The following is a 113,850-nucleotide window of genomic DNA, read 5'->3' as shown; positions in this document are numbered from 1 at the left end:
ACGGGGGTCGTAGCCGTGGGCTGCGTGTTCCTGTGCGCGGCGTTCGTGATCATTGCGACCAAACCGCGAACGCGCACCGGCGCGGCGGGCGAGTACAGCGCGGGTTGAGTGGCCCGCCATCATTGAAAACCATGAGGAACCCAAGATGCTTCTATACCTGTCGACATGGGCCGAGATCGGCCACTTTCTCGAGCGCAGCCGCACCATCGTCATCCCCATCGGCTCCAACGAACAGCACGGGCCGACCGGGCTGCTCGGCACCGACTGGATGTGCCCCGAGATCATTGCGTGCCAGGCGCAAAAAAACGCCGATATCCTGATCGCGCCGACCTTCAACATCGGCATGGCCCAGCACCATATCGGCTTCCCCGGTACGATCTCATTGCGGCCCTCGACGTTCATTGCCGCGATCAGCGATTGGGTGCATTCGCTGGCAGCCCATGGTTTTGAAAAGATCCTGTTTCTCAATGGCCATGGCGGCAACGTCGCCTCCATTGAAGCGGCGTTTTCCGAGCTGTATGCCGAAGCCAGCTTTGCCCGTCGCCCTGCGGGGTTCGCCCTGAAGTTATGCAACTGGTGGGACCTCGACGGGGTGGGCGAACTGGCCAAGGAGCAGTTCCCCACCGGCCACGGTATCCATGCCACGCCGTCCGAAATCGCCGTGACCCAATGGGCCTACCCGGACTCGATCAAAACCGCCGATTACTCACCCCAGATCGCGCCGTGGGGGCCGATTCGCGAAGCCTTCGACTTCCGCGCCCGCCACATCGATGGGCGCATGGGCTCGGACCCGGCGCAGGCCTCCCCGGAGAAAGGGCGAGACCTGGTGATGATGGCGGCACAGGGCCTGATACGCGAAGTCGAGGCGTTCAACGGCGAGCCGATCCCGGGCTAAGAGCCAGCCCTTTCAAGGCCTTTAGGTAGAACAGGCGGTAATACCCTGTGGCGAGCGGGCTTGTCCCGCGTTGGGCTGCGAAGCAGCTCTGAAACCCCCGGCCGAAGAGTGCCTGATTCACCGCATTCCTCCATCTAGGGTCGCTTCGCAACCCAACGCGGGACAAGCCCGCTCGCCACAGTTGCAGTGTCCGCCCTTATTGGGATGGTATCAGCCAGATTGGGTCGGTTTTTCAAAGACCTTGAAAGGGCTGGGGCTAAGAGCACTTTCACGCCAATCCGGGCGCTGAGCCGTCAACGCTCATGTTTAGCGCGTGGTGGTGCCAGGAAGCCCCAGTGCGCTCAGCTTTTCACGTACGTGAATCAGCTTTTCCTGGTTCGTACGGATGAACGCTGAGCGCTCATCAACGGCGGCTACGATCTTTTCAAACGTCTTGAGCTGTGGCGCAAAGAAGTCGAGCAGTTTTTCGTCATCGCCGATCAGGTCGTAGATGTCCTTGAAGGAACTCTTGATGACCGTGGTAATGGACTCTTTGGCGGTTTTGAGTTCCTGTTCGAGTTCGTGAGCCTTGTAGGCACTCAGGAGGTCTGAGGTCAGGGTGAAGGCTGCACCGGCAGGACCGGCCCATTTGGAAATGGCCCCGGCGATTTTGGTTGCCTGCCACGGCTTGAATTTGATGACGACGCCGGTTACCGAGCCCAGCACATCGCGCGCGGCAAACACTGCACCCTTGATGATGTCCGGGCTCAGGTTGGCGATGCCTTTCGCCGCGCCGCCCATGGACTTGAGTGCGCCTTCGCTCATGGCATTGAGGAAGCTCTCACTTGAGTCGAGCTGACGCCCGATGTCCTGGGAAATGCGGCTGGTGACCTTGGACGATTGATCGAACGACCGGTCGATGGCGCTCTTGATCCTCAGGTTGAGCTTATAGCCGACACCTTCTTCGGTGTAGCCGATTTCGTCCTCGAGAAAGTCACGGATGTTCTCCAGTGACAAAGGGCGGAGCTTGCCCAGCAATTCGTTTTCGATATTTCGCAGCTCCTCGAACAACTCCCCGGCAAGACGTTTGACGTCGCGGCGGCCCTTGGAAATGTCCTGTTTGATCCGTTCGGACTCCTCGGCGTTCTGTTGTGCGAACGCATCCAGTCTGCCCAATTGCTCTTCAGCCTGGGCCACATGCTGGCCGACGACATCGCGGACCACGTCCATGCCGGTCTTGGCCATCAGGACCGCGGGTACGTTGTCCTGCAGAATGCGAGTGGTCATGGCTTTCAGGTCGTTGATCCGCGAGCGGCTTTCATAATGCTCGGGTTTGCTGAACCAGAATTCCAGGCCGCGGCCACCGGGGTTAGAGGCCAGGCAGACGATATTCAAACGTGCCAGTTCTTCCGAGGTCAGGTTGGCGGCCCGCTGCAGCTTGGCTTTCAAGTTGTCTTTTTTGATGGCGGCTTGATCGTCGAACAGCGCCTGTTCGGTCAAGTCAGTCACTTCATCCATTTTATTGATGACGAAGACCGTCGAAGACAGTTTGTTCAAGTCGCGCAGTACCCACTTGGCGATAGCACTGTGGCTATCCTTGAGCGGATTGGTGGCGTCCACGACGTACAAGATCAGATGCGCTTCGGAGATGTAACGCTTGGTCAGGTCTTCATAAACCACCTGTTGGCCATCGACAGTCTTTTCCTTGTCGCCAAAGAGGCCTGGGGTATCGACGATCTCGCATTTGCCGGGCAGGCCTTCTGGCGTGTAAATCGCCAGGCGATCGGAGGACTCGTCCATGTCGATCTTCATGTCGGCCATGATTTTACCCAGCCATGCAGCGATCACGCTGGTCTTGCCGTCGGAGAAGGCGCCCAGCAGCGCAATACGTAGAACGTCGGACTCGATCGCGTTGACAGCGGAATCAATCTTTTCCATTTCGGCATTAACGTCGGCGCCTAGCTCGCCCAGCTCTTTCAGGATGAACCGAAGCTGATCCAGTCCTTTGATCGCTGCCTGTTTATCAACATTAAATTGCGTGAATTGTTCCATGGGGCATTTTCTCCAGTTGATCTTTAGTGCGCTGCATCAGGGCCATCTGCTGCTTGATGATGTGCAGCGGGCGAATCAGGGATGCATGGATGTCGCTGACTTGTCCGAGGACCTTCTCTTCGATTTGGCTGCGAATCGGTGCGAGCAACTCCTTGAGTTCATCACGCAGGGAGTCCACAGCCTTGGCGCGTGCCTCTGCGATCTTTTCCTGGACTTGAGCCTGGGCTTTGCGGATGCGTTTTTCCTCGCTGAGAAGGAAATTCATGAGGTTGATCAAAAAGCCCACTGCGGCGCCGACGGCCGCGCCAATCAGGTTGCCGACAACAGGAAACGCGGTGCCGATACCTGCTCCTGCAAGGGCATAAGAACCAACGTTGAACAGCATCCAGCCATAGTCTTTAAGATCCAGGCCAAGGCCCAGTTCGGGTGTCTTGTAGCTGGCATTGAGGTCTTCTGCTACATAAGCCACGGCCTGCTCGAATTCAACCCGCGAAACATCCTCGAGCAAGCGCTGCATGGCCTGCACAAGGTCACCCTGGAGCTCTGCCAGGTACTTTTCGAACTGGGTCTGCAAGTCGTTTTTCAGTTGCTCCTGACGCTCGCGGAAGGCGCGCTGGATTTTGGTGGAAATCAAATCGTTGTTGCCAAAATGTTCCTCAACGATGTTGTCGGCGCGGGCACTCAAATCGATGAAGAGTCCGTTCCACAGGTTTTTTCGGCCATCCTGCAAAAGGCGTTCGAACCTGACCAGCCCATCTTTGATAGCCGCGCGGCATTTTTTGAATTCCGGCTCTGTCCGGGCGATGAACATTTCGTGCTGCGTGTGGAGCGCTTGCAGGATGGCGAGGTTTTCCACCAGCAATTCATGCACTTTGGTCTTGTTGCTTTCGATCATGTCTTCTTTGAACGTGCCCAGTTTTCCGTGAAGCACGCGGGCGACTGATTTGATCTGGCTGAACTCATACATGGCTTTCGACGAGGCGAAATACTTGCGGTAATTGCGCTGGTGAATGACCAGGTCCCGATCCCGGGACGGGTGGATGCTCGTGCGTTCGGTCCCTGGTGCAATGGCCAGGGATGAAAAGGCGAGCAAGCCCTGCACGCAATGTCCGGGCTGCATGGCCTTGGCGCCCAGCGCGGACTCAAGTACACCGATGGTTTGCTGCAATGCCTTTGTCGAGTCGCCATCGCTTTCCAGAGACGCAGGAACGCCGTCGAATTCGAATTGGTCAGCGTTACCGCGCACGTTCACCAGGGGACACACTTGGGTGCCGAGGCGCAAATAGGCGCGAATCTTCTCTGCAGTGGCTTTCTCAGGCTTCTTGTTGGTGCCATTGACGTAGAACACCAGGTGCGCTTTGGCTACTGCTTCGCGGACCATATGAGCGTACTTTCCTTCGTCACCCTCAATGCCGGGCACATCGATCAACTGAAAGCGTTTGCCCTTGTAGTTGAGGGTGTAGAACGTATTGCCCTTGGTGAAGTCCTCTTCGCCTGTACCAATGATGCGACCGTCTGTGCGCGAGGCCAGCGCCTTTTTCCGGCTAAGGACCAAGGTCCCGGAATACACGCTGGCCAGCCGCTGGTTCAACACCTCATCCAGGGTGGCCGAGGCGGTCTTGATGTGAGTGAAGGGGCTTGCGATGGTCCCCTCATTCGACAGGGTGGTCGCTTCATCGAACAGTTCGTCGAGCTCGAAATTGTTCATTTCACGCTCCTGCCAGTTTCAAGAGCGCTGCCGATGCCGCAGCCCCCAGAACCAGTCCGCCGCAGGTAAAAACAATCAACTTCGTCCTGATTCTGGCGTTGGATTGTTCATGGGCCAGTTGCAGTCGTTGCGCCGCCTCTTCCTGCTGGGCCTTCAGCTGTTGGGCGGCTATTGCCTGTTCGGCTTCAAGCTGTTGCGCGGCGGCTGCTTGCTCATTCTTTAATCGGGCATTGGCCTCTTGCTGCGCGAGGGCGGTTCGGGCCAGGGCCTCGGACTCAGCGATGCGGTTTCTGGACAGGGCCTCTTCCTGCAAAATCTCGGAAAGATGACGCGTCCCCTGGCGGATTTCAGTGATTTGCGCTGCATACTCCGCGTAAACCGCATTCAGCCCTTCGCGCAATCCATCGATGTGTTCAGCCAGCGCCTGTTCATACTTCACCAAGTCGTGGGCGTTATGTTCCAGCAGCGCTTGCCGGGACTCTTCTTTGAACAGAATGCGCAATGATTCGATGATCGTGCTCTTGCCCGCATTGGTTTCGCCGAAAAACGCCAGGGTGAACACGTCCCACTCGGCATGGGTTTTCAACTGGTCGAGTTCACCATCGAAACGAACCTGGATGGCGCGAAGCTTCTCGGTCATGTTGCCAACTTCGCGCTTGCCCTCTTTGTGCTCGACATTCAGTTCCAGAATATCGGCCATGGCGCTGGCGATACTGTCTGAAACGTCGGAGTACAGGCGGTTAAGGTCTTGGGGCGCGTTCATTACAGTTCCTTGTGTGCTGGCGTCTAAGGGATGAAGGTGTAACGTCAGGAGGTGATGTGCCGAGTGTCACGCGAGCCCACGGTGGGAGGGGTGCTGCTCGTTGGTCTGGCACATGGGTGAATCGCAGGCAGCCGCCATGGCCGGTTCAGTCCAGCGGCAATGAAACGGTATTAGGCGTATAGGAGGAGTGCGTCGCGAGATCGGCTCAAAAACAGCCGTGGAATAAGTTGCCTGAGGCATTCACAACATCCTTGTTGGTGTGGGACTTCATGCTTGCAAAGCATGCTCCATAGCACTACATCGGCCCTGCGGATGAAAGCTTTAGTAGGACAGCCTAAATTGAAACCTTGCGCGGGACGCAAGGCGACCTTTAGTGTTTGCCATCAATCCCATTTTTGGACCAGGCAAGGAAGTCAGCATGACGCAATTGGCGGCTCAGACAGTCTCATCGGCGTGCGCAGCATTGGTTGAACTGGATACGCTTCAAATACGATCCTCCGCTGGCAACCTGAGCCCGGCTCAACACGCGTTTGCTGACTATCTGGCGAACCTCTGGTCAGGTGCTCCAGGTGCTTTCGAGCATCGTTATCCGATCACCAGGAGTCGGGTGTGGAAGCCATGGCGGCAACACCCTCAGCGCCAGAGCAACGACTGGTGGTGTTTGTCCCTGGCCGAGGCAGCCAGGCACTACTCCTGGCCGGAAAAAAAAGCACCTGATGACTTCGCCAGTATTGCAGCGCGACTTCGCAAGGCGCTCGTTGAGAACCAGTGCGTTGATGCGCGCGCGGCCTGCCTGGAAATATTCAAATGGGGAGGCGTTGGCAATAGGCCCGGTAATGCGTCCGTGCGGTGGGTGCAGACGCAGGCTGCCGAGAGGACTCTGTGCTGCTCTATCCTTCGTGCGATCGCACTGCTTGGCCCTACGAACAACCAGTCACTGGCGGTTTTCGACGGCACGAAACTGCTGATGAATTCCGCGATGACCAAGATCTACGCTGCTGCGGCTCCTGAGGGCATCATCATCTACGATGGCCGGGTGGGGGCCGCGCTGGGGTTGTTGGTGCGAAAATGGCTGGATGGGACAGAGGAATGTAAGGTTCCGCAGGATCTTGCTTTTCGCTGGGGCCCCAGGCAGAAAACGGCCAATAACACAGTCGAAACACGTGACCCTTCGCGAGGGAGCTTCACATTTGACGATCTTTACAAAAAAAGCCGCGCAGGGCAGCCACATCAATCCGAGGTGTGGGCCGAGCTTGTGCGAACCACAAGCCGCATCCTGTGTGAGGTGATTCGGATACTCAAGGTACAGGGGCAGGATACGACGCTCCTCAGTCTCGAGCGTGCATTGTTCATGGTGGGTTTTGATGTGCGTCAATCGTCAAGGCTACTCAAATAGCCGAACAGATTCGCTGCCTCCGGTGACAGCCGCGCCGGATCCGCCACGCCGACATACAAGGTCCGCGCCGCCCATTCCCCCTCCAGCGGTATCGCCCGCAGTTTCGCTTGCAGCAGTTCGGGATGCACCGACCCCAACGGCAGGATACCAATCCCCAATCCCGCCTCGATCATCCGGCAGATCCCATCAAAGCTGCTGACCTGGATACGCACCTTCAAGCGCTTGCCGGTGCCGGCGGCGGCATCGTTGATGCGCCGCAGCAGCGAGCTGCCCTGGTTCAAGGCGACGTAGTCAAAGTCGAGGGTATCGGCCAGGGACACGCTTGAGCACTGCGCCAGCGCATGCGTCTGCGGCACCAGCACCACCAGGCGGTCGCGTCGGTAGGGGCGCACGTGCAAGCCGGGTGCGGGCACGTTGTCGGCAAAAATGCCGATCTCGGCCTCGCCGTTTTCCACGGCGTGAATCGTACGGTCGCTCAGGGCTTCTTCCAGTTCGATACGCACGTGGGGGTTGGCCGCCAGAAAGGCCGCCAAGTCTGCCGGCAGGAACTGGATCACCGCCGAGGTGTTGGCAAACAGCCGCACATGCCCACGTACACCCTTGGCGTAATCGTCGGCGTCATGGGCCATCTGCTGGGCGACGTCGAGCATTGTGCGCGCATGCTCGGCCAGGCCTCGACCGGCCGGCGTGAGTTGCAAGCCGCGGGGGACGCGGTTGAACAGGGTGCAATGGGTCACCCGTTCGAGTTCGGCCAGGCGCTTGCTCGCGGCGGAAACGGTCATGTGCGCGCCGTTGGCCGCCTGGGTGAGGTTTTGCGTGTTGGCGGCCAGCACCAGCAGGCGCAGCGACACCAGGTCCAGTTGCAGCAGGTTGATCATATTTACGCCCTGGGTTTCCAATCTGGAAAGAGTAGTGGAAATCTTTGAAATTCTCACGACCTGTCTTTGCGCGGATTATCCGGTCATCGCCTCCAACAACAACGGACAACGTCATGAGCCTACCCCTGGAAGGCATCAAGGTGGTCGAAATGGGCCAACTGATTGCCGGACCCTTCGCCGCCAAGATCCTCGCCGAGTTCGGCGCCGAAGTGATCAAGATCGAACCGCCAATCACCGGTGACCCCCTGCGCAAATGGCGCCTGCTGCACGACGGCACGTCGGTGTGGTGGGCCGCCCAGTCGCGCAACAAGCAATCGGTCACCCTCGACCTGCGCCAGGGCGAAGCCCGTGAAGTGGTCATGCGGCTGGTCAAGGACGCCGACATCCTGATCGAGAACTTCCGCCCCGGCACCCTTGAAAAATGGGGCCTGGGCTGGGATGCACTGTCGGCGATCAACCCCGGCCTGGTCATGCTGCGGGTCTCCGGCTACGGCCAGACCGGGCCGTATCGCGACCTGCCGGGCTTTGGGGTGATCGGCGAGGCCATGGGCGGTTTGCGCCATCTTTCCGGCGAGCCGGGGCGTACGCCGGTGCGCGTCGGGGTGTCGATCGGCGACTCGCTGTCCGCCTTGCACGGGGTGATCGGTGTGCTGCTTGCCCTGCGCCATCGCGAGCAGCAGCACGGCGCCGGCCAGCAGGTGGATGTGGCCTTGTACGAGTCGGTGTTCAACCTGATGGAAAGCCTGATTCCTGAATATTCGGTGTTCGGCACGGTGCGCGAACCGGCCGGCAGCAGCTTGCCCGGCATCGCGCCGACCAACGCCTACCGTTGCAAGGATGGAAAGTATGCGTTGATCGCCGGCAATGGCGACAGCATCTACCGACGCTTGATGGAGAAGATCGAACGCCTGGACCTGGCCGACGACCCGGAACTGGCGCAGAACGATGGCCGCGTACGCCATGTGGCCCGCATCGACGCGGCGATTTCAACCTGGACGGCCGAGCGCAACCTCGATGCGGTACTCGCCGCGCTGAAGGACGCCAACATCCCCTCCGGCAAGATCTACGACGCCGCCGACATTGCCGCCGACCCCCATTACCAGGCGCGCGACATGCTGCTCGCCAGCCAGCTGGACGACGGCACCGCCGTCACCTTGCCCGGCATTGTCCCCAAGCTGACCGCCACACCTGGCCGCGTGCAGTCGCGCGCGCCGAGCCTGGGGCAGCACACCGATGCGGTGCTCGACGGCATCGGTATCGACGCACCGACCCGTGCCGCCTGGCGCGCTCGCGGCCTGATCTGAACCAAGGAGCCCTTCAATGAAACGCCTGTACCTGCAGGAAGTCGCCACCCGTGACGGCTTCCAGAACGAAAAGAGCTTTATCGACACCGAGCAGAAAATCGCCCTGATCGATGCGCTGAGCCAGTGCGGCTACGCCAAGATCGAAGTGACCTCGTTCACCTCGCCCAAGGCCATCCCCGCCTTGCGCGATGCCGAGGCGGTGATGGCCGGGATCCAGCGCCAAAGCGGCGTGGAATACACGGTGCTGGTGCCCAACGTGCGTGGTGCCGAACGGGCGCTGGGCTGTAGCATCGACGAGGCCAACCTGGTGATGTCGGTGAGCGAGCCGCACAACCGTTCCAACCTGCGCATGACCCGCGAACAGTCGTTCGCCCAGCTCAGGGAAGTGGTGGGGGTGATCGGGCGTGGGCCGGTGGCGGTCAATGTGTCGCTGTCCACGGTGTTTGGTTGCCCGATGCAGGGGGATGTGCCGGTCGACGAGGTGCTGGCCTGGGTCGGGCGGTTCGCCGAGCTGGGTGTGCGCGGCGTCACGCTGTGCGACACCACCGGGATGGCCTATCCGACGCAGGTGGAGACTTTGTCACGGCAGGTGCGCGAGCGCTTTCCCGAGCTGCAACTGACCCTGCATTTCCATAACACCCGGGGCATGGCGCTGGCCAATACCCTGGGCGCGTTGCAGGCTGGAATCGACCGCTTCGACGCTTCTCTTGGCGGCCTCGGCGGCTGCCCCTATGCCCCCGGCGCCAGTGGCAACGTGTGCATGGAAGACCTGGTGCACATGCTCGACCTGATGGGCTATGACACCGGCCTGCACCTGGACCGCGTACTGGCGGCGTCCGCCCGCTTGCCGGGGCTGATCGGCCATGCCACCCCCAGCCAGATCCTCAAGGCCGGCAAGCGCCTGGACCTGCATCCCATTCCTGCACACGTGCACAGCCTCAGCCAACAGGTAGCCCACCATGATTGATCATCTCGACCACCTGGTCCTCACCACGATTGACCTTGCCGCCTGCACAGACTTCTACACCCGCGTCATGGGCCTGCGCCTGGAGACCTTTGGCAATGGCCGCATCGCTTTCCGTTTCGGCAACCAGAAAATCAATGTGCACGAGCGCGGGCATGAGTTCGAGCCCAAGGCCCACCTGCCGGTGCCGGGTGCGCTGGACCTGTGCTTTATCGCCAGTGTCTCGCTGGACGCGGTGGTCAGCCATTTGAACACCCAGGCCTGGCCGATCATCGAGGGCCCGGTGCTGCGTACCGGTGCGACCGGGCCGATTCGCTCGGTGTATGTGCGTGACCCGGACCTGAACCTCATCGAAATCTCCGAGCAGGTGCCTGCATGAATATCGTGTTTCTCGACGGCGCGAGCCTGCCGTCAGCGTTGCCGCGCCCGGCTCAAGCCAGCGCCTGGACCGCGCGCGAAACCACCCGCCCCGAGCAAGTGCTTGAAGCCCTGGCCGACGCCGACGTGGCGATCACCAACAAGGTGCGCATCGACCGTGCGACCCTGGCGCAATTGCCGCGCTTGCAACTGATCTGCGTGGCGGCCACCGGCTACGACTGCGTGGACATCGCCGCCTGCCGCGATCAGGGCGTGACGGTGTGCAACGTGCCGGCGTACAGCGCGGTCAGTGTGGCCGAATCGGTTATTGGCGCCTTGTTTGCGCTGCGCCGCCACCTGCTGGCGTACCGCGCGGCGTCTGCCAGCCAGTGGCCGCAGTCGTCGCATTTTTGCGTGCACGGCGCGCCGATCCAGGACCTGCAAGGCTCGACCCTGGGCATCGTCGGGCGCGGTGATATCGGCAGCCGCGTGGCGCGCCTGGCCAAGGCCCTCGACATCACCGTGCTGTTCGCCGAACACCGTGGCGCGCCGCAGGTGAGGGCGGGCTACACCGCCTTCAACGAGGTGTTGGCCAGGTCCGATGCGCTGACCTTGCATTGCCCGCTCACGCCCCACACGCGCTACCTGATCGGCGCCGCCGAGATCGCCCGGATGAAGCCCGGCGCGTTGCTGATCAACACCGCACGCGGTGCGCTGGTGGATGAAAACGCCGTGCTCGATGGGCTCGCCAGTGGTCAATTGGGCGGCGCGGCGCTGGATGTGCTGCACGTGGAGCCGCCGCAGGCCGACCACTCGTTGCTGCATTGCGAGCATCCCAATCTGCTGGTCACGCCCCACGTCGCCTGGGCCAGCCAAAGCAGCGTCGCACGCCTCAAGGCCGTGCTGGCCGCCAACATCGAGGCATTCGCGGCACACCGACCGACCAACGTGGTGACCTGAACGCCCCAGCGACTTCCTTCCTGAAACCTATAGGCAGAGCCATGACAAAAATAATCAGCTCGTCCGTCGACTCCGTGAATCAGGCGCCGGCACGGCGCACACCGCTGTACCAGCACCTGTATGTGCAAGTGCTGGCGGCCATTGTGCTGGGGGTGATCCTCGGCCACTTCAGCCCGGGCCTGGGCGAACAGATGAAGCCCTTGGGCGACACCTTCATCAAGCTGATCAAGATGCTGATCGCGCCGATCATCTTCTGCACGGTGGTCAGCGGTATCGCCGGCATGCAGGACCTCAAGCGCATCGGCCGCATCGGCTTCAAGTCGCTGGTCTACTTTGAAGTACTGACCACCATCGCCCTGGTGGTCGGCCTGATCGGCGTCAACCTGTTCAAGCCGGGCGCCGGCATGCACATCGACCCGGCCAGCCTCGACGTTGCGGCCATCGCCGGCTACACCAAGGCGGCCCACGACCAGAGCGTGGTCGGCTTCCTCACCCACATCGTGCCCAGCACCGTGTTCGGTGCGTTTACCGACGGCGACATCCTCCATGTGTTGTTCATCTCGGTGCTGTTTGCCTTTGGCCTGCAACTGCTGGGCGACACTGGCAAGCCGTTGCTCAACACCATCGACCTAGTGGCCAAGGCGTTCTTCCGGATGCTCAAGATCGTCATGTACCTGGCGCCGCTGGGCGCGTTCGGCGGCATGGCGTTCACCGTGGGCAAATACGGCGTACAGTCCCTGGGCGCCTACGTGAACCTGCTGCTGTGCTACTACGCCACCGGGCTGGTATTCGTGTTCGTGGTGCTCAACCTGGTGGCGCGGCTGGCCGGTTTCAGCCTTTGGAAGTTCCTCAAGTACATCCGTGAAGAACTGGTGCTGGTGCTGGGTACGTCGTCCTCCGAATCGGCCTTGCCGCGCCTGATGGGCAAGCTGGAAAAGCTCGGCTGCGAGAAGTCCACTGTCGGCCTGGTGGTGCCGTCCGGTTACTGCTTCAACCTCGACGGCAGCTGCATCAACATGACGGTGCTGGCGATCTTCATTGCCCAGGCGCTGGACATTGACGTGTCGCTGTATCACCAGGTGACCCTGCTGTTGATTCTGCTGCTGACTTCCAAAGGCGCGGCGAGCGTGACGGGTGGTGCGTTTATTACCCTGGCCGCCACCCTTGGCTCGATCGATGTGATCCCGGCGGCGGGCCTGGTGCTGGTGTTGGGCGTGTACCGGTTTATCTCGGAGGGTGGCGCGCTGATCAACGTGATCGGCAACGGCGTTGCCACGCTGTTCATTGCGCGCTGGGATGGGGCGTTGGATCGCGAGCAGCTCAAGCGTGAATTGGGGTAGGGCGCAGGCTGGGAAATGTACGCCGCTGTACACTCGCTGTGCACCACGCAGCGTGGGGTGTAGAGTGGCCGGCAATTCCCAGGCAAAGGTGACCCCCGGATGGCGCAATCGGCAAAACCGCGAGGCAAGAACCAGGACACGGGCTGGCGAGGCTCGGTCGATGTGTGGCTGGACGCCGCCTACGCGGCGTTGAAAGAGTCGGGCATCGACGCCGTGCGCGTGATGCCGCTGGCCAAGCAGTTGGGCTTGTCGCGTACCAGTTTCTATTGGTTCTTCGAGGACCGCGAGCAACTGCTCGCCGCCTTGCTGGCCCGTTGGCGCGACAAGAACACCGGCAACCTGGTGCACCAGTGCGAGCGTTACGCCGAAAGCATTTGCGAGGCGATTCTCAACGTCTTTGAATGCTGGCTGAACCCTGAACTGTTCGACTCGCAGTTCGAATTTGCCGTGCGCAGTTGGGCCATGCAGTCGGCAGAAGTCAGTGCGGAAATCGCCCTGGCCGATGACACCCGTATCAACGCGCTGACCGGCATGTTCCGGCGCTTTGGCTACGATGACGAGGCCGCCGATGTGCGCGCGCGGACCATCTACCTCACGCAGATCGGCTACATCTCGATGAACACCAGCGAGGACGTGGTGGTGCGCTTCCGGCGTATTCCCCAGTACGTCAGCGTGTTCACCGGCAAGGCCTTGAAGCGGCGCGAACTGGACCGCTTCTTCGGGGCGTTTGGCTACGCCGAGACCGCACCGGGGGTGTTTGAGCCGCTTTAGAGGTCCTTGACCAACCGCAACGCGTCGTAGATCGCCACATGGGTGTTGCGTGCGGCCACCGCATCGCCGATGCGGAACAGTTGGAAGCGACCCTCGGGGTTGGTCACCAGGTGCTGCGCGTTGCCGGCGATCAAGTCATGCTGCTCGACCGCGCCGCCGTTGCTGGAATGCCCACGCAGGTCGAAGTACAGGTCATCCAGCGGCAGGGTGCCGTGGTTGACCACCACCTGGTCCACCACCCGCTGCTTGTGCACCGTGCCGTAGTCACTGCCGAAAGTGACCAGCAGCCGACCGTCGCGTTTTTCCACCGTCTCGACCCGATAGGTCACGGTAAAGGTCACGTCCAGGTCCTGCAGGCTGCGCATGTAGGGCACCAGGTTCATGGCCATGACTTCCGGCGCGAACGAGCGGTCCGGCGTGACTATTTCCACGCTGGCACCGCTCTGCGCAATCACCTCGGCCGCTTGCAGCGCCGCGTGGTCGCCGGCGTCGTCGAAGATCAGTACATGGCGCCCCGGCTTGACGTCGCCGGAAATGATGTCCCAGGTCGACACCACCAGTTCATTGCCCTGGGCCAGCACCTCGGTGTGGGGCAGGCCGCCAGTGGCCACGATTACCACGTCCGGCTCATTTGCCAGCACCGTCTCGGCTTCGGCCCAGGTGTTGAAGTGGAACTTGACCCCGAGGCGTTCGCACTGGCCCATGCGCCAGTCGATGATGCCGATCATCTCGCGGCGCCGCTCGCTCAGGGCGGTCAGGCGGATCTGCCCGCCGGGCCGGTCCGCCGCTTCCAGCACCGTGACGTCATGCCCGCGCTCGCCGGCGACCCGCGCTGCTTCCAGCCCGGCAGGTCCCGTGCCGATAATCAGCACTTTGCGCCGCACCGCTGCCTTGGGAATGGCATGGGGCATGCTGGTCTCGCGACCGGTGGCGGGGTTGTGGATGCAGTACGCGGCACCGCCCTGGTAGATGCGGTCCAGGCAGTAATTGGCGCCGACGCAGGGCCGAATGTCTTCTTCACGCCGCTCGATGATCTTGCGCACGATATGCGGGTCGGTCATATGGGCGCGGGTCATGCCGACCATGTCCACCTTGCCTGATGCGATGGCGTAGCGCGCCGTGGCGACATCAGGGATTTTCGCCGCATGGAAGGTGGGGAACCCGGTAGATGCGCGAATCTCGCCGGCAAAATCCAGGTGCGGCGAGTTGCGCATGCCCTGGATCGGGATCACATCGGTAAGGCCCGCGTCCGTGTCGATATGCCCGCGCACCACATTGAGGAAGTCCACCAGCCCGCTGTCCTTGAGCAGGTGCGACACCTGCAAACCTTCGCTGGCATTGAACCCGCCCGGCAGCGCCTCGTCGCCGGTGTAGCGCACGCCCAGCAGGAAGTCTTCACCGACCCGCTGGCGAATGCCGCGCAGGACATCGAAGGTAAAACGCATGCGGTTTTCCAGCGAACCGCCGTACGGGCCATCCAGATCGTTGGTGAGCGGCGACCAGAACTGGTCCATCAAATGCCCGTAGGCTTGCAGCTCCAGGCCATCCAACCCGGCGGCCTGCATGCGCTCGGCCGCGTCGACGTAGTCTTTGATGATCCGCTCGATGTCCCAGTCTTCCAGCTTCTTCGGGAAGGAGCGGTGTGAGGGCTCGCGCCGGTGTGAAGGCGACACCACCGGCAGCCAGTCGGCCTTGTCCCAGCGTGTGCGGCGGCCCAGGTGCGTCAGCTGGATCATCACCGCCGCGCCGTGTTCGTGGCACTCGTCCGTCAAGTCCTTCAGCCAGCCGACCACTTCATCCTTGTACGCCAGCACGTTGTTGAACACCGGCGGGCTGTCCCGCGACACCGCGGCGGAGCCTGCGGTCATGGTCAGGGCCACGCCGGCCTTGGCGCGTTCGACGTGGTAGGCGCGGTACAGCGCCTGCGGCATGCCGTCCACCGGGTAGGCCGGTTCGTGGGCCGTGGTCATGATCCGGTTGCGCAGTGTCAGGTGCTTGATCTTGTAGGGCTGCAGCAGGGGATCGCTGGACATCAGAGTGTGCTCCGTCGTGGGCATCATCAGGCTTGGCGATTTGAAATTAGGGTAAATGTACAGGTGTGTCAATAATGCTCGACATGCATGTACATTTTAAGTGCGACCTGCTGATGTTCTGCAAACGATGCAGGCACGTGAGAGCACGGTGGGCAAGGCGGTGGCGGCGTATTACGCGGCGAACAAGGCACGGTCCGAGGGGATGTTCAGGTTGTGGTTTACGGGCTTTTTGTGGTGAGCGGGGCAAGCCCGCTCACCACAAAAAGCCGGCAAGCCACAACAACCCGCAAACCACAGCGTCAGGCGTATGAACTGCCATGGGCTGCTCTCAACAAATCGCGCACGGCATCGGTGCGCAGCAGCAGGGTCATCTGCGCCTCGTCGATCACGATTTCCGCGATGATCAACGCGCAGATCAGCGGCGCGGTCACGAACCAATGGCACCAGCATTGGGTTGCCAGCGAAACGGCTACGCCGATGATCCACAGCGCCAATACCCACTTGGGCGCGCGCTGTTGCAGCGGCACCCACAACCGCTGCAGCCGTTTCAGCCGGGCAGTGTGCAGTTTCAACGACTCTTCAAGGAGTGATAAGGACGAATTCATTTCTCACGCTCGCTGAGCTATCCGGGCGTGGCTGGGAAAGGGATTGCCCAGCCACGACAAGTTGATGCATTCAACTTCGATCCAGTGCCCGTTTCCAGGCAGTGCTGCACAGCTTTTGAATGCAACGCACATACCCTCGGTGTCCAATAGGACAAAGCATCGATAGCACCGGGTTGTTCTGAACATCATGGAAAAGATGCGCATGGTGGGGCCTGGTTTACTTAAAGATTCCAACTGAGTTCAAACAGCGTTCCGCCGTTTTCCATTTTCCGGCACGTCACCGCACCGCCGTGGGCGAGGGCAATCGCGCGCACCACCGCCAGGCCCAGGCCGCTGCCACCCTGGGCGCGGGACCGCGAGTTTTCGCCGCGCTGGAAGGCATCGAACAGGTGCATGGCCAGGTCCTCATCGATCCCGGGGCCATCGTCGCGCACCCTCAGGTAGTGCATGCCATCGCGCGTGCTCAGGTGCACGTTGACGTTGCCGGGCGTGGCGTGCCGACGCACGTTGTCGAGCAGGGCCAGCAGCGCCTGGCGGATCCGTGCCGGGTCGCAGCGCAGGGTGCGGCGCTGCAGGTCCAGTTGCAGGGTAAAACCGGCGGCGACCAGGCTCGGTTCGAACAGCCGCACATCCTCTTCAATGCCGGCGGCCAGGTCGGCGTCTTGCACGTTGAGTTCAAGGTAGCCGCTGTCGCCCAGGCCCACCACCCGCAGGTCCTCGATCATCCGCGCCAGCCCTTCGACCTGGCCGAGCAGGCTGTAGAACTGCGCCGTGTTCGGTTCGAATACACCCTCGGCCAAACCTTGCAGGCGGCCGCGCAGGATGGTCAGCGGCGTGCGCAGTTCATGGGCAATCGCCGCATTCCAGAATGCCTGCTCCTGTGCCATGCGCTTCAAGCGCTGGGCCATGCTGTTGAAGTCATCCACCAGGATCGCCGCTTCACCGATGGACTGGTCACCGGCGACGGCTTGCACGTCGAGGTCGCCATCCGCCAGTTTGCGCAGGTTCTCGGCCACCGAGTTGAGCGGCATCAGGATCCGCCGCGACAGCCGCGTGGCCACGAAGGCACCCACCGCCAGGCTGACGCAGGTGGTCAAGGCCATCCACGCCCACTCGACATTGGCCGGCAGCCAGGCATCGGCCTGCTCGTCCGAGAGCGGCCAGTAGGTCCACAACAGCGCATAGAACACGTAGGAGCCGATCACGGCCAGGGCGATCACGCAGAGCACCACCGCCGACATGGCGGCAATGATCTGGCGGCTCAAGCCATTGAGCTTCTTCACACGCCACTCCCGAACCGGTAGCCCACGCCGCGAATGCTCGCCGGCACGCCCTGCAGCCCCAGGTCTTCGATCTTGCGGCGCAACTTGCTGATATGGCTGTCGACCGTGCGTTCCAGGCTGTCGCTTTCCGGGGAGCACAGCGCCAGCAATTCCGCGCGGCTGAACACGCGCTTGGGTGCCCGGGCCAATTGGGCGAGCAGTTTAAATTCGGTGACGGTCAGCAGCAGCGGCAGCACCTTACCCTCTATATTCAGCGTGACCTGATGGCTTTCGATATCGATTTCAAACCCATCGACCCGCAACACATTGGCGCCGGCGGCATATTTGTAGTCGATGGAACGTCGCAGCACAGCCTGGGTACGCGCCACCACCTCGGCCGGGTTGAACGGCTTGACGATATAGTCGTCGGCACCGATGCGCAGGCCCATCAGCTTGTCCATGTCCTGGTCCTGGGCGGTCAGCATGATCACCGGCGTATTGCCGCGATGGCGCACTTCGGCCAGGACCTTCCAGCCATCCACATGCGGCATCAGCACGTCCAGCAGCATCAGGTCCGGCTTGAGCGTCTGGTGCAGTTCGAGGGCGCGCCGGCCGTCGAGGGCGTGGGCGGTGCGAAAGCCACTGCGCTTGAGGTAGGCGATCAGGATGTCGGCGATCTCGGGCTCGTCTTCGGCGATCAGGATCAGCGCCTGGGTGTCTCGGACGCTGTTCGGACGGGGCGTCGATGTAACGGGGAAATCGTTCATAGTCTGCTCGGTGAATAAGCCTTGTCGTGTTTGCCGCTCCCTGGCCACGCGTTCAAGTGTTGATCATAGCTTCTGGGTGAGGGCGCCCAACATCTGGTTGGCGGTGGAAATCACTTTGGAGTTCATTTCATAGGCCCGTTGCGTGGTGATCATGTTGACCATCTCTTCAACGGTGCTCACGTTGGAGGTCTCCAGGGACCGTTGCAGGGTGGTGCCGAAGCCATTGAGCCCCGGCGTACCGACCTGTGGCGCGCCGCTGGAGGCGGTCTCCAGGAACAGGTTGTTGCCGATTGCCTGCAAGCCCGCAGGGTTGATGAAGTCGGCGGTCTGCAGGTTGCCGATCACTTGCGCAGCGGGGTTGCCGGCCACGGTGATCGACACCGTGCCATCCTGGCCCACGGTGAAGGTCTTGGCGTTGTCTGGCACCACGACGGCCGGTTCCAGCGCAAAGCCACTGGCCGTGACCACCTGGCCATTGGCATTCAGGTGAAAGGTGCCGTCGCGGGTATAGCCGGTGGTGCCGTCCGGCTGCAGCACCTGGAAAAAACCGCGCCCGTTCACCGCCAGGTCCAGCGGTTGCCCGGTGGTCTGCAGGCTGCCGGCGCTGAAGTTTTTCTGGGTGCCGACGATCTGCACCCCCGTGCCCAGTTGCAACCCCGACGGCAGTGCAGTGTTCTGTGTCGACTGCGCACCCGGCTGGCGCTTGATCTGGTAGAGCAAGTCCTGGAACTCGGCGCGATCACGTTTGAACCCAGTGGTCGAAACGTTCGCCAGGTTGTTGGAAATCGTCGTCAGCTGCGTGTCCTGGGCCGACAAGCCGGTTTTTGCGACGTACAGGGCTGGAATCATGCCGTTCTCCGTGTGAACCCGGTCGACCGGGCACTCTGATGAAACCTATTGTGCGCAACGAACGTGCGCATTCAGGGGAGGTTTTGTGGAGGAATGATGGAGATCGGCATTTTTTGTTGGCCCTGATCACTTCAATCCGGGTTCGATCAGGCCGGCGACGCCACGTCCGATGACTTCCGGGTAGCTGTGTTCGGCATCCAGGTTGGTCAGCACCACCACCGTCAACCGGTCGTCGAGGTAGCGCGCTATGGACGAGGTAAAGCCTTGCCAGGAGCCGCCGTGCTCGACCACGGGGTGGCCGTTGATCGTGCGGATTTCCCAGCCGAACCCGTAGCCTTGCGCCCGCTGTTTGCCGGCGTAGGGGTAGGGCGTCCACATCCGTTGCAGCGAGGCGTGTGTCAGCAGGGTTTCATCATAGAGGGCACGGTCCCAGCGCTCCAGGTCGCGGACGCTGAAATAGAGCGTGCCGTCCGCCGTGGCATTGAAGGTCGGCGACACCCATTCCTGATTCCTCAGCTCACCGTCGACCCGTTCGTAGCCCGCCGCCCGGTTGGGTACTATCTCAAGGTCCGAGATGACCCGTGATGAGCGCATGCCCAGCGGTGTGAAGATACGCTGCTGGAGAAACTCGCCATAAGGTATCCCACTGACACGCTGGATCAGGATGCCGAGCAGCACGAAATTGGTGTTTTCGTAGGCCCAGTGCTGCCCGGCCTTGAAGTCCAGCGGCAGCTTGGTGATCGCCTTGGCCAGCTGCGCTTCGCTGAAGTCGCGGCGTATATCCAATGGGCCGCCGGGCTTTTGCAGCGCTGGCGTGTCGTAGGCGGACAAGCCGGACGTGTGGGACAACAGATGGGCAATCTTGATCGGCGCCCAATTCGCCGGCGCCTCGGGGAAGTACTGGCGGATGCTGTCGTCCAGGCCGACCTTGCCTTGCTCCACCAGCATCATGACGGCCGTTGCGGTAAAGGATTTACCCACCGAGCCGGATTGCAACACGCTGTCGGCGCTCATGGGCACGTTGAGTTCCACATTCGCCAGGCCATAGCCCTTGGCGAGCACGGCCTGGCCGTTCCGGTAGATACCGAGGGCCAGGCCCGGCAACTGCTGCCGGGTTATTTCTGCATTGACATAGCGGTCGATGGCCGAGCGCTGTTCGTCCGTGAGCGGCGTGGCTATCGCCAGGGGCGCGGACATCAGCAGGATGCTCGCCGCAAGGGTTCGGAACATGGGCACCTCTGAAGCGTTTTTGCGGTTTCAGGAGGCGCCAGTGTGCGCGAGGGGGGTGGATGTTTGCGGGAGGTTTGATGGAGGGTGCATGTAGTTGATAGGGCCAGCCCTCACTGGGGGTGGGTGAATTTCACCTACCTGTTGGATGTTTATCGAGCGTGTGGGCAAATGATCATCTCGACAGAGTGGATTTAGCCTTTGATTTGGTCGGCTGGCGTGCCTAGTACTCGATGCAACTCTCCAGCGAGTGCGATCAGCTGCTGTTCCAGCGCTTCGACTTCGCAAAGGCTGATTCCCTCCTTGATGACTTGCAGGGTTTTGGCTTTTCTCGTCAGTGCGGATCCGAGGTTATGCGCGTCTTGGGAAACCAACACTTGGCGCAGTAGGTTGTTGATCACGGTTTGATAACCCGTACCTGCATTTTCCGCTCGCTCGCGGGCGGCTGCGATCACCGCATCATCCAGCATGATAGTGATGCGGGTTTTGCCTTTGTTGCTGGCGACTGCACCGCGCTTGCCGGAGCTGAAGTCGTAGTCGTCTTTCATGGTTCAAGCCTCCAAGTACTGGCGTCGTTCATTTTTGGATGCACGCCTGGCACTGATAATCCGTACGAAATTTGGATCGCGGTAGGTGTAGGCCACTACCAATACGCGTCCCTTTGCGTCCGTACCCATGATTATCCAACGCTCTTCGTCGTGATCATTGTCTTGTATGGTTAGAGCGGTCTCGTCGTAAAACACCGGTTCTGCATCGGCAAGGCTCACGCCCTTGTGCTTTTGCTGATTAGCGATGCTTTTTGCTTTGTCGTATTGAATCCTGAAAGTTCTCATTATGCATATTTTATATGTATATAAAAGCAATTGGACAAAGCGACAGTCAGGGCATTGGTTCAGCGTCTGCGGGTCCCGATTTGGGTACGCACATCCCTACCTATCAGTGAGGGATCGATTTTGAGGAGGGTGCCCGCGTATGTCCGTGCGTAACCGGTGATCCGTTAAGTAGTCAGATTCCGATTCCATAGCCAGATAAGGTCTTATGTCGATATCAGACCAACCCCCGCCGTTTCCAGGCTATTTTCGCGCCGGTCAGCCCGCGTAAGGTGACTCATCATTCAAAAATGATGATCGCCTGACCCTCCAGTCAGTCCTCACGCCGATCACCGAGAACAACAAAAACAATGAATAGCCTCCATTCCAGCGACTCGAACGGCCAGTTGGCGCAAGGCTTCAAGCCGCGCCATGTCACCATGCTTTCCATTGCGGGGATCATCGGCGCGGGGTTGTTTGTCGGGTCCGGGCATGCGATTGCGGCGGCGGGGCCGGCGGTGCTGCTGGCCTATCTGTTTTCCGGCCTGCTGGTGGTGCTGGTCATGCGCATGCTGGGGGAGATGGCGGTGGCCAACCCGGACACCGGTTCATTCTCGACCTACGCCGACCAGGCCATCGGCCGCTGGGCCGGCTTCACCATCGGCTGGCTGTACTGGTGGTTCTGGGTGCTGGTGATTCCCATCGAGGCCCTGGCCGCCGGGCATATCCTCAACCAGTGGTTCCCGCAGATCGACGCTTGGCTGTTTGCCTTGTTGTCGATCTTTTTGTTGGTGGTCACCAACCTGTTCAGTGTGTCCAAGTACGGCGAATTCGAGTTCTGGTTCGCCATGGCCAAGGTGATCGCGATCATCGCTTTTATCGGCGTGGGCTTCGCGGTGCTGATGGGCTGGGTGCCGGAGCGTGAGGCCAGTGGGCTTGGCCAGTTGATGCAGGACCATGGCGGGTTTGCGCCCAACGGGCTGTCGGCGGTGGTCGGCGCCTTTATCACCATCATGTTCAGTTTTATCGGCACCGAAGCGGTCACCATCGCGGCGGCCGAGTCCAGCAACCCGGCGCAGAACATCGCCCGGGCTACGCGCTCGGTGATGTGGCGCATCGGGGTGTTCTACCTGTTGTCGATCTTCGTGGTGATCTCCGTGGTGCCATGGGATGACCCGTTGCTGGCCTCGGTCGGCTCTTATCAGCGTGCGTTGGAGTTGATGAACATTCCCCACGCCAAGCTGCTGGTGGACGTGGTGGTGCTGATCGCCGTGGCCAGTTGCATGAACTCTTCCATTTACATCGCCTCGCGCATGCTGTTTTCCCTCGGCAAGCGGGGAGATGCACCCGCGCTGATGAACAAGACCTCGGCGGCAAGTGTGCCGAGGGCTGCGGTGATCGCCAGCACCATCCTCGGCGCGGGCGTGACCCTGCTCAGCTACTTCATGCCGGCCGGGCTGTTCCAGTTCCTGTTGGCCAGTTCGGGGGCCATCGCCTTGCTGGTGTACCTGGTGATCGCGGTTTCGCAGTTGCGCATGCGCAAGATCCTGCGCCAGCGCAAGGTCACGCTGAGCTTCCAGATGTGGTTGTTTCCGTGGCTGACCTGGCTGGTCATCGCGTTTATCTGCGCGGCCTTGACGGTGATGCTGTTCACGCCCGAACACCGTTTCGAAGTCTCTTCGACCCTCGTGCTGGCCCTGATAATTTCCTTGATCGGCTTGCTCACGGCGCGGCACCCGGAACCCGCGCAAAAACCAGTGGCCGCCGTTTCGCAATCATGAGTGGCCGCCCGGTCAGCAGTATTGTTTTCCTGCTGCTGGACCAGTTCACCCTGATGTCGCTGGCGGCGGCGGTCGAGCCGTTGCGCATGGCCAACCAGTTGTCGGGCCAGGAGCTTTACAAGTGGCACACGGCTAGCCCGGACGGCAACCCGGTGTGGGCCAGTGACGGTGTGCCGATCACGCCGGACGGTTCGATCCTCAGCGTGCCGCCTGCCGACATTGTGATGGTGTGTGGCGGTATCGGCATCCAGGGCACCGTGACCGGCGAACTGGTCAAGTGGCTGCGCGGCCAGGCGCGTTATACCAAGCGACTGGGGGGCATTTGCACTGGCAGCTTTGTGTTGGCGCGGGCCGGCTTGCTCGACGGCTATGAATGCAGCGTGCATTGGGAGTGGTTGGCGGCGATGCAGGAGGCCTTTCCACGGGTGACTGTCAGTTCCAGCCTGTTCAGCCTCGACCGCGACCGGCTCACCAGTTCAGGCGGCACGGCGCCGCTGGACATGATGCTGCACCTGATCGGCCGTGATCACGGGCATGAACTGTCGGCGGCGATCTCGGACATGTTTGTGTACGAGCGCATCCGCAACGAGCAGGACCACCAGCGCGTACCCCTCAAGCACATGCTCGGCACCCAGCAGCCCAAGCTGCAGGAGGTCGTGGCATTGATGGAAGCCAACCTGGAAGAACCGATCAACCTGGATGAACTGGCGGCGTATGTAGCGCTGTCGCGTCGCCAGCTTGAGCGGATGTTCCAGAAATACCTGCACTGTTCGCCCTCACGCTACTACCTGCGATTGCGGTTGATCCGCGCGCGGCAGTTGCTCAAGCAGACACCGATTTCAATCGTCGAATTGGCCGTGCTCTGCGGCTTTGTGTCCACGCCGCATTTCTCCAAGTGCTATCGCGAGTACTTCGGCGTGCCGCCCAGTGACGAGCGTTCCGTCACGGACAGCGAGCGGTCCATCGTGCTCAAGCCGGCGTTGCACACATTGCCGGCGCCCGCGCCAATGAATGTATTGGAGCAGGCGCGGGGCGAGGCAACGTTTGCCAGTGTGAAAAACCTGAAGCGTTGAACTCAGCGCATGTGCAAGATGATCGGGCTGCTGCTCGCCGGGTCGGTATGCCCGCGCAACTTGCCCACCGCCTTCACATCCACCGCGCCGCCGTTGTTACCCCAGGTGCCGCGCACATAGCTGAGCACCTCGGCGATTTGCGGGTCGGTCAGTTGCTCACGGAACGCCGGCATGCGATAGGCGTCCGGCACGCCAGCCGTCACCACACGTTGCGAGCCGTTGAGGGTGATGTTGATGGCTGAGGCGCTTTCCTTGGCCAGGGCCGAGGTGGCGCCGGCCAGGGGGGGCATCCATTCGGGCTGGCCCTTGCCGTCAAGGCCGTGGCACGAGGCGCAGCGGGTCGCGTAGGTGTGGGCGCCGGGGGTGTCCGGGTTGGCGGCGACCGTCTGATACTGCCAGGGACTGCCGTCGCGCTGCGGGTCGCCGGGCAGTGACTTGAGGTAGCGGGCGATGGCGGCGAGGTCGTCGTCCTGCATGAACTGGGTGGAGTTGTTGAAAGCTTCGGTCATCGAGCCGTAGACCACCGCATGGGCATTGCGCCCGGTCTTGAGGAACTGCACGATCTGCGGCTCGGTCCAGCGGCCCAGCCCGGTGTTGGGGTCCTGGCGCAGGCTGGGTGCATACCAGCCGTCGAGCAGGGCGCCGGCAAGGAACGGCGCACCGGCCTCATCCAGTGCTTTCTCGTTGAAGGCCAGGCCGCGTGGCGTGTGGCAACTGCCGCAGTGGCCGGGGCCTTGGACGATATAAGCGCCACGGTTCCACAGCGCGTCCTGGTTGGGTTTGGTCGCGTACGGCGCGGTCGGTGCGAACACGCCGTTCCACAGTGCAATGGGCCAGCGCAGGTTGAGCGGCCACGGAATATCACTGGGGATATTCGGCTGATTGGCCGGTTGCACGCCCTGCATGAAGAACGCGTACAGCGCTTTCATGTCGTCGTCGCTGAGCTTGACGTAGGACGGGTAGGGCATCGCCGGGTACAACCGTCGGCCACCCGGTGCCACGCCGTGGCGCACCGCGCGGTCGAAGTCGGCCAGGCTGTAGGTGCCGATCCCGGTGGTTTTGTCCGGGGTGATGTTGGTGGCATGGATCGCCCCCAACGGCGTGGCCATTTCCAGGCCACCGGCAAACGGCGCCTTGCCCGGCAGGCTGTGGCAGGCCACGCAGTCGCTGAGACGCGCGACATATTCGCCACGGCTGACCAGGGCCGGCTCGAAGGTGGCGGTGGCCGGTGCGTGTGCAAACGGAGTAGCAGGCTCACGGGTGACGTACCAGGCCAGCAGGCCTGCCGCGACCAGGCAGGGCAGCGCCAGCCAGCCTGCGGTTCTTGCGAATCGACGGTTGTTCATGGGCATTTCCTGAAAGTCAGCTGAAGGTGTGTCGGCTCAAGGGCAGGCTGCGAACACGCTGGCCGGTCAATTGCGCCACCGCATTCGCCACGGCCGGTGCCACAGCAGGCAACGGCGGCTCGCCGATACCACCCATCTTTTCGCCACTCTCGACGACCCGCACATGCACCCGCGCCATCTGCGCCGGTGCCAGGATCGGGTACAGGTCGTAGTTGCGCGCCCGTGGCTTGCCGTCCACGTACACCGCTTCTTCCAGCAAGGTCTGTGACAAGCCCAGCGCCACCGCGCCATTCACCTGAGCCTCGACAATCGCCGGGTTGACGATGCTGCCCGGGTCGATGGCCTGCCAGATATCGTGCACCCTGACCTTGCCATTCTCGATCGACACTTCGGCGATCGCTGCCGTGTGGGAGCCGAACGGCGAGGCCATGGCTACGCCGCGTGCGCGCCGGCTGCCGTCTTCAGCGGTGAAGGGGCCACGCTTCCAGCCGCCAGACAGTTCAACCGCGGCTTTAAGCAGGGTGGTCAGCCGTGGGTTGTCGCGCAGCAGGTGCAGGCGCAGTTCATAGGGATCCTGTTTGCCCTTGTCCGCCAGTTCGTCGAGGAACGATTCATAGAAAAAGTCATTCAGCGAATTGCCCACCGAACGCCAGTAGCCGAGCATGGGCGCGCCTTTGACGTAGATCTGCGCGATGCGTTTGTTGGGGATGGCGTAGGACTTGCCCGACAATCCTTCGACCGCCGTGGGGTCGATCTTGTCGCCCTGTTTGCCGGTGAGGGCTTCAGTCGGGCCTTCGGTGGCGCTTACCGCTTCGATGGCCACCGGCAGGCCTTTGTCATCCAGCGCGGCGCGGAACTTGACCACCGCCACTGGGCGCAATACGTCGCGCAGGAACTCTTCCTCACGGCTCCAGATCAGCTTGATCGGACGGCCCACCGCCTTGGCGAGCGCGATGGCCTGCGGGTAGGGGTTGGCCGACTCATACAGGAAATGCCGGCCGAAAAAGCCGCCGAGCAACGGCGAGTGCAGGTTGATTTGCGCAGGGTCCAGGCCGGTGCGCTTGGCAATGTCGGCGCGAAACATGTCCGGCGCCTGGTTGGGCAGCCAGATATCCAGGGTGCCATCCGGGTTGAAGCGCGCCAGGGCGGAGGGCGGCTCCAACTGGCCGTGGTTGAGGTACTGGTTGTGATACGTCGCTTCGACCTGGGTCTTGGCGCCTTTGAGCGCGGCGGCCACGTCGCCTTCATTCTCATCGTCACGGGCCGGGCCTTGCTGGGCGGCGAGGAACTCGAAATGCTTGTCGCTGGAGAAGTCCGCTGGCATTACGCGCAGCGTCGAGTCGGCGCCCGCTTCCTGCCAGTCGACCTGGACCGCTTCCACCGCACGCTTGGCGTGCCACCAGCGTTCAGCCACCACCGCCACCGCACCGGGCAGTACGTGCACTGAATGCACGCCTTTCATACCTTCGACCTGTGTCTGGTTACGCAGGCTGCCCACGGTCATGCCCAGGCGTGGCGCATGCTGGACGGCGGCGTGAAGCATATCGTCGACTTTCAGGTCGATGCTGTAGAGCGCCTTGCCAGTGGATTTGTCGTAGGCGTCGAGGCGCTTGACCGGCTTGCCGATCCAGCGGAACTGGCTCGGATCGCGCAGGGTGATGCTGGCGGGATCGGGCACTGGCATATCCAGGGCGCGACCGGCCAGTTCGCCGTAGTTCAGCGAGCGGCCGGATGCGGCGTGTACCACACGGCCAGGCTGGGTGGTCAGCTCGCCCACCGGCACGCCCAATTGTTTGGCGCCGGCCTGCAGCAACATGGCGCGGGCGAGGGCGCCGAGGCGGCGCATGGTCGGGTAGCTCATGCGCACCGACATGCTGCCGCCGGTGATGCGCATACCGTTTTCCATCACCACATAGGTTTCGCCGGGCGGCGCGGCCTCGACGATGAAAGTGGCGGGGTCGGCATCCAGTTCTTCGCCGACAATCTGCGCCATGGCGGTGTGGGTGCCTTGCCCGCCTTCCATGAAGGGGCTGAGCAGGCGCACCGTGCCGTCCGGGCGAATCTCCAGAAACGCCGGCACCTGGGTACCGCGTTCAGCGGCAGTGGCGGCTTGCACCCGGCCCGAGCCCAGTGGCAGGCCGAAACCGATGACCAGCGCGCCCACGGCGGTGCTCGCCAGAAAGCGGCGGCGTGACAGGTTGACCGGTGCATCGAGCAGTTCGTTGAGGATGTTCATTACGCGCCCTCCTGCTTGGCCAGGGCATCGACGGCCGCGTGGATGGCGTTGTACGTGCCGCAGCGGCACAGGTTGATCATGGCCGCGTCGATCTGCGCCTTGCTCGGTGCAGGGGTGTGCTTGAGCAGCGCCGTCGCCGCCATCACCTGCCCGGACTGGCAGTAGCCGCATTGCGCCACCTGTTGCTCGACCCAGGTCGCGACCACACGCTTGCCCACCTCGTCGTCTTCAATCGCTTCGATGGTGGTGATTTCCCGCCCGACCACCCCGGCCACCGGCGTGACGCAGGAGCGCACCACATTGCCGTCCACCAGCACCGAACAGGCGCCGCACTGGGCCAGGCCGCAGCCGTACTTGGTGCCGGTCAGGCCCAGGTCATCGCGGATCACCCACAGCAATGGGGTGTCCGCGTCGGCATCGACCTGATAGGCCTTTTGGTTGATTCGTAATTCCATGGCTCACCTGCTGATCATCGGTAGGTGCGGCCTGTTTTAGGTGTGAACGCAGTGGCCGCTTATTGTCGAACTCTAGACCAGCGCGCAAGGGCTATCTATCCGTTAATCGATAAGTCGGAGGATCAGGCAAGTATTCAAGAGAAATGGGCCAGTCTGGTGTTATCGAGGCGGCGATTGATCCAGGTCAATGCAAGGTCGGATCGGCGGGCATGAATGGGCAGGGCGGGCGTAGAGCGGGTTGTAGCGGTGATATCATTGAGCCACTATTCTGGCGCGGTGCGTTACTGCGACCCATGGAAATGAGGCTTTAGGCAAATGCTCAAGAATGCACCACTGCGTCTGAAACTGTTGTTGATCCTGCTACTGCCCATGCTCGGGTTCCTGACGTTGGCCGGCGTGTTCGTGGTGGACAACTACAAGACGCTGCGCGACATGGACGCGACCGTGACGGCCAGCGCCACCGCGCAGAAGCTGAGCCGACTCATTACCACGCTACAACGTGAGCGCGGCGCCAGCGGGGTTTTCCTGGGCAGTGGCGGCCAGTCGATGGGCGACAGGATGTTGCAGATGCGCCAGGACTCCAGCGCGGCGGTCGAGGTGGTACGCGGTTTGACGGCATCGGGTGGTGCGAGCCTGGATGGCGTGCTGCGTGCCTTGGACCAACTGCCGGCAACCCGTGGGCAAATCGACAAACTGAGCCTCAATAGCACCGAGTCCGGCGCGCGTTACACCGAGATCATCCAAGCCCTGGTCGGGTATACCCATTCCCTGGAAGCCAGCGTCAACAATGCGACCCTGGTCTATGCCCTCGGCGCCTTGAACCAATTCATCGAAATGAAAGAACGCGCCGGACGCGAGCGTGTGGTGTTGGGGCTGGTATTCAACCAGGACCACTTTGATGCGACGCTGCTGTCGCGCTTCAGCCGCAACCTGGGTGAGTTCAATGCCTACTACGATGCGTTCCGCCGCAAGGCACCGGTAGTCACGCTTCAACAATTCGATGAGCACATGCAAAACCCCGCCGCCGTGGAAGTTGGCAGGTTGCAACGCCTGGCGTTTGAAGTGCCGATGGGGCAGGCGCTGGGCATCAGGCCAGAGGCGTGGTTTGAAACCTCCACCCGCCGCATCGACCTGATGAGCCAAGTGGAAGAAGCCCTGGGCCAAAGTGTCAGCGACCTGGCGAAGCATGAGCGCGATGCCGCCAGTCGTGCCCTGTGGTTGACCATTGGCGCGGTGGTTGTGGCCCTGTTGGCGGTCGTGGTGTTGTCCTGGCTGATCATCCGCATGATCGGTTCGGCGGTGCGCGACCTGAACCGGGTACTGAACGACCTGGCGCAGCGCGATCTCACGGCACGGGCGACGTACCAGAGCCGGGACGAATTCGGCCAGATCTCACACAACCTCAACCGCATGGCGCAAGAGATCAGTGGCGTCGTGCAGGAAATCGGCAACGCCACCGCCCAAGTGGCGACGGCGGCGGAGGAGTCCTCCACGGTCACGATCCAGACCAGCCAGAGCGTCGAGCAGCAGCGCCAGAGCACCGAGCTGGTAGCGACGGCGATCAACCAGATGAGCGCCACCGTGCGCGAAGTGGCGCACAGCACCAACGATGCGGCGCAGATGTCGCAGCGGGTCAATACCAGCACCGCACAAGGGCGTGCCGAAATAGAAAGCACCATCGCGCTGATCCGTCAGCTCTCGGGGCAGGCCGAGGAAACCGCGCTGATCATTGGTGATCTGAAACAGGAAAGCGACGGCATTTCCACCGTGCTTGACGTTATTCGCGGCATTGCCGAGCAAACCAATCTGCTGGCCTTGAATGCGGCGATCGAAGCGGCGCGGGCCGGGGACCATGGCCGTGGGTTCGCCGTGGTGGCGTCCGAAGTCCGTGTGCTTGCGCAAAAGACCCAGGAGTCCACGGGCAGCATTCAGCAGATGATCAGCAACCTGCAGACCGGCTCCGACCGTGCGGCCACGTCCATGCAGGAAACCCTGGGCAAGGCGCAGGACGGTGCGAGCAAGGTGGAACGTGCGGGTGAGTTGCTGCAAGAGATCGCTGAAGGGGTGTCGGGTATCAGTGATCGCAACATGCAGATCGCCTCGGCCGCCGAAGAGCAGAGTGCGGTCTCGGAGGACATCAACCGTAACGTCAACGAGATCAATGACCTGGTGATCCAGGTCAGTGCCGGGGCCGAACAGACGGCCGTTACCAGCCAGGAGCTGGCGCGCCTGGCCGAGCAGCAGCAACGCCTGGTCAATCGGTTCAAGGTGGCCTGATCGATTGGCGCACAGCACGCCCTGCCGAATGCAGCCACCTGCGTCACAGGGCGTTGGTTAAGCGAAATCTTCCTCGAAGTGTTCCCGCTCACCTCGCGTGTCGCCCTGGCGCCGCACCACCTCCATCTGCCGCAGTTCCACGCGGCGGATCTTGCCGGAGATGGTCTTGGGCAGTTCGCTGACGAACTCGATACGCCGCACCCGTTTGTAAGGCGCCAGGTGCTCGCGGGCAAAGGCCAGGATGTGCCGGGCCAGCTCGGCGTCGCCCGGCGCATCATGGGCCAGGATCAGGAACGCCTTGGGCACCGCCAGGCGCAACGGGTCGGGGCTCGGCACCACGGCCACTTCCATGACCGCCGGGTGTTCGATCAAGGCGCTTTCCAACTCGAACGGGCTGATGCGGTAGTCGGACGCCTTGAACACATCGTCGGCGCGCCCGACGAAAGTGATGTAGCCGTCGGCGTCGACCTGCGCGGTGTCGCCGGTGCGGTAGTAGCCGTCGCGCATGACCTCGGCGGTTTTCTCCGGGCTGTCCTCGTAGCACAGCATCAGGCCGAGGGGGCGCACATCCAGGGGCAGGGCGACTTCGCCTTCGCTGCCCGGAATGCCGTCCGGGTCGAGCAAGGCCACTTGGTAGCCCGGCAGCGGGCGGCCCATGGAGCCGGGCTTGAGTACCTGGCCTGGCGTGTTGCCCACCAGCGCGGTGGTTTCCGATTGGCCGAAACCATCACGCAGCGGCAAGCCCCAGGCGTGCTGGATCTGCTCGATGATTTCCGGGTTCAGCGGCTCGCCCGCGCCGACCAGTTCGCGCAGGCTCAGGCGTGATTTGTAGCTGGCGAGATCCTCCTGGATCAGCATGCGCCACACGGTGGGCGGCGCGCACAGGCTGGTCACGCCGTAGCGTTCCAACGCACTGAGCAAGGCCGGCGCGCTGAACCGTGCGACGTTATGGATAAAGATGCACGCGCCGGCATTCCACGGGGCGAACAGGCAGCTCCAGGCATGCTTGGCCCAGCCGGGTGACGAGATATTCAGGTGCAGGTCGCCCGGCTGCAGGCCGATCCAGTACATGGTCGACAGGTGGCCTACCGGGTAGCTCTGGTGGCTGTGCAGCACCATCTTTGGCTTGGACGTGGTGCCGGAGGTGAAGTAGAGCAACATCGGGTCGGTGGCCAGGGTGCGACCTTCGGCCTCGAACTGCTCGGGGTGTTCAAAGGCGGCGCTGTGGGCCACCCAACCTTGCGGCGCCGAGCCCACGCAGACGCGACTGCAACCGTCCGCCAGCCCGGCGAATTTATGCACGTGGGCTTCGCCGACCACCAGGTGACGCACCTGCCCGCGTTCGACGCGGTCGCGCAGGTCGTCGGGGTTCAGCAGGGCGGTGGCGGGGATGACCACGGCGCCGAGCTTGAACGCGGCGAGCATGGTGTCCCACAGCGCCACATCGTTGCCGAGCATCAACAGCACCCGGTCACCGCGACGCACACCGAGGGCGCGCAAGTGGTTGGCCACCTGATTGGAGCGCGTGGCCAGTTGCTCGAAGCTGTAGCGCTGCTCACTGCCGTCTTCTTCGACGATCCACAGTGCATCTGCCGCGTTGCCCTCGGCCATTGTGTCGAAATAGTCCAGGGCCCAGTTGAATTCGTCCAGTTGCGGCCAACGGAAATCCCGGACAGCGGTGGCGTAGTCGGTGCGGTGAGCGAGCAGAAAATCCCGAGCGGCCAGGAAGGGCTGGGTCATGGTGGCTGTCCTTAATTATTGTTGTGGGGACTGACCCCCCGGCTGGACCGAGAGGCTGGACCGAGTATAGGCACGCATAAATCAGAGCAGAACGCTCAAAAACACCGGTGCGTTGTGCAAAAAAGTCATGGGTGTTGCGCCAGGCAGCAGTGAGATTGACGGTTAAGACATAAAAGTCCAAGATGGAATTATAAGTACAAAAACATGCGATTCATCTCTTTCCCACTCTTGCCAAACCAACAACAACTTGCGAGAACCCGATCATGAAGAAACGCTCCCTCGTCACCGTCCTGGCCTTGAGCCTGCTTGCATCCGGCCCCTTGGCCGCCGCCGAGAAAACCCTGCGCATCGGCATCGAGGCGGCTTACCCACCGTTCGCGTCCAAGACCGAGGAAGGCAAGATCGTCGGCTTCGACTACGACATCGGCAATGCGTTGTGTGCGCAGATGAAGGTCAAGTGCGTGTGGGTCGAAGGTGAGTTCGACGGCCTGATTCCTTCCCTCAAGGTGAAGAAAATCGATATGGCGCTGTCGTCCATGACCATCAACGAAGACCGCAAGAAGTCGGTGGATTTCACCCACAAGTATTACTTCACCTCATCGCGGCTGGTGATGAAGGAAGGCGCCGTGGTGGACGACCAGTACGCCAGCCTCAAGGGCAAGACCGTCGGCGTGCAGCGTGCGACCACCACGGATCGCTACGCCACCGAGGTGTTCGAGCCCAAGGGTATCAACGTCAAGCGCTACAGCAATAACGAAGAGATCTACATGGACCTGGCCGCCGGGCGGCTGGATGCGATCTTCGCCGACACCATCCCCTTGAATGACTTCCTGCAGATGCCCCGTGGCCAGGGCTACGCGTTTGTCGGCCCGGAACTCAAGGACCCGAAATACGTGGGCGAGGGCGCCGGGATTGCCGTGCGCAAGGGCAATAGCGAGTTGGTCAGCCAGTTGAACGCGGCCATCGACGGCATTCGCGCCAGTGGCGAGTACCAGAAGATTTCGCAGCAGTACTTCAAGGCCGACATCTACGGCGACTGACGCCCAGGCAAACTCGATCAATGTGGGAGGGGGCTTGCCCCCGATAGCGGTCTTTCATTGCCAGATGTATTGGCTGATGCAGCGCCATCGGGGGCAAGCCCCCTCCCACATTTGATTTACAGTGTTCGATCAGGTTTTTAATTCTTTCAAATGCTTGTAGACCGTCGCCCGCCCCATGCCCAGCACATTGGCCACATAGTTCGACGCGCTCTTGCCCTTGAACGCGCCTTCGGCATGCAACGCCAGCACCAGCTCACGCTTGTGGTCGCGCGTCAGCAAATTCAGGCTCAACTGCCGCTCGCGCAACCACGCATGCAAAAACGTGTTGATGCGTTCCTGCCAGTCATCACGAAACAACGCGTCCGGCTGCGGGATCAGCTTGCTCGGCGACAGGAACAGGTCCAGCGCCGCCTTGGCGTTTTCAAACAGTGAAATATTCAGGTTGATGCACAGCACCGCCAGGCGTCGGCCTTGGTGGTCGTGCAGCACGGTACTCAGACTGCGGATTTTCTGACCGTCCCAGTTGAGCTTTTCGTACGGGCCGATATTCACCTCGCTGACGTCGGCGTCGAGCATGTCCTCCAGCGCCGAGTCATCGCCGATGCTGCGCTTGGACAGGTTGTTGGCGATGTAATCGACTTTTTGCGAGCGCAGGTCATGCAGCACCGCTTCGGCGTGGGGGAAGAACAGCGTGGCGATGGCGTCGGCCATTGCGCGGAAGTTCTGCATGACGGTGTCTTGTTCAGCGGTGTTCATCAATGGGGCTCCAGGCGGGCAGGGGAGAGCATACCAGCGTCGAGGCCGAAGCGTGTCAGCGCCTCCGGCAGCGCTGCGCCGCGCACCAGTGCGGCGCTGGCCTGGCCCATGGCCGGTGAGGTCTGGATGCCATAACCGCCCTGTGCCGCTACCCAAAACAGGCCTGGTACCACGGAATCAAAACCCGCGAGCAAATCACCGTCGTGCACAAAGCTGCGCAGACCGGCCCAGGTGCGGGTCGGGCGGCGGATGGTCAGGGTCGTGGCTTCTTCGATCTGGTAGATGCCCATGGCGATGTCCAGTTCTTCAGGCTGAATGTCCTGGGGGGCGACCGGGTCGGCGTTGGCCGGTGAGCCAAGGAACATGCCGGCGTCGGGTTTCATGTAGAAGGATTCGTCCAGCGCCACCAGCATCGGCCAGTGATGACTGTCGACGCCGTCGGGGCCGGCGAAGATGAACGCCGAGCGCCGCTTGGGCTGCAAGCCGATGGACGCGGCCCCGGCGAGCCCGCCGATGTGATCGGCCCAGGCGCCGGCGGCGTTGATGATGATCGGCGCGGTGTAGGAGGCGTCCTGGGTTTGTACCAGCCAGATGCCGTCGCCGTCGCGGCTCAAGCCGAGCACGTGGCTGTCGGTACGCACCTCGCCACCGTTGCGACGGATACCGCGCAGGTAGCCCTGGTGCAGGGCGTCGGTGTCGATGTCACTGGCGGTGGGGTCATACAGCGCAGCGTGAACTTTTTCGCGGCGCAGGATCGGCAACTTCGCGCAGGCCTGGTCGGCGCTGAGCAGCTCGACCTGGGCCACGGTGGCCTTGGCACTCTGGTATTGGGTGTTCAGCTCGGCTGCATCACCGATGAAGTCCACGGTCATTTCGCCCCGTGGCGTGAGCAACGGGTGTTCGCAGAAACCCGGCGGCGGGTTGTCGAAAAACGCCCGGCTGGCCAGGGTCAGCGCCCGCACCTGCGGGGTGCCATAGGCGGCGCTGAACAGTGCCGCCGAACGCCCGGTGGAGTGATAGGCCGGGTGGCTTTCGCGCTCCAGCACGAGCACCTTGCCGTGCTGCGACAACCAGAAGCCGGTGGAGGCGCCGGCGATACCGCCGCCAATGATGATGAAATCTGCGTGGTTCATAGCTGTCTCCAGAGGGCATTGGCCAGGGCGATGTCTTCCAGGCCCAGGCCGATGGAGCGGAAGAATACATGACGGTCGTAGGTCGGAGGTTGCACCCATTCGCTGAGCAGTTCGGGCAGGTCTCCCACGATGGCACGTGGGTCCCACCCGTGCTGTTCGGCGGCGATCAGCATGTCACCTGCCGCGCCCGGGGTGGTCTGGCGATAGTCGCAGAATACCTGCATCGCGTTGAGGCTGTGCGGCGGCACTTCGTGGGCACGCGGCGCATTGGTGCTGATCGAGGTGATCAGCGCCGGTTTGCTCAAGCGGGCGGGGTCGAGCACCGGTCCGGCCGACGAGGTACACAGCAGGATCACATCGGCGTCGGCCACGGCCGCATCGCAGCTGTCGGCGATGACCACCCGTGGGTCCAGGCTCTTGAGTTGGGTGATAGCCTCGGCGCTGGCGTTGGCCAGGCTCGGCGAAAACAGGCTGATGTGCTGCCAGTCACGCAGTTGTTTGACGTAGTGCACATGCGCCTGCGCCACCTTGCCGCTGCCAATGATCGCCAGGCGCCTTGCTGATAAGGGCGCCAATGCCTCCACGGCCAGCGCTGTGGTTGCCGCAGTGCGGGCCGTGGTCAGTTCGGCGGCATCACACAGCAGCAGGGGTTGGCCGGTCTGCATCGACATCAACAAGGTCCACGCGGTCACCAACGGGCCTTGCTCACGCACGATATAGGGCGAGGTCTTGACCCCGTACACCCCATCCTCGGCCAGCACGCCCAGGTAGTTGATAAAGTCGCCGGCGGCGTGTGGAAACGCCACCAGCTGCTGCGCCGGCTGCACGGCTTGCCCCGCCGCCAGGTCCTGGAACAGCTTGCGCAGGATCTGCGGCACATCGACTTTTCCGAGCAATTCGCGGGCCTGGGCCTGGTGGATCATATGGGGTGTGCTGGACATGGGGATCTCCGCAAGTAAACTAATTTGTCCATTATGGACTTTTAGTTTCTTTGGGCAAGCGTAAAAGATCACCCCGTAAAGCGAAACCCACCCGACAATTCAGTTTTCAGAAACCCCACCAACGCACTCACCGCCTTCGGCACATGGGGCGAATACGGTCGTATCAAATAGATCTCATCGGCAAACGCGCCCTTGAGCGTCCAGCCCTTGAGTACCTGCACCAGCTTGCCGCTGGCCAACGTGGCGTGGGCGCTGAAGTCGGGGAGCAGGGCGATGCCCAGGTGGTTGAGGGCCGCATCGCGCAGTGCTTCGCTGTTGTTGGTGGCGAAGCTGCCGGCGATGGGCACGGTCACACGCTCGACGTTTTTGCTGCCGCGCTCGAAGGTCCAGGCGGGCTGGTCGGTGCCGCGTGGGTAGAACAGGCAGTTATGGGCGCAGAGGTCATTGGGTTCGCGCGGTTCGCCGTGGCGTTGCAGGTATTCCCGGGTAGCCACCAGCACCGAGCCGGTGTCGCACAGCTTCCAGGCCACGTGGGTTTCCGGCACCTGGAAGCCGTGACGCACGGCCAGGTCGTAGCCTTCGGCGGCCAGTGAACTCAGGGCGTCGGACACGTCCAGTTGAATGCGCACCTGCGGGTACTGTTGCAGGAATTCCGACAGGTGCGGCACCAATTGCTGACGGGCGAACGCCACTGGCGCGGTCAGCCGTACCAGCCCGCGAATCTCGCCGACCGAGTCGCGTACCGAGGAGAAGCTGCGGGCGATCTGCTCATACGCGCTGCGCACTTCACGGGTCAACGACAGCCCCGCGTCGGTCAGCCTGACGCTGCGCGTGGTGCGGGTGACCAGCCGCGTGCCGGTGGCTTTTTCCAGGTCGGAAATACGCTGGCTCACCGCCGACTTGCTCACGCCCAGGCGTGCGGCGGCGGCGGTGTAGGTGCCTTGTTCCTCCAGCACCGACAGCCAGTGGATATGGGTCCAAAGCCCTTCAATCTCGGATTTTTCCATGGGTGCATTGTTCGCTAATGTGGACAATAAGTTCTGGATTCTGCCCTGGTTTGGAACAAACCGAAAGCCTATCGTGGTTCCCAACGCTATCCACCTGGGATCCACTGCCATGACCACGACCATCGAGCACTACATCAACGACCAGCGCGTGTCCCGCGACGATCGCTATCAGGACGTCTACAACCCGGCCACCGGCGAAAAGACCGGGCGCGTCGCCCTGGCCAATCGCCAGACCGTGTCCGAAGCCGTCGCCGCTGCCCAGGCCGCGTTCGCCGGTTGGGCCGACACCCCGCCGATCCGCCGCGCCCGCGTGCTGTTCGAATACCTGCACCTGCTGCGCGAACGCAAAGACGACCTGGCGCGCATCATCGTCGCCGAACACGGCAAGGTCTTCACCGACGCCCAGGGCGAAGTCGACCGTGGCATCGACATTTTGGAGTTCGCCTGCGGCATCCCCAACCTGCTCAAGGGTGAGCATTCCGACCAGGTGTCCCGTGGCATGGACAACTGGACGATGCGCCAGCCGCTGGGCGTGGTGGCGGGCGTGACGCCGTTCAACTTCCCGGTGATGGTGCCGATGTGGATGTACCCGATCGCCATCGCGGCGGGCAACACCTTCATCCTCAAGCCAAGCCCCACCGACCCGAGCGCCTCGCTGTTCATGGCCGAACTGTTGCGTGAAGCCGGTCTGCCCAAAGGCGTGTTCAACGTGGTGCAGGGCGACAAGGAATCGGTGGACGCGCTGATCGAACACCCGGATGTCAAGGCCGTGAGCTTTGTCGGCTCCACGCCGATTGCCCAATACATCTACGAAACCGGTGCGCGCAACGGCAAGCGCGTGCAAGGCCTGGGCGGCGCGAAAAACCACATGGTGGTGATGCCCGACGCCGATATCGAAAAAACCGTCGACGCCTTGATGGGCGCCGCCTACGGCAGTGCCGGCGAGCGCTGCATGGCCATCTCCGTGGCAGTGCTGGTGGGCGATGTGGGTGACAAAGTCATCGCGGCGCTGACCGAACGCGCCAAGCACCTGCGCATCACCGACGGCCGCGACCTCAAGGCCGAGATGGGCCCGATTGTGTCCCGTGCCGCCCTGGAACGCATCAGCGGCTACATCGAACAAGGCGTACAGGCCGGTGCGCAACTGCTGCTCGACGGGCGCGACTACGTGCCCACTGAGGCAGGCCTGGAAAACGGCTTCTGGCTCGGCGCGACCCTGTTCGACCACGTCACCCAGGAAATGAGCATCTACCGCGAAGAAATCTTCGGCCCGGTACTGGCCTGCGTGCGCGTGAATGACTTTGCCGAGGCGATCAAGCTGGTCAACGATCACGAGTTCGGCAACGGTGTCAGCTGCTTTACCCGCGACGGCAACATCGCCCGCGAATTCGCGCGGCGCATTGAAGTGGGCATGGTCGGCATCAACGTGCCGATCCCCGTGCCGATGGCCTGGCACGGCTTTGGCGGCTGGAAGAAAAGCCTGTTCGGCGACATGCATGCCTATGGCACCGAGGGTGTGCGCTTCTACACCAAACAGAAATCGATCATGCAGCGTTGGTCGGAAAGCATCGAGCAGGGTGCGGAGTTTGCGATGCCGGTGTCGAAGTAAGCGCCAACCCGTCCCTCATTGAGCGATCCACACGCTGACGCACAACCCTTGTTGCGTCAGCGTATCGCTGAATCCCAGCTGCACGCGGCAACCGGTGCGCTCGCTGATCGCCTTGACGATCGACAAACCCAAGCCGGAGCCGGCTTCTTCCGAGCCGAGGCTGCGATAGAACGGGTCGAACACCCGCAGCTGTTCCTCCTCGGCGATGCCGGGGCCGCTGTCTTTGACTTGCAGCAGCACGCCACCTTCAATCCCCTTCACCGACAGATCGATACGCCCGCCTTGCGGGGTGTAGCGGATGGCGTTGTCCAGCAGGTTCTTGACCAGGGTGAACAGGTCCAGTTCGTTGAACCGCACCTGCACATCCTCGGTGCTTTCGACGCCGATATCGATCTGCTTGCGCTCTGCCAAGGGCAGTAAATCTTCCAGCACCTGTCGATAGAGGCCATGCACCGACAGCGGCGTTTGCACCCGCGTTGATGGCGATTGCGCCGCCGCCAGTGCCAACAGTTGATCGATGAGTTTGCGCCCGCGCTCAATGCCTCGGGACAGTGGCAAGAACCGCTCGCGGCTGACCGCTGACAAGTCCGTGGCGGCCAGGCGTTCGGCTTGCAGCGACAGGGCAGTCATCGGTGAGCGCAGCTCATGGGCGGCGTCGGCGACAAAGCGGCGCTGGCTGTCCATGGACTGGCCGACGCGGGCCAGCAGGCGATTGATGGCGACCACGAACGGGCGCACTTCCGTGGGCAGATGCTGCTCGTCAATCGGGTGCAGCGCCTGTTCGTCGCGCTGGTCAATCTCGGCGGCCAGTACGCCGATGGGGCGAAACAGTTTGCGCACCAGGTCGCCCACCACCAGCAACAGCACGGGGAACAGGATCAGGAACGGCAGCAGGCTGCGCCAGGCGCTCTCGCGGGCATCCTTGTCGCGGGCATCCTGTTCCTGGGCCACGGCGATGCGCTCGCCCTTTGAGGTGGTGTGCACCAGCACCCGAAAGGCTTCGCCGGCCACTTGCACCGTGGCGAGGCCATCGGCGAGCGTGGTGGGGAACGGCAGGGGCAACGCCTCGTCACTGCTGCCTGTCGCCTGGTTGCCATCGCCCAGGTGCTGGATGATCACCCGCGATTCTTCATCATCGCCGTCAATCGCCTTGCCCTGAGGGTAGTGCAGCGTCATCTGTTGGCGGTCGAACAGCATGGCCACCTGGCGCAAGGTGGCGTCCTGTTGTTCGTGGGCTTCGTCAAAGGCCGAGACAAACGCAAACACGCTGGCCAGCAACGCCACCAACAGAATCGCCAGGGACAGCGTCACCGACAGGCGCAGCTGCACCGACTCGCTCAAACGTTTTTTGAAACCATCCATCCCATGCCCCTGACGTTCTTGATCACGTGACTGCCCAACTTGCGCCGCAAGGCGTGAATCAGGAACTCGATGGCGTTGCTTTCAACCTCATTGCCCCAGCCATACAGGCGGTCTTCCAGTTCGCTGCGTGACAGGATTGCTCCCGGGCGGATCAGCAAGGCTTGCAACAGCGCAAATTCACGACTGGACAGGGCCACGCCACGCAGTTCCTCGGTGCTGGCTTCTTTGGAGAGCAGGTCCAGCGACACCACGCCGTTACCGAGCAACGACGACGCGCTGCCGCCTTTGCGGCGCAGTACGGCGCGCATGCGGGCGAGCAGTTCGGGCATGTCGAAAGGTTTGAGCAAGTAGTCGTCGGCACCGCCATCGAGGCCACGCAGGCGGTCATCGAGGCTGTCGCGGGCAGTGATGATCAGCAGCGGCACCGCGTTGTTGCGCGCACGGATGATCTCCAGCACTTGCAGGCCGTCCTTGCCGGGCAGGCCGAGGTCCAACAGCACCAGGTCGTAGGGGTGGGTGTCGAGGGCGGCCAGGGCGGTGAGGCCGTTCTTGACCCAGTCGGCGGCGTAGCTGGCGTCGCTGAGGGCGCGCTGGATCGCATCGCCAATCATGGGGTCGTCTTCGACCAGCAGTATCCGCATATCCCTCTCCGAAAAAAACGCGGCGAGATCATCGCCGCGTCTGTATTGAAGCATCTGGGCAGACATTTGTCCGGCATCAGCCCTTCATCGTATCGAAGGCCTTGAGCAGGTCATCCATCGCGGCCTTGCAGTCGGCCTGGTTCGGGCTGCCTGCGCGCAACGCCTCCAGTGCGCGGTCGATGGCTTTATCCAGCACATGCCAGTCACTGGCGGCGCGGGGCTTGATTCCGGCTTCAGCGGAGTCCCAGCTGGTTTCCAGGTCCTTAATGCGGGCTTTGGCCGCGGGCAGGTCGTTCTTGGCGACGAGGGCCGATACGTCCACCGCGATGTTGCGGAACTCGGACAGGTCGCCCAGTTTCGACGCCTGGTGTTGGCTGGCGGCGGCACGGGTGGTGTCCTTGGGCTTATCGGCGGGTTTGGAGCAGCCGGTGGCGATGCCCAGCATGAAGATCGCAGAAACAATGGCGACGCGGCGGATCAGGTGTTGAACAGGGCGCATGAGGGTTTCCTTGAGTGGGTTGTTCATGAGGTGATGGCTTTGCGGTTGCCGACGCTCAGTTGCGCTACGGCGACCAGCAGGACAATGACGCAGAGGAACAGCGCGCTGGTCCAACTGGCGCCCATACCCAGGCCGCCGTAGGTCTTGGCTTGGGTGAGCAGGTCGCCGAGGGAGGCGCCAAACGGGCGGGTGAGGATGTAGGCGATCCAGAAGGTCAGCACACTGTTGACCCCCAGGCGCCAGGCCACCAGGGCCACGGCGATCAAACCGGCGAAGATCACCGCGCCGAGGGTGAAGCCCAGGCCCAGGGCTTCGGTGGCCAGGTCGCCGGCGGCAGTGCCGAGGGCAAAGGTGCAGAGCACCGTGGTCCAGTAGAACCCTTCACGCCGAGGGGTGACGATGTCGCGGATCGACAGGCTGCGTTCGGTACGGAACCAGACAATGAAGTTGAGGGCGAGCAATACTGAGAAAATCGCCGTGCTGGTGTACAGGCTTACGTCGAGTTTGTCGGTAAGGATATCGGTGATCTGCGTGCCGACGATGCTCACCAGCACCACGGTCAGCCAGTAGATCCAAGGCGTGTAGGCCTTGGTGCGCATCTGGCAGAACAATGCCACCGCCAGTAGCGCGGCCATGCCGATACTGGTCCAGCCGGCGCCGAAGCCGGCGTCGACGGCGAGGTAGTCCGCGCCGGTTTCGCCCACGGTGGTGGACAGGATTTTGATCACCCAGAATGACAGCGTCACCTCGGGTACTTTGTTCAGCCAACGGGCTGCTGTGGCATTCATCGGGTTACCTCTCCTTGATGGCGCGGCGGTGGGCGCAGGAGAGAAGGTAAACCGCGAAACTTAGCTGGGACTGAGGGCCGCTGCTTTTTTACAGCACATGGGCCAAACCCACCGTGGTGAGGTGCACCACGCTGCCCATGTTTGGCGCATGCAGGCCCGAACTGCGCACCAGGATCGCTTGGCCGGGCACACCCTCATCCGGTTGCAAGGCCACGGTCAGGGTGCAGGTGTTGCCACCGAATTCGCGCTCGGTGACCACACCACGGCAACCGGATGGGTCGGTGGTGCTCAGGTGCAGTTGCTCCGGGCGCAGCATGATGCGTGCAGCACCGTGATTGACCTGGCTGTCGACCGACACACGCCCCAACGCGCAATGGGCCCAGCCGCCCTCGATGTGCGCGGGCATGATCACGGCTTCGCCGAGAAACAACGCGGTCTGTTCGTCCACGGGGTACTGGTACAGGTCCATCGGATGCCCCGATTGCACCAGGCGGCCCTGGCGCATCACCGCCAACTGGTCGGCGAACGACAGCGCCTCACTTTGATCGTGGGTCACAAGAATGGTGGTGATGCCCGCATCGCTCAGCAGCCGCGCGACCATCTTGCGCATGGCCGAGCGCAGGCCGGTGTCCAGTGCCGAAAACGGTTCATCCAGCAGCACCAGCCGCGGCTGTTGCGCCAACGCCCGCGCCAGCGCCACTCGTTGCTGCTGGCCGCCGGACAGTTCGTGGGGCCAACGTTGGGCCATGTTGGCGTCGAGGGACACGCTGTCCATCAGCTCGGCGATGCGTTCGTGCCGCGTGGCGTGTCTGGCGGCAAGGCCAAAGCCGATATTGTCGGCCACGGTCATGTGCGGGAACAGCGCGCCGTCCTGCGGCACATAACCGATCTGGCGCTGGTGCGCGGGCACGGCGTGAGTGGCGTCCACCAGCACCTGGCCGTTGAGGGTCAGGCTGCCGCTGTCGGGGAATTCAAAGCCGGCAATCATGCGCAGCAAGGTGGTCTTGCCCGAGCCGGATGGTCCGACGATCACCGTGCGGCTGCCGTTGGGCACTGCCAGGCTGACGTCGGCCAGGGCGCGCTGGGTGCCGAAGGTCTTGCAGAGGGCGTGGAGTTCGAGGGCGTTCATCGGCCTGCCGTGCGTTTGGATTGGTGGTAAAGGAGGCCGGTCAACGGCAGTGAGAGCAGGATCATGATCAACGCGTAAGGTGCTGCTGCGGCGTAGTCGATCTCGCTGGTCATCGCCCAGAAGCCGGTGGCCAGGGTGCGCGTGCCGTTGGGGGCGAGCAGCAGGGTGGCGGTCAGCTCGTTGGTGATCGCCAGGAACACCAGCGCCGCGCCCGCTGCGGCAGCCGGAGCCGCCAGGCGCATCGTAATCAGCCACAGGGCGCGGCCCGGCGAGCGGCCAAGGCTGCGCGCCATGTTTTCCAGCTCCACCGGCGCCTGGGCGATACCGGCGCGCAGGCTGACCAGCGCCCGTGGCAGGAACATCAGCAGGTAGGCGAGCAGCACGGTGATCGTGGTCTGGTAGATCGGCCGGGCGAAGTGGATAGTCACCGTGACCAGTGCCAACGCCACGACAATGCCGGGCAACGAACTGGTGATGTAGTTGCAGCTTTCCAGGATGCGTTGCAGGCGACCCGGCGCACGAATCGACAGCCAGGCTATCGGCACTGCTGCGCAGGTGGTCAACACCGCACCGGCAATACCCAACAGCACGGTTTGCTCCAGTGCCGGCAGCAACTCGCTGAACTGCCAGACCTCGCGGCCACCGGCGATCAGCCATTTGCCCAGGGTGACCAGCGGCACGCCGAGGGCCAAGGCACAGGTCGCGGCTTGCAAGCCGAGGGCGAGCAGGGTGGTTGCGGGGCTCAGCCGCACGATGCGTTGTTCGCGGGCACTGCCAGACCCGACCCGCGCATAACGCGCATGGCCGCGTGCCGAGGCTTCAACGGTGAGCATCGCCAGGCAACATAGGGCCAACACGGCCGCGAGCATATTCGCCGCCGGGCCGTTAAAGGTGGATTTGAACTGGTCGAAAATCGCCGTGGTGAAGGTGTCGAAGCGGATCATCGCGTACAGGCCATATTCGGCCAGCAGATGCAGGCCCACCAACAGCGCTCCGCCGCAGATCGCCAGGCGCAGCTGGGGCAACACCACGCGCCAGAACACCGCCCAAGGCTTGAGGCCCAGCGATTCGGCCACGTCTTCAATCGCTGGATCCAGCCGGCGCAGCGTCGCCGCCACCGGCAGGTACAGAAAGGGGAAATAGGCAATCACCGACACCAGCACGCCAGCGGGCAAACCATGGATCGACGGCACCAGGCTGACCCACGCGTAACTGTGCACAAACGCCGGCACCGCCAGCGGCGCGACCGCCAGCAACGACCAGGCGCGGCGGCCGGGCAGGTCGGTGCGCTCGGTCAACCAGGCGAGCGCGATGCCCAACACGATGCACAACGGCAAGGTGAACAGCACCAGCAGCACGGTGTTGGTCAGCAACTCGCCGACGCGCGGGCGCCAGACCAGCGCTTCGATCTGCGCCCAGCCGATTTGCCACGACACGCCGATTACAAACGCGATCGGCAACAGCGCCAACAACGAAACCAGCACCGACAAACCGGTGACCCAGGTGCCCCCACGGCTTTTGAACAGGCTGTGGGGGCGTTTGCGTGGCGGCGCGTGGGCGATGCCGGGAATCGACGATTCAGGCAGCAATCAGAGCAGTCCGGCCTGGGTCATCAACTCGACGGCCTTCTTGCTGTTGAGCTTGGACGCGTCGACCTTGGGGGCATCCAGTTGTGCCAGCGGGGTCAGCTTGGGGTTGGATTGAGCGTTCTCGCCGACCGCGTATTCAAACGAGTTACCGTCCTTGAGGATGGCCTGGCCGTCTTTGCCGGTGATCCACTTCAAGAAGGCCTGGGCCTGTTCCTGATGCTTGCTGGAGGCCAAGACACCGGCGCCGGAGATGCTCACAAACGCGCCCGGGTCCTGATGCTTGAAGTAGTGCAGTTGGGTATTTTTGCTGTTTTCGCCGGTCTTGGATTGGTCGACGAAGCTGTAGTAGTGATAGATCACACCGCTGTCGACCTGGCCGGCGTTGACGGCCTTGAGCACCGCGCTGTTGCCCCGGTAGATGCTCGCGTTGGCCTTCATTGCCTTGAGCCAGTCAAGGGTTGCGGCTTCGCCCTTGAGTTCGAGCACGGCGGCGACGATGGCCTGGAAGTCGGCACCGGCCGGTGACGCGGCCCAGCGGCCTTTCCAGCTGGGCGAAGCCAGGTCCAGCAGGGATTTGGGCAGGTCGCCTTCTTTCAATTTGCTCGGGTTGTACACGAACACCGTGGAGCGCGCAGCAATGCCCACCCATTTGCCATGGGCCGGGCGGTAGGCGGCGTCCACCTGTTCACGCGTGGTCGGCGCGACCGGGGCGAACAGGCCCGCGTTGTCCACCAGCACCATGGCCGGGGAGTTTTCAGTGAGGAATACATCCGCCGGCGAGGCCGCGCCTTCCTGCACGAGCTGGTTGCCCATCTCGGTGTCGTCGCCGTTGCGGATGGTTACCGGAATCCCGGTTTCCTGGGTGAAGCCTTCGACCCACGCCTTGGTCAGGCTTTCATGCTGGGCGTTGTACACCACGATGCCGACCGGCTCGCTGGCGGCATACACATGCCCGGCACTGACCAGGGCCGTGGCGAGCAGGGCTTGTTTGACGAACGAAGGAAGGCGAGTGGTCATGCGGTGAGCGCTCCGGGTTTTTATGACTGCACGGGAAATTCGCGAGAGGTCGGTTGAGGGTAGACCAATAGGAATCATTTGCATGTTGGGGCGCGGCGAATGTAGAGCTGGGAATGAGAAAAAAACGTCAAAAATACGGTTAACAAATGTGATGAGGATGATCAGGCGTAGCAGGCCAAATGCGAGAGGTGGCTGGGTTGTTTTTCAACATGAGGGTTGACGGCCAAGGTAATGCCGAATACTGTACATAAACACAGTGTTTAGCGCTGACCAACCAAACCCCAGCAACCTCAGCCATGCCAAACACTGTGTGCAAGTTAACGGATTAACTTGATGCACAGGCTCGTTTTACCGAGCCATTTTTATTGATAGAGAGGGAACTCATGTCCTACCCAGAAAGCAAACTCACCGGTCTGATCGGTTTCGCCCAGGCGGCAAAAGTGACAGGTGGCTGGTCCGGCCCTGTGGTCAGTATCACCACGCTCGATCAACTCAAGGCCAATATCGGCGACACCACCCCACGCGTACTGGTGATCAACAGTAATATCTCGGCGTCGAGCCTGACCAAAGTCAACATGGGCGCCAACAAGACACTGATTGGCTCGTTCCAGAACCGTACCCTGGAGAATATTCACCTGCGTGCAACGGCGCAGTCGCAGAATATCATTCTGCAGAATCTTATCTTCAAGCATTCGGCAAGTATCAAGGCCAATGACGATATCCAGGTCTACTTGAACTACGGCAGCAAGTATTGGATCGACCATTGCTCTTTCGTCGGGCACAGCTGGTCCACCACGGACGGTAGCGAAGATAAACTACTGTATATCGGGGAAAAGGCCGATTATGCCACCATCAGCAACTGCTTCTTTGGCAGCCATAAGTATGGTCTGATCTTCGGTCACCCGGCGGATGATAATAATGCCGCGTTCAATGGTTATCCGCACCTGACGCTGTGCCATAACCGCTTCGACAATATGGAAGTGCGTGCACCTGGCTTGATGCGTTACGGTTATTTTCATGTGTACAACAACTACATCAATAACTTTCACCTCGGTTTTACCCTGGCACAAAATGCCAATATCCTTTCTGAAAGTAATTACTTTGGCGAAGGCAGCCAGAATAAAGGCATGTTGGATGACAAGGGCAACGGGACCTTCACCGATATCAACAGTGTGCCGCCGATCACTAATCAGAAGTCGCCCAAGGCGCAGTGGACGGCCTCATCCAACTATGGCTATACCTTGAAGACCGCCGCACAAGCCAAGGATTTTACCCAGAAAAATGCCGGCGCCCAGTCGGTTGCACTGGTCTTTGGTAGTTGATTAGCTAGCTTTCTACTTAGTGATCACTTAATGCGGGTGCCACTGTATTTATATCAAGGATATAAATACAGTGATGGCCTTTCTAATCTAAATAATTCTTCATGTTGCGACAGGCAGGCTTCCATGTTAAACCTTGTTTCGCACTTGCGGAGCCAACTATCCCTTGCTCTTTCAGGCACCATTAAGTTGCTGGCTGTCATGTGCTATTTAATCTTCGCTTGTCACTTAAGCGTCAGCAAAAGGACATCATCATGAAACATGCGAATCACACACCCACTCGCTGGACAAGGGCCGATGCGCTGAAAGTTAATGAGAATGACCCGACGACGACACAGCCGTTAGTGAGTCCTGACTTTCCTGTCATGAGTGACACGGTCTTTATCTGGGACACCATGCCCTTGCGTGAACTGGATGGCACGGTGGTATCGGTCAATGGCTGGTCAGTGATCTTCACCCTGACGGCTGATCGTCGCCCCCATGATCCACAATTCATCAACGCCGATGGCCGTTACGACATCAAGCGCGACTGGGAAGACCGCCATGGTCATGCGCGTATCTGCTACTGGTACTCGCGCACCGGTAAGGACTGGATCTTCGGCGGTCGTGTCATGGCCGAAGGGGTTTCGCCGACCACGCGTGAATGGGCGGGCACACCGATCCTGCTGAATAACAACGGTGATATCGACCTGTATTACACCTGCGTCACACCGGGCGCCACCATTGCCAAAGTCAGGGGCCAGGTGGTCACCTCGGATACCGGCGTGACCCTGCGGGGCTTTGATCAGGTCAAATCGTTGTTTGATGCCGACGGTATCTATTACCAAACCGAAGCGCAAAATTCGACTTGGAACTTTCGCGATCCCAGCCCCTTTATCGATCCAAAAGATGGCAGGTTGTACATGGTGTTCGAAGGCAACGTTGCCGGCGAGCGCGGGACGCACGAAGTAGGCCTGAATGAAATAGGCCTGGTGCCGCCTGGGCATGAAGATGTCGGCGGTGCGCGTTATCAGGTCGGCTGCATCGGCATTGCGGTGGCCAAAGACCTCAACGGTGACGAGTGGGAGATTTTGCCACCGCTGGTGACCGCCGTTGGTGTGAACGACCAGACCGAACGGCCGCACTATGTGTTCCAGGACAACAAATACTACCTGTTCACCATCAGTCACAAGTTCACCTACGCGGACGGCGTGACGGGCCCGGATGGCGTGTATGGTTTCGTCAGCGACCGGCTGCTCGGCCCTTACACACCGATGAATGCGTCCGGCCTGGTGCTCGGCAATCCGCCTTCGCAGCCCTTCCAGACATACTCCCACTGCGTGATGCCCAACGGCCTGGTGACGTCGTTTATCGACAGCGTGCCCACCACGGGCGATGACTACCGTATCGGCGGCACCGAAGCGCCGACGGTCAGGATTGTGTTGAAGGGCGATCGTTCGTTTGTGCAGGAGGCTTATGACTATGGCTACATCCCGGCGATGCGCGATGTGGTGTTGAGCCAGTGACTGCCGTGCAATCGTCAGCCTGATCATCTGGCGTAAACCGATGCAAAAGTGGGAGGGGGCTTGCCTCCTCCCACTTTTTTAACCGCAATCCAGTTCGGTGGCCGAAGCACTGTCGAGCAAGCTGGCGGTGTAGAGCAGGGTGTGTCAGTGCGAGCATGTTTAATTGATGAATAAATAAACTAATGGATGGTTTAATTGGTGATGGGAATTTCCTTCGGATGGTATTCGTCTTACAAACGCAGCCTACAGTATTATCGGTAGGACTTAGTTGCTGGTTTGCTGGCGGTTTTTTTTATCGTGCAGGAACGCTCTACAGTGAGCGTTTAAGATGTGTGATACAAAATCATGAGGTGTTTTGGCTTGACAAATTTATGTGTGGATAAATAACTTAATCGCTTGCTTTAAAAGGTGTGAAATCATTTTTTTTATAAAAACAAGGATGAAAATGATGGATGCTCAAAATTCAGTAAAAAACAGATCAAATGAAAGGCTCTCTAAGAATGAGATTTATAGAGTGTGCGAGGCCGGTTACAACGAGGTGGCTAATGCAATTGTCCGGCATGCCGCGCTTAGGGAACTTGAAAAATTCGGCGAGATTATCTCTGCTCGTCCTCTGACGCATCAGGGGATGGCCTTGTTTTTTGGCACCCTTTGGGCTTTTTTTAAAGACGTGCCTGCGGGAATCGTTGCGTTGGCTGCACGTGTTACGGATGAATGGATCAAGGAGGATATGTGGAATGGCACAGCCAAGGCTGCGCATATTCTTTATGCTTCGGTTGATGAGTATGGTCTGCACCAGCATAGTAAACATATGCTGCCTGCCCATCATCAGATGTTTAAACAACTGACGACTCATCTGGGGCTTTCCGATGCTGATCTGTTTAATCCGTCTAACGTACTCCCAGAGGGTACTGCGATGGGGAATAACACGCATAGGATGTACCGCTCCGAGTTTTTGGGCGAAGCGTTGGGTTTTCATTTGGCTTCGGAAATGACCTCGTCCAGAGAGTTTCAGTACTTTCTTGAAGGGTTTAAAAAATACGCCCGTGAGTATGGCTTGGTGGATGAGGAAGACCCGGTCTTGGCGTTCTTCGCTATCCACTGCGAAGTCGAACCCATGCACGTAGCGACCGGGCGGGAGATCGTAATTTCATACTTGGAGAAAAACCCAGGTATCGCTCCACAAGCCATGCGCGGTGCGATGGCATTCATGGACGGTTTTGAACATATGTTTTCGGCACTTAATCGTCGCCTTGCCGACCCGCAGAGTCTTTGAATTCTGGAGATTGTCTACATGTATAAGTCTTATGAGTGTCAGATCTGTCACTACGTTTATTCCGAGGCATTGGGTGAGCTTCTAGTCGACGTTGAGGCAGGAACAAGGTGGGGCGAGCTAGACGACAATTTTCAGTGTCCGCACTGTCGGGCAAAGAAAAAAATGTTCAGAGAGATTGTGAGGTAAATGCACGACTTTCTGAGTGCAATGCTATTTTCGACACTGCTTTCAATAAGCGTTGGACCGATAGCCTTGATCATTCTAAGGCAGTCCATCGTCTTTGGCTTTCGCAGTGCATTGCCCGCAGCCCTGGGGGCGGCAGTTGCCGACGCGGTATTTGCAGCTGTCGCCTTTACAGGCTTGAAGGTGGTCGAAGCATTTTGGGTCGACAATCATCAGCTATTGACGTGGGGAGCGATTGCCTACCTCCTTTATCTTGGTGTTACCACATTCAAGAACGCTGCTGGCACGATGCAGATAACGTGCACCGCAGGATTTGTACCGGTCTTTTTACTGACGTTGACTAGCCCGTTCACCATTGCGGCGATTTCTTCCTATGCCATCGCCAGCGGCGCCCAGCTTCAGGGGCAGGGAATCTACTGGAATTTGCTGGGTGTTCTAGTGGGCTCGTTTCTCGGGCAAATGTTGTATGCAGCAGGGGGTGGGGGGATGAAGAAGCTGTTTGCTGAACGTTCAGGTTTTGGTGTGCTCAATCGAGCGAGCGGGGTGTGTCTGATTGGATTTGCGGGCTGGCAGATGGCTTGTGCTCTATCGCTATAGGCTTGCCCCCGATGGCGGTGGATGAGTCAGCTAGAGGTAAGCTGACTCATCCACCGCCATCGGGGCGAGCCACCTCCCACATTAATCCTGCGTTCCTAGCGCCGACCTGTGCGGGTACTCACATCCACCCAAACCGCCAGCACCAGAATGCTGCCCTTCACGATCATCTGCCAGTAACTGTCCACATCCAGCATCGACATGCCGTTATCCAGGCTGGTAATCACCAACGCCCCGAGCAACGCGCCATACACCGTGCCCGAGCCGCCGCGCATCGATGTGCCGCCGATAAAACACGCGGCGATGGCATCCAGCTCACCCATGTTACCCGCCGACGGCGAGCCGGCAGCCAGGCGAGCGGTGTTGACCAACCCGGCGAGCGCGCACATCACGCCCATGATGCCGAAGATCCACAGTTTCACTGCCTGCACGTTAATGCCCGACAGGCGCGTGGCTTCCATATTGCTGCCCACCGCATACACCCGGCGGCCGAACACGGTCTGGCTGGTGACGTAGCTGAATACACCGAGCAGTACCAGCAACAGCAGCACCGGCACGGGGATGCCGTCGTAGCTGTTGAGGGTGGTGACGAACCCGGCCAGCACCGCGCCGATCACCACCACGCGCAGCACATCACGCACCAATGAATGTGCAGCCAGGCCATGCAGTGCGCGGTTGCGCCGTTGTTTCCAGGTGAGGAACAGGGTCAGGGCAAACAGCAAGACGCCGAGGCCGATCCCCACCGAATGGGGCAAATACCCCTGGCCCACGTACACCAAGGACGGCGACACCGGCGCAATGGTGGTGCCCCCGGTGATGCCCAGCAGAATCCCGCGAAACGCCAGCATCCCACCCAGGCCGACGATAAACGACGGGATGCGCAGGTAGGCCGTCATGTACCCATTGGCCAACCCGATCATCAAGCCGCACAGGGCAACCAGACTCAGATTCGCCAACAACGGTATGTGATAAACCACATCCAGAATCGCCGCCAGCCCGCCCAGCAACCCCAGCAACGAGCCCACCGACAAATCGATCTCGCCACTGATGATCACCAGCACCATGCCGCACGCCAGGATCCCGGTGATCGACATCTGCCGCAGCAGGTTGGACAGGTTGCGCGGCGTGAGGAAGCCACCCTCGGTCTGCCAGCTGAAAAACAGCCAGATCACCGCGACGGCGATCACCAGGGCAAGCATTTTGTAGCGGGTAAACAGCTGTTTGAGCTGATTCATCTACGCGGTCTTCCGATCATTATTATTGTGTTGGCTGAGCGCCGCGGCGAGCACCTGTTCCTGGGTGAGTCCCTCGTTGATGAAGTCGCCGCGCAACTGGCTGTCGCCGATCACCAGCACGCGGTTGGACACGCCGAGCACTTCGGCCAGTTCCGAGGAGACCATGATGATCGACACCCCCTCGGCCGCCAGCGCGCCCATCAGTTTATAGATCTCATACTTGGCGCCCACGTCCACCCCGCGTGTGGGCTCATCGAGGATCAGCACGCGGGGCTTGGCCATGAGCATTTTTGCCAGTACGGCCTTTTGCTGGTTGCCACCGGACAGGTTGGTGATCGGCAGGAACGGGCTGGCGGTCTTGAGGTGCAGGCGCGCGATCTGCTGGTCGATGCTGCCCAGTTCGGCTTCGGCGTCGATGCGCGTCAGGTGGGCGTAGGTGTCGAGCACCGCCAGGGTGATGTTCTGGCCCACGCCGAAGTCGGGAATGATGCCCTGGCGCTTGCGGTCCTCGGGCACCATGCACAGCCCGGCGCGGATCGATTTGAGCGGGGTGCGCGTGTCGATCACCTGGCCGTCCAGCCACACCTCGGCGCTGTAGCGGCCGGGGTAGGCGCCGAACAGCGCCGACACCAGTTCCGTGCGCCCGGCGCCGACCAACCCGGCAATGCCGAGGATTTCCCCGCGCTTGAGCACAAAGGACACATCGTCCACGCGCTTGCGCCTGGGGTTGTCGACGTCGTAGCAGGTGACGTTGCGCGCTTCGAAAATCACCTCGCCTACCGCATGGGGCTCGGTGGGGTAGAGGTTGCTCATCTCGCGGCCGACCATTTGGGTGATGATCTGCGCAATGTCCATGTCGGCCATGGCGGTGGTCGCGATGTGCTTGCCGTCGCGGATTACCGCAACGGTGTCGCATACCGCCGCCACTTCGTCGAGCTTGTGCGAGATGTACACGCAGGCCACGCCCTTGGCCTTGAGACCGCGGATGATATCCAGCAGCACCTCGATTTCCGAGCGGGTCAGGGCCGAGGAGGGCTCGTCGAGAATCAGCAGCCGCGCCTGTTTGTTCAGGGCCTTGGCGATTTCCACCAGCTGCTGGTAACCGCCGCCGTACTGCGACACCGGCAGCGCCACGTTCATGTCCGGCACCTTGAGCTCGCGCATCAAGGCTTCGGCGCGGTGGAACATCGCCGGGTAGTTCATGCGCCCGCCCGGCAGGGTCAGTTCATGACCCATGAAGATGTTTTCGGCCACCGACAGGTCGGGCACCAGGGTCAGTTCCTGGTGGATGATCACGATACCGGCCGCTTCGGTTTCGCTGATCGACTGGGCCTTGAGCGGCTGCCCGTCCCAGAGAATTTCGCCGTCCCAGGTGCCGTGGGGATACACCGCCGACAGCACCTTCATCAAGGTGGATTTACCGGCGCCGTTCTCGCCGCACAGGCCGACGCATTCCCCCGGCCGCACCTTGATATCGATGCCGTCCAGCGCGTTGACACCGCCAAAGCGTTTGACGATGCCGTTCATTTGCAGTAGGTAGTCGGCCATGGCGCTTACTGCCCGGCCATCTGCTCTTTGGTGTAGAACCCGTCTTTCTCCAACAGGTCGATATTGGCCTTGGTCAGCGGGGTCGGGGTGAGCAGGATGGTGTCGACCTGTTTGCTGCCATTGTCGTACTGCGAGCTGTAGGTGGGTTTCTCGTTACGTGCCAGTTGCACCGAGAGTTTGGCGGCTTCGGTGGCGATCAGCTTGAGCGGCTTGTACACGGTCATGGTCTGGGTGCCGTCGATCACGCGCTTGATGGCCGCGAGGTCGGCGTCCTGGCCGGAGATCGGCACCTTACCCGCCAGTTTCTGCGCGGCCAGGGCCTGGATCGCGCCGCCGGCGGTGGCGTCGTTGGAGGCGACGATGGCGTCGATCTTGTTGTTATTGCGGGTCAGGGCATTCTCCACGATGCTCAGGGCCTCGGTGGGGTTCCATTCCTTCACCCATTGCTGGCCAACCACCTTGATATCGCCCTTGTCGATGGCCGGTTGCAGCACCTTCATCTGGCCTTCGCGCAGCACCTTGGCGTTGTTGTCGGTGGGCGCGCCGCCGAGCAGGAAGTAGTTGCCCTTGGGCGCCGCTTGCAGCACGCCGCTGGCCTGCATTTCGCCGACTTTTTCGTTATCGAAGGAGATGTAGGCGTCGATGTCCGCATTTAGGATCAGGCGGTCATAGGACACCACCTTGATCCCGGCTTTCTTGGCTTCGGCGACGGCGTTGGTGAGCACGGTGGCGTTGAACGGCACGATGACGATCACATCGACGCCACGGGAAATCAGGTTTTCGATCTGCGAGATCTGTTTTTGCTCGTTGGCATCGGCCGATTGCACGAAGACCTTGGCGTCGAGTTTTTCTGCGGCGGCGATGAAGTAATCGCGGTCGCGGGACCAGCGTTCCAGGCGCAGGTCATCGATGGAAAAACCGATCTTCGGGTGGGCTGAGTCGGCCAGGACCGGCAGGGCGAGCAAGGCCAGGGCAGTGGCGATGAGGGTGCGTTTCATGGTTGTGCGTCCTTTTATTGTTGTTGGAAAGACAGTGGCGAAACGGGTTTTTTGTTGTGAGCGGTTCTGTTGTGGCGAGCGGGCTTGCTGTGGTGAGCGGGCTTGCCCCGCGTTGGGGCGCGAAGCGGCCCCTTCCCGGCGACATGTTTTACCTGACACACCGCGGCGCCTGGTTCTGGGGCTGCTTCGCAGCCCAACGCGGGGCAAGCCCGCTCGCCACAACAAGCCTGGTCACCACAACAAGCCCGCTCGCCACACGTTCAGCGGTAGATAAAGCGATTCACAATACCTTCCAGCATCTCCTGCCGACCACTCACCGCCTGCGGGTTCAGCTCATGGGCAAAGGCATGCTCGGCCAGGGATTCCAGGCTGAATTCCCCCGCCAGCACCGCCTGGCCCAGCGGCTGTTGCCAGCCGGCGTAACGCTGGTCCTTGAACTGCTGCAACCGATCGTTTTCAACCATGGCTGCTGCTCGCTCCAGCGCCAGGGCCAACACATCCATCGCCGCCACATGTCCGTGGAACAGGTCCACCTCATCAAGGCTCTGGCGGCGTACCTTGGAATCGAAATTGTAGCCGCCATTCTTGAAACCCCCGGCCTTGAGGATTTCATAGGTGGCCAGGGTCATTTCCTCGACGCTGTTGGGGAACTGGTCGGTGTCCCAGCCGTTCTGCGGGTCGCCACGGTTGGCGTCAATGCTGCCGAAAATCCCCAGGGACACGGCAGTGGCGATCTCATGATGAAAACTGTGCCCGGCCAGGGTCGCGTGGTTGGCCTCGATGTTCACCTTGATCTCATGCTCCAGCCCGAACTCATGCAGGAAGCCAAACACCGTGGCGCTGTCGTAATCGTATTGGTGTTTGGTCGGCTCCTGGGGCTTGGGCTCGATCAGCAGGTCGCCGGTGAAGCCGATCTTGTGTTTGTGCTCCACCACCATGCGCATAAAGCGCCCGAGCTGTTCGCGCTCGCGCTTGAGGTCGGTGTTGAGCAGGGTTTCATAACCTTCACGACCGCCCCACAGCACATAGTTGGCGCCCTTGAGCCGCAGCGTCGCGTTCATCGCACTGAACACCTGGGCGGCGGCGTAGGCAAACACCTCCGGGTCCGGGTTGCTCGCGGCGCCGGCGGCAAAGCGCGGGTTGCTGAAGCAGTTGGCGGTGCCCCACAGCAGTTTGATGCCGGTCTGTTCCTGATGGCGTTCCAGGTGGTCGACCATCTGCGCAAAGTGATTGCGGTATTCCTTGAGCGACCTGCCTTCGGGGGCGACATCCGTGTCGTGAAAGCTGTAGTAGTCGATGCCCAGCTTGGAGAAAAACTCGAAGGCCGCGTCCGCCTTGCCGATGGCCAGTTCCATCGGGTCGCCACTGCGCTGCCATGGCCGCTTGAACGTGCCCACGCCAAACATATCCGCCCCTGGCCAGACGAAGGTGTGCCAATAGCAGGCCGCCATGCGCAGGTGCTCGCGCATCGGTTTGCCGAGGATGATTTTATTGGCGTCGTAATGGCGAAAGGCGAGGGGAGAGTCGCTGCTGGGGCCTTCGAAGCGAACCTTCTCGACACCGGGGAAGTACGGCATGGCGTTTTCCTTATTGTTCTTGGCGGTGTCTGGATACTAGCAACGGCACCTGGCCTGCTGATTATGAAAATCACCAACGGACAGTGCGATTTTGCGCGGCAGGGGCTAGGCTGTTGCGACCGGCCCCAGGACAACAACAATGAAAACCCTACCGCCCGTGCACCGCATCGCCTTGCTGTTCAACGGCAGCAAAATCTACGACCGTGGCATCATCGCCGGCATCGGCAATTACCTGAGCAGCACCCGCGCTTCCTGGGACTTGTTCCTCGAGGAGGACTTCCTGTGCCGCCTCAAAGGTATCGAGCGCTGGCAGGGCGACGGCATCATTGCCGACTTCGATGACCCACTGATCGGCGAGGCGCTGGCCGGCAGCAAGGTGCCGGTGGTGGCGGTGGGCGGATCCTATGAAGATGCACGCGCCTACCCCAAGGGCATCCCCTATGTGGCCACCGACAACGCGGCCTTGATGAAACTGGCCTACGAGCATCTGATCGAGGCTGGAGTGACGCGGTTTGCCTGTTTCAGCCTGCCCGAAGCCCAGGCCAATCGCTGGGCCCAAGAGCGCGAAAAGGCCTTCAAGCGGCTGCTGCAACGCGATGGCTTGCCAGTGCAGATCTATCGCGGCCTGGGCACCAGCGCGCCGCTGTGGGACAGCGCGGTGGAGCAGCAGATCGCCTGGCTGCAAAGCCTGCCCAAGCCCATCGGGATTATTGCGGTCACCGACGCGCGCGCCCGGCAACTGCTGCAAGCCTGTCTCACCGCCGGCATCGCGGTGCCGGAAGAGGTGGCGCTGATCGGTATCGACAATGACCCACTGACCCGCACCCTCACGCGCGTGCCGTTGAGTTCGGTGATCCAGGGCACCGAAACCATGGGCCGCACCGCCGCCGCGCTGCTGCACCAGATGCTGCACGGCAAGCCTTGCACGGGCACGCAGGTGCTGGTGCCGCCGGATGCGATCAACGTGCAGGCGTCGAGCCTGCACCAACCCTTGGGCAACCCTTACGTGATGCAGGCGCTGCTGTTTATCCGCCAATACGCCTGCCAGGGCATCAAGACCGCCCAGGTGGCGGCTTATGTCGGGGTGTCGCGTTCATCGTTGGAGTCGCACTTTCGCAAGGCGCGCGGGTGCAGCGTGCACGATGAGATCCTGCGCTTCAAACTCGCCAGCGCCGCCAAGGGCTTGCAGGGCAACCACCTGGCGATTGCCGACATCGCCCAGCAGTGCGGCTTCAAGTCGGCGCAGTACCTGCACACCGTGTTCCGGCGCGAGTTCGGCTGCACGCCACGGGAATACCAGCACAGCCATTAGAAACTTTGCAGGCATCGCCCATTCGCCGCTGGACTTGCACCGTACAGACTAGGGAGAATGGTTTTTTGTGGCGTAAATGGAAGCTCCCATGACCGACAGTGCCCAGCGTGCCGCCAGCGACATCGACCTGATGACCGAAGTGGCCATGCTTTATTACCTCGACAACATCACCCAGGAAGCCATTGCCAAGCGCTTCGACCTGTCGCGGGTCAAGGTCAGCCGCTTGCTCAAGCGCGCCCGTGATGAAGGGGTGGTGGAGGTGCGGGTGTTGCAGCATCCGGCCCTGAACACGGAGTTGGAGCAGGCGCTGGTCGAGCGCTTCCAGTTGGACCGCGCCTTGATCGCGGTCGACCACGGCGACCCCGACACCCAGCGCTCGGCCGTGGCCAGCCTGGTCGCCAACTACCTGAACAAGACCCTCAGCGACGGCATGATCGTCGCCGTCGGCATGGGCCGCAACGTGGGCGCCGTGGCCGAGAACGTGTTCCTGCCGGTGACGCGCAACTGCACCTTTGTGTGCGCCATCGGCGGCTCGCTCAAGGCCGGCGAATACATGAACCCGGACCATATCTGCCGGCGCCTGGCCCTGCGTTTTGGCGCCGAGAGCGAAACCCTGTATGCCCCGGCCCTGGTGGCCAACCCGGAACTGCGCAGCGCGTTGATCAACAACGACACCGTGCGCTCCACCCTCGACCGCGCGCGCCGCGCCGATATCGCCTTGATCGGCATCGGCGACATGAGCGAGAACAGCAACATGGTGCGCATGGGCTGGTTCTCACCCCAGGAAATCGCCCAGGCCCGGGTGTCGGGTACAGTCGGTGACATGATGGGCTACGACTTTATCGACATCCATGGCCAACCGGCGGTCAACGCCATGCAGGGCCGGGTGATCGGCCTGTCGGTACAGGAACTGGTGCGCATTCCCGACGTGGTGGCGATTGCCAGCGAAAACACCAAGGCGGCGGCCACCCTCGGTGCGTTGCGCTCCGGGGTGATCAACACCCTGGCGACGACCGTGTCGAATGCCTACACGATCCTCGCCCTGGATGATGCAACGCGTCGCTAGGTGACATCTTGTATGTGGTGAGCCCGCTTGTTGTGGTGAACAGGCTTGTTGTGGTGAGCGGGCTTTCTGTGGTGAGCGGGCTTGCCCCGCGCTGGGTGGCGAAGCCGCCCCAATCCAGGCACCGCATTTATTCAGTTAGAACTCATTGGCAGGTTCTGGGGCCGCTTCGCAGCCCAACGCGGGGCAAGCCCGCTCGCCACAACAAGCAGGCTCACCACAGCAAGCCAGGTCACCACAACAAACCTGCTCCCACACCTAGGCCACCAACCGCGCCTCAACCGATTCGGCCAGGTTGGTCAGGATCAGGCAGCACGACACCGCGCCCGCGTCCAACACCCCCAGGGAGCGTTCCCCCAGGCGGCTGGCACGGCCGATCTTGGCCACCAGGTCACGGGTGGAATCGCGGCCCTGGGAGGCGGCGCTTTTCATTCGGTGCAACGCTTCGCGGAACGTCGCGCCGCTGGCCTGGGCCTGTTCAAACGCTTCCACCGCCGGGATCAACGTATCCATCAGGCACTTGTCACCCACACCCGCATCGCTGATGTCCTGCAGTGAAGTCAGGCCGCCGCGCAGCAGCCTGGCGAAGGTCGCCCCGTCGATGCTGTCGTGGCCGCGCACTTCGTCGGCCATGCCGATAAACAGGCTGCCGTAAAGCGGACCCATGGAGCCGCCGATGCCTTCCATCAACGCCAGGGTCAGTTCGTCCAGCGCCTCGGCCAGGGACAGTTCGCGGCCCTCCAGGGTCTTGCCGCAGCGCGAGAACCCCTTGGCCATGTTGATGCCGTGGTCGCCGTCGCCGATGGCGCCGTCCACTTCACTGAGGTATTCGCGGTTGGCAACGATGATCGACACCAGGTTGGTGACAATGGCGCTGCCGGTGTTGCTCGAGAAATGTTCGCGCATGCTTCACTCCGACTGGGTCATGCCGATGGAGCGGCAAGGTTGGTCGATCAGGCGGCTCAGCTCGGCGTCGAGGCCAAGCAGGGTCAGGGTCACGCCCATCATTTCCAGGGACGTGAAGTAGTTGCCCACGTAACAGCGGTGTATGCGCAGGCCCTTGGCGCGCAGTTGGCGCTCGACCTCGGCGTAGAAAATATACAGCTCCATCACCGGCGTGGCGCCCAGGCCCGAGACCAGCACCACCACGCTCTGGTCCTGGGTGAAGTCACGGTCGGCCAGGATCGGCGCGAGCATGCGTTCGGCCATGGCAGCGGCGGACTCCACCGGCACCACTTCGATACCCGGTTCGCCATGGTGGCCGATGCCCAGTTCCATAAGGCCGTCGGCAATCTGGAAGTTGGGTTTGCCCACCGCCGGAATGGTGCAGGGCGTGAGCCCCACGCCGATGGAGCGGCAATGGTCCACGGCCTTCTGTGCCACGCGGATCACGCCGTCGAGGTCGTAGCCCTGGGCGGCGGCTGCACCGCCGATCTTCCACATGAAAATCTCGCCGGCCACGCCGCGTCGCTTGGCGATATCCGCAGGCGGGGCAGACGCCACGTCGTCGTTGGCGACCACGGTGCGGATGTTCATGGCTTTGCTGGCGGCCATTTTCATCGCCAGCTTCACGTTCATGTTGTCGCCGGCATAGTTGCCATACAGGCATGCCACGCCCGCGCCCTGGTCGGCGGCACGGAACGCGTCGAAGAAGCTCTTGGCGGTGGGCGAAGAGAAGATCTCGCCCACCGCCACCGCATCTACCAGCCCCGGGCCGACATAGCCGAGAAACGCTGGCTCGTGCCCCGAACCGCCGCCGGTGACAATACCTACCTGGCCGGCCGGTGAGGACGTGCGTTTGCGGATGACCCGTGGATTGCTCTCGTACTGCACCAGTTCCGGGTGCGCGAGGAGGATGCCCGCGAGCATGTCCTCGACCACCAGGTCCGGATCATTGATGACTCGATTCATAGGGTGTTTCCTTGTTCTTATTCGTCTGGAATCGGTTTACTGAATGCTGTAGCCGCCGTCGATCACCACGTTTTCGCCGGTGATCATCTTGGCCGCGTCGCTGACCAGGTAGAGCACCAGGCCGGCGATTTCTTCCGGCTGGGCGAAGCGCCCCACCGGGATCTGCAATTTGGCCCGTTCGCCCAGTTCGCCCGCCCAGGCTTTCTTGCCCAGCGCGGTTTCGACGATGGTTGGCGACACGGCGTTGACGTTGATGCCGTGGGGCGCCCATTCCATGGCCAGCACCTTGGTCATGCCGACCACGGCGGCCTTGCTCGCGCAGTAGGCCACATGCCGGTCCAGGCCGATGACGGCGGCCTGGGAAGCGAGGTTGACGATACGCCCGCCGCCTTGCTCGATCATATGCTGCGCACAGGCCTGCGCCATGAAGAAGCTGGCCTTGAGGTTGATATCCAGGGTGGTGTCCCAGGCGTTTTCATCCACGGCCAGGGCCTTGTCGAGCAGCGCGACGCCCGCGCTGTTGATCAGGTAATCGATGCGCCCGAGCCCAACAGCGGCCTGGTCGACGGCGGCCTGCAGCGAATCGAGCTGGCGCAGGTCAGCCACCAGCCCCACATGACCCGCGCCGAGGCTGGCAGCCACTTCGACCACCGCTGGGTCACGGTCCAGCAACGCCACCCGGGCGCCGCGCTCCACCAGCAACTGGGCACAGGCCAGGCCGATACCGGCGGCGCCCCCGGTGATCACGGCGCAACGGCCGGTGAGGTCGAACGCCTGGTTCCAGAAATTGGACATTGCACACACTCCACTTAGCGTTTTTTCTTGCGCCAGACATCAATCAACACCGCAAGCACGATGATCAATCCCTTGGCCACTTGTTGGTAATACGACGACACCCCGAGCAGGTTCAAACCGTTGTTGATCACACCGATCAGCAGCGCGCCAAACAACGTGCCGACAATGCTGCCGGTGCCACCCGACAGGCTGGTGCCGCCGATCACCACCGCCGCAATCGCATCCAGCTCATAAGACACACCCGCCTGGGGCAGGGCCGAGGTGGTGCGCGCCGCCAGCACCACACCGGCCAACCCCGCCAGCAGGCCGGAAATCACATACACCGAGAACGTGACCTTGCGCACGCCGATGCCGGAGGTGCGCGCGCTTTTTTCGTTGCCGCCCACGGCGTACACGTAGCGCCCGTAGGTGGTGTAGCGCAGCACCATCCAGAAGATCAGCGCGACCACCGCAAAGATAATGATCGGCACGCCAATGGGGCCGAGCTTGCCGATGCCCAGGGCGAGGAAGCTGTCCGGCAGGTCGGTGACCGGGCTGCCGTCGTTGAGAATAAAGGTCATGCCCCGCGCCACGCTGAGCATGCCGAGGGTGGCGACAAAGGGCGGGATGCTCAGGTTGGCCACCATGAAACCGTTGACCACGCCAAGCATGGCCCCGGCAAACATCCCCGCACTCACCGCCGCCAGCAGGCCATAGCCCTGGGTGGCGACCAACGCGCTGCACAAACCGGCAAAGGCCAGGATCGAGCCCACCGACAGGTCAATGCCCTTGGTGAGGATCACGTAGGTCATGCCCACGGCCAGAATGCCGTTGATGGAGGTCTGGCGCAGGATGTCCATCCAGTTGCGCCAGGTCATGAAGTATTCGCTGGAAAACGCCATCACCAGACACAGCAGGATAAACACCAGCGGCAGACCGAAGCGGTCGAGGGACAGGCGCAGGCGATTGCGCGGCGGGGCAGTGACGGGTGCGGCGAGGACTTTACTGTTCATGAGGCAAGACTCAACAAGGCTTCCTGGGAAAGGGCGGTGTCGCTGCTGACGGTTACCAGGCGGCCGCCCTTGAACACCGCGATGCGATCACTCAGGTGCAGCAGCTCCGGCGCCTCGGACGAGACCACGATGGCCGCACCGCCGGCGCGCACGAATTCGTCGAGCAGGTGATAGATCTCCTGCTTGGCGCCTTCGTCGATGCCGCGCGTGGGCTCATCGCACAGCAGGCAGATCGGCTGGGTCGACAGGCATTTGGCGAGCACCACTTTCTGCTGGTTGCCGCCGCTCATGGACTCCACCGGCAGGTCCAGGGACGAGATCTTGATCTGCAGGCGCTTGACCATGCTCTGCGCCAGGGCCTGTTCCTTGCGCGCATTGATCACCGACCAGCTCGACAATTGCTTGTAGGCCGACAGCGCGATGTTGGCGAGGATGCTGGCGCTGAGCACCAAGCCGCTGTCCTTGCGGTCTTCGGTGACCAGGGACATGCCGGCGCGGATGGTCGCCGCCGGCGTGCCGACGGGCAGCGGCTGGCCTTGCAGGGTGGCACTGCCGGCGTCCGGCAGGGTCAGGCCATACAGGCAGTTGAGGAATTCGCTGCGGCCCGAGCCCATCAGCCCATAGATGCCGAGGATTTCACCCTGGCGCAGTTGCAGGCTGATGTCCTGGAACTCGCCGTCGCGGCTCAGGCCGCTGACATCCAGGCACGTGGTGGCGGCGCATTCGCGGCCGACTTTATGGTCGATGCGCTGCAACTCCTGGCCGACGATGCCGCGCACCAGGTGGGCGCGGTCGATATCGGCCATGCGTCCGCTTTCCACAAAGGCGCCGTCGCGGAAGATGCTGTAGTCGTCAGCAATCTGCGCCAGTTCACTGAGGCGGTGCGACACATAGATGATCCCGGCGCCACGCGCGGTTAGGCGGCGGATCGCCTTGAACAGGGTTTGCGCTTCGTGTTCGCCAATGGCCGAGGTGGGTTCGTCCATGATCATCACCTGGCAGTCATGGCTGAACGCCTTGGCGATCTCCACCAGCTGGATCTGCGCCACGCTCAGGCGATGCATGGGGCTGGTGGCGTCCACATCGAACTCCAGGCTTTGCAGCAGTTCGCGGGTGCGTCGGTTCAGTTCCTTGCTGTCGACGATACAACCGGCGCGGCGCGGTTCGCGGCCCAGCCAGATATTTTCGGCGACGGTCATGTAGGGGATGGGTTCCAGCTCCTGGGTGATCATCGCCACCCCGGCGGCGAGTGCCGCGCTGGGGCGGTCGAACTGCACCGGCTGGCCGTTGAGCAGGATGCTGCCGGCGTCACGCTGGGTGATGCCCATCAAGATACTGAGGAAGGTGGATTTGCCGGCGCCATTGCCGCCGCACAGTGCGTGCACGCTGCCGGCCCGCAGGGCGAGGCGCCCGTCGCGCAGGGCAGGGACCCCGGCGTAGGCCTTGGAAACTTGTTCAGCCTGGAGCAGTAATGGCGGGGCCATCGGTGTGTCCTCTTGCTGATTTTCTTATTAGGTAGGCTTAGCCAACAGCCTGATCATATGATCGGATAGTGATCATATGTTTAAACTGGTCGAGTTGGTTTTGTCAATGGCTTGGCGCAGCATTCGCCTGAGGTTTTAGGGTTTTCGCGGGTTGCTGCCTTGAAATAAGCCTTGACAGCAGCAGGGCTGTCGTCCGCTAATGATTGTGCATAATTTCAGTGAGTGATCATTTGATCGGTCTGATGGAGAAACAGTAATGGGTGCACAAACGACGTTTTCGGTGGCCATCGGATGCGACGAGGCGGGCTTTGAACTCAAGGAAATGCTCAAGCGCTTTATCGAAGGCCTGGGGTATGGGGTCGAGGACTTTGGCTGCCATTCGTCCAGCCCGGTGCTGTACCCGGACATCGCAGCGGCCGTAGCCACGGCGGTGGGGGCAGGTGAGCAGCGCCTGGGTGTGCTGATCTGTGGCACCGGCATCGGCATGGCGATTTCCGCCAACAAGATCAAGGGTGTGCGGGCGGCGCAGGCCCATGACACCTATTCGGCCGAGCGCGCCCGCAAGAGCAACGATGCGCAGATCCTGTCCATCGGTGCACGGGTGATCGGCCCCGAGCTGGCCAAGAGCATCGTCAAAGTGTTCCTGGAGTCGGAGTTCGAAGCGGAGCGCTCCGGGAAGAAAGTCGAGCGCATCACTGCGCTCGAACAGGCGAACAGGGTGTTGCCGTCAGACGACTGAGCCGCTTCAGAACAGCGCCTTGACCTGCAGGCCCAGCACCAGGGCGTTGTCGATGTTGTCACCGGAAAACGCCCCCGGCTCGATGATGTATTGCACATCCGGGCGCAGGGTCAGCCAGGGGGTGGCCTGGTAGCCGTAGCTGAGTTCGATCAGTTGTTCGGCGTTGTTCAGGTTGGGGTAGTCGGTCCCGGCCTTGAAGGCGGCCAGCTCCTGCACCTCGCGGCTGCGCGGGTTCGGCACGGCACGGCCATAGCCCAGCGCTACGGTGTCCCGCGGCCGGCTTTCGAACGGTTTGTACAGCACCACACCTGCGCCGTACCACTTGCTGAACGGCGAGGCCGCTTCGCTGGCGGCAGAATACTGGCCGAAGGCGTGCAGCACACGACCGCTGGATGAATCCGAAGCCCACACCGCCTGGTCGATCAGCAGGTAGTGACCGCCGCGACCGCTGACTTCCTTGTTGCTGCCGATGCGTTTCACGTCGGAGCTGTCGTAGTAATAACCCAGCTTGTATTCACCCGGCAGGCTGCCGGTGTGTTTGTAGATCAATTCGATCGGCACCACGGTGCCGGTGGTGTGCTTGGGGTCCAGGCGCCAGGCGCGGCTGGAGTTGCCGTTGCTTTGCGGGTCGACGTTGAACGCGGCCACGCGCAGTTGCCAGGCCGGCGAGAAGTCATATTTAACCCGCGCACCCAGGCGTGCATTCGGGTAGTTGGTCCAACCGCTGCCGCCGGACATATTCAGCGGGTGCCCGCAGAACCCGGCGTTCATGAAGTTGCACAAAATCCCGCTGTCGAGGCCGCCGAGGTCATTGCCCATGGCCATGTAGCCGAGCTTGACGTTCAGCGCCGGGGTGAACAGCGTGCGTTCGTAGCTCAACTCGGTGAGGCGAGTGTAGAGGCCGCCGTAGTTTTCCTGGATCGGCAGGCGGTTGCCCACCAGGTCCTCGGACGCACTGTTGCCGCGTCGGTCATTGATCGTGAGCTGGATGCGATCGCCATGGGTCAAGCCGTAGAGCTTGCCCAGGTCGAACTGCACGCCGAGCTTGAGGTTCTGCGAGTAGCGCGCCGAGCGGTGCTGGCCGCCATGGGCGTTGTAGGCGGTCTCGCCGCTGTAGTCGCCGGTGAAGCGGATGCCCTGTGCGTCGAGTTCACGGCGCAGGCCGCCCCAATCGCCGGTCAGGGTGGTGTCATCGGCTTGCACGGGCAGGGCCGCGCCCAGGGCGAGGCCCAGCAACAGGCGCCCAAAAGGAATTTGAGAAGTGGGGGTCATGCGGGTTTTTCCAGGCACAAGGCGCGGCGCCGGGGAGGCGCCGCGCGAACGGGGGGTTATGGCAGGGCGTAGGCGATCACGTAGTCGCCACGGTCGGTGGACTGGCGTGCGCCACCGGCGGTGATGACGATGTACTGCTTGCCGGTTTTCGGCGACACGTAGGTCATCGGGCCGCCTTGGCTGCCGACGGGCAGGCGGGCTTTCCAGACTTCATCACCGTTGCCGCTGTTGAAGGCGCGCAGGTAGAAGTCCTGGGTGCCGGCGATAAAGATCAGGCCGCCCTGGGTCGACAGGGTGCCGCCAAGGGTCGGCAGGCCGATCTTGATCGGCAGGTGCATGCGAATGCCCAGGGGGCCGGTGTCTTCCACGGTGCCGACCGGCACTTGCCAGGCGACCTTTTGCGTCTTCATGTCGATCGCGGTCAAGGTGCCGAACGGCGGCGCCTGGCACGGAATGCCGGCCACCGACAGGAAGCGGTTTTTGTTCACCGCATACGGCGTGCCCTTGAGCGGCACAGCACCCATGCCGGTGTTCAGCGCTTCGCCACCGGACGCGGCCTGGGCCTTGTTCTGCGACGGAATCATCTGGATCCACAGGCCCAGGCGCATGTCGTTGACGAAGATAAAACCGTGCACCGGGTCGGTGGAAATGCTGCCCCAGTTCATGCCGCCCAGGGAGCCCGGGAAGCTCAGGGATTTATCGGTGCCCGGCGCGGTGTACAGGCCGTCGTAGCGCATGCCCTTGAAGTCGATGCGGCACAGCAACTGGTCAAACGGCGTGGCGCCCCACATGTCCGATTCGGTCAGGGTCTGTGCGCCGATCTGCGGCATGCCGACCGATTTTGGCTGGGTCGCCGAGTAGGGTTCGTTGGGGATGTTGGCGGCCTTGACCGGGACTTCCTTCACCTCGGTCAGCGGCTTGCCGGTGGCACGGTCGAGCACGTAGATCTGCCCGGCCTTGGTGCCGATCACCACCGCCGGCACAGCCTTGTCGCTGCCGGGCGGGGTGAAGTCGATCAGGCTCGGCTGCATCGGCAGGTCGAAGTCCCACAGGTCATTGTGGACGGTCTGGTACACCCATTTTTCCGCGCCGGTGGAGGCGTCCAGCGCCAGTACCGACGCGCCGTATTTGTGATTGAGCTGGGTGCGCTCGACACCGTAGATGTCGGTGGACGAACTGCCCATCGGCAGGAAGACCGTGTTCATCAGCGGGTCATAGGACATCGGCGCCCAGCTGTTCGGCGTGCTGCGCACGTAGGTGCTGCCGTCGGCCGGGGCTCTTTTGTCTTGCGGGTTGCCGGGGTCGAACGCCCAGCGCATCTGGCCGGTGATCACGTCGAAGCCACGGATCACGCCGCCGGGCATGTCGGTCTGCACGTTGTCGGCCACACGACCGCCGACCACCACGGTGGTGCCGGCGATCAGCGGCGCCGAGGACAGTTGGTAGTAGCTGTCCGGCACGTTACCCAGGCCGGCTTTCAAATCCACCTGGCCGTGGGTGCCGAAGTCTTCGCAGAACTGGCCGGTGTCGGCGTCCACGGCGATCAGGCGTGCATCGATGGTGTTGGTCAGCAAGCGACGCTGGCACTGCGCACCGGCGGGCACGCTGGCGGCGATGATCGGCGAGCTGTTCGGTTGGGTCGGCTGGGCAATCGGAGCGGTGGCGTCGAAGTAGGCCATGCCACGGCAACGCTGCCACACCGCCGATTTGGCGTTGACCTCGTTCTTCCACAGCTCTTTGCCGGTGTCGGCGTCGAGGGCGATCAGGTTGTTGTGTGGCGTGCAGATGAACACTTTGCTGCCGATCTGCAGCGGGGTGAGCTGGTCTTCGGCACCGTTGCCGTCGCTGATGGCGACGTCGCCGGTGTGGTAGGTCCAGGCCACTTTGAGCTTGTTGATGTTGTCGCGATTGATCTGGTCCAGCGCAGCGAAGCGGCTGCCGCCTTCGGTGTTGCCGTAGTGCGCCCAGTCTTTCTGGGCGTCGGCTGCGGCCACCGGCGTGATGCCTGGGCCGTTGCCGGTGGGTGCCACGCTTGGGTGGGCAACAAACATATTGCCCGCCGCCACGGCCACACCCACCGCCATTACCGCCGCCACGCCATAGGCGCCGCGAGCAGGCCGGTTGACGAGTAGTGGGTACACCAGCGCCACCACCAGGCCGATCACCGCGAACATGAACACGCGGGAGAACAGCGGCCAGAACACCAGGCCCACATCCGCCACCGCCCAGAGAGCCGTGCCGACCAGGAAGGCCGCGAACAGCCACGCGCCCGCCGGCTTGCGTCGGGCAATCAGCAGGCCGGACACGGCCATGGCCGCACCGCCGATCAGGAAGTACCAGGAACCTCCCAGGCTCACCAGTTTGCCGCCGCCAATGGCCAGCGCGAGGCCGAGCAGGGCGATGATCACGCCCAGGCCCAGCAGTAGGATTCTAGAGACGCCAGTGGCGCGCGATGCTCGTTTCATGTCGACAGGACTCGAATGTGAGAGGGCAAAGACGCGATTTTAGCAAGATAAGTAACCAGTTAGTACATTGTGCGTGGTAATAGACTCTTACGGGGATGGTGATGATCGCGCACAACAAAAAGCCGCTTGCCCGGTGTCAGCGGCAAGCGGCTCTTGTCAGCGATCACCGAAACGCCGGCACGACCTGCTCGATAAACAACGCCAGCGACTTCTTCTTCTCGGCATGGGACAGGCTGTTGTCGCACCAGAAGCTGAACTCATCCACGCCCAGTTCCTGGTAGTACTGGATGCGCGGGATGATTTCTGCGGCGGTGCCGATCATTGCGGTCTTGTGCAGGCTCTCCAGCTCGAACTCGGGGCGACCGGTGAACTTCTCTTCCGGGCTGGGCTCCAGGAAGCCGTTGACCGGCACGCTCTTGTTGCCGAACCAGGCATCGAAGGTGCGATAGAACCGGGAGATGGCCTTGGCCCCGACTTTCCAGCCGTCCGGATCGTCCTCGGCGTGCACGTGGGTGTGGCGCAGCACCATCAGTTGCGGGCGCGGTACGCCAGGGTTGTTGTCCAGGGCAGCCTGGAATTTGTTCTTCAGGTCGAGGACTTCTTCGTCGCCCTTCATCAGCGGCGTGACCATCACGTTGCAACCGTTGGCCACGGCGAAGTTGTGGGAGTCCGGGTCGCGGGCGGCGATCCACATCGGTGGGTTGGGCTGTTGGATCGGCTTGGGCACGCTGGTGGAGGTGGGGAATTTCCAGATGTCGCCGTCATGGGCGTAGTCGCCTTGCCACAGTGCGCGCACCACCGGCACCATCTCGCGCAGGGCCTGGCCGCCGGAGGAGGCGGGCATGCCGCCGGCCATGCGGTCGAATTCCACCTGGTAGGCGCCACGGGCCAGGCCGACTTCCATGCGCCCGTTGCTGATCACGTCCAGCAGCGCACATTCACCGGCCACCCGCAGCGGGTGCCAGAACGGCGCGATGATGGTGCCGGCGCCGAGGTGGATGGTGGTGGTCTTGGCTGCGAGGTAAGCCAGCAGCGGCATCGGGCTTGGCGAGATGGTGTATTCCATGGCGTGGTGTTCGCCAATCCACACGGTGCTGAAGCCACCGGCCTCGGCCATCAGGGTCAACTCGGTCAGGTCTTCGAACAACTGGCGGTGGCTGACGCTTTCGTCCCAACGTTCCATGTGTACGAACAGGGAAAACTTCATGACGCTTACCTCGGATCTATTGTGATCGGCCTGTCGACTGCAGGCCCTTAAGTGCTCTCGCCAATCTGAAGCATGCCGGTGATGACGGCTGTTCGGCGGATTAATTGTTGGTATACCATAATACGGAATATCCGCAAACATTTCTCTCCAACGGTCACACCCTCACCTCACAAGGAAGGCGAGCCTGATGAACATAAAACAAAAATTGATCCTGGCCTTTACGGTGATCGCCAGTCTGCCGGTGATTCTGGTGGCTGTGCTGATCATCCTCAACGTGCGCCATGCGGCGCGGGACGGCTTTGTCGACAGCAGCGGGCGCGAGATCCGCCAGGTCGACAATGCCATGCAGCTGTTTTTCGAAGGCATCAGCCAGAACGTCGGCTACCTGGCGGCGCACCCGCAATTGCAGGGCATCCAGGGCGACCTCAAGCGTTACCTGGCCAGCGACACCGCGCAAGTCACCCCCGGCGAGCGTGACCAGCAACTGTTCACGCTGTTCGAAGGGCTGGCCAAGAGTCATTCGGCCTACACCTATTTATCGCTGGGCACCGAAGACGGCGGTTATGTGTTCTGGCCCGGTGACCCCAAGCTTGCCAGCTACGACCCGCGCACTCGCCCGTGGTACAAGGCAGCCATGGCAGAGCCGGGCAAGACCCGGCGTACCGAGGCCTATTACTGGGCGGCCGACGACGTGGTGCTGGTCAGTACGGTGCAAAGCTTCAACGACCGCCAGGGCAAGGTCAGCGGGGTGGTGAACATCGACGTGTCGCTCAAGCAGCTCACCGATCTGGTCAAGCAGATCAAGCTGGGGGAGAGCGGTTACCTGATGTTGATGGAGGCCAACAACACGGTGTTGGTGGACCCGAATGACCCTTCCCACAACTTCAAGAAACTCGGCGAGTTGGGCGAGGGTCATCGCCAGTTGAGCGAGACCGGCGAAGGCCTGGTGCAGGTCGAGTTGGCGGGGGAGCGCTACATGGCGCTGGTGTGGCCGTCCAAGGCGTTGGGCTGGCGCTTTGTCGGTGTAGTGCGGGAAAGCGAGGTGATGGCCGGTGCGGCGCGCCTGACCTGGCTGATTGCCGCCATTGCCGTGGTGTGTGGCGTGCTGTTTGCCATGGCGGGCGCGTGGTTTGCCGGGTTGATCGTCAAGCCGATTCGCGGCGTGGCCAGCGGCCTGGAAGGTATCGCCCAGGGCGAAGGTGACCTGACCGCACGCCTGACGGTGAGCGGCCGCGATGAAACGGCGCAACTGGCCGGCTGGTTCAACCAGTTCCTGGAAGCGATCCGTACGCTGATCCAGCGCATAGGCCAGGCCGCCGGGCAGATCCATACCCGCTCCGGCAGTGCCACTGAGGTCTCGGTGGAAATGGCCGATGTCGCCGAGCGCCAGCGTGAAGCCGTGGACATGGTGTCCACGGCCTTCCATGAAATGGTCGCCACTTCCAACGAAGTCGCGCGCTCCTGCAGCCAGGCCGCCGACTCGGCCGACAACGGCCAGCGCCAGGCCCACACCGGGCAGCAGCAGATCGATGCGGCGGTGAGCAGTGTCGGGCGCTTGAGCGAAGAGATCGGCCACTCTGCCCAGGCCATGGAGCAGTTGGAAAAAGACAGCAACGATATCCAGTCGATCCTCGGCACCATCCGATCCATCGCCGAGCAGACCAACCTGCTGGCCCTCAATGCCGCCATTGAGGCCGCCCGCGCCGGTGAGCAGGGCCGTGGTTTCGCGGTGGTGGCGGACGAGGTGCGTGCCCTGGCCAAGCGCACGGCGGATTCCACCGGCGAGATCGACGGACTGCTGGGCAACCTGGCGCGGCGCACGCACCAGATGGGCAAGCAGATGCACGCGAGCCTGGAGGTGTCCCAGGAAACCGTGGTGTCGATCAATGAGGCGCGGGCCAGCTTTGGGTTGATCCGTGAATCGGTGGATGTGATCCGCGACATGAACACCCAGATCGCCACCGCCGCTGAAGAGCAGCACCAAGTGGCCGAGGATATCAATCGGCACATCAGCCAGATTCACGGGGATGCGCAGTTGGTGGCGAGCCTGGCCGACTCCACGCGCCAGGATGCACAGCAGTTGACGGCGTTGTCGCAGACGTTGAACCAGTTGGTCAGCCGCTTCCGCACCTGATTTTTGTAGGAGCTAGCAAGCTCGCTCCTACAGAGAGTGCAGTCAGGCCGGCATGGGCAGGGCGCCCATCTTGCCGTGGCAATACACCAGTGGCCCGGCGTTCTGCCGGGGCACGATCAGGTTCTTCACAGCGCCCACCATGATCGCGTGGTCGCCGCCTTCATATTCACGCCACAACTCGCACTCGATCACCGCCGTGGCATTCGCTAGGATCGGGTTGCCCAGTTCACTCAAGGTCCATTCGATGCCCTGGGCCTTGTCCTTGCCCTTGCGCGCAAAGGCGTAGGCTTCGGTCTGCTGCCCACCGGAGAGCACGTGGATGGCAAAGCGCTTGTTCTTGATCAGCACCGGGTACGAGTCGGAGCTGTAGTTGGGGCAAAACAGCACCAGGGCCGGGTCCATCGACAGCGAGCTGAAGGCACTGGCGGTCAGCCCGACGATCTGGCCCTCGTCATCCAGCGTGGTGATCACGGTGACCCCGGACGGAAACGAACCCATCACTTGTTTGTAGATGGCGGCATCGATCATGGGAAGGTCCTCAGACAGTGTGGCGGTTTTTATGGATTTATAGGTCTGATGGTATACCGTAATACGATGCGTGCAAGATCTTTTTCAGCCACCCGATGAACGCATGCCTTTGGTCATATCACCAATAAATACGGGGTTTTCAGCGAGAAACAGCCATAAGCCATGTGGCACAATTGCAGATCAGATGCGTGCCAGGACTACGGATCAGTCTTGTGAAAATGTTGGAATACCATAATATGGTGTTCATCTGAGGGGCGCCATGAAGCGCCCCCGGTTTGGCGTCAAACAACTATAAGATCAGACCAACGCGAGTTCATTTCCATGCCCCAGATGTCCCGGCAAGACCCCCTGATCGAGCATCACACGGTCGATTACGTCCCTCCCGCAGAGCGCCACGGAAAGGCCCGCGACCTGTTCACCCTATGGTTCAGCACCAACATTGCACCGCTGCCCATTGTCACCGGCGCCATGGTTGCCCAGGTGTTCCATCTCAACCTGGTGTGGGGGCTGCTGGCGATTGCCCTCGGGCATCTGCTCGGCGGCATCGTGATTGCCCTCGCATCCGCCCAGGGCCCGCGCATGGGTATCCCGCAGATGGTGCAGAGCCGGGGCCAGTTCGGCCGCTATGGCGCGCTGTTGATCGTGTTCTTTGCCGCGCTGATCTACATCGGCTTCTTCATTTCCAACATCGTGCTGGCCGGCAAGTCCATCGTCGGCATCGTGCCGTCGGTGCCGGTTCCGGCGAGCATCCTGATCGGTGCGCTCAGCGCCACCGCCATCGGCGTGATCGGCTACCGCTTTATCCATAGCCTCAACCGCATCGGCACCTGGGTGATGGGCAGCGCGCTGCTGGCCGGTTTCATCTACATCTTCGCCCATGACCTGCCGGCGGACTTCCTCACCCGTGGCGGCTTCAATGCCGCTGGCTGGTTGGCCACGGTGTCGCTCGGTGTTATCTGGCAGATCAGTTTTTCGCCCTACACCAGCGACTACTCACGCTACCTGCCGGCGGATATCGGCATTACCCGGCCGTTCATCGCGACCTACCTGGGCGCGACCCTCGGCACCATGTTGTCCTTCGCCTTCGGCCTGGTGGCGGCACTGGCCACGCCCGAAGGCACCGAAGCCATGGTCGCGGTCAAGCAGGCCACAGGCTGGCTCGGCCCGATCCTGATGGTGCTGTTCCTGCTCAACATCATCAGCCACAACGCCTTGAATCTGTATGGCGCGGTGCTATCGATCATCACCTCGATCCAGACCTTCGCCAGCCAGTGGACGCCGAGCATCAAGGTGCGCGTGGTGCTGTCCGGCGTGATTCTCGCGGGCTGCTGCGTGGTGGCGCTGGGTGCGTCGGCGGACTTCATCTCGCAGTTCATCGGCCTAATCCTCGCGCTGCTGCTGGTGCTGGTGCCGTGGGCGTCGATCAACCTGATCGACTTCTACGTGATCAAGCGCGGGGTGTACGACATTGCCTCGATCTTCCAGGCGGACGGCGGTGTTTACGGGCGCTTCAATCTGCACGCAATCGTGGCGTATTTCATCGGCATCCTCGTGCAACTGCCGTTTGCCAATACGTCGCTGTACGTGGGGCCGTGGGCCAACCTGGTGGACGGCGCAGACCTGTCGTGGCTGGTGGGGTTGGTAGTGACGTGTCCGTTGTATTACTGCTTGGCGACGCGCCAGCAGACGCAGCGGGTCAAGTTGGTGAACGTGGGTTACACCGACTAATCCTCGTGACGGCAAAAGTGCCCGGCCATGTGCCGGGTATTTTTTTGCCTGCAATGTTCGGGTGTTGCGCAGGCGAAAAAAGGCCGCCACAACCCGACGTTGTGGCGGCCCAAGGGGTGACTCAGTGCGCGCCGGCGGCCTTGTTCAGATCGCTTTCAGCCCATTCGGTATACACACACGCATCCGCCGTGGCCCAGCGCACCCGCACCGGGTCGCCGGCCTTGAGTGGCATGCCGGCGGCGGACAGTGCCTTGACTGTCATCGAGGTGCCGCCGAGGGCTTTTACGCTGCAGGTCTGGCTTTCGCCGAGGAACAATACCTCGCCGACGATGGCGGACACTTCGTTCCAACCGGCTGCCAAGGGTTCAAGGTCAGCCTGCGCCACGCTCAGCGCCAGGGCCTTTTCCGGGCGCACCATCAGCAGCACATCCTGTTCGCTGCGTAGCCCGCTGGTCAGGCGGATCGACAGCGATTGTCCTTCGAACGACGCCGCCCCATTGCCTTGGGCCTTGAGCTTGAGGAAGTTGGAGTTGCCCAGGAAAGACGCGACAAACGCATTCGGCGGGTTCTGGTACAGGTCGAAACCGCTGCCCAGGCCGACGATTTTGCCGTGGCTGAAAATCGCGATGCGCTGCGACAGGCGCATGGCTTCTTCCTGATCGTGGGTCACGTAGACGATGGTGATGCCCAGGCGCCGGTGCAGCTGGCGCAGTTCGTCTTGCAGGTCCTCACGCAGCTTTTTGTCGAGGGCGCCGAGGGGTTCGTCCATCAGCAGGATGCGCGGTTCGTACACCAGCGCTCGGGCGATGGCCACGCGTTGCTGCTGGCCGCCGGAGAGTTGCGAAGGGCGGCGGTGGGCGAACGGTTCCAGTTGCACCAGCTTGAGCATGGCGTCGACGCGCTTTTCACGCTCGGCGCTGGCCAGTTTGCGGATCGCCAGGGGGAAGGCGATGTTGTCGCGCACCGATAAATGCGGGAACAGCGAGTAGCGCTGGAACACCATGCCGATGTCACGCTTGTGCGGCGGCACGTTGACCAGGGATTGGCCGCCCACCAGGATCTCGCCGCTGCTGGGGGTTTCAAACCCGGCGAGCATCGACAGGGTGGTGCTTTTGCCCGAGCCGCTGGAGCCGAGGAAGGTGAGGAATTCGCCGTCCTGGATGTCCAGCGAGATGTTGTCCACGGCGGCGAATTCGCCGTAGTACTTGTTCAGGTTGCGCAGGCTGACCAGGGGTTGGCCAGGGTTGCGAGTGGGGTCTTTGATCACGGCACTCATGGGTTAATCCTCGGCGTTCAAGCGCGGGTTTCAGTGCGTCGACGGGCGACGGCGGCAATCACCATGACCAGCACCGACAGGCCGATCAGCAGCGTCGACGCGACGGCGATCACCGGCGTCAGGTCCTGGCGCAGGGTGGTCCACATTTTCACGGGTAGGGTTTGCAGGGTCGGGCTGGCCATCATCACGCTGAGCACCACTTCGTCCCAGGAAACCAGGAAGGCAAACAGTGCACCGGCGACCATGCCGGGGCGGATCGCCGGAAAGGTCACCTTGAACACCGCTTGCAAGCGCGACGCGCCGCAGATCACCGCGGCATCTTCAATCGACTGGTCGAACAGCTTCAGCGAGTTGATGATCGAGATGATGGTGAACGGCAAGGCGACGATCACATGGCTGACCACAAACGCGAACATCGTGCCGGTGTAGCCGAGCTTGAGAAACAGCGCGTACACCGCCACGGCGATGATCACCAGCGGCACGATCATCGGCAGGGTGAACAGGCCGTAGAGCAACTCGCGGCCGGGGAAGCGCCCGCGCACCAGGGCAAACGCGGTGGGCAGGCCCAGGGCAACGGCGAACACGGTGGTCAGCACCGCCACCTTGAGGCTGGCCATGGCGGCGTTCATCCAGTCGGCATTGGAGAAGAACTGGCCGTACCATTTCAGGGTCCAGCCCGGTGGCGGGAACACCAGCCATTGGGATGAGCCGAACGACAGCAACACGATAAACACGATCGGCAGCAACAGGAACAAGCCGATCAGCCCGGTGGTGGTATAGAGGCCCAAGCGCATCCTGCGGCTAATGGCATTGGGAGTCAGGAGCATGACGGCTTACCTCGCGTTGCTGGCGCCAACCGGGGATTCCGGCTGGAGCTTCAGGTAGAAGTAGAACAGCACCAGCGTGATGAAGATCAGCAGCGCCGCGCCGGCACTGGCCAGGCCCCAATTGAGGAACGATTGCACCTGTTGGATGATGAACTCGGGCAGCATCATGTTCTGCGCACCGCCGAGCAACGCCGGGGTGACGTAGTAACCCAGGGACATCACGAACACCATCAACCCACCGGAAAACAGCCCCGGCCGGCACAGCGGCAGGAACACCCGGAAGAAGTTGGTCCAGGGGCTCGCGCCGCAGATCGAGCCGGCCTGCAGGATCATCGGGTCGATGGCCTGCATGGTCGCCTGCAACGGCAGCACGATGAACGGAATCATGATGTAGCTCATGCCGATCACCACGCCGGTGAGGTTGTGCACCATCTCCAGCGGCTGATCGATGATGCCCATGGCCATCAACGCCTTGTTGATTACGCCGGAGGCCTGCAACAGCACCAGCCAGGAATAGGTGCGGGCGAGCAGGCTGGTCCACATCGACAGCAGTACGATACTCAGGATCCACCGGCCCCAGCCACGCGGCACCAGGGTAATGACCCAGGCCAACGGAAAGCCCAGCAGCAGGCTGAACAGCGTCACCAGGCCGGCAACGGAAAACGTATTGAGCAACACCCGCGCGTACGCCGAGTTGGCGAACAGTTGCTCATAGTTGCCCAGGCCTGGCACCGGTTCCAGCACGCCGCGCAGCAACAGGCCGATCAGCGGAGCCAGGAAGAACAGACCCAGGAACAGCAGGGCCGGGATCAGGTTGCTCGACCCCCGCCAGCGTTGCGCCAGGGACGGTGTCCCGACGTTGCGGGAAAGCGCGCCGGCAGCGCCGAGGGCGCTCCCGGTCGGTGTGGTTGCCGCCATTTTCATTTGACTAGCCATTCATTCCACCGTGTCGCAATGGCCGGGCCGTTCTTGGCCCAGTAGGCGAAATCGAGGGTGATCTGGTCCTTGGCATACGCCGTCGGCAGGTTGGGCGCAAGGACCGAATCCAGGCGCTGTACGCTGTCGATGTTCACCGGTGCATAAGCGGTCAGGTTGGAGAAGTCGGCCTGGCCCTTGGCGCTGCTGGCACTGGCCAGGAACTTCATCGCGGCGGCCTTGTTCTTGGTGCCTTTGGGCACGACCAGGATGTCGGCCATTACCAGGTTCTGTTTCCAGCTCACGCCCACCGGTGCGCCGTCTTCCTGCAAGGCGTGGATGCGGCCGTTCCAGAACTGGCCCATGCTGACTTCGCCGGAGGCCAGCAACTGTTGCGATTGCGCGCCGCCGCCCCACCAGACGATGTCTTGCTTGATGGTGTCGAGTTTCTTGAAGGCGCGGTCCAGGTCCAGCGGGTAGAGCTTGTCGGCGGGGACGCCGTCCGCCAGCAGTGCCAGTTCGAGCACGCCGGGGCTGGGCCATTTGTAAAGGGCGCGTTTGCCGGGGTAGGTCTTGGTGTCGAACAGCGCGGTCCAGTCCTGAGGCTTGCCGGCGCCGAGGTTGCCTTCGTTGTAGCCGAGTACGAAGGAGAAGAAGAACGAGCCGACGCCGTGGTCGGAGACGAAGCGCGGGTCGATCTTGTCGCGCTGGATCACCGAGAAATCCAGGGGTTCGAGCAGCCCTTCGGCGGCGGCGCGCAAGGCAAAGTCGGCCTCCACATCCACCACGTCCCACTGCACGTTGCCGCTCTCGACCATGGCCTTGAGTTTGCCGTAGTCAGTGGGGCCATCCTGGACCACGGTGATACCGCTGGCTTTGCTGAACGGGTCGGCCCAGGCCTGCTTCTGTGCGTCCTGGGTGCTGCCACCCCAACTGACGAAGTTGACGCTTTCGGCCGCCATGGCGGCATGACTGGCGGTGGCCAGCAAACCCGCGAACAGGACTGCGCTGATACGTGTGTTCAACACCATTTTTACGCCCTCATTGTTGTGTTTATGAGCGGGGCTTTTGAGTGCCCGCCTATCGGGAGCAGTCGGTGTGGATGGCCTTTGCAGGGTCATCCAACCTGTGGAATATCATATTATGGTATTCCAAACTTTGCGCAAGCATTTTGCCATACCGGCCATCTGGCCAAGGTCATTCAACGAACGGAATACTCTCCACCACTTCCAGGTCGTAGCCGGTCAAGCCCGCGTATTTCAGCGGTGGGCCGAGGTGGCGCAGCAGGCCCACGCCGAGGTCCTGGAGAATTTGTGCACCGGTGCCCACTTCCGAGTAAATCCGCGACTGCGAGCGATTGAATTGGCGCGGTGCCTGGGTCAGTTGCGGCACGCGCTCCAGCAGCGCCTGGGACGACTCATGATTGGCCAGCACCACCACCACGCCGCTGCCTTCAGCCGCGACGCGTTGCAAGGCGGCCCACAAGGTCCAGTTGGACGGGCCGCTGTAGTCGGCGCCGACCAGGTCGCGCAGCGGGTCGATCACATGCACGCGCACCAGTGCCGGCGTGTCGCGGCGCAGCTGGCCCATGACCATCGCCATGTGCACACCGCCGTCGATGCGGTCTTCGAAGGTAATCAGGCGGAACGTGCCGTGCACCGTGGGCAGGTCGCGTTCGCCGATACGCACCACGGTGCGTTCGGTGCTGAGGCGGTAGTGGATCAGGTCGGCGATGGTGCCGATCTTGATGCCGTGCTTGCGCGCAAACACCTCCAGGTCCGGGCGGCGCGCCATGGTGCCGTCATCGTTCATCACCTCGACGATCACCGAGGCCGGTGCATGCCCGGCCAAGCGCGCCAGGTCGCAACCGGCTTCGGTGTGGCCGGCGCGGGTCAGCACGCCGCCGTCCTTGGCGCGCAACGGGAAAATATGCCCCGGTTGCACGATATCGGCAGGGCCGGCGTCGAGTGCCACGGCGGCCGCCACCGTGCGCGCACGGTCGGCGGCAGAGATCCCGGTGGTCACGCCGGTGGCCGCTTCGATGGACACGGTAAACGCAGTGCTGAACACGCTGCCATTGCTCGGCACCATCTGTTCCAGGCCCAGGCGCTGGCAATGTTCATCGGTCAGGGTCAGGCAGATCAGGCCACGGGCTTCGCGGGCCATGAAACTGATAGTCTCGGCGGTGCAGCACGCCGCAGGCAACAATAGGTCGCCTTCGTTTTCCCGATCTTCGTCGTCCACCAGGAGCACCATCTTGCCCTGGCGATAGTCTTCGATGATGTCTGCGATGCTGTTGAAGGACATGGAGGATGCTCGGCTTGTTGGTTGTATGTATTATGGTATACCACAAAAATTCAACAAGAGGATGTGCGATGAAGGCCTACTGGATTGCCCACGTGGATGTGGCGGATGCCGAGCAATACACGCAATACACCAGACGTGCGCCGGCGGCGTTTGCGAAGTTTGGCGGGCGGTTTCTGGCCAGGGGCGGGCGCAGTGTCGCGCTGGAAGGCGGACCGGCACGGCAGCGCAATGTGGTGATTGAGTTTGATAGCTACGAGCAGGCGGTGGCGTGTTATGAGTCTGCCGAATATCAGGAGGCGAAGGCGCACCGTGAAGGGGCTGGGGTGGCGCAGATCATCATCGTTGAAGGGCTGGCACCCTAGATGATCAGGCCAGACGTTGGGTTAAATGTGGGAGGGGGCTTGCCCCCGATAACAGTGTGTCAGCCACTGGATAAGGTGACTGAACCACCACCATCGCGGGCAAGCCCCCGCCCACATTGGAACCCTGTTTGGTCGAGAGGTCAGCGGATGAAGTGGATCTTGCCGCTGTCGTCATTGCCGATATAGATGCCATACACCCCGGCCTGCCGCTCCTCGATATAGCGTTCTAGGATCTGCCGGATCGCCGGATAGTAAATGCTGTCCCAGGGAATCTCCTCAGGCGCAAAGAACTTATAATCCAGCGTCTCCGGCCCGAACTGCCCGGTAATCTCCAGCGCAATCGCGCGGAAGATGATGTACACCTCGCTGATCCTGGGCACGCTGAAGATCGAGTAGGGCGAGACGATTTCCGCGCGCACGCCGCTTTCTTCCCAGACTTCCCGCAGCGCGGCCTGTTCGGTGGTCTCGCCACTTTCCATGAAGCCGGCCGGCAGGGTCCAGGTGCCCGGGCGAGGCGGGATTGCCCGTTGGCACAACAGATACTTGCCGTCCTGCTCGATGATGCAGCCGGCGATGATCTTGGGGTTGATGTAGTGGATATAGCCGCAGCCCCGGCACATCAGGCGCTCATGGGTATCGCCCGGTGGCAACTGGTGACCGAGGTCACTGCTGCCGCAGGTCGGGCAAAAGCGCGGGCTGGGCATGGTCAGTGGCCTATGCGCGGTTCTTTGAGGGCGATGGGCAGGGTGATCTCGGGCAGCTTGCCGGTCTCTTCCTGTTTGCGCTTGAGGTAGTCCAGGGCCACGGCAGCGGCGGCGCGCACGTGATCGACGCAGGCCTGGTGCGCGGCAAGCGGGTCGCCACTCTTGATCGCCTGGACCATGCGTTCCATTTCCTGGTTACTGCTGGCGCGGCGGTTTTCCTGGGACACCGAGGTGGCGCGCAGGTAGCTGATACGGGCCTGCAACTGGCGTAACTGGGTCGCTGCGACATGGTTGCCGGAGCCTTCCAGCAGCACATCGTAGAACCCTTGCACCGAATCGATGACCTGTTGCAGTTCACCGTCCTTGAGGGCCTTGCGGTTCTCCTCCAGGGCTTTTTCCAGGGCCTTGATGTCCTTGGCCTTGGCGCGCAGGGTGAACAGCTGCACGATCAGGCCTTCGAGCACGCAACGCAGTTCATAGATGTCGACCGCATCGGCCAGGGTGATGATCGCCACCTGCGGGCCCTTGGCGTCGGCGAATTCCACCAGGCCTTCGGATTCCAGGTGACGCAAGGCTTCGCGCACCGAGGTGCGGCTGACGCCGAGGCGGTCGCACAGGTCGCGCTCCACCAGGCGGTCGCCCGGCAACAACTGGAAGTTCATGATGGCGCTGCGCAGTTTCTCCAGCACGATTTCCCGCAGGGTGACCGGGTTGTGATTGACCTTGAAGCTGTCGTCGAGTGGCAGGCGTTTCATGGGGGCTGCTCTGTATGTAACGGTTAACAGGGGGCCGATCAGGGGCCGAAATTGTCGGCGAGTTTATCACGCGGTGTCCTTTAAGCGACAAACCCTCACGGCCCCCAGCCTGCCTCAGGCCAAGGCCGGCAATGGCCCCAGCTTGCCCTTGTGGTAGATCATCGGCGTGACCGGTTGTGCGGGCAGGATCAGGTTCTTCACCGCACCGACGATGATCGCATGGTCACCACCGTCGTATTCGCGCCACAGCTCGCACTCGATGATCGCCGTGGCCTTGGCCAGCAGCGGGTTGCCCAGGTCGCTGAGGTGCCACTCGATGCCCTTGGCCTTTTCCTTGCCCTTGCCGGCAAAGGCGTAGGCTTCGGCGGTCTGGTCGGCGGACAGCAGGTGGATCGCAAAACGCTTGCTGTCGCGCAGGATCGGGTAAGTGTCCGAGGCATAGTTGGGGCAGAACAGCACCAGCGCCGGGTCAATCGACAGCGCACTGAACGCGCTGGCGGTGATGCCGACGATGCCGCCGTCCGGGTCGAGGGTGGTGACCACCGTGACGCCGGACGGGAAGGAGCTCATGACGTCTTTGTAAATGCCGGGTTCGATCATGGTCGGGGTCTCTTAGCGCATCACAAAAGGATCAGGCATGGGCGCCTGGGACAGGTTGATCCACACGGTTTTCAGCTCGGTGTAGGCCAGTACCGAATCTATGCCGCTCTCGCGTCCGTAGCCGCTGTTCTTGAAGCCGCCGATCGGCGCCATCGCGGACACGGCACGGTAGGTGTTGACCCAGATGATCCCCGAGCGCACGTCCCGGGCCAGGCGATGGGCGCGGCCGAGGTCGCGGGTCCAGATGCCGGCGGCGAGGCCGAACTGCGAGTCGTTGGCAATGGCCAGCGCTTCGGCTTCATCCTTGAAGCGGATCACCGAGGCGACCGGGCCGAACACTTCTTCCTGCATGATCTTCATCGAATTGCGGTCGCATTCGAACAGCGTCGGCTCGTAGAACCAGCCATCGCCCAGGCCCTGTGGGCGCTTGCCGCCGGTGCGCAGGCGCGCGCCTTCGGCAATTGCGTCCGCCACCAGGCCTTCGACCACGGCCAGTTGCTGCGCGGTGGCCATGGGCCCCATTTCGCTGGCGTCATCCTGCGGGTTGCCGATGCGGATGCGCTGGGCACGTGCCACCAGGCGCTCGACGAATTCGTCGTAGATGTCGTCCTGCACCAACAGGCGTGAACCCGATACGCAACTCTGCCCGGACGCGGCATAAATGCCGGCAATCGCGCCGTTGATGGCGCTGTCCAGGTCCGCATCGGCAAAGATGATGTTCGGCGACTTGCCGCCCAGTTCCAGGGACAGCTTGGCGAAGTTCTCCGCGCTGCTGCGCACCACATGGCGCGCCGTGGCCGCGCCGCCGGTGAAGGCGATCTTGCGCACCAGCGGGTGGCGGGTGAGGGCGGCGCCGGTGCTCGGGCCGTAGCCGGTGACCACGTTGACCACACCCGCCGGGATGCCGGCTTCGAGGGCCAGGCGTGCCAGTTCGAGGATGGTCGCCGAAGCGTGTTCCGACGGTTTGATCACGATGGTATTGCCCGCCGCCAGTGCCGGCGCGAGTTTGATCGCAGTCAGGTACAGCGGGCTGTTCCACGGAATGATCGCGGCGACCACGCCCATGGCTTCGTGCACGGTGTAGGCGAACAGGTCCGGCTTGTCCAGCGGCAGGGTGCCGCCTTCGAGCTTGTCGGCCAGGCCTGCGGTGTAGTGGAAAAACTCGGGCAGGTAGCTGACCTGGCCACGGGTTTCGCGGATCAACTTGCCGTTGTCGCGGCTTTCCAGCTGGGCCAGTTGTTCCTTGTTCTCGGCGATCAGATCGCCCAGGCGGCGCAGCAGTTTGCCCCGTGCGGTGGCGGTGAGGCCGCGCCAGGCCGGGCTGTCGAAGGCGGTTTGCGCGGCCTGTACGGCGCGCTCCACATCCGCTTCGTCGGCGTCAGGCAGTTGCGCCCAGGGTTCGGCCAGGGCCGGGTTGAGGCTGTCGAAAGTCTTGCCGGACAGGGCATCGACCCATTCACCGCCGATGCACATCTGGAAGCGTGCGAGTGTCATGCAACGATCCCCTTTATTGGATTGTTTTGGGCGTACACGGTCTCTAGAAAACCCAGCAGCAACTGGTTGACCAGGCGCGGCGATTCTACCGGCATCATATGCCGTTGTTCGGCCAGCACCGCAACGGTGGCGCCGGGGATGCGATCGGCCAGTTGGCGCGCCATCTCCGGCGTCGAACCGGGGTCGAGTTCGCCGGTGGCAACCAGGGTGGGGGCGCGCAGCGTCTTGAGGTCGTCGGCGCGGTACATGTCCTGGGTGGCAAACAGCTCATACGTGGTGAGGTAACCCTGGGGATCATTGCCCGCCAGGGTTTCGCGCAAGGCCGCGATCTGCGCCGGGTTGGCCGCCTGGTACTCGCGGCTGAACCAGCGTGACAGCGCCGCCTCGGCGTTGGCGTCCGGCCCGTGTTCGGCGGCCTGGGCGGTGCGCGCGATCACGCCGGCGCGCTGTTCCGGGCTGCGGTTGAACACACTGTTGAGCACCACCAGGCCCTTGAGGCGTTCGGGGTAGTGCAGGGCAAACGCCCGTGCGACCAGACCGCCCATGGAAAAACCGATTACCGTGGCCTGGGGCACTTGCAGATGGTCGAGCAGTTCCAGCAGCTGGTCGGCATACCCCAGCAACGGCGTGCCGGAGGCCGGGCGCGGGCTGGCGCCGTGGCCGAGCATGTCGTAGGTGATCACGCGGTAGTGCGTGGCCAGGCCAACGACTTGCCCGCCCCACATTTCTTTATTCAGGCCCACGCCGTGGATCAAAACCACAGGCTGGCCTTGGCCGGTCGCCAGATAACTGGTGCCAGCCGGGGTGCGTTCAGCGGTGAGCCGAATCATGGAGCGCTCCTGCATGCCTTTTCTTATTGGGGGTGCCGGCCTGGCTTACTGAGCCTTTTCGGCAGCCAGTTCTTCCAGGTCGATGTAACGGTTGCCGATGCGTGGGTGCAGGCGGCCGCCATCGGCGCAACCCAGTACCACGACGATTTCGTCGGCACGCGGGGCATCTTCGATGCGCATTTCCAGGGTGATGTAGTGCGAGCGCAGGCCTTCGTCATCCTTGTGCATCATCGGGACCTGGATGGAAGTGCCCGGGCCGCCGCGCTTGTTGGTGAAGCTCAGGTAGCTCTTGGCTTTGACCGCTTCACGGTAGTGATTGCCGAAGCGCAGGGTGTGGATGATCGCGCTGGCGTGCTCGATCTCGCCATCGGCACCGACCACGGCAGCCTTGCCATAGGCTTCGATCTTGTCGGCGCCGCCAATGATGCCCACCAGGCGCTCGACCATCAGCGCCCCGAGGTCGGAGCAGTTGGCACGGATTTCCGGCTTGAGGTCTTCGACGAAACCACGGCCCAGCCATGGGTTTTTCAATACTACGGCCAGACCGACCATGGTCACGGGGGTATCAGCGGCCTTGCCGCCTTCGATGAAGGTTTCTTCTGTGTAGCTGACGATTTTGCGGATTTCGAAACTCATGAGCGGCTCCATCAGGTGTGGGGGAGTGGTTTGCGTATGATGGTATACCATAATACGTAAAGCACAAGCATCGCGAATGAGTTTGCGTGGGGTGAGGCGATAGAGGGTGGTGTATGAAGGTCTTTTCGAGGTGATGTTAAAAAATGTTAGATTGAAAAAATACTTCACATAATCTGTTCATTGGTGGATGATCGTTCCCAATTCCAATGCGGCTCGCCGGTGTGGTGTCAGTCGCCGTTTTCCCCTGGAGTACCTATGAATAATAAGAATGTCGGTGTGATCGGTTTGGGCGCGATGGGGCTGGGCATTGCCCGCTCCCTGTTGCGCGCTGGTTTCAGTGTGCATGCCTGTGATGTACGTGAGGCGGTCACCCGGCAGTTCGCCGGGGAAGGCGGAGTGGCGTGCTCGTCACCGGCGCAGATGGCCGAGGCCTGTGATGTGATCATCACCGTGGTGGTCAACGCCGAGCAGACCGAGACTGTGCTGTTTGGTACGGGCGGTGCCGTGGCGGCGCTGCGCCCTGCGAGCCTGGTGATCGGTTGCGCCACCGTGGCCCCGACCTACGCCGTGGACCTCGGCCGGCGGCTGGGCGAACACGGGCTGCTGTACCTGGATGCGCCGATTTCCGGCGGTGCGGCCAAGGCCGCCGCCGGTGAGATGACCATGATGACCTCAGGCCCACAGGCCGCCTATGCCAAGGCCGATGCGGTGCTGGCGGGCATGGCCGGCAAGGTTTATCGCCTGGGCGACGTCCATGGACTCGGCTCCAAGGTCAAGATCATCAACCAATTGCTTGCCGGCGTGCATATCGCGGCGTCCGCCGAGGCCATGGCCCTGGGCCTGCGTGAAGGGGTGGATGCCGATGCCTTGTACGAGGTGATTACCCACAGCGCCGGCAATTCCTGGATGTTCGAAAATCGTGTGCCGCACATCCTCAAGGCCGACTACACGCCACTGTCGGCGGTGGATATTTTCGTCAAGGACCTCGGCCTGGTGCTGGATACCGCCCGTGCCAGCAAGTTCCCACTGCCGCTGTCGGCCACTGCGCACCAGATGTTCATGCAGGCCTCCAGCGCCGGTTTTGGCCGCGAGGACGACTCGGCGGTGATCAAGATTTTCCCCGGTATCGAGTTGCCGACTGCCAAGCCCGAATCGGTGTAAGGAACATTTTATGACTGACCACACCACACGCCCGTTGCTGGGTTGCATTGCCGACGATTTCACCGGTGCCACCGACCTGGCCAACATGTTGGTGCGCGGCGGCATGCGCACGGTGCAGAGCATTGGCATCCCCAGCCGAGAAGTTGCAGACGGCCTGGATGCAGATGCCATTGTCATCGCCCTCAAGTCGCGCACCACGCCGGCCGCAGACGCTGTCGAGGAATCCCTGGCCGCACTGGAATGGCTGCGCGCGCAGGGCTGCGAACAGATTTTCTTCAAGTATTGCTCAACGTTCGACTCTACCGCCGCCGGCAATATAGGCCAGGTCAGTGAGGCCTTGCTCAAGGCGCTGGATGCTGATTTCACCCTGGCCTGCCCGGCGTTCCCGGAAAACGGTCGCACGATTTTCCGTGGCCACTTGTTCGTGCAGGACCAGTTGCTCAATGAATCGGGTATGCAGCATCACCCGCTGACACCCATGTGCGACGCTAATCTGGTGCGGGTGCTGCAAAGCCAGACTGCATTGCCGGTTGGGCTCCTGCGGTACGACGCGGTCGCCGCCGGTGTGGACGCGACACGCACCAGGATCGCCGAACTGCGCGAGCAAGGCGTGGGCATTGCCATCGCCGATGCGCTGTCGGACCGGGACCTCTATACCCTGGGCAGCGCCTGCGCCGACTTGCCGCTGCTCACTGGCGGCTCGGGCCTGGCCCTGGGCCTGCCGGGCAATTTCCGCCGCGCGGGTAAATTGCGCGATTTTGATGTGAATGCATTGCCCACGGTCAGGGGGGGCGAGGTGGTGCTGGCCGGCAGTGCCTCGGTGGCGACCCTTGGACAAGTTGCAGCCTGGTGCGAGGCGGGCCGCCCGGCATTACGCATCGATCCCATTGCCCTGGCCGCCGGTGAACCGGTGGTGGCGCGGGCGCTGGCCTTTGCTCGCAACAGTGCACACACCGTATTGATCTACGCCACCAGCACCCCGGCTGAGGTCAAGGCGGTGCAACAACAACTGGGCGTCGAACGCGCTGGCACCCTGGTGGAGAACGCATTGGGCGAGATCGCTGCCGGGCTGCGTGAGCAGGGGGTGCGACGTTTTGTAGTCGCCGGAGGGGAAACCTCCGGTGCGGTGGTCAAGGCCCTCGGCGTCAACCTGTTGCAGATTGGTGCACAGATCGACCCCGGTGTGCCGGCCACGCTCAGCAGTTCCACCGAACCGCTGGCACTGGCGCTGAAATCGGGCAACTTCGGGGGGCGCGAGTTCTTTGCCAAGGCCCTTGTGCACCTGGCAGGAGGTGCCCAATGACTGGCATCGACGAACAGGCCCTGCGCGAAGAGATCTGCGATGTCGGCCATAGCCTGTATCAACGTGGCTATACCGTCGGCAGCGCCGGCAATATCAGTGCGCGCCTGGATGATGGCTGGTTGATTACGCCTACCGATGTCTGTCTGGGGCGTCTTGCGCCTGGGGCGATTGCCAAGGTCAACCTGGAAGGCGAGTGGGTGTCCGGGGACAAACCTTCGAAGACCCTGGCCCTGCACCGTCAGGTGTATGACCGCAATTCCTCGGTGGGCGGGGTGGTGCACACCCATTCGACCCACCTGGTGGCGTTGACCCTGGCCGGGGTGTGGCGGCCAGACGCTATTCTGCCGCCGCTCACGCCCTATCAAGTGATGAAGGTCGGGCACATTCCTTTGATCGGCTACCAGCGTCCGGGCTCGCCCAACGTCGCCGAGCAAGTAGCGCAACTGGCCAACAGCGTGCGTGGGGTGATGCTTGAACGCCTGGGGCCGGTGGTCTGGGAAAGCTCGGTGGCCAGGGCCAGTTACGCCCTGGAAGAGTTGGAAGAAACCGCCAGGCTCTGGCTGATGAGCAACCCCCGGCCCGAGCCGCTGGGCCAGGCCGCCTTGGATGAATTACGCGAGACGTTCGGCGCGCACTGGTAAGCCGTAGATCGATATTGCAAGCCTCCCGCGAGACCCGCCTGCGGATCGTGGCGGGGGCGGCTTGCACCAAAAAACAATAACAACAGGACATTCCCGAATGAGCCCACTGATTTTGATGTTGACCGCCGGCGCGGGTATCGCGCTGCTGCTGTTTCTGGTCCTCAAGTACAAATTCCAGCCCTTTGTCGCACTGATGCTGGTCAGTATTGTGGTGGCGCTGGTGGCCGGGGTGAAACCGGCTGATCTGGTGGCGACGATTGAAGGTGGCATGGGCAAGACCCTGGGTCATATCGCGATCATCATTGCCTTGGGCGCGATGATCGGGCGGATCATCGAGCTGTCCGGCGGCGCCGAAGCCTTGGCCAAGTCGCTGATCGAGCGCTTTGGCAACAGCCGTACGCCGCTGGCTTTGACCATTGCCGGATTCATCATCGGCGTGCCGGTGTTCTTTGAAGTCGGGGTGATTATCCTGATGCCGCTGGCCTACGGTGTAGCACGCCGGGCACGCAAGCCGCTGCTGGTGTTTGCGTTGCCGATGTGTGCGGCACTGCTCACGGTACATGCGTTCCTGCCGCCTCATCCGGGTGCGGTGGCGGCGGCCAGCCAACTGGGTGCGGACCTGGGCCGGGTGCTGATGTTCGGCCTGCCGATCACCGCGTTGCTGTGTTACGTCGGCTACCGCGTGGCGGGGCGCATGACTCGCCGCTTTTATCCGATGACCGATGACATTCGCGCCGAAGTCTATGGCCCCCATGTGACCAATGAAGACTTGCGGGCCTGGACCAGCGGCAGCAACCAGGCCGCGCAACAGAACGCCGTGGCCGAATCCCACATGGGCCTGGAGGAGTCCACCAGTGCCATCGCCGCCAAGTTGCCTGCGGCGCCTGCGCCGGGGTTCGGGCTGATCGTCAGCCTGATCCTGCTGCCGATTGTGTTGATTCTACTGGGCACCCTGGCCACATCGTTGCTTCCGATAGAGTCGACGTTGCGCGCAGTGATGACCGTGCTTGGCGCACCATTGGTGGCGCTGTTGATCGACACCTTGCTGTGTGCCTGGCTGCTGGGCTCGCGTCGGGGCTGGAGCCGCAGCCAGGTGTCGGATGTCATCGGCTCCGCCTTGCCGGGCGTGGCCATGGTGATCCTGATCGCCGGCGCTGGTGGGGTGTTCGGCAAAGTGTTGGTGGACACCGGGATCGGCGCAGTCGTGTCCGATATGTTGCGCACCACCGGTCTGCCGGTGCTGGCCCTGGGCTTCCTGTTGACCATGCTGCTGCGCGCGGTGCAGGGTTCTACGACCGTGGCCCTGGTGACTACCGCAGGAATCATCAGCCCGCTGATTGCCACCCTCAACCTCACGCCTAACCATATGGCGCTGCTGTGCCTGGCCATGGGCGGTGGCGGGCTGGCGATGTCCCATATCAACGATGCAGGCTATTGGATCTTCACCAAGCTGGCCGGGCTGAATGTGGCAGACGGTCTGCGTACCTGGACAGTCATCACCACGTTGCTCGGCACCCTGGGGTTCCTGATGACCCTGCTGATCTGGCCATTTGTCTGATTTCTAGGAGCTTACATGCCTCGTTTTGCTGCCAACCTGAGCATGCTGTACCCGCAACATGATTTCCTCGAGCGCTTCGCTGCGGCGAAAGCCGACGGTTTTGATGCCGTGGAATACCTGTTCCCCTACGATTACAGCGCCGCCACCCTCAAGCAGCGCTTGAGTGATAACGGCCTGGTCCAAGCGTTGTTCAATGCACCGCCGGGTGACTGGGCGGCGGGTGAGCGAGGCATTGCCACCTTGCCGGGGCGCGAGGCCGAGTTTCGCAGCGGCTTCGACCGTGCCCTGGAATACGCCGCGGTGCTGGGTAATACCCATGTGCATGTGATGGCGGGGCTGTTGCCGTCGCCAAGCCTGCGCGAACGCCATCATGCCGTGTACCTGGAGAACCTGGCCTACGCCAGCGCTGCGGCGGCCGAGGTCGGCGTGACGGTCTTGGTGGAGCCGATCAACCCCCGTGACATACCGGGCTTCTTTCTCAATCGCCAGGACCAGGCCCAGGCGATCTGTCGTGAAGTCGGCGCAAGCAACCTCAAGGTGCAGTTCGACTGCTATCACTGTCAGATTGTCGAAGGCGATGTGGCGACCAAGCTGCGTCGTGATGTCGACGGCATCGGTCATATCCAGATTGCCGGAGTGCCCGACCGCCACGAGCCGGACCTGGGAGAGCTGAACTACGGGTTCCTGTTCGAGCTGATGGACCAGTTGGGCTACACCGGCTGGGTCGGCTGCGAATACCGGCCCAAAGCCGACACCTCGGCTGGCCTGCAATGGTTGCGGGACTGGAAAGCCCGCTGATCCGAAACATCCCCTGCATAACCGGTAAGCAGGGGGCTTCACCATAAAAACAAAAATAACGGGAGTTCCCCTATGCAGCACTTCACCGTCCGGCCTGCTCCAGGCTGGCTGTTTGCGTTGTCTTGTGTACCTTCGATGCTCTGCGCTGCACCATTGCCATCGGCGACGGAGGGCGATTGGGTCGCGCCCGAGTTCACTTTTCACACGGGTGAAAAGCTGACCAACCTGAAATTGCATTACCTGACGCTGGGCGATCCGGCTCACCCGGCGGTCCTGTATCTGCACGGCACGTATCGACCTGGCAGCGACGTGCTGGGCAAGGATTTCGGCGGTGAGTTGTTCGGGCCGGGCCAGCCCCTGGACGCCAGCAAGTACTACATTATTTCCACCGATGGCATAGGGGTCGGCCAGTCGACGAAACCGTCGGATGGGCTGCGCGCCACGTTTCCCGCCTACAACTATGCCGATATGGTCCAGGCGCAGTATCGACTGGTGACCGAGGGCCTGGGGGTCAAGCACCTGCGCCTGGTCATCGGTAATTCCATGGGCGGCATGCAGACCTGGATGTGGGGCCAGACCTGGCCTCAGATGATGGATGGTCTGGTGCCCATGGCATCGCAGCCCACACAGATGTCATCACGCAACTGGATGATGCGTCGGCTGCTGGTGGAGTCGATCAGGCAGGACCCTGCGTGGAATAGCGGCAATTACACCCAGCAGCCGCCTTCGTTACGTCTGGCCAATGCGCTATTCAGTGTAGGCACCAGTGGCGGCACCCTGGCTTACCAGGCGGCTGCGCCGAGCAGAGCGCTGGCCGACAAGCTGGTGGACGAGCGCCTCAACGCTGCGCAAACGGCTGACGCCAACGACTTTATCTACCAATGGCAATCGTCTGCCGATTACAACGCTGCCCCCGGGCTGGGCAATATCCAGGCCCCGGTACTGGCGATCAATTCGGCGGATGACGAGCGCAATCCGCCCGAAACCGGCACTCTGGAGGCGTCCCTGAAACACATCAAGGACGCGCGTTTGCTGCTGATCCCGGCCAGCGCTGAGACGCGCGGCCATGGCACTACGGCGATGGCGAAGTTCTACACCCGGGAGTTGGCGGCGTTCATGCAACACACCGAGCAGGTACGCCAGGCGCGTTAACACGCCGTCGGGTCACGCCGGCGTTGGATCGCCCGGCAGCATCAGTTCGATGCCGCGCTTGCGGATACCGTCAGCGGCCGCCGGGGCCAGGGCGTCGTCGCTGATGATCACATCGAACGGCTCCAGCCCGGCGATGCGGTACATGCTGAAGGTGCCGTACTTGGAACTGCTGGCCACCAGTACTACTTGAGCAGCTGATTGCATCGCCACTTGCTTGACCTCGACCTTCAGCGCCGAGGGGGTGGTGATGCCACGGTGCAGGTCCCAGGAACTGGTGGACACAAAAGCGATATCCGTGACCACCTGGCGCAAAGTCGCCACCGCCAGCCCGCCGACGCAAGAGTGATTGTCATGGTCCAGTTGGCCACCGGTGTGGATCACCGTGACCTGGGGCGCATCCATCAGGGCCTGCACGATCCCGAAATCGTTGGTGACCACCGTCATCCCCGAAAGCGCCTTGATATAGGGGACGATCTCCAGGGTGCTGGTGCCGGCATCCAGGTACACCGTCATGTCCGCGTGCAGCAAACGTGCTGCCAGTCGTGCCATCGCCTGCTTTTGTGGCAATTCCACTACGGCTTTGGATTGATGGCTCGGCTCGCTGTGCAACTGGCTGGCGATCCTGACGCCCCCGGTGACGGAGTACGCCCGGCCTTCCTGTTCCAGCAGTGCAATGTCACGGCGTACGGTCATGTGCGAGCAGTCGAACATCTCCATCAACTGGTGCACGCTCATCACCTGATGCTTGCGCAACTGACGCAGGATTTGCTCGCGACGCTGCTCGGGAATCATCGGCGTGCTGCTGTCGGGGGCAGTGTCCTTGGGGGTTGGCATTGAGGCTCCGGGTCGGTCTGGGGGCTGGGGCACATAGTAGCGAATATGCGTTCCGAGGTGATGCACTTCAGTCAGTCATCAGTGCGTCATCGACTGTGTCCAGGTGCTTGAAGCGTTCGATCAGAAAGTCAATCAGGCTGCGCACCCGTGCCGACAGGTGCAGTTGTTGCGGGTATACCGCGTACACATCGGCGCGAGTGGGGGTCTGGTCCTCCAGTACCAGGCGCAGGCGCCCGCTGCGCACGTAGCGAGCGATGTCCCATTCGGCGCGCAGTAGAATCCCGTAGCCCTCCAGTGCCCAGTTCAGCGCTACCTCGCCGTCGTTGCAGCCCAGGGCGCCGTGCACTTTGATGTTGTCCGTATGCCCGCCGTGGGTGAACGACCACACGCCATACGGCGATTCGTTCTGACGGATGAAGATGCAGTTGTGCTGGTGCAGGTCGGCGAGCTTTTCGGGTGTGCCGTATTTGTCCAGGTACAGCGGCGAAGCGCACAGCAGGCGGCGGTTGGAGGCGATCTTGCGTGCATGGAACGCCGCGTCCGGCAGGCTGCCGAAGCGGATGCCGAGGTCGAAACCGTGGGTCGTCAAGTCCAGCGGGTGATCGCTGATTTCCAGCTGGATCTCGACCTCCGGGTACTGCGCAAAAAACGCTGCCAGGGCCGGGCCGATATAACGGCGGCCGAACCCCAGCGAGGCATTCACCCGAATCAGGCCCTTGGGCGTGGCGCGACTACTGCTGAGCACCTGCTCCAGTTCGTCGATCTGGGTGAGGATGCGCGCCGCATGGGTGAAATACAGCTCACCCTCGGAAGTCAGGCTCATCGAACGGGTAGTGCGGTTGACCAGGCGAATGCCCAGGCGCGCCTCCAGTGCCGTCAGGCGTTTGCTCACTGCCGGCGGAGTCACCCCCAGTTCGCGCGCGGTGGCGACCAAGCTGCCTTTGTTGGCGAGCAGGTAGAAAAACGACAAATCCAGGGTTTGGCTCATTCGTAACTCAAGGTTATTTATGTAGTGATTTCGAGTCGATCATGCTGCTTTGATCGCTACATATACTCCGATCACCCCCCGCTTGGACAGCCTGGCTGCGGCGGGACACAACAACAAACGTGACGAAGCGGAGTGAATGATGAGTGCATACAACATTGCGGCAATTCCAGGAGACGGTATCGGCGTTGAAGTGATCGCCGCGGGCGTTGAAGTCCTGCAAAGCCTCGCGAACAAAGCCGGCTTTGCAATGAACTTCAAGCATTTCGAGTGGAACTCCGATAACTACCTGAAAAACGGCTACTACATCCCTGAGGGGGGGCTGGAAGAGCTGAAGACCTTCGACGCAATTTTCTTCGGTGCAGTGGGGGCCTTGAACGTGCCGGACCACATCTCCCTGTGGGGCCTGCGCCTGCCGATCTGCCAAGGCTTCGACCAGTACGCCAACGTGCGTCCGGCGCGGGTGTTGCCGGGGGTGAAAAGCCCGTTGCACAACGGCGACCAGATTGATTGGGTGGTGGTACGGGAAAACTCCGAAGGCGAGTACTCCGGCAACGGCGGGCGGGTGCATCGCGGCTTGCCCGAAGAGGTGGCCACTGAAGTGTCGGTGTTCACCCGTGCCGGTGTGGAGCGTATTCATCGTTTTGCCTTCGACCTGGCCCGCAGTCGCCCCCGCAAGCATCTGACCCTGGTCACCAAGTCCAATGCCCAGCGTCACGGCATGGTGCTGTGGGATGAGATTTTCTACGAAGTGGCCAAGGACTTCCCGGATGTGAAAATCGACAAGGAACTGGTCGACGCCGTGACCACGCGCATGGTGCTCAAACCTTCGACCCTGGATGTGATTGTGGCCACCAACCTGCATGCTGACATTCTTTCCGACCTCGCCGCCGCACTGTCCGGCAGCCTGGGTATTGCGCCCACGGCCAACCTCAACCCTTCGCGCCGGTTCCCGTCGATGTTCGAGCCGATCCATGGTTCGGCGTTCGACATCACCGGTAAAGGCGTGGCCAACCCCATCGCGACATTCTGGACCGCCGCCATGATGCTCGAACACCTGGGCGAGCCAGCCGCCGCCCGGCAATTGATGTCAGCCATCGAGGCGGTCACCGAAAGCGGCCTGCACACCCCTGACCTGGGTGGCGCTGCCAGCACCCGCCAGATCACCGATGCCGTCATCGAGCTGATCAACCGCTGATTCACGGGAGTACTGCGGCACAACGCCAAGGGCCGGCGGTCACGTCCGCCCCCCCTGGCATTTCCTGACAACAATAAGAATCAGGGCCCTGTCATGAAAAGAATATTTGGCAAACTCTATGTGCAAGTCCTCATCGCGGTCATCCTCGGTGCGATTGTCGGGGTGCTTGTGCCCGACACCGGGACCGCGCTCAAGCCATTGGGCGATGCATTTATCAAGCTGATCAAGATGCTCCTGGCACCGGTGATCTTCCTTACGGTGGTCACCGGCATTGCCAAGATGGAGAACATGAAAGAGCTGGGCCGCGTGGGTTTTCGCGCGTTGATCTACTTCGAAGTGGTATCCACCCTGGCCCTGGTGGTCGGGCTGGTGGTGGTGGATGTGTTCAAGCCCGGCGCCGGCATGAACATCGATGTGGCCACCCTCGACACCTCAAGCCTTGCCACCTACACCACGGCGGTCAAGCACGCCTCGTTCATGGACTTTGTCATGAACATCATTCCCGACACCCTGGTGGATGCGTTTGCCAAGGGCAATGTGCTGCAAATCCTGCTGTTTTCTATCCTGCTGGGCGTTGCGCTGGCTGCTGTGGGGCCGCGCGGCAAGCCGTTCGTGGACACGCTGGACAGCCTCATGCAGGGCATGTTTCGTATTGTCAACATGGTCATGCGCCTGGCGCCTATCGGTGCGTTTGGCGCCATCGCGTTCACCATCGGCAAGTACGGCTTCGGTTCGTTGTTTTCCCTCGGCAAGCTGATGGCCTGTGTCTACCTGACGTGCGCGGTGTTTGTGATCTTCGTGCTGGGGCCGATTTGCCGCTACAGCGGCTTCAGTTTGTGGAAGTTCCTCAAGTTCATCAAGGAAGAGCTGTTCACCGTGCTCGGCACCAGCTCGTCGGAGTCGGTATTGCCGCAAATGATTGCCAAGATGGAGAGGGCCGGGGTGTCCAAACCGGTGGCCGGCATGATCATCCCCTCGGGCCTGACCTTCAACCCCGACGGCCAGGCGATCTACTACACCATCGCCGCGATTTTCATCGCCCAGGCCACCAACACACCGTTGAACCTAACTGATCAGTTGATCGTGCTGGCGGTGTTGATGTTCACCTCAAAGGGCTCGGCGGGAGTAACCGGCTCAGGCTTTATTATCCTGGCGGCAACGCTGTCGTCACTGGGCACTATTCCGGTGGCGGGCATGGTGCTGCTATTGGGGGTAGACCGCTTTATGTCGGAAGCGCGGGCGATCACCAACACCATCGGCAATGGCGTGGGCACCATGGCGATCGCCAAGTGGGTGGGGGCGCTGGATACGGTGAAAATGCGCAAGGCCCTCGACGGTGAAGTCGAGAGCCCGAGTGCACATTCAGAACTTGAAGCGGCCCACCAGCCCCTTGAGCTGCCCGGAAATATCCGTCAACCGACCTGACCCGGTCTGCGCCGAATGGGCAAACCCTTCGACCAGTTGCGCATCGGCATGGATTTGCGCGATGTGCCGGTTGATCTCTTCGGCCACCTGGTGCTGTTCTTCGGCGGCGGTGGCGATCTGGGTGTTCTGGTCGCGGATCGAGTCCACCGAGCCACGGATCTTGTCGAAGCTGTCGCGGGCCTGCTGGATGCGCTCCACGCTGGTGTGGGACACCAGCAGGCTGCCTTGCATCTGCTGGGTCACTTCCTGGGTGCGACGGGCGAGGTTGCCGAGCAGGCTGTCGATCTCGCCGGTGGAGTCGGCGGTGCGGCGGGCGAGGGCGCGGACTTCGTCGGCAACTACCGCAAAGCCGCGGCCCTGGTCACCGGCACGGGCGGCCTCGATGGCAGCGTTGAGCGCCAGCAGGTTGGTCTGTTCGGCAATCGAGCGGATGGTGTCGAGGATGGTGTTGATGTTTTTGCTGTCCTGCTCCAGCTGCTGCATGGTCTGGGTCGAGCGTTGCAGGTCTTCGCTGAGCTGGAGCACGCTGCCGGTGGCTTCGCCGATGTGCTGCTGGCCGTCGTGCACATCGCGGTAGCCTTCATCGGCACTGGTGGCGGCGGCGCTGCAGGAGCGGGCGACTTCGTTGGCGGTGGCCACCATTTCGTTGAACGCGGTGCTCACCAGTTCCACCGCTTCACGTTGGCGGCCGGCGGCCTGGTTCATGTTGTGGGCGACTTCGCTGGTGTCGGCGGCGGCGGTTTGCAGGTCGGACGAGGCATTGCCGATGCGCTGCACCAACTGGGCGATCATGCTCAGGAACTGGTTGAACCAGCCGGCCAGGCTGGCGGTTTCGTCCTTGCCTTGCACTTTGAGCTGGCGGGTCAGGTCGCCTTCACCTTCGGCGATCTCTTGCAGGCCGTCGGCCACGCCGCGAATCGGACGTACGATCACGCTGGCGAAACTGGCGCCGACAATCGCGAAGACTACGGCCAGCGCGGCGGCAATCGCAGCGATCAACCAGGTAAGGCGGGTCGCACCGGCCATCACTTCGTCGCGCTTGATCAGGCCGATAAAGCGCCAGCCGAGGTCTTTGGAGCTGACCATGTTGGCCATGTAGGCCACGCCATCGATGTCAATCTGGCTCACGCCGTCGCCGCGCTTGGCCAGTTCGGCGTAGTTGGGGCCCAGGTCGGCCAGGGGCTTGAAGTTGTGCTTGGCGTCGCTGGGGTCTACCAGCACGTTGCCGTTGCCTTCCACCAGCATCAGGTAGCCGCTGTCGCCGAGCTTGATGTTGCGCACCAGTTCGGTGAGCTGCTTGAGCGAGACGTCCAGGCCGACCACGCCGAGGATCTTGCCGGCGGCATCGGTGACGGTGTGCACGGTGCCGATCAGCGTCACGTCGTCCGGCGCCCAATAGTAGGCGCCAGTGCGCACGGTTTTACCCGGCGCGGCGATGGCCGCCTGGTACCACGGGCGTACGCGTGGGTCGTAGTTGTTCAGCTTGGTGTCGTCGGGCCAGCTGGCGTAGCCGCCGTCGGCGAGGCCCAGGGACAGGTAGGCGGTGCTCGGATGGCTCTTGGCGAACTGGTCGAAAATCTCCAGCAGCGCTGTGTTGGTGGGGGTGAGGGGGATTTGCGCGGCGTCGGCGCCGGCGTAGCTCTTGAGGTCCTTGGCCGCGACAACGCGCGGGTCCTTGGCCACATAGTCGACGTTCTGGCTGATGCCGTCGAAGAATTGCTTCATGCCATTGTCGATCTGGCGGATCTCGCGGCCGCTGCTGTCGAGGAAATTGGCCTGGGCCCCCTCGCGCAGATTCAGTACAACCAATACAGCGACCAAAATAACCGGGACGCACGCGATGGCGGCAAACGCCCAGGTCAGCTTTTGCTTGATATTCATGACTTCACCCGCGGGTATTTATAATTTTGGCAAGGAGAAAACAGTAGCGTCGAGCGTCGCATGTGTTGTTTTTAGGGGGTGTGGCCATGCGTACCCCCTGTATATCGACTGCGCGGGCACGCACTTGAGGGCCGAGAGAAGGTTTAACCGATGCGTTCGCCACCCAGCGCATCACGCTGCATCGACTGCAGGTTTTTCTCGATGGTTTCGCAGATGGTGTCCATCTGGATCTGGTGTTCGCTGGAGTTGAACGGGCTTTGCAGGTCGGTGCCGATGCGCTCGATGGCCAGCAGCATGAAACCCACCACCGTCGAGGCCAGCGGGGTGAACCAGCCCAGGGACTCCACCAGGCCCACCGGTACGATCAGGCAGAACAGCGAGATAAACAGCCGTGGGAAGTACACGTAAGGGTAGGGCAGCGGGGTGTTGGCGATCCGTTCCATGCCGCCCTGGGCGTTGGACAAGTCCACCAGGGTCGACTCCAGCCGCGCCAGGCGGATGCTGTCCAGGTGACCGGCCTTGTACTCCCTGGCCAGCAACGCCGCCGAGCCGGTGAGAATATCGTTGGCAAAGTTGTTGGTGGCGCCGTTGCGCGCAAACTCATCGCCGGGGATAAACGCACGGACTTCTTCGGGGCACGGTTGGCCCTTGAGGTGCGCGGCCAGGCAATTCACATAGGCCACATGGCGACGCAGCAGGGTGGCCTTGACCGGGTTCACTTCGCCGTCGGGGTCGTCCAGCAGGGTCAGCACCTGGCGCGCAAAACTGCGTGAATTGTTGACCATTGCGCCCCACAGGGTGCGGGCTTCCCACCAGCGGTTGTAGGCACTGCTGTTACGGAAACTGATCAGCACCACCAGCGCCGAACCCAGCAGGGTCAGGGGCATCAGCGGCAGATTGATCTTGTAGGTGAGAAACAACATGAAGTCCACGGTGACGGCGACGTCCCACAGCAACAGCCAGAACAGCGCCCAGCCCACGTAGCCCATGGTCTTGATGATCAGGCGGTACTTTTTGAGGATGGCGGCTTTCAAATGGGGACCTCGCGGCGAACGGTAAGCAACAGTGCTTAAGCTCGGACGCGGGTCGCGGTGAAAGGTTCGCCCCATGGCCTGAATCGTTTAAGTGGTTCACACCGGCTCCCGTGAGAGTCGTCGCAGTTCTTCCAGTGCCGCCAGGATTCAATGGCATCGGCGAACAGGTCGATTGAACAGTTTCATCACAACGCTTGGATATATTTAAAGGCAGCGAAGCACCGCAGCTGTCATGGGCGTGTATGAGTGGGTTGCTTTAGGGACGCCAATACGTTTTGGAACAATTTTGGTAGCGATGATGTCTGTCGGGTTACTCGCGATACATTGCGTTCGAGGCAAAACGCCATCAGTGGTGGTGTTTACGACGTGAGTTGTTGTGAGACCTGGTTGCAGAAGTGCTGCGCCATCGATCAGTGAATTCCAGTAGGTTGATCAGGGCTCTTTCTCATGTGCGTCAGTTCGTTGAAGTGGGCGTTGGATCATTCCGCGCAGGTGTTGGAACGTCACGGGGAATTTGAATGCAGTATTCGCGCGCACTACGCCATTCTGCTGGGTCCCTATTCAAAACGACCGTTTTTCTACAAGACAGCGCTGAAGTTCAACCGTTTGATGGTGTCTTTCACGCTGCTGAGTGAATATTTCTCCAAGCCCGCGCCATTGTTGTCCGACGTGAAAGCGTTCTGCGTGGCTCGCGGTTTCTGTTCCAGGAACAGCCTGGAGTCGATCTTCCTGCTGTTCAGGGCCCTGGGGTTCATGAAGGTCGCTGGCCACCCTGACGACAGCCGTTTTCGGGTGTTCAGCCCATCGCCGCAGGCTTGCCATGAAGTCAGGTCGATGCTCAATTCCGTGGTGCAGCCGCTGGGACCAATGTGCCCCAGTGAAGCGCAGGTCCAGCGGATGAGTGAGTTGGACGACCGAGCCTTCCTGGCACTTTATTTCAAAGGTTTTGCCACCCTTCTTTCAAATAAGCTGACCATCGATGTATTGCTGCCGGAATGTGACTGGCTGGTTAACCGCGATGCCGGACATATGCTGATGTTGGCGATTTATAACGATGCGTGCTCCTTGGACAATCAGGGTGCAAGTTTCAGGACGTCATCTTATCTTTCGTTGGCGACACAACTTTCCGTGTCCAAGACCCATGTGATTCGTCTGGTTCAGGAGGGTGTTGAAAAAGGTTGCTTTAAAGTGCATTCCAAGACGCAGTTGGAAGTATTGCCGCCCTTTGTAAAGTTGGTGCGCCGTTTCATGGCGTATTCATTTGCAATCACCCTGCTTAGTATCGAGTTGGGCCAAGCCAGCAAAATATAGGCAACTTATGCGCAGGGAGTGTTGAGATGCCGGCTGACTTAAAGCTCAGGCCAAGGATGCAGAGGTTATTGTCGCCCGCTGTTGCCCAGGCGGAATGGATAGGCCTGATTGCCTGGTGGTGGGTGCTCTTGGTGGATCCGGTGCTGGAGTTCGGGTGGTACACCGTGCTCATTACCGTCTGTTTGACAGCGTTGTGTCGATTTCACCGGCGGTTGGCCAATTTCCTGGCCTGGCGGGCGTTCGGTGTGGTCTATATGGCGGTGTTGGCCGGCGGCTTTGCGTTGGTGATGCAGACCGATCAGGCGTTGCAGGTATTTGCTCTACCGCTGGCGGTGATTCTGGTGCTGAGCAGTGCCTTGCTCTTTATCGCAGTCCAGGATTTCTTGATAGGCGCTGCATTGATCTGGTCGATGCTGTGGCCAGCTGTTCATATGTCGATCTACGCCGGGGTTGAGGTTTACCTGGTGATGTTCTGCCTGGCGTCGGTGTCGATCGGCTTTATCTTGAATTATTCCTACCTGAAGAACCTGCGTTCCGTATTGCTGGTCGAGAGTGAGTTCCGGGAACTGGCAGAAACGGATTACTTGACCTCCATCCTGAACCGACGGGCCTTTATCGAACGTTTCGCCAAGGTGATCGCCGACGGTCAAGGCGGCTACTTCATGATGATGGATATTGATAGCTTCAAGCTGAAAAATGACCAGTTTGGCCATGATGTCGGCGACAAGATTCTCTGCGCGATGGCTCATTGCCTGAAAGCCACCCCTGGCAGCGACAGCTTTGGCCGGATCGGGGGCGAGGAGTTCGGTGTCTTGCTGGTGGGGGATGACCCTTGGGCGGCCACGGATTTTGCCGCGCGCCTGCTGCAAGCGATTCGCGGCAGTGTCCCGCCACCCCATCACTACACGTGCAGTGCCGGCATGACGCATTTCTCGGCGGGCGCCGATATGTCAGCGGTACTCAAGTGCGCCGACCGCAACCTGTATGCCGCCAAGCGCAATGGCAAGGACTGTGTGTATCTGGATGGCGAGCCGGTGGCTGCTTCCCGGTGAAACGCAAAGACGGGCCTCAGTGCTGGGCCAGAATGCTCGCAAGCAAGCCGGGAAAGCGGCCTTCAAGATCTTCCGCACGCAACGCATTCAGATGAGTGGTGCCCACGCTGCGGGTTTGCACCAACCCGGCATCGCGCAACACCCGAAAGTGATGGGACATGCTCGACTTGGGCCGCCCGCCGTCTAGTTCGCCGCACGTGGCCTCGGGTACGCCGGCCAGGCAGCGCACGATTTCCAGGCGCACCGGATCACTCAGGGCGTACAGCACGCGCTCAAGGGTCAGGTCTTGCAGGGGAGGGTGTTTGAAGGCTCGCATGAAACGAATCATAACAGGGGGCTATCGTTGAATACCATAGTTCGATTACCATCGAACTATCGAATCAACCACCTGCTCACTGGAGTTGTCCCATGGCCGCACTGTTCGAACCGTTCAAACTCAAAGATGTCACCCTGCGCAATCGCATCGCTATCCCGCCGATGTGCCAATACATGGCCGATGACGGCATCGTCAACGACTGGCACCTCGTGCACCTGGCCAGCATGGCCCGTGGCGGTGCCGGCCTGGTGGTGGTCGAAGCCACTGCTGTCGCGCCGGAAGGCCGTATCACCCCCGGTTGCGCGGGCCTGTGGAGTGATGCGCATGCCGAGGCGTTCGTGCCGATGGTCCAGGCGATCAAGGCCGCCGGTTCCGTGCCGGGCATCCAGATCGGCCACGCCGGCCGCAAGGCCAGCGCCAACCGTCCGTGGGAAGGGGATGACCATATCGCCGCCTCCGACGCCCGCAGCTGGGAAACCATCGCTCCCTCGGCCATCGCCTTCGGTGCCAACCTGCCACAGGTGCCTCGCGCCATGACCCTGGACGACATCGCCCGGGTGCGCCAGGACTTCGTCGACGCCGCCCGCCGCGCCCGTGACGCCGGCTTCGAGTGGATCGAGTTGCACTTTGCCCATGGTTATCTGGGCCAGAGTTTCTTCTCCGAACACTCCAACCAGCGCACCGATGCCTACGGCGGCAGCTTCGACAACCGCAGCCGTTTCCTCCTGGAAACCCTGGCCGCCGTGCGTGAAGTCTGGCCGGAAAACCTGCCGCTCACCGCACGTTTCGGCGTGATCGAGTACGACGGCCACGACGAGCAGACCCTCACCGAATCCATCGAACTGGCCCGCCGTTTCAAGGCCGGTGGCCTGGACCTGCTGAGCGTCAGCGTCGGTTTCACCATCCCCGACACCCACATCCCGTGGGGCCCGGCGTTCATGGGGCCGATTGCCGAGCGTGTACGTCGCGAAGCTGGTATCCCGGTCACGTCAGCCTGGGGCTTCGGCACGCCGCAACTGGCGGAAGGTGCGTTGCAGGCCGGGCACCTGGACCTGGTGTCGGTGGGGCGTGCGCACCTGGCCGACCCGCATTGGGCGTATTTTGCGGCCAAGGAACTGGGGGTCGAGAAGTCCTCGTGGACCTTGCCTGCGCCTTACGCGCATTGGTTGGAACGTTATCGCTGAGGCGGTAGCCACAGACGCAAGCCACTCGCAAGGGTGGCTTTTTGGCGGCATCTCAAACTGAGGGGCTGTTGAAGAAGCCCGCCGTCTGGGCAAAGTCCACGAAGCGCTTGTTCGCCAGGGAAAGGTACTCGTTGGCTCGCCAACACAGTCTGAAGCTCATGGGTTGGGCGGGTTTGAACGGTACGCCCACGATCCCCGGTTCGCGTTCCTGAACGGAACGCAGCAGGGTGGATATGCCCATGCCATCGAAGGTTGCCTTGGTCACCAGGGAGACGAAGTTGCTTTGCAGTGCGATTCGATAACTCACGCCAGCGGCCTCGCAGAAGGCATCGAGCAGATGACGCTGCATAAATGTCTCATCGAAAACCACCATTTCTGCGCCTTGTAACTGATGGGCTTCGAGGTGGGGTTCGGTCGCCAGAGCATGATCCTCTCGCATGCACAGCACCATTTCGTCATTGCCAAGCAGCACCGATTCCCATGCGCTCCCCACTCGCCGCGATTCGAGCAATGCCACATCGATTTCACGGTTTTCGAGGCGTCGGCTGATTGCGTCCGCGCTGCCCTCGATGACGGTCATGACAATCCCGGGGTACTCGTATCGGAAGGCGCGGAGCAGGTCCGGGATATAGTTGATCCCGAACATCGGCGGCACACCCAGCTTTATTTCGCCGCTCTGCAACTGAGCCATATCGCGAAGTTCCTGGCGCGCCATATCCAGCTCCAGCAGTGCCAGTTCCACGCGGTTCAGAAAGCATTGGCCTTCGGCCGTGACAGTGATTTGTCGTGGTGCGCGGTTGAACAGCACAACACCCAACTCCTCCTCAAGGCGCGTCACGGCCATGCTCAGCGCCGGTTGTGCGATGTGCATCGACTGAGCCGCTTTGGTGAAACTGCCGAGACGGGCTATTTCGACACAGCATTTGAGGGCTTTCAGATTCACTGCGAGGTTACTCCCCGTTCAAAATAACATCACATTTTGTGATCAAAGTGATCATAACAATATATTTCACATGATGAGCAAGCATTCCTAGTATGGCCTCACAACATTCCCGTTCCCTTGCAATACGGAATATGACGCCATGCCTTTTGACGATGACCTGCCTTCCAATGCCCTGAACGATTCGAGTGAAGCCTCGGGCCTGCGTCGGGGCCTGACCAACTACGGCGACAAAGGCTTTTCGTTGTTTCTGAGAAAAGCCTTCATCAAAGGCTCGGGCTACACCGATGGGGCGCTTGAGAAACCCGTCATTGGCATCGCTTCCACCGGCAGTGCGTACAACCCTTGTCACGGCAACATGCCGCAACTGGTCGAAGCCCTGAAGCGTGGAATCCAGCACGCCGGTGGCTTGCCAATGGAATTTCCGACGATCTCTATCGGCGAAAGCTTCTCGGCGCCCACCAGCATGTACCTGCGCAACTTGATGTCGATGGACACCGAAGAAATGCTTCGGGCGCAGCCCATGGACGCCGTGGTCCTGATTGGTGGGTGTGACAAAACCGTCCCTGCGCAATTGATGGGCGCCGCCTCCGCAGGTATCCCCGCCATCCAGTTGATCACCGGTTCGATGCTGACCGGCAGTCATCGGGGAGAGCGCGTCGGGGCTTGCACTGATTGCCGACGCTACTGGGGTAAGTTCCGTGCCGGCGAGGTAGACAGCGTTGAAATCGCAGACGTCAACAGCCGCCTGGTGGCGAGCGTGGGGACCTGCTCGGTGATGGGCACCGCCAGCACGATGGCGTGTATCGCTGAAGCACTTGGCATGACCGTGCCGGGTTGCGCTACGCCACCGGCGGTTACCTCGGATCGCATGCGAATTGCCGAGGAGACCGGCAAGTGCATTGTCGACATGGCTCGCCAGCGTCGAACCATCGACCAGATCCTCACGCCCGCCGCGTTCGAGAATGCCATGCGTGTACTGCTCGCCATTGGTGGGTCTACCAACGGCATTGTCCATCTCACCGCCATCGCGGGGCGCATGGGGCTCGACGTGGATTTGGCCGCACTGGACCGTATGAGCCGTGAGACGCCGGTACTGGTGGACCTCAAGCCTTCCGGCACGCAGTACATGGAGGATTTTCACAATGCCGGCGGAATGACCACGTTGCTTCGTGAACTCAAACCGTTACTCAACCTTGACGCGCTGACCGTCACCGGCCGGTCCCTGGGCGAAGAGCTTGAACGCGCCGAACCGGCCTTTGCGCAAAACGTGGTACGCCCTTTCTCGCAGCCCATCTATCCCCAGGGTGGCATCGCTGTACTGCACGGCAACCTGGCGCCCGGCGGGGCAATCATCAAGCAATCGGCGGCTGATGCGGGTTTGATGGAGCATGAAGGTCGCGCAGTGGTTTTCGAAAACATGGCGGATCTCGCCGCCCGAATTGACAGCGATGAACTGGACGTGACTGCCGAGGATGTCCTGGTGCTCAAGAACATTGGCCCGAAAGGCGGGCCGGGCATGCCTGAGGCGGGATACATCCCCATCCCGCAAAAGCTGGCCAAGGCCGGCGTGAAGGACATCATCCGCATCTCTGATGGGCGCATGAGCGGTACGGCGTTCGGCACCATCGTTCTGCACGTCACCCCCGAGGCGGCAGTCGGTGGCCCGCTGGCTTACGTCCAGAACGGCGATCGCATTCGCCTCAGCCTGTCCAATCGGCAAATTTCGCTGCTGATTCCGGATGAAGAGTTGCGCCGCCGTGCTGAAGCAAGCCAGGTCCTGATACCCACCGGCGAACGGGGGTACCACAAGCTGTTCCTGCAAACGGTTACTCAGGCGGACACCGGTGTGGATTTCGATTTCCTGCGGGCCACCACCCGCAATGGCGCTGTACCGCGTAAATGACCGGATCAGGAAACTTCAATATGAAAATGGCGTTCATCGGGCTGGGCCAAATGGGAAAGCCCATGGCAATCAACCTGCTCCGTTCCCACCCTGGCTTGCTGGTGAATGCCTTCAGCGGTCGGGCCTATGCCGAGCTGGAAAGGCTGGGGGCGATAGCGGTGAATGATCGCCGCACCCTGGCCGACTGCGATCTGGTGTTTCTGTCACTGCCCGACGACGAGGTGGTCGATAACTTTCTGTTGGGTGCCGACGGCATCGCGAATTGGATGCGTCCCGGCAGCACCGTCGTCGATACCAGCACGATCAGTTATGCGCAAACCCTGAGCATCGACGCCAGGTTGGCTGCGCTGGGTATCCACTTTCTCGACGCGCCGGTTTCCGGAATGGCTTCGCGTGCCATCGATGGGACGCTGACCGCCATGTGCGGTGGGCGCGAGCAGGTCTTCAATGCCGTCGCCCCTTACTTGAGAACCATGGCCTCAAACACTCTCTACATGGGCGCAGCCGGTGCAGGCCAGCTGACGAAGCTCATCAATCAGCTGCTGTTCGATATCAACTGCGCCGCGATTGCCGAGATCTTGCCGATGGCCGTCAAGTTGGGGCTGGACGCGGAGAAAGTCGCCGCAATCGTGAACAGTGGAACAGGGCGTAGTTACGCCTCGGAATTTTTTGTGCCGCATATTCTGAATGGCCAGTTCAGCAGCGGATACCCGCTCAAGCATGCCTACAAGGACCTCATCAGTGGTGCCGGGTTGAGCGCGAAGATGGGCATTCCGCTACCGGTGTTATCCGCTGCCACGGCGACCTACCAGACAGCCGTGCTGCAGGGCCATGGCGACAGTGACAAGGGCGCGATGATCAAAGTGTATGAGCGGCTGCTAGGCGTGGAATTTCGCGCCACAGCGACGTCAGCCGATGGCGCCATCGCTCATCTTCAGTAACCCGGCATCTACAACAGAGAAACCATTGTGGAAAAATCATCTTCAAACTCAAACAAAATCCCGGCAACGCTTATTCCAGGTGATGGTATCGGGCCGGAAGTGGTCGAGGCGACTGTCCGTGTGCTGGACGCGCTGGGAAGCCCTTTCGAGTGGGATGTCCAGGTAGCGGGGATGGCCGGGGTGGCCGCCGTGGGTGATCCACTGCCGAGCGCCACCCTGGACAGCATCCGTGCACGCAAGCTGGTGCTCAAAGGTCCGCTGACGACGCCGGTCGGCGAAGGCTTCCGCTCATCCAATGTGCGACTGCGGGAAACGTTTGAGTTGTTCGGCAATGTCCGCCCCGCCAAGACGCTGATCCCGGGACGCTATGAAAACATCGACCTGGTCCTCATTCGGGAGAATCTGGCGGGTTTCTACGTCGCCAACGAGTATTACATCCCGATGGGTGACGATCCTCGTGCAGTCGCGGTTTCCAGTGGCGTCAACACCCGTGAAGGCAGCGAGCGCATTGCGCGGTTTGCCTTTGAATACGCGATTAAAAATGGCCGCAAAAAAATCACGGTCGTGCACAAGGCCAACATCCTCAAGAAGCTGACCGGGTTGTTCCTTGAGGCCGCGCGTGAAGTCGCCAAGGAGTACGCCGGCCGGGTCGAGATAGAGGACATGATCGTTGATGCCTGCGCCATGCAACTGGTGCTCAACCCTTGGCGCTTCGACATGTTGCTGTGCACCAATCTGTTTGGCGACATTCTCTCCGACCAATTGGCAGGCCTGGTGGGCGGCCTGGGCATGGCGCCGGGTTCCAACTTTGGCAAGGATGCCGCGATTTTCGAGGCCGTTCATGGTTCTGCACCGGATATTGCTGGCAAGGGTATCGCCAACCCGATTTCCTTGATGCTGGCAGCGGCCATGATGCTGACTCATGTGGGCCTGGAAAAACACGCCCAGCGCCTGCGCGTTGCCATCGACGACACCTTGAATATCGACAATGTGCGCACAGGGGACCTGAAAGGTCAGGCCTCCACACTCGAATTTGCCGACGCCGTCTGCCAACGACTGCGCGCCTGATAATCCGGAGATCAACGTGACAACTTTTCTTTTTGATCCAAACGCTACCGCATCAGTCTTGTTGAATGCGTGGCGCAGTGGCGAGCTGTTGAACCTGCTGCCTGCCGACGTCAAGCCGCCAACGCTTGAACAGGGTTATGACGCACAGGACGCACTGTTTGAATTGGCTGGCGGGACGCTGGCTGGCTGGAAGCTCGGCGTGGGCAGCCCCGCCGCAATGCGCGCCGCAAAATTGTCACGGCCCCTGGTCGGGCAGCTCGAAAGATCGCGCCTGCATGCAAGTGGCATTCACCTGAAGCTCCCCGCCGATACCGCGGTGACGATCGAGTGCGAAATCGCCTTTGTCCTGGACCGGGACCTGCCTCCCCTGATGGGCAGGACGGTGGTTCCTGACGATATTCGCACGACCTGCGTGACGTTCGAGGTGGTGCGCTCGCGTTTCACCGACCGCAAGACAGTCGGTTGGCCAAGCTTTGCTGCGGATAACGTTGGTTTTGAAGCGCTGGTCGTGGGCAAGTCGATTTGCGAGGGCATTGACCTGCACGCCATGCGTGAGCTGGCTGAAACGGCTGTCGTCCATCTGGACGGAGTACCCAAGGCAAAAGGTCTGTTTGGTGACACGGCGACAGACCCCCTGAGCTCGCTGGCGGCCCTCTACCAACATGCCGCCGAGCGGGGCGTGACGCTGCGTGCCGGTCAACTGGTCTCGACTGGCGCCATGTGCGAACCCTTCGACCTGAAAGGACCCGGTCACGTGTTGTCAGTCAGTTACTTCAATAAACAGCTGACGTTCTCTCTTTAAAACTCGGGACACATTGAAAAATGAAAGCTGCTGAGCTGGTTGTGCGCTGCCTGGAAAACGAAGGGGTCGAATATGTATTCGGCATCCCCGGCGAAGAAAACCTCGACTTGCTGGACTCGCTGTCTCGTTCGCCGATCAAGCTGATCCTGACGCGCCACGAGCAGCCCGCAGGCTTCATGGCCGCCACTTACGGTCGCCTTACCGGCAAGACCGGAGTGTGCCTCTCAACGCTTGGCCCAGGCGCTACCAACCTGGTGACCGCCGGCGCCTATGCCTACCTGGGCGGCATGCCGATGCTGATGATTACAGGTCAGAAGCCCATCAAAAAGTCCAAGCAGGGCCGTTTCCAGATTCTCGATGTCTGCGGGATGATGGCGCCTTTGACCAAGTACACCCATCAACTGGCCTCCGCCGATAACATTCCATCGCGTATCCGTGAAGCGATACGGCTAGCCGAAGAAGAGAAACCGGGATCGGTGCACCTGGAGCTGCCGGAAGATATCGCCGCCGAAGACACCGACAGCACGCCCGTTGCGCCAAGCCTCAGCCGCCGCCCGGTGGCCGAAGCGAAATCCATCTGTGCCGCCGTTGCCAGGTTGCAAGGTGCACGTAGCCCGGTATTGGTCATCGGCGCTGGGGCCAACCGCAAGTCGACTGCCCGAGTGCTGCTTCAACTGATTGAAAAAACCGGCATTCCGTTCGTCACAACGCAGTTGGGCAAAGGGGTCGTCGACGAACGCCATCCACGGTTTTTGGGCAATGCGGCGTTGTCGGCCAATGACTTCGTTCACCGTGCACTGGAGTCGGCGGATCTCATCGTCAACATCGGTCATGACGTCATCGAGAAGCCGCCTTTTTTCATGGTTCGCGGCGGTACCGAAGTGATCCATGTCAGTTTCCGGTCCGCCGAGGTTGATCCGGTGTATTTCCCGCAGATCGAGGTGGTCGGCGATATCGCCAATGCGATCTGGCAGATCAACGAAGCGATTGTTGCGCAGCCCACTTGGGATTTCCGACGTTTGCTGGCGATTCGCGAAGCCAACGAGGCACATGTCGCCGAAGGCGCCACTGACGAGCGTTTTCCGGTTTATCCGCAACGACTGGTTGCGGACTTGCGCCAGGTCATGCCGGCTAACGGCATCGTTGCCCTGGACAATGGTATCTACAAGATCTGGTTCGCCCGCAACTACAAGGCCTACATGCCGAACACCGTATTGCTGGATAACGCATTGGCAACCATGGGGGCCGGTTTGCCGTCGGCGATGGCGGCACGCCTGGTTTATCCCCACACCCCGATTGTGGCGGTATGCGGCGACGGTGGTTTCATGATGAACAGCCAGGAGCTTGAAACCGCCGTGCGTTTGAAGATGAATCTAGTGGTGATCATCCTGCGCGACGACGGCTACGGAATGATCCGTTGGAAGCAGGCGCAGATGGGGTTTGAGGACTTCGGCCTGGACTACACGAACCCGGACTTCGTGCTCTACGCACAAAGCTACGGTGCCTTTGGCCACCGCGTGAAAAGCGCAGGCGCTTTCGCGCCGTTGGTGCAGCACTGCCTGCAAACGCCCGGTGTGCATGTGATCGACTGCCCGGTCGACTATTCGGAAAATGACCGCATCCTGCATCGGGAAATCAAGACGCTCAGCGCAGCGATATGAAACTGTCAGTGCAGCGGTATGAAACCGTGCTTCGTTCCCCAAACGCGAGGTTTTCCCATGATCCACCGCCTGCCATCCAGTGGGGCACCTGAGCCTTAGCCTGATCCCTGCCTGCCCGCACACCATCTTCAGCTCGGCCAGATATGGCCGCTGGGGCCCTGTACGCCTAATAAAAAGAGAGAGTCCGGCCATGTTGGCAATCCTCGGTTTTTCAATGGTTATCTGCTTCATGTACCTGATCATGACGAAGCGCCTGTCGGCGCTGATTGCCTTGATCATCGTGCCTATCGTTTTCGCGGTGCTGGGAGGTCACCCTGCCGGGCTGGGCTCGATGATGCTGGACGGGATCAAGACGTTGGCCCCCACGGGGGTGATGTTGACGTTCTCGATTCTCTATTTCGGCATCATGATCGATGCCGGGCTGTTCGATTCACTGGTACGCAATATTCTCAAGTTGGTAAAAGGCGACCCGCTGAAAGTATTAGTGGGCACCGCGATACTCACCATGCTCGTGTCGCTCGATGGTGACAGTTCCACCTCGTACATGATCGCGTGCGCTGCATTTTTGCCGCTCTACCGGCGCCTTGGCATGGACGTTCTCGGTCTCACTTGCCTGCTGAGCATTGCCACCGGAATCATGAATATCTCACCGTGGGGCGGCCCCACGGCCCGTGCCGCTGCCGCGCTGCACGTGGATGCGCTGGATATATTTCTGCCGATGATTCCCGCCATGCTGATTGCCGCTGCGATGCTGGTGTTCACCGCCATCGTGCTGGGTCGCCGCGAGCGTGCTCGACTGGGCGTGATACAGCTGGAAGACTTTCATAACGGCTCGCTGGCCTTGGGGCATGGTTCGGCAGAAGAGTGTGAAAATCTGCGACGCCCCAAAATGTTCTGGCCCAATTTGATCGTTACCTTGGTATTGATTGCCTGCCTCGTCGTCGATGCAATGCCTATTCAGATATTGTTCATGGTGGGGTTCGCGATCGCGACAGTGGTCAACTACCCAAGCATTGAGCAACAACGGGAGCGGATTGCTGCCCACGCATCAAACGTATTGGCAGTGACGGCGCTGATATTCGCGGCGGGTATATTTACCGGCATTCTTTCCGGGACTGGCATGGTAGACGCCATGGCCAAAAGCCTGCTGGGTGTCATCCCCGACAGTTTCGGTCCGTTCCTTGCGGCGTTCACTGCACTGGTCAGCATGCCTTTGACGTTCTTCATGTCTAACGATGCCTTTTACTTCGGCATCCTGCCTGTAATCGCCCACACCGCTGCTCAATATGGCATCAGCCCCCTGGAGATCGCTCGTGCCTCCATCGTGGGTCAACCTGTGCACTTGCTCAGCCCTTTGGTGCCGGCGTTGTATCTACTGATTTCCCTGGCGAAGGTCGATCTGGGTGACCACCAGCGCTTTGCCCTGAAGTGGGCAATCCTTTCCAGTTTGAGCCTGTTGGCGGGCGGGCTGCTATTCGGGGCATTTCCACTTTACCAACTCACTTAGATGCTACGCGCTACAGGGCTGTCTCGCTCGCCAGGGGTAATTCGACACCCAAATGCACAGCCCCGAATGCCCACGGTTTGAACCTATCCAATGCTCGCTGCACCGCAGCCAGGAGTTTTCAGTTGATTGAGTTCTTGAGCCAGCCAGGTACCTGGCTGGCGATCGCGCAAGTTGTCGCCATTGACATCATGTTGGGGGCCGACAATGCCGTGGTCATCGCCTTGGCGTGTCGAAATCTTCCCCTGCACCTTAGACGCAAGGCGATTTTTTTCGGCGTGGCGGGTGCCATTATGCTGCGCATACTCATGCTCTTCTTTGCTATGCAGTTGCTGTCACTGCCCGGCCTGAAAATCGTCGGGGCGATTTTGCTGGTAGGCGTGGGTATCAAATTGATGCAGGCAGAAGACGACAACCACGGCGCCGTCAAGGCGACAACCCTGCTACTGGGCGCGATAAAAACGATTGTCATCGCCGACGCCATTATGTCGCTGGACAACGTCCTGGCCTTGGCGGGCGCCGCAGGCGGAGATAGGTGGGTGGTCTCCCTGGGCGTGTTGATCAGCATCCCCATCATCGTAGGGGGCAGCAAGGGTTTGCTCGCCCTGATCGACCGGTTCCCGCAGGTGGTCATATTCGGCGCCGGGCTGCTCGGGTGGATAGCTGGCGCAATGGCAAGTTCGGACATCCTCGTGCAGTCCAGCATAACTGTCGATAAAACCCTGCACTACGTTGCGTCAAGTTCCGGGGCGGCGCTGGTTATTTGCGCGGGCTATTGCTACGCCAGGATCAAGTCGAAACCTGAAAGAGAGGACGCGTCCCTCTAACACAACTGATACATGCAGACAGAACCCATAACCTGGAGGCTTTGTGAATAACAACTCGTCTACCGATCACCGCGTTAACAGTTTGCTCGGGCGTCGACTGCCCGCAACTGCGTTGCCCTCTACAACGGGCGTAGATGTCGACTTGTCGAGTCTTGCAGGGTGGTGTGTGCTCTTTATTTACCCACGCACCGGAAACCCGAACGAACCTGCACCTGAGGGGTTGTCCGATGTTCCCGGCGCCAGAGGTTGTACCCCTCAGGCCTGTGGGTTTAGAGACACACGCAATCAACTGGCAGAGTCAGGCATCTTGTCTGTGTTTGGGCTTTCGACTCAGGCGAGTACGTACCAGCAAGAGTTCGTAGAGCGCATGAGCCTTAACTACCCCTTACTCTCAGACCCCAACTGCACGTTGGCATCCAGCCTGGGGCTGAAAACCTTTGATGTGGAAGGACAAACGTTTTATGCCCGAACAACGCTGATCACTCAGGAGGGGCGTGTCGTAAAAGTATTTGAAGACATTCAGGATCCCGGCGCCAATGCAAGCGAGGTGCTTGTGTGGATTGTCGAAAACAAGCTGACTGAAGCATGACAAGCGCGCTCTGAGGTGCGTGGACGAAAACCGCTTCTTGCGGACACTTGAAATGAAAAGCCCATCATTCGATGGGCTTTTTTTTGCGTTGATACACAGTGGTTACTTGAAAAGCTGCCAATGAGAATGGATTTCAATTGTTAATGATTTGGCCTATCATGCCCGCCAAAATAACTGGCTGATATGCCGCCCCATCTGGCTCTTTCACTAGGTTCATCCTCCATGCGTCGTACCCTGCTTTCCGTGTGTGTGCTTCAGGCGTTTTCCCCCTTGAGCTGGGCGGAGGTCGAACCAGTTGAAAAAGCCGCCATCGAGCTGCAAGCCACCAGCGTCACTGGCACTGCCGACTATGAAACCGCCCAGGGTCCCGTGCAGGGCTATCACGCCACCCGTTCAGCCAGTGCGACGCGCACCGACACCTCGATCCATGAAACCCCGCAGTCCATCAGCGTAGTGTCCAAGGCGGTGGTCGAAGACATCGGCGCCACTCGCCTGCAGGACGCGCTGGACTATGCCGGCGGTGTCGGCCGCGCCAACAACTTCGGCGGGCAGGGTCTCACTACCTTCACCGTGCGCGGCTTTACCACCGGCGAGTTCTACCGCAACGGTTTCCCGATCAACCGTGGCTACCCGAACATGCCGGATGCCAACACCATCGAACGCCTGGAAGTGCTGCGCGGCCCAGCGACCATGCTCTATGGCCGTGGTGATCCCGGCGGCACCTTCAACGTGGTGACCAAGCAACCGTTGGCCGAACGCACGGTCACCCTCGGCAGCCAATTGAATGACCAGGGCATGAAGCGCGGCACCCTGGACGCCTCCGGCCCGTTGGACGAAGAGGGCCGCCTGGCCTATCGCCTGAACGTGGTGGGCGAGGGCGGCGACACCTTCCGCGACCATGTGGAAACCGAACGCTACGGCATCACCCCGGTGCTTACCTGGCAGGCCAGCGACGACACCAAGGTGATCTTCGAAGGCGACTTCATGCGCAACAACCACCCGCTGGACCGGGGGCTGACACGCTTTGCTACTCAGAAAGGCACGGCTTCCCGCGATACCTTCTGGGGCGATAAAGACGTCGGCAAGTTGCATAACGACAACAGCATGGCCCAGTTGCGTTTCGAGCATCTGCTCAATGACAACTGGACCCTGGGCGGTGGTTTCCAATGGTTGGACGGCACCTTGCAGGGCAACGCCATCGAGGCCAACAGCCTGGCTGCGGACGGGCACACGCTCAACCGCAACTTCAACTATCGCAAGCTGGAATGGACCGACAAGGACACCCAGCTCAACCTCACCGGGCATTTTTCCACGGGTGGTTTTGATCACACCTTGCTGACCGGCGTCGAGTTTGAGGATTACGACTACAAGTCGATCATCCAGCGTTCGTCCGCCGCCTACACCAGCGATATCTTCAACCCGGTCTACGGCAAGCCGCGCCCGGCGCTTACCAGCACGCCGACTCATGACAAGGAAAACCTCAAGACCTACGCCGCGTTCGTCCAGGACCAGGTGGCCCTCACCGAACGCTTGAAGGTGCTGGCGGGTGCGCGCTTCGAACGCTTCGAGCACCAGTACGAGACCTACGTGAAGGGCGGGCAAAGCTGGGAGGCCAGCGACAACGCGGTCACGCCCCGTGTCGGCGTGACCTATGACCTGACTGAGACCCTGGCGGTCTACGCCGACGCCGCGCGTTCCTTCAAGCCGAACACCGGCGCCAGTCGCGACGGTGCCGGTTTCGAGCCGGAAAAGGGCAAGTCCTATGAAATGGGGATCAAATGGGAAGGGCTGGACCGTCAGTTGAGTGTGGACGCAGCGATCTACCAGATCGACAAGAAGAACGTGTTGACCACCGATCCTGAAGACTCCA

At 61.6% G+C, this 113,850-nt stretch carries 101 protein-coding genes and 3 pseudogenes (2 of these 104 only partly in view); 46 read left to right on the top strand and 58 right to left on the bottom strand.

The features are described from left to right. Together NL123_RS19720 and NL123_RS19715 are read left to right on the top strand one after the other, a co-directional pair. Positions 1 to 108: the end of an MFS transporter gene (locus NL123_RS19720; protein WP_248487687.1), read on the top strand. 1,206 nt of this gene lie to the left of the window's left edge; 108 of the gene's 1,314 nt are visible here — the last part of the coding sequence; its start codon lies beyond the left edge, outside the window; the stop codon is at positions 106 to 108. Between the two features lie 37 nt (positions 109 to 145). Then, positions 146 to 895, top strand: a complete 750-nt coding sequence (locus NL123_RS19715) for a creatininase family protein (protein ID WP_248487688.1) — start codon at positions 146 to 148, stop codon at positions 893 to 895. 306 nt (positions 896 to 1,201) lie between these two features. Here NL123_RS19715 and NL123_RS19710 read toward each other — a convergent pair whose 3' ends face one another. Genes NL123_RS19710 through NL123_RS19700 form a run of 3 tightly spaced genes read right to left on the bottom strand, consistent with a single transcriptional unit; the run spans position 1,202 to position 5,397 of the window. After that, positions 1,202 to 2,926 carry a LeoA/HP0731 family dynamin-like GTPase gene (locus NL123_RS19710; protein WP_494356153.1) on the bottom strand — a complete coding sequence of 575 codons (1,725 nt, stop codon included), beginning with the start codon at positions 2,924 to 2,926 and terminating at the stop codon, positions 1,202 to 1,204. Then, positions 2,904 to 4,634 carry a hypothetical protein gene (locus tag NL123_RS19705; RefSeq protein WP_494356152.1) on the bottom strand — a complete coding sequence of 577 codons (1,731 nt, stop codon included), beginning with the start codon at positions 4,632 to 4,634 and terminating at the stop codon, positions 2,904 to 2,906. The genes NL123_RS19710 and NL123_RS19705 overlap by 23 nt, the downstream gene beginning before the upstream one ends. Before the next feature lies 1 nt (position 4,635). Further along, a complete protein-coding gene (locus tag NL123_RS19700; RefSeq protein ID WP_248487691.1) occupies positions 4,636 to 5,397 on the bottom strand; it encodes a hypothetical protein in 762 nt (253 codons plus the stop codon). A 418-nt stretch (positions 5,398 to 5,815) separates the two neighbouring features. Here NL123_RS19700 and NL123_RS19695 point away from each other — a divergent pair, with 418 nt between their 5' ends. Beyond that, complete coding sequence (locus tag NL123_RS19695; protein WP_494356151.1) at positions 5,816 to 6,793, top strand: hypothetical protein; 978 nt, start codon at positions 5,816 to 5,818, stop codon at positions 6,791 to 6,793. Here the strand turns inward: NL123_RS19695 and NL123_RS19690 are convergent. Continuing rightward, positions 6,769 to 7,671, bottom strand: coding sequence for a LysR family transcriptional regulator (locus tag NL123_RS19690; RefSeq protein WP_494356150.1), 903 nt, complete (start codon positions 7,669 to 7,671; stop codon positions 6,769 to 6,771). The genes NL123_RS19695 and NL123_RS19690 overlap by 25 nt on opposite strands. Before the next feature lie 113 nt (positions 7,672 to 7,784). Between NL123_RS19690 and NL123_RS19685 the strand changes: the two genes are divergently transcribed. From NL123_RS19685 to NL123_RS19660, 6 genes are all read left to right on the top strand, one after another. Beyond that, positions 7,785 to 8,975 (top strand): CaiB/BaiF CoA transferase family protein, encoded by a 1,191-nt coding sequence (locus tag NL123_RS19685; protein ID WP_248487694.1) that lies wholly within the window; start codon positions 7,785 to 7,787, stop codon positions 8,973 to 8,975. Positions 8,976 to 8,991: 16 nt separating this feature from the next. Next, a complete protein-coding gene (locus NL123_RS19680) occupies positions 8,992 to 9,942 on the top strand; it encodes a hydroxymethylglutaryl-CoA lyase (protein WP_494356149.1) in 951 nt (316 codons plus the stop codon). Further along, a complete protein-coding gene (locus NL123_RS19675) occupies positions 9,935 to 10,318 on the top strand; it encodes a VOC family protein (RefSeq protein ID WP_179029012.1) in 384 nt (127 codons plus the stop codon). The genes NL123_RS19680 and NL123_RS19675 overlap by 8 nt, the downstream gene beginning before the upstream one ends. After that, on the top strand, positions 10,315 to 11,256 hold the full coding sequence (locus tag NL123_RS19670) for a D-2-hydroxyacid dehydrogenase (RefSeq protein ID WP_494356148.1): 942 nt from the start codon (positions 10,315 to 10,317) through the stop codon (positions 11,254 to 11,256). The genes NL123_RS19675 and NL123_RS19670 overlap by 4 nt, the downstream gene beginning before the upstream one ends. Before the next feature lie 41 nt (positions 11,257 to 11,297). Next, the gene (dctA, locus tag NL123_RS19665; RefSeq protein ID WP_494356147.1) at positions 11,298 to 12,596 is read left to right on the top strand and encodes a C4-dicarboxylate transporter DctA; all 1,299 of its coding nucleotides are present in this window, start codon (positions 11,298 to 11,300) and stop codon (positions 12,594 to 12,596) included. Between the two features lie 99 nt (positions 12,597 to 12,695). Beyond that, positions 12,696 to 13,367, top strand: a complete 672-nt coding sequence (locus NL123_RS19660; RefSeq protein WP_494356146.1) for a TetR/AcrR family transcriptional regulator — start codon at positions 12,696 to 12,698, stop codon at positions 13,365 to 13,367. Here the strand turns inward: NL123_RS19660 and NL123_RS19655 are convergent. The 8 genes from NL123_RS19655 to NL123_RS19620 form a co-directional block, all read right to left on the bottom strand. Then, positions 13,364 to 15,400 (bottom strand): oxidoreductase, encoded by a 2,037-nt coding sequence (locus NL123_RS19655; RefSeq protein ID WP_494356145.1) that lies wholly within the window; start codon positions 15,398 to 15,400, stop codon positions 13,364 to 13,366. The genes NL123_RS19660 and NL123_RS19655 overlap by 4 nt on opposite strands. Before the next feature lie 299 nt (positions 15,401 to 15,699). Continuing rightward, entirely contained in the window at positions 15,700 to 16,005 is a 306-nt protein-coding gene (locus tag NL123_RS19650) for a hypothetical protein (protein ID WP_248487700.1), read from the bottom strand. Between the two features lie 221 nt (positions 16,006 to 16,226). Then, positions 16,227 to 17,288: an ATP-binding protein gene (locus NL123_RS19645; RefSeq protein WP_494356144.1), complete on the bottom strand. Its 1,062-nt coding sequence runs from the start codon at positions 17,286 to 17,288 to the stop codon at positions 16,227 to 16,229. Beyond that, positions 17,285 to 18,034 (bottom strand): response regulator, encoded by a 750-nt coding sequence (locus NL123_RS19640; protein WP_248487702.1) that lies wholly within the window; start codon positions 18,032 to 18,034, stop codon positions 17,285 to 17,287. Before NL123_RS19640 ends, NL123_RS19645 begins: the two co-directional genes overlap by 4 nt. 63 nt (positions 18,035 to 18,097) lie before the next feature. Continuing rightward, positions 18,098 to 18,883: a flagellar basal-body rod protein FlgG gene (gene flgG, locus NL123_RS19635; RefSeq protein WP_494356143.1), complete on the bottom strand. Its 786-nt coding sequence runs from the start codon at positions 18,881 to 18,883 to the stop codon at positions 18,098 to 18,100. A gap of 126 nt (positions 18,884 to 19,009) precedes the next feature. Next, positions 19,010 to 20,113, bottom strand: a complete 1,104-nt coding sequence (locus tag NL123_RS19630) for a serine hydrolase domain-containing protein (protein ID WP_494356142.1) — start codon at positions 20,111 to 20,113, stop codon at positions 19,010 to 19,012. A gap of 191 nt (positions 20,114 to 20,304) precedes the next feature. Beyond that, complete coding sequence (locus NL123_RS19625; protein WP_494356141.1) at positions 20,305 to 20,658, bottom strand: BrnA antitoxin family protein; 354 nt, start codon at positions 20,656 to 20,658, stop codon at positions 20,305 to 20,307. A 3-nt stretch (positions 20,659 to 20,661) separates the two neighbouring features. Continuing rightward, positions 20,662 to 20,943, bottom strand: coding sequence for a BrnT family toxin (locus NL123_RS19620; RefSeq protein WP_248487706.1), 282 nt, complete (start codon positions 20,941 to 20,943; stop codon positions 20,662 to 20,664). Between the two features lie 347 nt (positions 20,944 to 21,290). Here NL123_RS19620 and gabP point away from each other — a divergent pair, with 347 nt between their 5' ends. Both gabP and gbdR read left to right on the top strand, forming a co-directional pair. Continuing rightward, positions 21,291 to 22,700, top strand: a complete 1,410-nt coding sequence (gene gabP / locus NL123_RS19615; RefSeq protein ID WP_494356140.1) for a GABA permease — start codon at positions 21,291 to 21,293, stop codon at positions 22,698 to 22,700. Further along, positions 22,697 to 23,773, top strand: a complete 1,077-nt coding sequence (gene gbdR / locus NL123_RS19610; protein ID WP_494356139.1) for a choline metabolism transcriptional regulator GbdR — start codon at positions 22,697 to 22,699, stop codon at positions 23,771 to 23,773. Before gabP ends, gbdR begins: the two co-directional genes overlap by 4 nt. A 2-nt stretch (positions 23,774 to 23,775) precedes the next feature. On the opposite strand, the gene NL123_RS19605 is transcribed toward gbdR, so the two are convergent. From NL123_RS19605 to NL123_RS19595, 3 genes are read right to left on the bottom strand one after another with little or no spacing between them, the layout of a single operon-like run. Beyond that, the gene (locus NL123_RS19605) at positions 23,776 to 25,119 is read right to left on the bottom strand and encodes a c-type cytochrome (protein WP_494356138.1); all 1,344 of its coding nucleotides are present in this window, start codon (positions 25,117 to 25,119) and stop codon (positions 23,776 to 23,778) included. A 16-nt stretch (positions 25,120 to 25,135) separates the two neighbouring features. Further along, on the bottom strand, positions 25,136 to 27,355 hold the full coding sequence (locus tag NL123_RS19600) for a xanthine dehydrogenase family protein molybdopterin-binding subunit (RefSeq protein WP_494356137.1): 2,220 nt from the start codon (positions 27,353 to 27,355) through the stop codon (positions 25,136 to 25,138). After that, the gene (locus NL123_RS19595; RefSeq protein WP_071494947.1) at positions 27,355 to 27,810 is read right to left on the bottom strand and encodes a (2Fe-2S)-binding protein; all 456 of its coding nucleotides are present in this window, start codon (positions 27,808 to 27,810) and stop codon (positions 27,355 to 27,357) included. Before NL123_RS19595 ends, NL123_RS19600 begins: the two co-directional genes overlap by 1 nt. 369 nt (positions 27,811 to 28,179) lie before the next feature. Here NL123_RS19595 and NL123_RS19590 point away from each other — a divergent pair, with 369 nt between their 5' ends. Beyond that, the gene (locus tag NL123_RS19590) at positions 28,180 to 30,087 is read left to right on the top strand and encodes a methyl-accepting chemotaxis protein (RefSeq protein WP_494358329.1); all 1,908 of its coding nucleotides are present in this window, start codon (positions 28,180 to 28,182) and stop codon (positions 30,085 to 30,087) included. 57 nt (positions 30,088 to 30,144) lie between these two features. On the opposite strand, the gene NL123_RS19585 is transcribed toward NL123_RS19590, so the two are convergent. Continuing rightward, the gene (locus NL123_RS19585; protein WP_494356136.1) at positions 30,145 to 31,827 is read right to left on the bottom strand and encodes an AMP-binding protein; all 1,683 of its coding nucleotides are present in this window, start codon (positions 31,825 to 31,827) and stop codon (positions 30,145 to 30,147) included. A gap of 263 nt (positions 31,828 to 32,090) precedes the next feature. On the opposite strand from NL123_RS19585, the gene NL123_RS19580 reads away from it, so the two are divergent. Further along, on the top strand, positions 32,091 to 32,867 hold the full coding sequence (locus tag NL123_RS19580; RefSeq protein ID WP_494356135.1) for an ABC transporter substrate-binding protein: 777 nt from the start codon (positions 32,091 to 32,093) through the stop codon (positions 32,865 to 32,867). Positions 32,868 to 32,996: 129 nt separating this feature from the next. Here the strand turns inward: NL123_RS19580 and NL123_RS19575 are convergent, their stop codons facing one another. From NL123_RS19575 to NL123_RS19560, 4 genes are all read right to left on the bottom strand, one after another. Next, entirely contained in the window at positions 32,997 to 33,623 is a 627-nt protein-coding gene (locus NL123_RS19575; RefSeq protein ID WP_179029027.1) for a helix-turn-helix transcriptional regulator, read from the bottom strand. Continuing rightward, positions 33,623 to 34,756 (bottom strand): NAD(P)/FAD-dependent oxidoreductase, encoded by a 1,134-nt coding sequence (locus tag NL123_RS19570; protein WP_494356134.1) that lies wholly within the window; start codon positions 34,754 to 34,756, stop codon positions 33,623 to 33,625. Before NL123_RS19570 ends, NL123_RS19575 begins: the two co-directional genes overlap by 1 nt. After that, complete coding sequence (locus NL123_RS19565; protein WP_494356133.1) at positions 34,753 to 35,697, bottom strand: ornithine cyclodeaminase family protein; 945 nt, start codon at positions 35,695 to 35,697, stop codon at positions 34,753 to 34,755. The genes NL123_RS19570 and NL123_RS19565 overlap by 4 nt, the downstream gene beginning before the upstream one ends. 68 nt (positions 35,698 to 35,765) lie before the next feature. After that, complete coding sequence (locus tag NL123_RS19560; protein ID WP_494356132.1) at positions 35,766 to 36,704, bottom strand: LysR family transcriptional regulator; 939 nt, start codon at positions 36,702 to 36,704, stop codon at positions 35,766 to 35,768. A gap of 109 nt (positions 36,705 to 36,813) precedes the next feature. Here NL123_RS19560 and NL123_RS19555 point away from each other — a divergent pair, with 109 nt between their 5' ends. Further along, positions 36,814 to 38,313, top strand: a complete 1,500-nt coding sequence (locus tag NL123_RS19555) for a CoA-acylating methylmalonate-semialdehyde dehydrogenase (protein WP_494356131.1) — start codon at positions 36,814 to 36,816, stop codon at positions 38,311 to 38,313. Positions 38,314 to 38,328: 15 nt separating this feature from the next. Here NL123_RS19555 and NL123_RS19550 read toward each other — a convergent pair whose 3' ends face one another. From NL123_RS19550 to NL123_RS19520, 7 genes are all read right to left on the bottom strand, one after another. Beyond that, positions 38,329 to 39,675 carry an ATP-binding protein gene (locus NL123_RS19550; RefSeq protein WP_494356130.1) on the bottom strand — a complete coding sequence of 449 codons (1,347 nt, stop codon included), beginning with the start codon at positions 39,673 to 39,675 and terminating at the stop codon, positions 38,329 to 38,331. Beyond that, on the bottom strand, positions 39,651 to 40,316 hold the full coding sequence (locus NL123_RS19545) for a response regulator transcription factor (protein ID WP_071494928.1): 666 nt from the start codon (positions 40,314 to 40,316) through the stop codon (positions 39,651 to 39,653). The genes NL123_RS19550 and NL123_RS19545 overlap by 25 nt, the downstream gene beginning before the upstream one ends. Before the next feature lie 76 nt (positions 40,317 to 40,392). Continuing rightward, positions 40,393 to 40,815, bottom strand: coding sequence for a hypothetical protein (locus NL123_RS19540; protein ID WP_494356129.1), 423 nt, complete (start codon positions 40,813 to 40,815; stop codon positions 40,393 to 40,395). Positions 40,816 to 40,838: 23 nt separating this feature from the next. Then, complete coding sequence (locus tag NL123_RS19535; RefSeq protein WP_494356128.1) at positions 40,839 to 41,603, bottom strand: COG4705 family protein; 765 nt, start codon at positions 41,601 to 41,603, stop codon at positions 40,839 to 40,841. Positions 41,604 to 41,691: 88 nt separating this feature from the next. Continuing rightward, entirely contained in the window at positions 41,692 to 42,732 is a 1,041-nt protein-coding gene (locus NL123_RS19530; RefSeq protein WP_494356127.1) for an ABC transporter ATP-binding protein, read from the bottom strand. After that, positions 42,729 to 44,318 carry an ABC transporter permease gene (locus NL123_RS19525; protein ID WP_494358328.1) on the bottom strand — a complete coding sequence of 530 codons (1,590 nt, stop codon included), beginning with the start codon at positions 44,316 to 44,318 and terminating at the stop codon, positions 42,729 to 42,731. The genes NL123_RS19530 and NL123_RS19525 overlap by 4 nt, the downstream gene beginning before the upstream one ends. Before the next feature lie 3 nt (positions 44,319 to 44,321). Further along, positions 44,322 to 45,338, bottom strand: a complete 1,017-nt coding sequence (locus tag NL123_RS19520; protein ID WP_058427039.1) for an iron ABC transporter substrate-binding protein — start codon at positions 45,336 to 45,338, stop codon at positions 44,322 to 44,324. Between the two features lie 383 nt (positions 45,339 to 45,721). On the opposite strand from NL123_RS19520, the gene NL123_RS19515 reads away from it, so the two are divergent. From NL123_RS19515 to NL123_RS19495, 5 genes are all read left to right on the top strand, one after another. After that, positions 45,722 to 46,660, top strand: a complete 939-nt coding sequence (locus tag NL123_RS19515; protein WP_058427038.1) for a pectate lyase family protein — start codon at positions 45,722 to 45,724, stop codon at positions 46,658 to 46,660. A 251-nt stretch (positions 46,661 to 46,911) separates the two neighbouring features. Continuing rightward, entirely contained in the window at positions 46,912 to 48,162 is a 1,251-nt protein-coding gene (locus NL123_RS19510) for a glycoside hydrolase family 68 protein (protein WP_494356126.1), read from the top strand. A 448-nt stretch (positions 48,163 to 48,610) separates the two neighbouring features. Further along, positions 48,611 to 49,438 carry an iron-containing redox enzyme family protein gene (locus NL123_RS19505; protein WP_494356125.1) on the top strand — a complete coding sequence of 276 codons (828 nt, stop codon included), beginning with the start codon at positions 48,611 to 48,613 and terminating at the stop codon, positions 49,436 to 49,438. 18 nt (positions 49,439 to 49,456) lie between these two features. Continuing rightward, entirely contained in the window at positions 49,457 to 49,624 is a 168-nt protein-coding gene (locus NL123_RS19500) for a rubredoxin (protein WP_081049337.1), read from the top strand. Continuing rightward, positions 49,625 to 50,218 (top strand): LysE family translocator, encoded by a 594-nt coding sequence (locus NL123_RS19495; protein ID WP_092246078.1) that lies wholly within the window; start codon positions 49,625 to 49,627, stop codon positions 50,216 to 50,218. It begins immediately after the preceding gene. Between the two features lie 95 nt (positions 50,219 to 50,313). On the opposite strand, the gene NL123_RS19490 is transcribed toward NL123_RS19495, so the two are convergent. The 4 genes from NL123_RS19490 to xylA form a co-directional block, all read right to left on the bottom strand. Beyond that, the gene (locus tag NL123_RS19490; protein WP_494356124.1) at positions 50,314 to 51,450 is read right to left on the bottom strand and encodes a sugar ABC transporter permease; all 1,137 of its coding nucleotides are present in this window, start codon (positions 51,448 to 51,450) and stop codon (positions 50,314 to 50,316) included. Continuing rightward, positions 51,451 to 52,998, bottom strand: a complete 1,548-nt coding sequence (xylG, locus tag NL123_RS19485; RefSeq protein WP_494356123.1) for a D-xylose ABC transporter ATP-binding protein — start codon at positions 52,996 to 52,998, stop codon at positions 51,451 to 51,453. It lies immediately after the preceding gene. A 5-nt stretch (positions 52,999 to 53,003) separates the two neighbouring features. Beyond that, a complete protein-coding gene (xylF, locus tag NL123_RS19480) occupies positions 53,004 to 53,996 on the bottom strand; it encodes a D-xylose ABC transporter substrate-binding protein (RefSeq protein ID WP_248487723.1) in 993 nt (330 codons plus the stop codon). A 260-nt stretch (positions 53,997 to 54,256) separates the two neighbouring features. After that, positions 54,257 to 55,573 (bottom strand): xylose isomerase, encoded by a 1,317-nt coding sequence (gene xylA / locus NL123_RS19475; RefSeq protein ID WP_494356122.1) that lies wholly within the window; start codon positions 55,571 to 55,573, stop codon positions 54,257 to 54,259. A 139-nt stretch (positions 55,574 to 55,712) separates the two neighbouring features. Here xylA and NL123_RS19470 point away from each other — a divergent pair, with 139 nt between their 5' ends. Both NL123_RS19470 and NL123_RS19465 read left to right on the top strand, forming a co-directional pair. After that, positions 55,713 to 56,885, top strand: coding sequence for a XylR family transcriptional regulator (locus NL123_RS19470; RefSeq protein WP_058427030.1), 1,173 nt, complete (start codon positions 55,713 to 55,715; stop codon positions 56,883 to 56,885). Between the two features lie 88 nt (positions 56,886 to 56,973). Next, positions 56,974 to 57,951: a sugar-binding transcriptional regulator gene (locus NL123_RS19465; RefSeq protein WP_494356121.1), complete on the top strand. Its 978-nt coding sequence runs from the start codon at positions 56,974 to 56,976 to the stop codon at positions 57,949 to 57,951. Positions 57,952 to 58,206: 255 nt separating this feature from the next. Here the strand turns inward: NL123_RS19465 and dhaL are convergent, their stop codons facing one another. The 5 genes from dhaL to NL123_RS19440 are packed head-to-tail and all read right to left on the bottom strand — an operon-like array spanning position 58,207 to position 63,130. Then, positions 58,207 to 58,854, bottom strand: coding sequence for a dihydroxyacetone kinase subunit DhaL (gene dhaL / locus NL123_RS19460; RefSeq protein ID WP_494356120.1), 648 nt, complete (start codon positions 58,852 to 58,854; stop codon positions 58,207 to 58,209). 3 nt (positions 58,855 to 58,857) lie between these two features. Further along, positions 58,858 to 59,859 (bottom strand): dihydroxyacetone kinase subunit DhaK, encoded by a 1,002-nt coding sequence (locus tag NL123_RS19455; protein WP_494356119.1) that lies wholly within the window; start codon positions 59,857 to 59,859, stop codon positions 58,858 to 58,860. A gap of 36 nt (positions 59,860 to 59,895) precedes the next feature. Next, entirely contained in the window at positions 59,896 to 60,654 is a 759-nt protein-coding gene (locus NL123_RS19450) for an SDR family oxidoreductase (protein WP_494356118.1), read from the bottom strand. Between the two features lie 14 nt (positions 60,655 to 60,668). After that, positions 60,669 to 61,646 carry an ABC transporter permease gene (locus NL123_RS19445; RefSeq protein ID WP_248487728.1) on the bottom strand — a complete coding sequence of 326 codons (978 nt, stop codon included), beginning with the start codon at positions 61,644 to 61,646 and terminating at the stop codon, positions 60,669 to 60,671. Further along, complete coding sequence (locus NL123_RS19440) at positions 61,643 to 63,130, bottom strand: sugar ABC transporter ATP-binding protein (protein ID WP_464708317.1); 1,488 nt, start codon at positions 63,128 to 63,130, stop codon at positions 61,643 to 61,645. Before NL123_RS19440 ends, NL123_RS19445 begins: the two co-directional genes overlap by 4 nt. A gap of 256 nt (positions 63,131 to 63,386) precedes the next feature. Between NL123_RS19440 and rpiB the strand changes: the two genes are divergently transcribed. Next, positions 63,387 to 63,869 (top strand): ribose 5-phosphate isomerase B, encoded by a 483-nt coding sequence (rpiB, locus tag NL123_RS19435; protein ID WP_494356117.1) that lies wholly within the window; start codon positions 63,387 to 63,389, stop codon positions 63,867 to 63,869. 6 nt (positions 63,870 to 63,875) lie between these two features. Here the strand turns inward: rpiB and NL123_RS19430 are convergent, their stop codons facing one another. The 3 genes from NL123_RS19430 to NL123_RS19420 form a co-directional block, all read right to left on the bottom strand. Continuing rightward, positions 63,876 to 65,141, bottom strand: a complete 1,266-nt coding sequence (locus tag NL123_RS19430) for a carbohydrate porin (protein ID WP_494356116.1) — start codon at positions 65,139 to 65,141, stop codon at positions 63,876 to 63,878. A 56-nt stretch (positions 65,142 to 65,197) separates the two neighbouring features. Then, on the bottom strand, positions 65,198 to 67,606 hold the full coding sequence (locus tag NL123_RS19425; protein WP_494356115.1) for a glucose/quinate/shikimate family membrane-bound PQQ-dependent dehydrogenase: 2,409 nt from the start codon (positions 67,604 to 67,606) through the stop codon (positions 65,198 to 65,200). A gap of 163 nt (positions 67,607 to 67,769) precedes the next feature. Further along, positions 67,770 to 68,813: an LLM class flavin-dependent oxidoreductase gene (locus NL123_RS19420; protein WP_494356114.1), complete on the bottom strand. Its 1,044-nt coding sequence runs from the start codon at positions 68,811 to 68,813 to the stop codon at positions 67,770 to 67,772. A gap of 187 nt (positions 68,814 to 69,000) precedes the next feature. On the opposite strand from NL123_RS19420, the pseudogene NL123_RS19415 reads away from it, so the two are divergent. Beyond that, positions 69,001 to 70,041: pseudogene (locus NL123_RS19415) on the top strand (cache domain-containing protein); the annotation flags it as partial. Positions 70,042 to 70,179: 138 nt separating this feature from the next. After that, complete coding sequence (locus NL123_RS19410; RefSeq protein WP_494358327.1) at positions 70,180 to 70,947, top strand: methyl-accepting chemotaxis protein; 768 nt, start codon at positions 70,180 to 70,182, stop codon at positions 70,945 to 70,947. Between the two features lie 42 nt (positions 70,948 to 70,989). On the opposite strand, the gene NL123_RS19405 is transcribed toward NL123_RS19410, so the two are convergent. Beyond that, positions 70,990 to 71,475 carry a flavin reductase family protein gene (locus NL123_RS19405; RefSeq protein ID WP_071494906.1) on the bottom strand — a complete coding sequence of 162 codons (486 nt, stop codon included), beginning with the start codon at positions 71,473 to 71,475 and terminating at the stop codon, positions 70,990 to 70,992. A 321-nt stretch (positions 71,476 to 71,796) separates the two neighbouring features. Here NL123_RS19405 and NL123_RS19400 point away from each other — a divergent pair, with 321 nt between their 5' ends. Further along, positions 71,797 to 73,203: a purine-cytosine permease family protein gene (locus NL123_RS19400; protein ID WP_248487735.1), complete on the top strand. Its 1,407-nt coding sequence runs from the start codon at positions 71,797 to 71,799 to the stop codon at positions 73,201 to 73,203. 121 nt (positions 73,204 to 73,324) lie between these two features. Here NL123_RS19400 and NL123_RS19395 read toward each other — a convergent pair whose 3' ends face one another. From NL123_RS19395 to ribBA, 5 genes are all read right to left on the bottom strand, one after another. Continuing rightward, positions 73,325 to 74,479, bottom strand: coding sequence for an ABC transporter ATP-binding protein (locus NL123_RS19395; RefSeq protein ID WP_494356113.1), 1,155 nt, complete (start codon positions 74,477 to 74,479; stop codon positions 73,325 to 73,327). A gap of 17 nt (positions 74,480 to 74,496) precedes the next feature. Beyond that, positions 74,497 to 75,306, bottom strand: coding sequence for an ABC transporter permease (locus NL123_RS19390; RefSeq protein WP_494356112.1), 810 nt, complete (start codon positions 75,304 to 75,306; stop codon positions 74,497 to 74,499). A gap of 6 nt (positions 75,307 to 75,312) precedes the next feature. Beyond that, a complete protein-coding gene (locus NL123_RS19385; protein WP_248488193.1) occupies positions 75,313 to 76,230 on the bottom strand; it encodes an ABC transporter permease in 918 nt (305 codons plus the stop codon). Next, entirely contained in the window at positions 76,227 to 77,252 is a 1,026-nt protein-coding gene (locus tag NL123_RS19380; RefSeq protein WP_494356111.1) for an ABC transporter substrate-binding protein, read from the bottom strand. The genes NL123_RS19385 and NL123_RS19380 overlap by 4 nt, the downstream gene beginning before the upstream one ends. A gap of 166 nt (positions 77,253 to 77,418) precedes the next feature. Further along, complete coding sequence (gene ribBA, locus NL123_RS19375; RefSeq protein WP_248487738.1) at positions 77,419 to 78,528, bottom strand: bifunctional 3,4-dihydroxy-2-butanone-4-phosphate synthase/GTP cyclohydrolase II; 1,110 nt, start codon at positions 78,526 to 78,528, stop codon at positions 77,419 to 77,421. 68 nt (positions 78,529 to 78,596) lie between these two features. Between ribBA and NL123_RS19370 the strand changes: the two genes are divergently transcribed. Next, positions 78,597 to 78,890, top strand: a complete 294-nt coding sequence (locus tag NL123_RS19370) for a DUF1330 domain-containing protein (protein ID WP_494356110.1) — start codon at positions 78,597 to 78,599, stop codon at positions 78,888 to 78,890. A gap of 140 nt (positions 78,891 to 79,030) precedes the next feature. Here the strand turns inward: NL123_RS19370 and NL123_RS19365 are convergent, their stop codons facing one another. From NL123_RS19365 to NL123_RS19340, 6 genes are all read right to left on the bottom strand, one after another. Then, positions 79,031 to 79,594: an NUDIX hydrolase gene (locus NL123_RS19365; RefSeq protein ID WP_248487740.1), complete on the bottom strand. Its 564-nt coding sequence runs from the start codon at positions 79,592 to 79,594 to the stop codon at positions 79,031 to 79,033. A gap of 2 nt (positions 79,595 to 79,596) precedes the next feature. Next, positions 79,597 to 80,349, bottom strand: coding sequence for a GntR family transcriptional regulator (locus NL123_RS19360; RefSeq protein WP_071494895.1), 753 nt, complete (start codon positions 80,347 to 80,349; stop codon positions 79,597 to 79,599). Positions 80,350 to 80,463: 114 nt separating this feature from the next. After that, complete coding sequence (locus NL123_RS19355; protein WP_058427007.1) at positions 80,464 to 80,949, bottom strand: flavin reductase family protein; 486 nt, start codon at positions 80,947 to 80,949, stop codon at positions 80,464 to 80,466. 12 nt (positions 80,950 to 80,961) lie between these two features. Beyond that, positions 80,962 to 82,443 carry an aldehyde dehydrogenase gene (locus NL123_RS19350; protein ID WP_248487741.1) on the bottom strand — a complete coding sequence of 494 codons (1,482 nt, stop codon included), beginning with the start codon at positions 82,441 to 82,443 and terminating at the stop codon, positions 80,962 to 80,964. Further along, positions 82,440 to 83,273, bottom strand: coding sequence for an alpha/beta fold hydrolase (locus NL123_RS19345; protein ID WP_248487742.1), 834 nt, complete (start codon positions 83,271 to 83,273; stop codon positions 82,440 to 82,442). Before NL123_RS19345 ends, NL123_RS19350 begins: the two co-directional genes overlap by 4 nt. A 45-nt stretch (positions 83,274 to 83,318) precedes the next feature. Then, positions 83,319 to 83,909, bottom strand: coding sequence for an amino acid synthesis family protein (locus tag NL123_RS19340; protein WP_058427004.1), 591 nt, complete (start codon positions 83,907 to 83,909; stop codon positions 83,319 to 83,321). A gap of 255 nt (positions 83,910 to 84,164) precedes the next feature. On the opposite strand from NL123_RS19340, the gene ltnD reads away from it, so the two are divergent. The 6 genes from ltnD (at position 84,165) to NL123_RS19310 (ending at position 90,522) form a co-directional block, all read left to right on the top strand. Then, complete coding sequence (gene ltnD / locus NL123_RS19335) at positions 84,165 to 85,070, top strand: L-threonate dehydrogenase (protein WP_494356109.1); 906 nt, start codon at positions 84,165 to 84,167, stop codon at positions 85,068 to 85,070. 10 nt (positions 85,071 to 85,080) lie between these two features. Then, entirely contained in the window at positions 85,081 to 86,373 is a 1,293-nt protein-coding gene (otnK, locus tag NL123_RS19330) for a 3-oxo-tetronate kinase (RefSeq protein WP_494356108.1), read from the top strand. Beyond that, positions 86,370 to 87,014, top strand: coding sequence for a 3-oxo-tetronate 4-phosphate decarboxylase (gene otnC, locus NL123_RS19325; protein ID WP_494356107.1), 645 nt, complete (start codon positions 86,370 to 86,372; stop codon positions 87,012 to 87,014). The genes otnK and otnC overlap by 4 nt, the downstream gene beginning before the upstream one ends. 97 nt (positions 87,015 to 87,111) lie before the next feature. Then, positions 87,112 to 88,572 carry a GntT/GntP/DsdX family permease gene (locus NL123_RS19320; protein WP_248487745.1) on the top strand — a complete coding sequence of 487 codons (1,461 nt, stop codon included), beginning with the start codon at positions 87,112 to 87,114 and terminating at the stop codon, positions 88,570 to 88,572. Between the two features lie 15 nt (positions 88,573 to 88,587). Then, positions 88,588 to 89,370, top strand: a complete 783-nt coding sequence (gene otnI, locus NL123_RS19315; protein WP_494356106.1) for a 2-oxo-tetronate isomerase — start codon at positions 88,588 to 88,590, stop codon at positions 89,368 to 89,370. Between the two features lie 72 nt (positions 89,371 to 89,442). Beyond that, positions 89,443 to 90,522 carry an alpha/beta fold hydrolase gene (locus NL123_RS19310; protein WP_494356105.1) on the top strand — a complete coding sequence of 360 codons (1,080 nt, stop codon included), beginning with the start codon at positions 89,443 to 89,445 and terminating at the stop codon, positions 90,520 to 90,522. Between the two features lie 12 nt (positions 90,523 to 90,534). Here NL123_RS19310 and NL123_RS19305 read toward each other — a convergent pair whose 3' ends face one another. After that, positions 90,535 to 91,356: a DeoR/GlpR family DNA-binding transcription regulator gene (locus tag NL123_RS19305; protein WP_058426997.1), complete on the bottom strand. Its 822-nt coding sequence runs from the start codon at positions 91,354 to 91,356 to the stop codon at positions 90,535 to 90,537. Positions 91,357 to 91,423: 67 nt separating this feature from the next. Next, positions 91,424 to 92,344 carry a LysR family transcriptional regulator gene (locus tag NL123_RS19300; protein ID WP_248487748.1) on the bottom strand — a complete coding sequence of 307 codons (921 nt, stop codon included), beginning with the start codon at positions 92,342 to 92,344 and terminating at the stop codon, positions 91,424 to 91,426. 139 nt (positions 92,345 to 92,483) lie between these two features. Here NL123_RS19300 and NL123_RS19295 point away from each other — a divergent pair, with 139 nt between their 5' ends. Both NL123_RS19295 and NL123_RS19290 read left to right on the top strand, forming a co-directional pair. Further along, positions 92,484 to 93,539, top strand: a complete 1,056-nt coding sequence (locus NL123_RS19295) for a tartrate dehydrogenase (protein ID WP_494356104.1) — start codon at positions 92,484 to 92,486, stop codon at positions 93,537 to 93,539. Positions 93,540 to 93,632: 93 nt separating this feature from the next. After that, a complete protein-coding gene (locus tag NL123_RS19290) occupies positions 93,633 to 94,964 on the top strand; it encodes a dicarboxylate/amino acid:cation symporter (RefSeq protein WP_494356103.1) in 1,332 nt (443 codons plus the stop codon). Here the strand turns inward: NL123_RS19290 and NL123_RS19285 are convergent. The 3 genes and pseudogenes from NL123_RS19285 to NL123_RS19275 all read right to left on the bottom strand — a co-directional run. Beyond that, a pseudogene (locus NL123_RS19285) lies at positions 94,902 to 95,444 on the bottom strand (methyl-accepting chemotaxis protein); the annotation flags it as partial. The gene NL123_RS19290 and the pseudogene NL123_RS19285 overlap by 63 nt on opposite strands. A gap of 369 nt (positions 95,445 to 95,813) precedes the next feature. Next, a pseudogene (locus tag NL123_RS19280) lies at positions 95,814 to 96,689 on the bottom strand (cache domain-containing protein); the annotation flags it as partial. Positions 96,690 to 96,988: 299 nt separating this feature from the next. After that, the gene (locus NL123_RS19275; protein ID WP_058426992.1) at positions 96,989 to 97,879 is read right to left on the bottom strand and encodes a bestrophin family protein; all 891 of its coding nucleotides are present in this window, start codon (positions 97,877 to 97,879) and stop codon (positions 96,989 to 96,991) included. Between the two features lie 447 nt (positions 97,880 to 98,326). Between NL123_RS19275 and NL123_RS19270 the strand changes: the two genes are divergently transcribed. Together NL123_RS19270 and NL123_RS19265 are read left to right on the top strand one after the other, a co-directional pair. Next, positions 98,327 to 99,190 carry a hypothetical protein gene (locus NL123_RS19270; protein ID WP_494356102.1) on the top strand — a complete coding sequence of 288 codons (864 nt, stop codon included), beginning with the start codon at positions 98,327 to 98,329 and terminating at the stop codon, positions 99,188 to 99,190. A 26-nt stretch (positions 99,191 to 99,216) separates the two neighbouring features. Beyond that, the gene (locus tag NL123_RS19265; protein ID WP_494356101.1) at positions 99,217 to 100,242 is read left to right on the top strand and encodes a GGDEF domain-containing protein; all 1,026 of its coding nucleotides are present in this window, start codon (positions 99,217 to 99,219) and stop codon (positions 100,240 to 100,242) included. A 16-nt stretch (positions 100,243 to 100,258) separates the two neighbouring features. On the opposite strand, the gene NL123_RS19260 is transcribed toward NL123_RS19265, so the two are convergent. After that, entirely contained in the window at positions 100,259 to 100,558 is a 300-nt protein-coding gene (locus tag NL123_RS19260) for an ArsR/SmtB family transcription factor (protein WP_058427156.1), read from the bottom strand. A gap of 92 nt (positions 100,559 to 100,650) precedes the next feature. On the opposite strand from NL123_RS19260, the gene NL123_RS19255 reads away from it, so the two are divergent. Further along, the gene (locus NL123_RS19255; protein WP_248487755.1) at positions 100,651 to 101,742 is read left to right on the top strand and encodes an NADH:flavin oxidoreductase/NADH oxidase; all 1,092 of its coding nucleotides are present in this window, start codon (positions 100,651 to 100,653) and stop codon (positions 101,740 to 101,742) included. A gap of 52 nt (positions 101,743 to 101,794) precedes the next feature. Here the strand turns inward: NL123_RS19255 and NL123_RS19250 are convergent, their stop codons facing one another. Beyond that, entirely contained in the window at positions 101,795 to 102,685 is an 891-nt protein-coding gene (locus NL123_RS19250; RefSeq protein ID WP_494356100.1) for a LysR family transcriptional regulator, read from the bottom strand. Positions 102,686 to 102,824: 139 nt separating this feature from the next. Here NL123_RS19250 and NL123_RS19245 point away from each other — a divergent pair, with 139 nt between their 5' ends. The 9 genes from NL123_RS19245 to NL123_RS19205 all read left to right on the top strand — a co-directional run. Beyond that, positions 102,825 to 104,588, top strand: a complete 1,764-nt coding sequence (locus NL123_RS19245) for an IlvD/Edd family dehydratase (protein ID WP_248487757.1) — start codon at positions 102,825 to 102,827, stop codon at positions 104,586 to 104,588. A 20-nt stretch (positions 104,589 to 104,608) separates the two neighbouring features. Next, positions 104,609 to 105,529 (top strand): NAD(P)-dependent oxidoreductase, encoded by a 921-nt coding sequence (locus tag NL123_RS19240; protein ID WP_248487758.1) that lies wholly within the window; start codon positions 104,609 to 104,611, stop codon positions 105,527 to 105,529. Between the two features lie 120 nt (positions 105,530 to 105,649). Beyond that, on the top strand, positions 105,650 to 106,597 hold the full coding sequence (locus NL123_RS19235; protein ID WP_248487759.1) for an isocitrate/isopropylmalate family dehydrogenase: 948 nt from the start codon (positions 105,650 to 105,652) through the stop codon (positions 106,595 to 106,597). A 16-nt stretch (positions 106,598 to 106,613) separates the two neighbouring features. Further along, on the top strand, positions 106,614 to 107,399 hold the full coding sequence (locus NL123_RS19230; protein WP_248487760.1) for a 2-keto-4-pentenoate hydratase: 786 nt from the start codon (positions 106,614 to 106,616) through the stop codon (positions 107,397 to 107,399). A gap of 20 nt (positions 107,400 to 107,419) precedes the next feature. Then, positions 107,420 to 109,060, top strand: coding sequence for an acetolactate synthase large subunit (locus NL123_RS19225; protein WP_248487761.1), 1,641 nt, complete (start codon positions 107,420 to 107,422; stop codon positions 109,058 to 109,060). 190 nt (positions 109,061 to 109,250) lie between these two features. Next, positions 109,251 to 110,567 (top strand): CitMHS family transporter, encoded by a 1,317-nt coding sequence (locus NL123_RS19220; RefSeq protein ID WP_248487762.1) that lies wholly within the window; start codon positions 109,251 to 109,253, stop codon positions 110,565 to 110,567. A gap of 122 nt (positions 110,568 to 110,689) precedes the next feature. Beyond that, positions 110,690 to 111,391, top strand: a complete 702-nt coding sequence (locus NL123_RS19215; protein WP_248487763.1) for a TerC family protein — start codon at positions 110,690 to 110,692, stop codon at positions 111,389 to 111,391. A gap of 43 nt (positions 111,392 to 111,434) precedes the next feature. Continuing rightward, complete coding sequence (locus NL123_RS19210) at positions 111,435 to 111,980, top strand: peroxiredoxin (protein WP_248487764.1); 546 nt, start codon at positions 111,435 to 111,437, stop codon at positions 111,978 to 111,980. Positions 111,981 to 112,202: 222 nt separating this feature from the next. Next, positions 112,203 to 113,850: the 5' portion of a TonB-dependent siderophore receptor gene (locus NL123_RS19205; RefSeq protein ID WP_494356099.1), read on the top strand. Its footprint extends 470 nt past the window's final position; only the first 1,648 of its 2,118 coding nucleotides appear in the window; it begins with the start codon at positions 112,203 to 112,205; its stop codon lies beyond the right edge, outside the window.

The organism is Pseudomonas sp. FBCC-B1565 (assembly GCF_059133265.1).
This window is presented reverse-complemented; position numbering and strand designations above follow the sequence as displayed.

Excerpts from the sequence above, each read along its gene's own strand:
- dhaL (WP_494356120.1), bottom strand. The coding sequence starts at position 58,854 with ATGCGCGAACATTTCTCGAGCAACACCGGCAGCGCCATTGTCACCAAC.
- NL123_RS19355 (WP_058427007.1), bottom strand. The coding sequence starts at position 80,949 with ATGATCGAACCCGGCATTTACAAAGACGTCATGAGCTCCTTCCCGTCC.
- NL123_RS19445 (WP_248487728.1), bottom strand. The coding sequence starts at position 61,646 with ATGAACAGTAAAGTCCTCGCCGCACCCGTCACTGCCCCGCCGCGCAAT.
- NL123_RS19515 (WP_058427038.1), top strand. The coding sequence starts at position 45,722 with ATGTCCTACCCAGAAAGCAAACTCACCGGTCTGATCGGTTTCGCCCAG.
- ribBA (WP_248487738.1), bottom strand. The coding sequence starts at position 78,528 with ATGTCCTTCAACAGCATCGCAGACATCATCGAAGACTATCGCCAGGGC.
- NL123_RS19660 (WP_494356146.1), top strand. The coding sequence starts at position 12,696 with ATGGCGCAATCGGCAAAACCGCGAGGCAAGAACCAGGACACGGGCTGG.
- NL123_RS19465 (WP_494356121.1), top strand. The coding sequence starts at position 56,974 with ATGACCGACAGTGCCCAGCGTGCCGCCAGCGACATCGACCTGATGACC.
- NL123_RS19410 (WP_494358327.1), top strand. The coding sequence starts at position 70,180 with ATGGCCGATGTCGCCGAGCGCCAGCGTGAAGCCGTGGACATGGTGTCC.
- NL123_RS19350 (WP_248487741.1), bottom strand. The coding sequence starts at position 82,443 with ATGACACTCGCACGCTTCCAGATGTGCATCGGCGGTGAATGGGTCGAT.
- NL123_RS19345 (WP_248487742.1), bottom strand. The coding sequence starts at position 83,273 with ATGATTCGGCTCACCGCTGAACGCACCCCGGCTGGCACCAGTTATCTG.
- NL123_RS19240 (WP_248487758.1), top strand. The coding sequence starts at position 104,609 with ATGAAAATGGCGTTCATCGGGCTGGGCCAAATGGGAAAGCCCATGGCA.
- NL123_RS19245 (WP_248487757.1), top strand. The coding sequence starts at position 102,825 with ATGCCTTTTGACGATGACCTGCCTTCCAATGCCCTGAACGATTCGAGT.
- NL123_RS19575 (WP_179029027.1), bottom strand. The coding sequence starts at position 33,623 with ATGAACACCGCTGAACAAGACACCGTCATGCAGAACTTCCGCGCAATG.
- NL123_RS19560 (WP_494356132.1), bottom strand. The coding sequence starts at position 36,704 with ATGGAAAAATCCGAGATTGAAGGGCTTTGGACCCATATCCACTGGCTG.
- NL123_RS19365 (WP_248487740.1), bottom strand. The coding sequence starts at position 79,594 with ATGCCCAGCCCGCGCTTTTGCCCGACCTGCGGCAGCAGTGACCTCGGT.
- NL123_RS19290 (WP_494356103.1), top strand. The coding sequence starts at position 93,633 with ATGAAAAGAATATTTGGCAAACTCTATGTGCAAGTCCTCATCGCGGTC.
- NL123_RS19695 (WP_494356151.1), top strand. The coding sequence starts at position 5,816 with ATGACGCAATTGGCGGCTCAGACAGTCTCATCGGCGTGCGCAGCATTG.
- NL123_RS19630 (WP_494356142.1), bottom strand. The coding sequence starts at position 20,113 with ATGTTCCGAACCCTTGCGGCGAGCATCCTGCTGATGTCCGCGCCCCTG.
- NL123_RS19370 (WP_494356110.1), top strand. The coding sequence starts at position 78,597 with ATGAAGGCCTACTGGATTGCCCACGTGGATGTGGCGGATGCCGAGCAA.
- flgG (WP_494356143.1), bottom strand. The coding sequence starts at position 18,883 with ATGATTCCAGCCCTGTACGTCGCAAAAACCGGCTTGTCGGCCCAGGAC.
- NL123_RS19555 (WP_494356131.1), top strand. The coding sequence starts at position 36,814 with ATGACCACGACCATCGAGCACTACATCAACGACCAGCGCGTGTCCCGC.
- NL123_RS19700 (WP_248487691.1), bottom strand. The coding sequence starts at position 5,397 with ATGAACGCGCCCCAAGACCTTAACCGCCTGTACTCCGACGTTTCAGAC.
- NL123_RS19680 (WP_494356149.1), top strand. The coding sequence starts at position 8,992 with ATGAAACGCCTGTACCTGCAGGAAGTCGCCACCCGTGACGGCTTCCAG.
- NL123_RS19420 (WP_494356114.1), bottom strand. The coding sequence starts at position 68,813 with ATGAAGTTTTCCCTGTTCGTACACATGGAACGTTGGGACGAAAGCGTC.
- NL123_RS19670 (WP_494356148.1), top strand. The coding sequence starts at position 10,315 with ATGAATATCGTGTTTCTCGACGGCGCGAGCCTGCCGTCAGCGTTGCCG.
- xylF (WP_248487723.1), bottom strand. The coding sequence starts at position 53,996 with ATGAAACGCACCCTCATCGCCACTGCCCTGGCCTTGCTCGCCCTGCCG.
- NL123_RS19580 (WP_494356135.1), top strand. The coding sequence starts at position 32,091 with ATGAAGAAACGCTCCCTCGTCACCGTCCTGGCCTTGAGCCTGCTTGCA.
- gbdR (WP_494356139.1), top strand. The coding sequence starts at position 22,697 with ATGAGTGGCCGCCCGGTCAGCAGTATTGTTTTCCTGCTGCTGGACCAG.
- otnI (WP_494356106.1), top strand. The coding sequence starts at position 88,588 with ATGCCTCGTTTTGCTGCCAACCTGAGCATGCTGTACCCGCAACATGAT.
- NL123_RS19505 (WP_494356125.1), top strand. The coding sequence starts at position 48,611 with ATGGATGCTCAAAATTCAGTAAAAAACAGATCAAATGAAAGGCTCTCT.
- otnK (WP_494356108.1), top strand. The coding sequence starts at position 85,081 with ATGACTGACCACACCACACGCCCGTTGCTGGGTTGCATTGCCGACGAT.
- NL123_RS19520 (WP_058427039.1), bottom strand. The coding sequence starts at position 45,338 with ATGACCACTCGCCTTCCTTCGTTCGTCAAACAAGCCCTGCTCGCCACG.
- NL123_RS19535 (WP_494356128.1), bottom strand. The coding sequence starts at position 41,603 with ATGAATGCCACAGCAGCCCGTTGGCTGAACAAAGTACCCGAGGTGACG.
- NL123_RS19595 (WP_071494947.1), bottom strand. The coding sequence starts at position 27,810 with ATGGAATTACGAATCAACCAAAAGGCCTATCAGGTCGATGCCGACGCG.
- NL123_RS19225 (WP_248487761.1), top strand. The coding sequence starts at position 107,420 with ATGAAAGCTGCTGAGCTGGTTGTGCGCTGCCTGGAAAACGAAGGGGTC.
- NL123_RS19405 (WP_071494906.1), bottom strand. The coding sequence starts at position 71,475 with ATGATCGATGCCGCCATCTACAAACAAGTGATGGGTTCGTTTCCGTCC.
- NL123_RS19685 (WP_248487694.1), top strand. The coding sequence starts at position 7,785 with ATGAGCCTACCCCTGGAAGGCATCAAGGTGGTCGAAATGGGCCAACTG.
- NL123_RS19310 (WP_494356105.1), top strand. The coding sequence starts at position 89,443 with ATGCAGCACTTCACCGTCCGGCCTGCTCCAGGCTGGCTGTTTGCGTTG.
- NL123_RS19265 (WP_494356101.1), top strand. The coding sequence starts at position 99,217 with ATGCCGGCTGACTTAAAGCTCAGGCCAAGGATGCAGAGGTTATTGTCG.
- NL123_RS19620 (WP_248487706.1), bottom strand. The coding sequence starts at position 20,943 with ATGAGAACTTTCAGGATTCAATACGACAAAGCAAAAAGCATCGCTAAT.
- NL123_RS19675 (WP_179029012.1), top strand. The coding sequence starts at position 9,935 with ATGATTGATCATCTCGACCACCTGGTCCTCACCACGATTGACCTTGCC.
- NL123_RS19425 (WP_494356115.1), bottom strand. The coding sequence starts at position 67,606 with ATGAAACGAGCATCGCGCGCCACTGGCGTCTCTAGAATCCTACTGCTG.
- NL123_RS19530 (WP_494356127.1), bottom strand. The coding sequence starts at position 42,732 with ATGAACGCCCTCGAACTCCACGCCCTCTGCAAGACCTTCGGCACCCAG.
- NL123_RS19545 (WP_071494928.1), bottom strand. The coding sequence starts at position 40,316 with ATGCGGATACTGCTGGTCGAAGACGACCCCATGATTGGCGATGCGATC.
- NL123_RS19220 (WP_248487762.1), top strand. The coding sequence starts at position 109,251 with ATGTTGGCAATCCTCGGTTTTTCAATGGTTATCTGCTTCATGTACCTG.
- NL123_RS19550 (WP_494356130.1), bottom strand. The coding sequence starts at position 39,675 with ATGGATGGTTTCAAAAAACGTTTGAGCGAGTCGGTGCAGCTGCGCCTG.
- NL123_RS19320 (WP_248487745.1), top strand. The coding sequence starts at position 87,112 with ATGAGCCCACTGATTTTGATGTTGACCGCCGGCGCGGGTATCGCGCTG.
- NL123_RS19650 (WP_248487700.1), bottom strand. The coding sequence starts at position 16,005 with ATGAATTCGTCCTTATCACTCCTTGAAGAGTCGTTGAAACTGCACACT.
- NL123_RS19490 (WP_494356124.1), bottom strand. The coding sequence starts at position 51,450 with ATGAATCAGCTCAAACAGCTGTTTACCCGCTACAAAATGCTTGCCCTG.
- NL123_RS19590 (WP_494358329.1), top strand. The coding sequence starts at position 28,180 with ATGCTCGGGTTCCTGACGTTGGCCGGCGTGTTCGTGGTGGACAACTAC.
- NL123_RS19360 (WP_071494895.1), bottom strand. The coding sequence starts at position 80,349 with ATGAAACGCCTGCCACTCGACGACAGCTTCAAGGTCAATCACAACCCG.
- NL123_RS19340 (WP_058427004.1), bottom strand. The coding sequence starts at position 83,909 with ATGAGTTTCGAAATCCGCAAAATCGTCAGCTACACAGAAGAAACCTTC.
- NL123_RS19690 (WP_494356150.1), bottom strand. The coding sequence starts at position 7,671 with ATGATCAACCTGCTGCAACTGGACCTGGTGTCGCTGCGCCTGCTGGTG.
- ltnD (WP_494356109.1), top strand. The coding sequence starts at position 84,165 with ATGAATAATAAGAATGTCGGTGTGATCGGTTTGGGCGCGATGGGGCTG.
- NL123_RS19540 (WP_494356129.1), bottom strand. The coding sequence starts at position 40,815 with ATGCGCCCTGTTCAACACCTGATCCGCCGCGTCGCCATTGTTTCTGCG.
- NL123_RS19655 (WP_494356145.1), bottom strand. The coding sequence starts at position 15,400 with ATGTCCAGCGATCCCCTGCTGCAGCCCTACAAGATCAAGCACCTGACA.
- xylG (WP_494356123.1), bottom strand. The coding sequence starts at position 52,998 with ATGGCCGACTACCTACTGCAAATGAACGGCATCGTCAAACGCTTTGGC.
- NL123_RS19380 (WP_494356111.1), bottom strand. The coding sequence starts at position 77,252 with ATGGTGTTGAACACACGTATCAGCGCAGTCCTGTTCGCGGGTTTGCTG.
- otnC (WP_494356107.1), top strand. The coding sequence starts at position 86,370 with ATGACTGGCATCGACGAACAGGCCCTGCGCGAAGAGATCTGCGATGTC.
- NL123_RS19495 (WP_092246078.1), top strand. The coding sequence starts at position 49,625 with ATGCACGACTTTCTGAGTGCAATGCTATTTTCGACACTGCTTTCAATA.
- dctA (WP_494356147.1), top strand. The coding sequence starts at position 11,298 with ATGACAAAAATAATCAGCTCGTCCGTCGACTCCGTGAATCAGGCGCCG.
- NL123_RS19570 (WP_494356134.1), bottom strand. The coding sequence starts at position 34,756 with ATGAACCACGCAGATTTCATCATCATTGGCGGCGGTATCGCCGGCGCC.
- NL123_RS19715 (WP_248487688.1), top strand. The coding sequence starts at position 146 with ATGCTTCTATACCTGTCGACATGGGCCGAGATCGGCCACTTTCTCGAG.
- NL123_RS19400 (WP_248487735.1), top strand. The coding sequence starts at position 71,797 with ATGCCCCAGATGTCCCGGCAAGACCCCCTGATCGAGCATCACACGGTC.
- NL123_RS19440 (WP_464708317.1), bottom strand. The coding sequence starts at position 63,130 with ATGGCCCCGCCATTACTGCTCCAGGCTGAACAAGTTTCCAAGGCCTAC.
- NL123_RS19390 (WP_494356112.1), bottom strand. The coding sequence starts at position 75,306 with ATGCTCCTGACTCCCAATGCCATTAGCCGCAGGATGCGCTTGGGCCTC.
- NL123_RS19455 (WP_494356119.1), bottom strand. The coding sequence starts at position 59,859 with ATGAATCGAGTCATCAATGATCCGGACCTGGTGGTCGAGGACATGCTC.
- NL123_RS19625 (WP_494356141.1), bottom strand. The coding sequence starts at position 20,658 with ATGAAAGACGACTACGACTTCAGCTCCGGCAAGCGCGGTGCAGTCGCC.
- NL123_RS19260 (WP_058427156.1), bottom strand. The coding sequence starts at position 100,558 with ATGCGAGCCTTCAAACACCCTCCCCTGCAAGACCTGACCCTTGAGCGC.
- NL123_RS19500 (WP_081049337.1), top strand. The coding sequence starts at position 49,457 with ATGTATAAGTCTTATGAGTGTCAGATCTGTCACTACGTTTATTCCGAG.
- NL123_RS19470 (WP_058427030.1), top strand. The coding sequence starts at position 55,713 with ATGAAAACCCTACCGCCCGTGCACCGCATCGCCTTGCTGTTCAACGGC.
- xylA (WP_494356122.1), bottom strand. The coding sequence starts at position 55,573 with ATGCCGTACTTCCCCGGTGTCGAGAAGGTTCGCTTCGAAGGCCCCAGC.
- NL123_RS19295 (WP_494356104.1), top strand. The coding sequence starts at position 92,484 with ATGAGTGCATACAACATTGCGGCAATTCCAGGAGACGGTATCGGCGTT.
- NL123_RS19450 (WP_494356118.1), bottom strand. The coding sequence starts at position 60,654 with ATGTCCAATTTCTGGAACCAGGCGTTCGACCTCACCGGCCGTTGCGCC.
- NL123_RS19605 (WP_494356138.1), bottom strand. The coding sequence starts at position 25,119 with ATGAACAACCGTCGATTCGCAAGAACCGCAGGCTGGCTGGCGCTGCCC.
- NL123_RS19270 (WP_494356102.1), top strand. The coding sequence starts at position 98,327 with ATGTGCGTCAGTTCGTTGAAGTGGGCGTTGGATCATTCCGCGCAGGTG.
- gabP (WP_494356140.1), top strand. The coding sequence starts at position 21,291 with ATGAATAGCCTCCATTCCAGCGACTCGAACGGCCAGTTGGCGCAAGGC.
- NL123_RS19510 (WP_494356126.1), top strand. The coding sequence starts at position 46,912 with ATGAAACATGCGAATCACACACCCACTCGCTGGACAAGGGCCGATGCG.
- NL123_RS19385 (WP_248488193.1), bottom strand. The coding sequence starts at position 76,230 with ATGAAAATGGCGGCAACCACACCGACCGGGAGCGCCCTCGGCGCTGCC.
- NL123_RS19430 (WP_494356116.1), bottom strand. The coding sequence starts at position 65,141 with ATGACCCCCACTTCTCAAATTCCTTTTGGGCGCCTGTTGCTGGGCCTC.
- NL123_RS19640 (WP_248487702.1), bottom strand. The coding sequence starts at position 18,034 with ATGAACGATTTCCCCGTTACATCGACGCCCCGTCCGAACAGCGTCCGA.
- NL123_RS19600 (WP_494356137.1), bottom strand. The coding sequence starts at position 27,355 with ATGAACATCCTCAACGAACTGCTCGATGCACCGGTCAACCTGTCACGC.
- NL123_RS19300 (WP_248487748.1), bottom strand. The coding sequence starts at position 92,344 with ATGAGCCAAACCCTGGATTTGTCGTTTTTCTACCTGCTCGCCAACAAA.
- rpiB (WP_494356117.1), top strand. The coding sequence starts at position 63,387 with ATGGGTGCACAAACGACGTTTTCGGTGGCCATCGGATGCGACGAGGCG.
- NL123_RS19565 (WP_494356133.1), bottom strand. The coding sequence starts at position 35,697 with ATGTCCAGCACACCCCATATGATCCACCAGGCCCAGGCCCGCGAATTG.
- NL123_RS19710 (WP_494356153.1), bottom strand. The coding sequence starts at position 2,926 with ATGGAACAATTCACGCAATTTAATGTTGATAAACAGGCAGCGATCAAA.
- NL123_RS19585 (WP_494356136.1), bottom strand. The coding sequence starts at position 31,827 with ATGACCCAGCCCTTCCTGGCCGCTCGGGATTTTCTGCTCGCTCACCGC.
- NL123_RS19305 (WP_058426997.1), bottom strand. The coding sequence starts at position 91,356 with ATGCCAACCCCCAAGGACACTGCCCCCGACAGCAGCACGCCGATGATT.
- NL123_RS19395 (WP_494356113.1), bottom strand. The coding sequence starts at position 74,479 with ATGAGTGCCGTGATCAAAGACCCCACTCGCAACCCTGGCCAACCCCTG.
- NL123_RS19705 (WP_494356152.1), bottom strand. The coding sequence starts at position 4,634 with ATGAACAATTTCGAGCTCGACGAACTGTTCGATGAAGCGACCACCCTG.
- NL123_RS19255 (WP_248487755.1), top strand. The coding sequence starts at position 100,651 with ATGGCCGCACTGTTCGAACCGTTCAAACTCAAAGATGTCACCCTGCGC.